General features: G+C 66.5%; 80 protein-coding genes and 1 pseudogene (1 of these 81 only partly in view). 45 read left to right on the forward strand and 36 right to left on the reverse strand.

From position 1 onward, the window contains the following. Positions 1 to 897 precede the first annotated feature (897 nt). Positions 898 to 1,773 carry a hypothetical protein gene (locus VGK32_17345; GenBank protein ID HEY3383533.1) on the forward strand — a complete coding sequence of 292 codons (876 nt, stop codon included), beginning with the start codon at positions 898 to 900 and terminating at the stop codon, positions 1,771 to 1,773. Between the two features lie 116 nt (positions 1,774 to 1,889). Here the strand turns inward: VGK32_17345 and VGK32_17350 are convergent, their stop codons facing one another. Next, positions 1,890 to 2,084 (reverse strand): NAD(P)H-dependent oxidoreductase, encoded by a 195-nt coding sequence (locus VGK32_17350; GenBank protein ID HEY3383534.1) that lies wholly within the window; start codon positions 2,082 to 2,084, stop codon positions 1,890 to 1,892. Positions 2,085 to 2,595: 511 nt separating this feature from the next. Next, positions 2,596 to 3,078 (reverse strand): hypothetical protein, encoded by a 483-nt coding sequence (locus VGK32_17355; GenBank protein ID HEY3383535.1) that lies wholly within the window; start codon positions 3,076 to 3,078, stop codon positions 2,596 to 2,598. A 271-nt stretch (positions 3,079 to 3,349) separates the two neighbouring features. On the opposite strand from VGK32_17355, the gene VGK32_17360 reads away from it, so the two are divergent. Then, positions 3,350 to 3,832: a hypothetical protein gene (locus tag VGK32_17360; GenBank protein ID HEY3383536.1), complete on the forward strand. Its 483-nt coding sequence runs from the start codon at positions 3,350 to 3,352 to the stop codon at positions 3,830 to 3,832. 378 nt (positions 3,833 to 4,210) lie between these two features. Continuing rightward, positions 4,211 to 4,483, forward strand: coding sequence for a hypothetical protein (locus VGK32_17365; protein HEY3383537.1), 273 nt, complete (start codon positions 4,211 to 4,213; stop codon positions 4,481 to 4,483). Positions 4,484 to 5,787: 1,304 nt separating this feature from the next. On the opposite strand, the gene VGK32_17370 is transcribed toward VGK32_17365, so the two are convergent. The 3 genes from VGK32_17370 to VGK32_17380 all read right to left on the reverse strand — a co-directional run bounded on the left by VGK32_17370 (position 5,788) and on the right by VGK32_17380 (position 9,032). Continuing rightward, a complete protein-coding gene (locus tag VGK32_17370) occupies positions 5,788 to 7,416 on the reverse strand; it encodes a sodium/solute symporter (GenBank protein ID HEY3383538.1) in 1,629 nt (542 codons plus the stop codon). 44 nt (positions 7,417 to 7,460) lie between these two features. Beyond that, positions 7,461 to 8,468 (reverse strand): uroporphyrinogen decarboxylase family protein, encoded by a 1,008-nt coding sequence (locus VGK32_17375; protein ID HEY3383539.1) that lies wholly within the window; start codon positions 8,466 to 8,468, stop codon positions 7,461 to 7,463. A 390-nt stretch (positions 8,469 to 8,858) separates the two neighbouring features. Further along, on the reverse strand, positions 8,859 to 9,032 hold the full coding sequence (locus tag VGK32_17380) for a hypothetical protein (GenBank protein HEY3383540.1): 174 nt from the start codon (positions 9,030 to 9,032) through the stop codon (positions 8,859 to 8,861). 138 nt (positions 9,033 to 9,170) lie between these two features. Between VGK32_17380 and VGK32_17385 the strand changes: the two genes are divergently transcribed. Beyond that, on the forward strand, positions 9,171 to 9,626 hold the full coding sequence (locus VGK32_17385; protein HEY3383541.1) for a hypothetical protein: 456 nt from the start codon (positions 9,171 to 9,173) through the stop codon (positions 9,624 to 9,626). 75 nt (positions 9,627 to 9,701) lie between these two features. Here the strand turns inward: VGK32_17385 and VGK32_17390 are convergent, their stop codons facing one another. Beyond that, a complete protein-coding gene (locus VGK32_17390; protein ID HEY3383542.1) occupies positions 9,702 to 10,697 on the reverse strand; it encodes an aldo/keto reductase in 996 nt (331 codons plus the stop codon). Between the two features lie 375 nt (positions 10,698 to 11,072). Here VGK32_17390 and VGK32_17395 point away from each other — a divergent pair, with 375 nt between their 5' ends. After that, on the forward strand, positions 11,073 to 14,327 hold the full coding sequence (locus VGK32_17395; protein ID HEY3383543.1) for a TonB-dependent receptor: 3,255 nt from the start codon (positions 11,073 to 11,075) through the stop codon (positions 14,325 to 14,327). A gap of 181 nt (positions 14,328 to 14,508) precedes the next feature. Here VGK32_17395 and VGK32_17400 read toward each other — a convergent pair whose 3' ends face one another. Continuing rightward, entirely contained in the window at positions 14,509 to 16,014 is a 1,506-nt protein-coding gene (locus tag VGK32_17400) for an AMP-binding protein (GenBank protein HEY3383544.1), read from the reverse strand. 190 nt (positions 16,015 to 16,204) lie between these two features. On the opposite strand from VGK32_17400, the gene VGK32_17405 reads away from it, so the two are divergent. The 4 genes from VGK32_17405 to VGK32_17420 all read left to right on the forward strand — a co-directional run bounded on the left by VGK32_17405 (position 16,205) and on the right by VGK32_17420 (position 20,536). Next, positions 16,205 to 17,110 carry a DapH/DapD/GlmU-related protein gene (locus tag VGK32_17405; GenBank protein ID HEY3383545.1) on the forward strand — a complete coding sequence of 302 codons (906 nt, stop codon included), beginning with the start codon at positions 16,205 to 16,207 and terminating at the stop codon, positions 17,108 to 17,110. 22 nt (positions 17,111 to 17,132) lie between these two features. Then, the gene (locus VGK32_17410; GenBank protein HEY3383546.1) at positions 17,133 to 18,248 is read left to right on the forward strand and encodes a glycosyltransferase; all 1,116 of its coding nucleotides are present in this window, start codon (positions 17,133 to 17,135) and stop codon (positions 18,246 to 18,248) included. A 159-nt stretch (positions 18,249 to 18,407) separates the two neighbouring features. Then, positions 18,408 to 19,658 carry a mandelate racemase/muconate lactonizing enzyme family protein gene (locus VGK32_17415; GenBank protein ID HEY3383547.1) on the forward strand — a complete coding sequence of 417 codons (1,251 nt, stop codon included), beginning with the start codon at positions 18,408 to 18,410 and terminating at the stop codon, positions 19,656 to 19,658. 176 nt (positions 19,659 to 19,834) lie between these two features. Next, positions 19,835 to 20,536, forward strand: a complete 702-nt coding sequence (locus VGK32_17420) for an RNA polymerase sigma factor (protein HEY3383548.1) — start codon at positions 19,835 to 19,837, stop codon at positions 20,534 to 20,536. A 25-nt stretch (positions 20,537 to 20,561) separates the two neighbouring features. Here VGK32_17420 and VGK32_17425 read toward each other — a convergent pair whose 3' ends face one another. Further along, entirely contained in the window at positions 20,562 to 21,902 is a 1,341-nt protein-coding gene (locus VGK32_17425; protein ID HEY3383549.1) for a hypothetical protein, read from the reverse strand. Between the two features lie 346 nt (positions 21,903 to 22,248). On the opposite strand from VGK32_17425, the gene VGK32_17430 reads away from it, so the two are divergent. From VGK32_17430 to VGK32_17440, 3 genes are all read left to right on the forward strand, one after another. Beyond that, positions 22,249 to 23,619, forward strand: a complete 1,371-nt coding sequence (locus tag VGK32_17430; protein HEY3383550.1) for a DUF5666 domain-containing protein — start codon at positions 22,249 to 22,251, stop codon at positions 23,617 to 23,619. A 23-nt stretch (positions 23,620 to 23,642) separates the two neighbouring features. Then, complete coding sequence (locus VGK32_17435) at positions 23,643 to 23,774, forward strand: hypothetical protein (protein ID HEY3383551.1); 132 nt, start codon at positions 23,643 to 23,645, stop codon at positions 23,772 to 23,774. Between the two features lie 307 nt (positions 23,775 to 24,081). Then, positions 24,082 to 25,659, forward strand: a complete 1,578-nt coding sequence (locus VGK32_17440; GenBank protein HEY3383552.1) for a hypothetical protein — start codon at positions 24,082 to 24,084, stop codon at positions 25,657 to 25,659. Positions 25,660 to 25,708: 49 nt separating this feature from the next. On the opposite strand, the gene purL is transcribed toward VGK32_17440, so the two are convergent. The 3 genes from purL to VGK32_17455 all read right to left on the reverse strand — a co-directional run bounded on the left by purL (position 25,709) and on the right by VGK32_17455 (position 35,166). Beyond that, complete coding sequence (gene purL / locus VGK32_17445; protein HEY3383553.1) at positions 25,709 to 29,677, reverse strand: phosphoribosylformylglycinamidine synthase; 3,969 nt, start codon at positions 29,675 to 29,677, stop codon at positions 25,709 to 25,711. Between the two features lie 145 nt (positions 29,678 to 29,822). Next, on the reverse strand, positions 29,823 to 33,272 hold the full coding sequence (locus VGK32_17450; protein ID HEY3383554.1) for a hypothetical protein: 3,450 nt from the start codon (positions 33,270 to 33,272) through the stop codon (positions 29,823 to 29,825). Positions 33,273 to 33,363: 91 nt separating this feature from the next. Then, the gene (locus tag VGK32_17455; protein HEY3383555.1) at positions 33,364 to 35,166 is read right to left on the reverse strand and encodes a long-chain fatty acid--CoA ligase; all 1,803 of its coding nucleotides are present in this window, start codon (positions 35,164 to 35,166) and stop codon (positions 33,364 to 33,366) included. Between the two features lie 267 nt (positions 35,167 to 35,433). On the opposite strand from VGK32_17455, the gene VGK32_17460 reads away from it, so the two are divergent. The 11 genes and pseudogenes from VGK32_17460 to VGK32_17510 all read left to right on the forward strand — a co-directional run bounded on the left by VGK32_17460 (position 35,434) and on the right by VGK32_17510 (position 51,120). Beyond that, entirely contained in the window at positions 35,434 to 36,711 is a 1,278-nt protein-coding gene (locus VGK32_17460) for an aminotransferase class V-fold PLP-dependent enzyme (GenBank protein ID HEY3383556.1), read from the forward strand. Positions 36,712 to 37,365: 654 nt separating this feature from the next. Next, positions 37,366 to 40,116 carry a TonB-dependent receptor gene (locus VGK32_17465; protein ID HEY3383557.1) on the forward strand — a complete coding sequence of 917 codons (2,751 nt, stop codon included), beginning with the start codon at positions 37,366 to 37,368 and terminating at the stop codon, positions 40,114 to 40,116. Between the two features lie 103 nt (positions 40,117 to 40,219). Then, complete coding sequence (locus VGK32_17470) at positions 40,220 to 41,242, forward strand: YncE family protein (protein HEY3383558.1); 1,023 nt, start codon at positions 40,220 to 40,222, stop codon at positions 41,240 to 41,242. A gap of 100 nt (positions 41,243 to 41,342) precedes the next feature. Beyond that, positions 41,343 to 42,440: a N(4)-(beta-N-acetylglucosaminyl)-L-asparaginase gene (locus VGK32_17475; protein ID HEY3383559.1), complete on the forward strand. Its 1,098-nt coding sequence runs from the start codon at positions 41,343 to 41,345 to the stop codon at positions 42,438 to 42,440. A 153-nt stretch (positions 42,441 to 42,593) separates the two neighbouring features. Continuing rightward, positions 42,594 to 43,868, forward strand: a complete 1,275-nt coding sequence (locus VGK32_17480; protein HEY3383560.1) for an MFS transporter — start codon at positions 42,594 to 42,596, stop codon at positions 43,866 to 43,868. Positions 43,869 to 43,940: 72 nt separating this feature from the next. Then, positions 43,941 to 44,198, forward strand: coding sequence for a hypothetical protein (locus VGK32_17485; protein ID HEY3383561.1), 258 nt, complete (start codon positions 43,941 to 43,943; stop codon positions 44,196 to 44,198). Positions 44,199 to 44,202: 4 nt separating this feature from the next. After that, complete coding sequence (locus VGK32_17490) at positions 44,203 to 45,798, forward strand: hypothetical protein (protein HEY3383562.1); 1,596 nt, start codon at positions 44,203 to 44,205, stop codon at positions 45,796 to 45,798. Between the two features lie 118 nt (positions 45,799 to 45,916). Continuing rightward, positions 45,917 to 48,079 (forward strand): annotated as a pseudogene (locus VGK32_17495) (family 78 glycoside hydrolase catalytic domain). Beyond that, complete coding sequence (locus tag VGK32_17500) at positions 48,056 to 48,463, forward strand: alpha-L-rhamnosidase C-terminal domain-containing protein (protein ID HEY3383563.1); 408 nt, start codon at positions 48,056 to 48,058, stop codon at positions 48,461 to 48,463. Before VGK32_17495 ends, VGK32_17500 begins: the two are co-directional and overlap by 24 nt. A gap of 194 nt (positions 48,464 to 48,657) precedes the next feature. Continuing rightward, positions 48,658 to 50,163, forward strand: coding sequence for an alpha/beta fold hydrolase (locus VGK32_17505; protein HEY3383564.1), 1,506 nt, complete (start codon positions 48,658 to 48,660; stop codon positions 50,161 to 50,163). Between the two features lie 252 nt (positions 50,164 to 50,415). Beyond that, positions 50,416 to 51,120: a GntR family transcriptional regulator gene (locus VGK32_17510; protein ID HEY3383565.1), complete on the forward strand. Its 705-nt coding sequence runs from the start codon at positions 50,416 to 50,418 to the stop codon at positions 51,118 to 51,120. A 42-nt stretch (positions 51,121 to 51,162) separates the two neighbouring features. Here VGK32_17510 and VGK32_17515 read toward each other — a convergent pair whose 3' ends face one another. Further along, entirely contained in the window at positions 51,163 to 54,264 is a 3,102-nt protein-coding gene (locus tag VGK32_17515) for a hypothetical protein (protein ID HEY3383566.1), read from the reverse strand. Positions 54,265 to 54,800: 536 nt separating this feature from the next. Beyond that, positions 54,801 to 56,537 carry a lactate permease LctP family transporter gene (locus tag VGK32_17520; protein HEY3383567.1) on the reverse strand — a complete coding sequence of 579 codons (1,737 nt, stop codon included), beginning with the start codon at positions 56,535 to 56,537 and terminating at the stop codon, positions 54,801 to 54,803. Between the two features lie 115 nt (positions 56,538 to 56,652). Between VGK32_17520 and VGK32_17525 the strand changes: the two genes are divergently transcribed. The 5 genes from VGK32_17525 (at position 56,653) to VGK32_17545 (ending at position 62,504) form a co-directional block, all read left to right on the forward strand. Next, positions 56,653 to 57,975 (forward strand): aminotransferase class V-fold PLP-dependent enzyme, encoded by a 1,323-nt coding sequence (locus VGK32_17525; protein ID HEY3383568.1) that lies wholly within the window; start codon positions 56,653 to 56,655, stop codon positions 57,973 to 57,975. 176 nt (positions 57,976 to 58,151) lie between these two features. Continuing rightward, positions 58,152 to 59,081: an alpha/beta hydrolase gene (locus tag VGK32_17530; protein HEY3383569.1), complete on the forward strand. Its 930-nt coding sequence runs from the start codon at positions 58,152 to 58,154 to the stop codon at positions 59,079 to 59,081. Positions 59,082 to 59,219: 138 nt separating this feature from the next. Beyond that, entirely contained in the window at positions 59,220 to 59,501 is a 282-nt protein-coding gene (locus tag VGK32_17535; protein HEY3383570.1) for a hypothetical protein, read from the forward strand. Beyond that, complete coding sequence (locus tag VGK32_17540) at positions 59,491 to 61,179, forward strand: gamma-glutamyltransferase (protein ID HEY3383571.1); 1,689 nt, start codon at positions 59,491 to 59,493, stop codon at positions 61,177 to 61,179. Before VGK32_17535 ends, VGK32_17540 begins: the two co-directional genes overlap by 11 nt. Positions 61,180 to 61,208: 29 nt before the next feature. After that, positions 61,209 to 62,504, forward strand: a complete 1,296-nt coding sequence (locus tag VGK32_17545) for an MFS transporter (GenBank protein HEY3383572.1) — start codon at positions 61,209 to 61,211, stop codon at positions 62,502 to 62,504. Here the strand turns inward: VGK32_17545 and VGK32_17550 are convergent. Both VGK32_17550 and VGK32_17555 read right to left on the reverse strand, forming a co-directional pair. Next, on the reverse strand, positions 62,462 to 62,755 hold the full coding sequence (locus tag VGK32_17550; protein ID HEY3383573.1) for a hypothetical protein: 294 nt from the start codon (positions 62,753 to 62,755) through the stop codon (positions 62,462 to 62,464). The two genes, VGK32_17545 and VGK32_17550, sit on opposite strands and share 43 nt — an antisense overlap. Positions 62,756 to 62,766: 11 nt before the next feature. Then, the gene (locus tag VGK32_17555) at positions 62,767 to 63,939 is read right to left on the reverse strand and encodes a mandelate racemase/muconate lactonizing enzyme family protein (GenBank protein ID HEY3383574.1); all 1,173 of its coding nucleotides are present in this window, start codon (positions 63,937 to 63,939) and stop codon (positions 62,767 to 62,769) included. A gap of 218 nt (positions 63,940 to 64,157) precedes the next feature. Here VGK32_17555 and VGK32_17560 point away from each other — a divergent pair, with 218 nt between their 5' ends. From VGK32_17560 to VGK32_17575, 4 genes are all read left to right on the forward strand, one after another. Continuing rightward, positions 64,158 to 65,210 (forward strand): hypothetical protein, encoded by a 1,053-nt coding sequence (locus tag VGK32_17560; protein ID HEY3383575.1) that lies wholly within the window; start codon positions 64,158 to 64,160, stop codon positions 65,208 to 65,210. Between the two features lie 16 nt (positions 65,211 to 65,226). Further along, complete coding sequence (locus tag VGK32_17565; GenBank protein ID HEY3383576.1) at positions 65,227 to 65,511, forward strand: anion permease; 285 nt, start codon at positions 65,227 to 65,229, stop codon at positions 65,509 to 65,511. A gap of 103 nt (positions 65,512 to 65,614) precedes the next feature. Beyond that, a complete protein-coding gene (locus tag VGK32_17570; GenBank protein HEY3383577.1) occupies positions 65,615 to 66,883 on the forward strand; it encodes a mandelate racemase/muconate lactonizing enzyme family protein in 1,269 nt (422 codons plus the stop codon). Between the two features lie 105 nt (positions 66,884 to 66,988). Then, the gene (locus VGK32_17575) at positions 66,989 to 68,107 is read left to right on the forward strand and encodes a DUF5009 domain-containing protein (protein HEY3383578.1); all 1,119 of its coding nucleotides are present in this window, start codon (positions 66,989 to 66,991) and stop codon (positions 68,105 to 68,107) included. Between the two features lie 243 nt (positions 68,108 to 68,350). Here the strand turns inward: VGK32_17575 and VGK32_17580 are convergent, their stop codons facing one another. After that, on the reverse strand, positions 68,351 to 69,391 hold the full coding sequence (locus tag VGK32_17580; GenBank protein ID HEY3383579.1) for a cytochrome D1 domain-containing protein: 1,041 nt from the start codon (positions 69,389 to 69,391) through the stop codon (positions 68,351 to 68,353). Between the two features lie 446 nt (positions 69,392 to 69,837). Next, entirely contained in the window at positions 69,838 to 69,981 is a 144-nt protein-coding gene (locus VGK32_17585; protein ID HEY3383580.1) for a hypothetical protein, read from the reverse strand. A 44-nt stretch (positions 69,982 to 70,025) separates the two neighbouring features. Between VGK32_17585 and VGK32_17590 the strand changes: the two genes are divergently transcribed. Next, positions 70,026 to 70,469, forward strand: coding sequence for a hypothetical protein (locus VGK32_17590; protein ID HEY3383581.1), 444 nt, complete (start codon positions 70,026 to 70,028; stop codon positions 70,467 to 70,469). Positions 70,470 to 70,649: 180 nt separating this feature from the next. After that, positions 70,650 to 70,772: a hypothetical protein gene (locus VGK32_17595; protein ID HEY3383582.1), complete on the forward strand. Its 123-nt coding sequence runs from the start codon at positions 70,650 to 70,652 to the stop codon at positions 70,770 to 70,772. 389 nt (positions 70,773 to 71,161) lie between these two features. Here VGK32_17595 and VGK32_17600 read toward each other — a convergent pair whose 3' ends face one another. From VGK32_17600 to VGK32_17640, 9 genes are all read right to left on the reverse strand, one after another. Continuing rightward, positions 71,162 to 71,326 carry a hypothetical protein gene (locus tag VGK32_17600; GenBank protein HEY3383583.1) on the reverse strand — a complete coding sequence of 55 codons (165 nt, stop codon included), beginning with the start codon at positions 71,324 to 71,326 and terminating at the stop codon, positions 71,162 to 71,164. Continuing rightward, a complete protein-coding gene (locus VGK32_17605; GenBank protein ID HEY3383584.1) occupies positions 71,314 to 71,625 on the reverse strand; it encodes a hypothetical protein in 312 nt (103 codons plus the stop codon). The genes VGK32_17600 and VGK32_17605 overlap by 13 nt, the downstream gene beginning before the upstream one ends. Before the next feature lie 134 nt (positions 71,626 to 71,759). Beyond that, the gene (locus VGK32_17610; GenBank protein HEY3383585.1) at positions 71,760 to 72,224 is read right to left on the reverse strand and encodes a hypothetical protein; all 465 of its coding nucleotides are present in this window, start codon (positions 72,222 to 72,224) and stop codon (positions 71,760 to 71,762) included. A 238-nt stretch (positions 72,225 to 72,462) separates the two neighbouring features. Next, positions 72,463 to 72,909 (reverse strand): hypothetical protein, encoded by a 447-nt coding sequence (locus tag VGK32_17615; GenBank protein ID HEY3383586.1) that lies wholly within the window; start codon positions 72,907 to 72,909, stop codon positions 72,463 to 72,465. 4 nt (positions 72,910 to 72,913) lie between these two features. Further along, positions 72,914 to 73,333, reverse strand: a complete 420-nt coding sequence (locus tag VGK32_17620) for a hypothetical protein (protein HEY3383587.1) — start codon at positions 73,331 to 73,333, stop codon at positions 72,914 to 72,916. Positions 73,334 to 73,457: 124 nt separating this feature from the next. Continuing rightward, on the reverse strand, positions 73,458 to 74,042 hold the full coding sequence (locus tag VGK32_17625; GenBank protein HEY3383588.1) for a hypothetical protein: 585 nt from the start codon (positions 74,040 to 74,042) through the stop codon (positions 73,458 to 73,460). A 780-nt stretch (positions 74,043 to 74,822) separates the two neighbouring features. Next, on the reverse strand, positions 74,823 to 75,476 hold the full coding sequence (locus VGK32_17630; protein HEY3383589.1) for a cysteine hydrolase family protein: 654 nt from the start codon (positions 75,474 to 75,476) through the stop codon (positions 74,823 to 74,825). Between the two features lie 30 nt (positions 75,477 to 75,506). After that, a complete protein-coding gene (locus VGK32_17635; GenBank protein HEY3383590.1) occupies positions 75,507 to 77,354 on the reverse strand; it encodes a glycoside hydrolase family 2 TIM barrel-domain containing protein in 1,848 nt (615 codons plus the stop codon). A 279-nt stretch (positions 77,355 to 77,633) separates the two neighbouring features. After that, positions 77,634 to 80,993, reverse strand: a complete 3,360-nt coding sequence (locus tag VGK32_17640) for a PDZ domain-containing protein (GenBank protein HEY3383591.1) — start codon at positions 80,991 to 80,993, stop codon at positions 77,634 to 77,636. Positions 80,994 to 81,068: 75 nt separating this feature from the next. Between VGK32_17640 and VGK32_17645 the strand changes: the two genes are divergently transcribed. From VGK32_17645 to VGK32_17660, 4 genes are all read left to right on the forward strand, one after another. Beyond that, the gene (locus VGK32_17645) at positions 81,069 to 81,632 is read left to right on the forward strand and encodes a sigma-70 family RNA polymerase sigma factor (GenBank protein HEY3383592.1); all 564 of its coding nucleotides are present in this window, start codon (positions 81,069 to 81,071) and stop codon (positions 81,630 to 81,632) included. Then, entirely contained in the window at positions 81,629 to 82,549 is a 921-nt protein-coding gene (locus VGK32_17650; GenBank protein HEY3383593.1) for a zf-HC2 domain-containing protein, read from the forward strand. Before VGK32_17645 ends, VGK32_17650 begins: the two co-directional genes overlap by 4 nt. A gap of 56 nt (positions 82,550 to 82,605) precedes the next feature. Next, entirely contained in the window at positions 82,606 to 83,190 is a 585-nt protein-coding gene (locus VGK32_17655) for a DUF5668 domain-containing protein (GenBank protein HEY3383594.1), read from the forward strand. Between the two features lie 150 nt (positions 83,191 to 83,340). After that, positions 83,341 to 85,209, forward strand: coding sequence for a VWA domain-containing protein (locus VGK32_17660; GenBank protein HEY3383595.1), 1,869 nt, complete (start codon positions 83,341 to 83,343; stop codon positions 85,207 to 85,209). A gap of 399 nt (positions 85,210 to 85,608) precedes the next feature. Here VGK32_17660 and VGK32_17665 read toward each other — a convergent pair whose 3' ends face one another. Continuing rightward, positions 85,609 to 90,087 carry a M4 family metallopeptidase gene (locus VGK32_17665; GenBank protein ID HEY3383596.1) on the reverse strand — a complete coding sequence of 1,493 codons (4,479 nt, stop codon included), beginning with the start codon at positions 90,085 to 90,087 and terminating at the stop codon, positions 85,609 to 85,611. A gap of 168 nt (positions 90,088 to 90,255) precedes the next feature. Between VGK32_17665 and VGK32_17670 the strand changes: the two genes are divergently transcribed. Further along, positions 90,256 to 90,645 carry a prolyl oligopeptidase family serine peptidase gene (locus VGK32_17670; protein ID HEY3383597.1) on the forward strand — a complete coding sequence of 130 codons (390 nt, stop codon included), beginning with the start codon at positions 90,256 to 90,258 and terminating at the stop codon, positions 90,643 to 90,645. A gap of 507 nt (positions 90,646 to 91,152) precedes the next feature. Here VGK32_17670 and VGK32_17675 read toward each other — a convergent pair. After that, positions 91,153 to 92,169, reverse strand: coding sequence for an alpha/beta fold hydrolase (locus VGK32_17675; protein ID HEY3383598.1), 1,017 nt, complete (start codon positions 92,167 to 92,169; stop codon positions 91,153 to 91,155). Positions 92,170 to 92,413: 244 nt separating this feature from the next. Here VGK32_17675 and VGK32_17680 point away from each other — a divergent pair, with 244 nt between their 5' ends. The 4 genes from VGK32_17680 to VGK32_17695 all read left to right on the forward strand — a co-directional run bounded on the left by VGK32_17680 (position 92,414) and on the right by VGK32_17695 (position 99,101). Continuing rightward, on the forward strand, positions 92,414 to 94,675 hold the full coding sequence (locus tag VGK32_17680) for a heparinase II/III family protein (GenBank protein HEY3383599.1): 2,262 nt from the start codon (positions 92,414 to 92,416) through the stop codon (positions 94,673 to 94,675). Positions 94,676 to 94,927: 252 nt separating this feature from the next. Continuing rightward, a complete protein-coding gene (locus VGK32_17685) occupies positions 94,928 to 95,827 on the forward strand; it encodes an ABC transporter ATP-binding protein (protein HEY3383600.1) in 900 nt (299 codons plus the stop codon). After that, a complete protein-coding gene (locus VGK32_17690; protein ID HEY3383601.1) occupies positions 95,824 to 96,645 on the forward strand; it encodes an ABC transporter permease subunit in 822 nt (273 codons plus the stop codon). Before VGK32_17685 ends, VGK32_17690 begins: the two co-directional genes overlap by 4 nt. Positions 96,646 to 96,725: 80 nt before the next feature. Continuing rightward, a complete protein-coding gene (locus VGK32_17695) occupies positions 96,726 to 99,101 on the forward strand; it encodes a DPP IV N-terminal domain-containing protein (protein HEY3383602.1) in 2,376 nt (791 codons plus the stop codon). A 9-nt stretch (positions 99,102 to 99,110) separates the two neighbouring features. Here VGK32_17695 and VGK32_17700 read toward each other — a convergent pair whose 3' ends face one another. From VGK32_17700 to VGK32_17730, 7 genes are all read right to left on the reverse strand, one after another. After that, on the reverse strand, positions 99,111 to 99,692 hold the full coding sequence (locus tag VGK32_17700; protein HEY3383603.1) for a hypothetical protein: 582 nt from the start codon (positions 99,690 to 99,692) through the stop codon (positions 99,111 to 99,113). 68 nt (positions 99,693 to 99,760) lie between these two features. Beyond that, entirely contained in the window at positions 99,761 to 102,061 is a 2,301-nt protein-coding gene (locus VGK32_17705) for a DUF5916 domain-containing protein (protein HEY3383604.1), read from the reverse strand. 32 nt (positions 102,062 to 102,093) lie between these two features. After that, positions 102,094 to 102,708: a 4Fe-4S dicluster domain-containing protein gene (locus tag VGK32_17710; protein ID HEY3383605.1), complete on the reverse strand. Its 615-nt coding sequence runs from the start codon at positions 102,706 to 102,708 to the stop codon at positions 102,094 to 102,096. A 98-nt stretch (positions 102,709 to 102,806) separates the two neighbouring features. Continuing rightward, positions 102,807 to 105,191: a DMSO/selenate family reductase complex A subunit gene (locus VGK32_17715; protein HEY3383606.1), complete on the reverse strand. Its 2,385-nt coding sequence runs from the start codon at positions 105,189 to 105,191 to the stop codon at positions 102,807 to 102,809. Positions 105,192 to 105,194: 3 nt separating this feature from the next. Continuing rightward, on the reverse strand, positions 105,195 to 107,867 hold the full coding sequence (locus VGK32_17720; GenBank protein ID HEY3383607.1) for a M14 metallopeptidase family protein: 2,673 nt from the start codon (positions 107,865 to 107,867) through the stop codon (positions 105,195 to 105,197). A gap of 63 nt (positions 107,868 to 107,930) precedes the next feature. Beyond that, positions 107,931 to 109,493, reverse strand: a complete 1,563-nt coding sequence (locus VGK32_17725; GenBank protein ID HEY3383608.1) for an AMP-binding protein — start codon at positions 109,491 to 109,493, stop codon at positions 107,931 to 107,933. Between the two features lie 48 nt (positions 109,494 to 109,541). After that, on the reverse strand, positions 109,542 to 112,271 hold the full coding sequence (locus VGK32_17730) for a glycoside hydrolase family 2 TIM barrel-domain containing protein (GenBank protein ID HEY3383609.1): 2,730 nt from the start codon (positions 112,269 to 112,271) through the stop codon (positions 109,542 to 109,544). Between the two features lie 212 nt (positions 112,272 to 112,483). Here VGK32_17730 and VGK32_17735 point away from each other — a divergent pair, with 212 nt between their 5' ends. Continuing rightward, on the forward strand, positions 112,484 to 113,122 hold the full coding sequence (locus VGK32_17735; GenBank protein HEY3383610.1) for a TetR/AcrR family transcriptional regulator: 639 nt from the start codon (positions 112,484 to 112,486) through the stop codon (positions 113,120 to 113,122). A gap of 7 nt (positions 113,123 to 113,129) precedes the next feature. After that, positions 113,130 to 113,993, forward strand: a complete 864-nt coding sequence (locus tag VGK32_17740) for an SDR family oxidoreductase (protein ID HEY3383611.1) — start codon at positions 113,130 to 113,132, stop codon at positions 113,991 to 113,993. A 109-nt stretch (positions 113,994 to 114,102) separates the two neighbouring features. Here VGK32_17740 and VGK32_17745 read toward each other — a convergent pair whose 3' ends face one another. Then, positions 114,103 to 115,343: the 3' portion of a hypothetical protein gene (locus VGK32_17745; GenBank protein HEY3383612.1), read on the reverse strand. 1,492 nt of this gene lie beyond the right edge of the window; only the last 1,241 of its 2,733 coding nucleotides appear in the window; its start codon lies beyond the right edge, outside the window; it ends in the stop codon at positions 114,103 to 114,105.

Here is a 115,343-nt window from a genome sequence, read left to right on the forward strand (position 1 = left end):
TTGCGTCGATGTCGCGCGCTTGCCAGCGAGCACCGGTTCCTGCCAATCGTCCAACAGGCCCGATGGGTCAGGAACGAGTTGGCACAGCTGGCGGTCTGACCACAGCGCCAGTCGCGGTTCGATCCGGGTTCGAACATGTCGACAGCCCTATATAGCGGCCTTCGGCACGGCCTTGCAAAGAGACTCGAACCCAACGCCTCGAACCTCGCCGTCAGGGGCAGGCCAGACCGGCCGCCCAAACTGACGAACTGAAGAAGCCGAAGGACGAAATCGGGAAGGTGAAGCCGACGGCCCGCGCGCACCAGGCGGAGACGGCGACGCACCCAGCGGATCGCAAACGGCAACACCCTATCTGGGCGCAGCGCGTCGGCCGCCGCCGCGACACTGCGGGCCGCCTCCACGTGGATCACCACGCGTTCCACGTCGTCGATGTCACTCGGAAACCGACTGGCGAGACAGTCCGGCAGCAGACTGACGGTCTCGTGCGCCGTCGGGCAGTAGTAGCGGGTGATCCGCATCCCGACCGGCGTCTTCCGGGGATACGTCCCATGCCGGGCGAACCCGCACCCGCCGCGCCGATGGCGGGGACACGTCGCGAGACTTGCCTTCGCCCAGGCGTTTTGGGCAACATAGGCCGCGACAAGCACAGCCTCCCTTCCCCGTCGCTGCTCGTCCCGACGGTGGGGAAGGTTCTGACCACACTTCGCCGTCGGCGCGCAGCTCACACTGTGGCCAGCGATCCACCGATTCCTCACCGGTAGAATCCGACGAATTGGGTCAGGGGGATTGCGAGACTACGTGAGGCTAACACTGCCGCAACGAGTGGAAGCCGCAGATTGAGCAACACCGCGCGCGCCAAGTGAGCCGCCGCCGACGCCCTCAGCGTCAGGAGGAACCTTGATCGTCAAGCGAGTACTGAGCGCCTATGGAGCAGGAGGGGTCCGGGGTGTTGTTGGCGCGATTGTTCGCCGAATTCGGACGCCAACTGCGCGCTGTTTCCCGCTGTGCAGACAGTTCGTCAGCGGCGCCACCGGGATCGAGATTGGGGGTCCAAGCTCGATATTCGCGCGTTACGGCATGATCCCCCTCTATCCGGCAGCCAAACGCGTGGACAACTGCAACTTCGCGCGGTCCACTCTCTGGGAAGGCGCAATCGAGGAAGGCCATTCATTCGCCTTCAACTCAAGAAGTGCACGGGGCCAACAATTCATCGCCGAGGGCGTCGACCTGAACATGATTCCGAGCGATGACTACCGTTTCCTGTTGTCCTCGAACATGCTCGAACACACCACCAACCCACTTGCTGCTCTCGTTGAGTGGAAGCGATTGCTCGAGGCTGGCGGCGGGTTGATTCTAGTCCTGCCCCACAGAGACGGAACGTTTGACCATCGCCGACCAATCACCACGCTGGACCACCTCGTTCTGGACTTCGAGAACAGCACGCCAGAGACAAACCTCGATCATCTCCCAGAAATCCTGGCTCTGCATGACCTGGCGCGAGACCCAGGCGCGGTAGACGAGGCGACGTTTCGTGAGCGCGCGCAGCGCAACGGAACCGTGCGGGGCCTCCATCACCACGTGTTCGATACGCGGCTCGCCATGGAGGTTGTATCGTGGGCGGGGTTTGACTTGCTTGCAGCCGAGCCGTTGAAGCCGTGTCAGATCGTGGTTGTCGCCCAAAAACCATATGGCCAGGCATCGAGAACGACACTCACGGCAAGCGATGTGGCCGAGGTGCTGCAAAAGAGTCCGTTCGCAAGTGATCGCAAATGACCGCGCCACGGTGACGAGGATGTCCTTGTCGGTGATGTGGAACCGTCGGGTCATGCGGTCGGTGGTGCTGGGCAGCAGACACCGGTCAATCGTTCTCGCTGGGCAGCCGCCGAGCCCTATGGACCGCCTTCGAAGCAGTAGTTCGGCGAGGCGAGGACGACTCGGTCGGCGTCCTTCATCTTTGCGAGCAGCATGCCCCGGTCGTCCTCGAGCGGGCAGAACTCCTCGCCCTTCGCAAAGCACGCCCTGCAACCCCGGCACGGTTCGAGGTGATAATCGCCCAGGCAAACCACCGCGGTCTCGATCCCCATCGAACCCCTCGAGCTGATCGAGGAACTTGCGGGTCGCCTGGTAGGTGTATCCCTTTCGGGCCGCGCCCACAAGAGCCGTGACCTTCTCTGCAGCCATGTAGCGCCACCTCTCGAACGGACTCGTCGCATGCCACCCGTCGGGCGGCGGATGATCCGATGCCCAGGGAGAACACACCGGGTTGACAGCCAAAGGCGGCTACTGGCCCGGGCGAGGCTCGGCATGAGACCGCGCCCGAACTACGGCCGCCAGGTCGACGTCTGCAACGCCCGCTCTTCGGGGCTTCGGCCGCGCGAGAGTGGGGTGCCCAGGTAGCCAGGGCGCGAGGGGCTGATGTAGCGGCACCCTGGCCGCCGGTCGTGCGGGCGAGCAGCAGGCCCTGGTCGTACCCGCCCATTGCGCCGTGCCGACAGAGGACGGCAGGCCCCGATCCGAACGAGGCGTACTCGACCGCCCCGCGGGAGGTATTGCTGACGACGGGTTCCGGCCGACCGTCGAGCGTGAGCTCGCTGGTCAAGTGGGTGTCTCCAAAAAGAAAATACGGGCCAGGATGCGCGGGTCTGGCGACTTGTAAGTGGACCCGAGAGCCAGCCGGTGCAGCGCCAGCCCCTTCACCGTCGTCCAGAAGATGAGGGGCAGATCATCAGGGCGACCGTCGTCGAACGAGCCGTCCCGCTGGCCAGCGCGCGCCAGGCGCGCGACAACGCCGTAGGGAACGTCCCGCTCGCGGCGGATGATGGCCCTGGTCTCCGCCGGCACGGCGTCCGAGATGCCCGCCGTGGAGATCAGCACGCTGATCCAGGAGAAGTTCTCGTACTCCTCGAGCGTCCGCATCAGCGTCGTGGCGGCCTGCTCGACCTTCTGCCGCGGCGTCAGCGGCAGTCGCTCCAGGTCCCGGGCGGCAGTGTCGGCCACATTGGTGGCGGCGAGCCCGCGCGTGGCGAACAGCTTGACGGCGCAGGACAGGATCGCCGGCCGGCCTCGAACGAAGAACATCGAGCCCGAGCCGTCCGTCTAATCGCGTAGAGATCCGGCGATGTGCGCGGGCGAACAGTCCTGAACCGAAGAGGGCAACGTCGCGACGCCTCACCGCGCGCTGACGCGCGCCTGAGAGTCGCCGGGATTCACGCTCCTTGCGGTGATCGCCCAGGCGTCGGCGCCAACACGGCGATGTTCGCTGACGCGCGAATGATGTTCAGCGCACCAGGACATGTGTTCGCCGCGACGCGGCGTTCGCCGTCACTCCCGGGGCAAGGGAGGACCAATCATGGAACCGCAGAACAGCGCTTCACCGGGCAGCAGGGTCGAGCCGTGGATTGCACTGGCTCTCTGCCTCGCCGTGGCGTTGGGCCGGACGTCGGGGCTCAATCGGCCCGGTGCAGGCGGCGAAGGCTATGCCCCGTTGGTGCTCGCCATCCCGTGGGTGGCGGCGGCCATTCTGTCCCTGCTCCTGGTCCCAACGTGGCGCTGGTTGCCGCGCCGGCTGTTGCTGCTCGCAGGGTGGACCGCCACCGCCATCGTCGGCATGATCGGGCCTGCGACCGTCTGGGCGCTGGTCTCTGCGTTAGCAGCACCAGCCGCGCACGCCCCTTCGGGCGCCGGGGCCCCTGGCGTCGCGACCTGGGTCTTTGCTCTCTTCTACGGCAGCTGGTTCCTCTGGGCCATCGCTGCCTGTGCCGCCACCCGCTCGTATCAGTTGCGCAGCGCCAACTCCGCGGATGTCCTCGCCGAGGTGCACGTGCGGGAGTGACCGACGTCGCGTCAGCACGGCCTGGAATCACGGAGCAGGACGGCGCTGGGAAGGCGAGGCGCGTCCGATCGAAAGCCGGCCACGCCAGCGACGAGGACCGAGGCGTCGATGACACCTCGAGGCGCACCGCTTCTGCTGCCCCTGACGCGAATCCCGTCACCGCTGAAACCGCTCGCGTGAATTTCGAGAAATAACGGGTCGATGCACCGGGGGAGTCTTTGAGGAAGAAAGCAACCTTTGCGCTCAACAACAGGTTGCGGTCGAAGTAGCGGAGGTTGCGCTGGCGCCGGCCTGCTTCAGTTCCAACACGGCATCTGCCTCCCGACCATCTGCGAGTGTGGCGGCATCGAGGGCCAGGTCGCCGTCGACGCTCCCGCCGTGGTCCGTCCCGGGATCCGGGACGAGGATGTCGGGCACCCAACCGCCGACATGCGCGGCAGGGGCCACTACGCCACCTACGGTAACGTCACGCTCGAGAACGATACCGCCGGCGCCTGGCGGGGATCGATCGACACCGGCGGCCTCGCGGTGATTGCCCGCTGCGTGCAGAGCGGCGCGGTCACTGGTGGAGCGGAATCCGCCGGCACGCAGATGCTGTTTCCCCCGCTCTCCTCTGCGACGCGTGACCTCGTGCGCGTGGCCTTCGCCTGACATCGCGAGCAGGAATGCGGCGACGGCTCGTCGTGGCAGCTCATCGGCACTCATCCGCTGGCAAGCGGCGTCGGCTTGCACCCGTCGGTGACGCAATTCGGGTACGAGCTCTCCGGCGGTGCTCATGCGACATGACGAACGTCGCCTCGCGGCCGAATCTGAGCGCCTCTTTCGAGGGATCGCAGACTTCGTCCAGCACCTTCAGACGGGTCAGGGCTCGTCGCTGGAGATCCGGCCGAACACCTGCCCTCCGGCCCGTCTCGAACAACTCGCGGAGCCCGCGGTGCCGGAAGCTTCTGATCACTGAAGAGAGCGTCGCGTCAGACGCGACACATTGTCGAGCCACGCACGACACCTCGCGCGCGGCAACACACCTGGCAGACCGATGTTCGGCCGACCGACGAGCCTTCTCGCAGCCCGCAACCGACACCCTCAGCGGCCAAATTGAAGATCCCGAAAGACGACGCCTTTGGCCTGCTGCTCGCGACGTGCGACGACTGTGTTGGCGCCGTGGAAGTGCTGGCGGACGATAGTCGCCAGACCGAGTGACGATCATGAACTGCCGGATCTGTCTCCGTCCGTCGGATCCGTCGCCCTATCATGTCCGGTGTTTGCGACGCTCGCTCGGCGCCGGTCACTCCATTCTGAAGCCACAAGCGCAGACGTTTCCGGAGATTCGTCAGAACGAATTGTTGACGATGCGGATGGCGGAGCACGTGGGCATCGACATTCCGTCCTGTGGTCTGGTGCGCCTGCGGGATGACACGCTCGCGTACATCGTCAGGCGGTTCGATCGTGCCCACGACGAGCGGAAGCTGCGGCAGGAGGATTTCTGCCAACTCGCGGAGCAACCGCCCAAGGACAAGTCCAGAGATGGAGAGCCGAGTGGGCAGAGATACAGTGCGGCCTGGAGTTCTGGAGCCTCATCGTACTCATCGCACAGCTGTCTGACTGCGAGGCCGCTCCCGGTTGTCTGGGGCACACGCACGATGCTGTCGGGTTCTTCGAACGGCAATGGCGGAGGGCAACATGGAGCGGCGGTCCGGTGGGTTCTGGGCTTCGTTGGCACTGGCTGTCCCGGCTCTCGCCTTCGGTGCAACGAACCTCCGGGTGTGGATTGCTTTGCACGCCTCTGGCGTTACGTGAACTACTCATGGTGCGACGGCACGCGCTGTCGTCGTCTCGCAAGGCGCCCCATCAGCGATTCGGCCAGTGCGCTCGAGGACATCCGAAGTGGCCACGTGATGTTCGGGCCGTGGTGCGCGCGGCTCGAGCAGCCGGCGCCCTTGCCGCCTTGGAGCCGATCAGAGGAACCGCACGTACAGGGCCACCACACACAAGACGAGCACCGTGCCCCAGAACGGGAAGGACATCCACCACGGAATCGTCTTCATGTAGGCCGCCACCTCCGGTGAGAAGGAGCGGTCCACCACGGCCTGCTCGGGAATCTCGTCACCCCTGGTCCGGTAGATCCAGATGATGACGCAGGCGACGATGAAGTCGATGACGGCCCTGGTCAGGAACGGAATCGAGGGCACGAGCTGCCACCCCTCGGCGATGGTGAAGGTGAGGGCCCAGGCCGGTCCGACGATGATCGCAATGAGCGCGCCCCGCGCGGTGGCCCGCTTGTAGAAGAACCCGGCCAGGAAGAGCGCGCACACCGACGGGTAGGCGATGGACCAGTACTTCTGGATGTAGAGGAAGATGGCCCGGAGGTCGCGCAAGAAGTAGCCGACGATGGTGGCGGCGACCAGCACGGCGAGCGACGTGAGCCGCCCGATGCGCACCAGGTCGGTGCTGGCGGCGTCGCGTTTCACATGGTTCTTGTAGATGTCGAACGTGATGATCGACGAGCTGGCGACGACCATCGAGGCAATGTGCGACATCACGCACCCCATCAACCCGGCCATGACCAGCCCGGTGAGACCCGCCGGCAGGAGTTGCGTGACGAGCGTGGGAAACGCGAGGTCTCCCTTCGTCAGCACGTGCTGCGCTTTCAACAAGCCGGTGTCCGGGTTGTACAGCCGGAAGGCGATCATGCCGGGCAGCACGACGAGGAGCGGCACGAGCAGTTTCAGGAATCCGGCGAAGATGACCCCCATCTGGCCGTGCCAGACGTCCTTGGCCGAGAGGGTCCGCTGCGTGATGAACTGATTGCAGCCCCAGTAGAAGATATTGGCGAGCCACATGCCGCCGAAGAACACGCCGATCCATGGCAGTTCGGGGTCGTTCCACGGCCTGACCATGTGAAACTTCTCCGGCGTCGCCGCCATGAGCGCCTGCATGCCGCCGAACGGCGATGCCTGGTACCCGGGTGACGAGACGCCGAGCCGGTGCAGCCCGAGCCAGGTGACGGTCAGGCCGCCCAGGATGAGCACGGTCACCTGGATGACGTCCGTGTAGGCGACGGCCTTGAACCCGCCGACGATGGCGTAGCCGCCGCCGACCACGCACAGAATCGCCAACCCCCACGGCAACGGCAGGCCGAACACCTCGCGGATGGCCAGTGAACCCGTGTAGAGCACGACCGCCAGCTCGATCACGATGTAACCGATCAAGCTGATGATGGCGTAAACCGTGCGGACCCGGCCATCGAACCGCCGCTGCAGGAACTCCGGCATCGTGGTGATGCGGCTCTTGAGGTAGTAGGGCAGGAAGAACCACCCGTAGAGCACGAGCGCGATGGCCGCCATCCACTCGAAGCTGGCGATGGCCAGGCCAATCTCGTACCCGCGGCCCGACATGCCGATGAAGTGGTGGGTGGAGATGTTCGCCGCGATCATGGACCCGCCGATGACGGGCCACGTCAGATTACGGCTGGCCAGGAAGTAGCCCTCGGAATCGGCCCGTCGGCGCGAGGCCAGCCACCCGACGCTGGCCACGGCGAGCAGATAGAGGCCGAACACGACCACATCGGACGTGATGTGTGGCATGGCAGTGGTGTCAGATGGCTGAGGCGGGCTTCATGGCCGGCGCCTCATGCTGAGAGCTGTTGCTGGGCGACCCCGATGACGGCCAACATGTTTTCGAGCGAGACGTCCTTCGGCACGTCGTGCGAGGGCGCCAGGATGTAATTGCCTTCTCCACCCAACTCGAGCAGCCGCCGGGTCTCGCGTCGAACCTCCTCGGCCGTGCCGAAGGGCAGCGTTCTCTGAATCGAAAGGCCGCCGTGGAAGGTCAGGCGCCCGCGATACCGCGCGAGCAGCGCGGTGGTATCCATCACTTCGGGCTGGAACGGATTGAAACAGTTCAGGCCGATCTCAAACAGATCGTCGAACAACTCGTCCACGTCGCCGCAGGAGTGGATGAACACGTACTTGCCCGCGCGGTGCGCCTCCGCGTACATGCGCGCGAGGTGCGGCTTGAGGAACTTCCGCCAGAGCACAGGTCCCATCAGCAAGCCGCGCTGCTGCCCCCAGTCATCACCGAAGTAGATCGCGTCGATGTCGTACCGACAGGCCTCACGGATCTGCGCGATGTTGTACTCGGTGATGGCGCCCAGGAGTTCGTGGACGAAGGCAGGGTTGAGATGGAGATCCATCAACAGGTTCGTCATCCCGCGCAGGGTCCAGGCGCGCTCGAAGAGCGAGAAGCCAATCTGGAACACGCGGAACCGGTCGCCGTACTGTGCGATGCGACCGGGGATGTCGGCAAACACTCGCGGGTCGAGCGGGTCGGGAAAGTCATATCCTCGCAACGTCGGGGCCGGCAGGACGCAACCTTCGGGAGTACCGATGTCCTTGTCCACGCTGCGGTCCCAGACCACGCCAAAGACATCGCGGCGACGGTCCTGGCCGACGTCCTCGAAGAATCCGAGGTCGCTGCCCAGCTTGAGCAGGTGGTTCTGCAGCACCTCCTCGAGGTCGGCGGTGCCGAAATGCTGCTGGAGTTTCGTCTTGGCCCCGACCGTGAACCCGAACGACCACGGTACGTAGGGTGGACGCTTGCCGTCCAGAACCAATGTGACGACTTCGCGCTTGGTCATGGTCTGGCAGCCCGTGGTGAAAGGCCCGCCGGCATTCGGCCGACCCTGCATCCCACCCGGCTGCGTTGCTCCTCCCTCGAATATGGCCCGATATTCTCCGTCGTCGCGCCTTTCCGGCTGGGCGCATCGTCGCCCTCGGTGCTACGCCGCGACTTCCACCAAGCGCTGCCACGGTGCGCCGGCGGGGGGCGGGAAGCCGTCTCCGTGGCAGCCCGCGGCGAGGCCGGGCCGGTCGCCATGCTCGTGCACAGCCACCAGGGGACGTGCTCCGGCGCCACGGACAGGACCGCTCGAAGACCACGCCGGAGCCGAGCGTGCTGCCGCGCAGCATATTATATACAACATGACCAAACCTGAGGCGTTACGATTTCGTCAGATCGCGCCGCCGGTCTACGTGGCCGATCGGTGAGAGGGAATCCGGGCAATGGCGTCGGCCAGCGCGCGCTCGGCGTGCCACAGGTCGTAGGTCCGCTGGAGACGGAGCCACAGGCCCGGACCGTTGCCACAGAACTTTCCGAGACGAACGTCGCGCGACAAGCGCGTCGCCAGACAAGCGCGTCGCATGCACACAAAGCGCGCCTGCCTTGACCGCTCGCATGGCCGGTCGCACACTGGTGCGCCCTGTCGCGCGTGACCGGCCCCCGCTGGCGCCGGCGGACGCACAGGACAGGATGGTCCTCTCAACTGCAAGGGGTGAAGCCGGTGGCCAAGTGGATGCTCGGATGTGCCGCGTTGCTCTTGTGGGGAACCGTGCCGGCTGCCGCCGCTGGCGGGCAGACGCAAGCGCCCTCGCCCGCCACGGAGAAGCTGGCGCCGCCAGACTACTCGCAGGAAGCAGCCGTCATCGAGCAGGCGCGCACGACGATCTCCTTCGACGGGAATGCCACCGGGCGCCGCGACGACGCGATTCGGCTCTACGCGCACGCGGTGACCGCCAAGCGCGTGGTGCCCGAGGCGCCATGGCTTCCAGGCCTCGAGCCCGCATCGATCGATCGCACAGAGATCTCACGAACAACACCGAACCGAGAACGCCAATTCGTGTCGTCGCCGACCTTCTCCATCCAGTCGAGTGTCCCGCCGTCGAGCGCTTCCTGGATGGCGATCTGCGTCATGGCCGTCGCGTCCTTCGGTCACGCGTTCTTCGTTGCCACACAATGAAGCCCACCCGTTCGCACAACCGCGGGTTCGCGAACTCGGTCACAGGCTCCGCCGCCCTCGCCTCGCGCTTCCCGATCAGCGGCCGGTCAGTTGCTCCAGTTGCTCGGGGTACCGAGCCCCGTGAACCGTTATCTCCGAGGCGGCGCGGTCGATCTCCCGAAGATCGTCGGACGTCAACTCGAGCGCCGCGGCCCCGATGTTCTCCTCGAGCCGATGCAGCTTCGTGGTGCCCGGGATGGGAACGATCCACGGCTTCTGGGCGAGCAGCCACGCGAGCGCGATCTCGGCCGGTGTCGCCTGCTTCCGTGCGCCGATCGTGCCCAGCAGATCGATCAACGCCTGATTGGCCTTCCGCGCCTCCGGCGTGAATCGAGGAAGGCTGGCGCGGAAGTCGGTGCTGTCGAACGTCGTGTGCTCGTCGATCTTCCCCGTGAGGAAGCCCCTCCCGAGCGGGCTGTAGGGCACGAAGCCGACACCGAGCTCTTCGAGCGTCGGCAGCACGTCCGCTTCGGGACCGCGCGTCCACAGCGAGTACTCGCTCTGCAACGCCGTGACCGGCTGGACGGCGTGCGCGCGACGTATCGTCTGCACCCCCGCCTCGGAAAGGCCGAAGTGCTTCACCTTCCCTTCCCGAATCAGGTCCTGCACCGCACCAGCGACATCCTCGATCGGCACGTTCGGGTCGACGCGGTGCTGATAGAGGAGGTCGATCGCTTCGACCCCGAGCCGCCTGAGCGAGCCCTCGGCGGCCTGCTTGATGTGCCCGGGCCGGCTGTCGAGGCCCACCCACTTCGGGCCGCCGTTCGGATCGAGCTCGAACCCGAACTTGGTCGCAATCACCACCTGCCCTCGAAACGGCGCGAGCGCTTCGCCGACGAGTGCTTCGTTGTTGAACGGACCGTAGACTTCCGCGGTATCGAAGAACGTTACGCCGCGGTCGACGGCCGATCGCAGCAGCGAGACCATCTCCTGCCGGTCCGGAGCCGGACCGTAGGAAAAGGTCATGCCCATGCAGCCGAGTCCGAGCGCGGACACTTCCAGGTTGCTCCTGCCAAGCTTGCGTTTCTGCATTGCTTCTCGTTCCTCCACATCTAGAGTATCGGCCGGGTGCCCGCCTGGCTAGTCGGTAAGGTCGACAGAGGTCAGTGAGTGCAATCCACCCGCTGCCCGCGGCCACACGATTCGAGAACTGGAGGAGCGGATTGGTGTGCGCCGCCTGCCCGGACGACGACACGCGGCGTTGCGCCGACGGACACGGGAGAGCCCCGGCGCGGACCGAGCGCGCCTGCCACGGTGTCGCCGCATCCTCCCGATCGGGATGCCACCCCGGATGCACAAGTTTTCGTCTGGCCCTCAGCGAATTGCTTGCAACTCCCCCGCCCCGGTGTTATGACAGTCCTCATACCGCGCAGTTGAAATCTCTCGGCCACCCGTACGGAGGTTTGCATGAAGCTCGTGCTCCGGCCTGGGACCACTGTAATCCACCTCGCGTTCCTGATCACCCTGGTCACGCTGGTCGCCGTGGACCCGGCTGTCGCGCAGACGTTTCGCGGCGGCATCCAGGGCACCATCACCGATTCGACCGGTGGCGCGCTGCCCGGAACGACGGTGACCTTGGTCAACGCGGCGACGAAGCTGACCCGAACGATCGTCACCGACAAGGAGGGGAAGTACTTCGTCACCGAACTGCCTCTCGGCGAGTATTCCGTGACCGCCGAACTCTCCGGCTTCGGTTCGCAGACGCTCACCGGGATCCGCGTCGTGGTGGGCGGCAACCAGCGAGTGAATCTGCAGCTCAGCCCGGGCGGCCTGCAGGAGCGCGTGGAGGTGGCGGCCACCGCGCCGCTCGTGGACACGACGGGCAACACGATGGGCGGCACGATCGACGCCGCGGAGGCGGCGCAGTTGCCGCTCAACGGGGGCGATTTCACGAAGCTCCTGGTGCTGCTCCCGGGCTCGGTCGGCGACCCGAGCGGCGCGATGGACTCGCCCGGATCGTTCGGCCTCTTCAGCATGAACGGGAGCCGTGGCCGGTCGAACAACTACCTGCTCGACGGGACCGACATGAACGACGGCTACCGGAACCTGCCGGCCATCAACGAAGGCGGCGTCTTCGGCACGCCGGCGACCGTGCTCCCGGTGGACGCGGTGGCCGAGATTCGCGTGCTGTCGGGCGCGCAGGCCGAGTTCGGCCGCAACTCCGGCGGCGTAGTGACCATCGTCACCAAGTCGGGATCGAACGCGATTGCCGGCACCGGGTACGAACGCTTCCGGAACGACAGCCTCGACTCGCGCAACTTCTTCAACCCCGAGCCGCAGCCGAAGAACACCTTCCGCAACAATCAGTTCGGTTTCTCGCTGGGCGGTCCCGTCGTCCGCGACAAGACGTTCTGGTTCGCGGCGTACGAGGGTCAGCGCGAGAACGTCGGCCTGCCGAGCCTCAGCCGGGTGCCGAGCCCGTCAGCGCTGTCCACCGCCACCAACCCGATCATCAAGAAACTCGTCGCGCTCAATCCCTGGCCGGCGCCGAACGTGGCCGGCGCGGGGCCCGACGAGCCGAACCTGCTGGCGACGACCAACGCGCGGAACCGCGTGGACAGCCTGATTCTCAAGCTCGACCAGCACATCGGCAACGCCGACCTGTTCACCGGCCGCTACTTCCTTGGCGACAGCGACCAGAGCTTCCCGCTCGCCGTCCTCGGCGGGAACGTCCTGCCCGGCTACAACACGGTGACCCCGACGCGCGTGCAGATCGTCTCGCTGTCGTTCATCCACTCCTTCTCGCCGCGACTCCTGATGGAGGCGCGCGGCGGCTACAACCGGTTCGTCGAAAGTTTCCTCCCCGAGGACGGGACGTTCGATCCGAACTCGATCGGACTGAACACCGGCGTGTCCTCCAAGGACTTCGGCCTGCCGCAGTTCCGCATCACCGGCTATGCGCCGATCGGCACCAACGCGTCGGTGCCGCGCGGGCGGACGGACACCAACCTGCACGCGGTGCTGGCGTTCGCCTACAGCGCGGGCCGGCACAACGTGAAGGCCGGGTACGAATTCCGCCGCACCACGGTGGACGGGTATTTCGACGCGGGCTACCGCGGCGTCCTGAATTTCGGCAGTCTGGACGACTTCCTCGCGGGCAACGTGGCCAGCGGGCGGCAGGTGATCGGGGACTCGCAGCGCGTCACGTCCCAGAGCAGCCACGGTCTGTACCTCCAGGACAACTTCGCGGTCAGCCCGAAGCTGACGCTCAACTATGGCCTGCGATGGGACTACATGGGAGTGCTCGGCGAGCAGTCGAACCGCCTCAGCATCCTCGATCCCAAGAAGGGGCTGGTGCAGGTGGGATCGAGTGACCTCGCCGCCCTGTATCCGCGCGACCTGGCGAATTTCGGCCCGCGAGTCAGCGTCGTCTGGGACCCGAGCGGCCAGGGCCAGACCGTCGCACGCGCGAGCTGGGGCGTGTTCTTCGACTCGTATTCTCAGGACTACTTCGTCGGTCAGCTTCCGTTCAACACCTTCAACCCGGGGCCGGCCTACAACGGCATTGGCGCGTCACCGATCCTGTTCAGCTACTCGCCGACCGGCACTCTCGTACCGGGCAGCCCGGTATTCGAGCGTTCGTCGTTCGGTGCGTCGGACGTCTTCACGGTTTCGCAGGATCTGAAGACGCCGTACATGCACAACTTCAACGTCAACGTGGAACGACAGATCGGAAAGCACGCGGCGGTGCAGGTCGGATACGTGGGTTCGCTCGGACGCCGTCTCTACCGGTTCCGCGACATCAACCAGGCGGACTCCCGCACGGGCGCGCGCCCGTTCGACAACGGGCCGTTCGCCCCCGGGGGCGGCACGTTCGGATACGTCGATCAGTTCGAGTCGACGTCCGAATCGAAGTACAACGCGCTCCAGATGGTGTTCAACGTGCGGAACTGGCACGGCTTGACGTGGCGGGCCGACTACACCTGGTCGCACTCACAAGACAACGCGAGCGACGGCCAGGACTACGTGCCGAACGCGACGCAACCGGATGACAGCTTCCATCCGGAGCGTGAATGGGCCGACTCGAACTTCGACACCCGGCATCGCTTCACGCTCACCTTCAGCTACGTGCTGCCGACCTGGTCGCGTGCGCCGCGATTGACCAAGGGCTGGGGCATCGACGGCGTGATGACGCTGGCCAGCGGCCAGCCGTACAACCTCAACTACCTGTTCGAGGGAGACTTCAACGGCTCGGGCGAGTTCTTCGGCAGGCCGGACGTCGTTGGTGACCCGTTCGCCGGCACGAATTCGTCCGACAAGTTCCTGAACCTGGCGGCCTTTGCCGTGCCGTGCCGGTGGGACGCGAACGAGGGCGCCTGCGTGCCGGGCAGCGGTCATTTCGGCAATCTGGGGCGCAACGCGTACCGCGGACCCGGCTATCGAAACATCGACATCGCGATCTCCAGGAATTTCTCAGTCCTTCGGCACGCGACGCTCCAGCTTCGGGTCGATGTCTTCAATCTGCTCAATGTCACCAACTACTCGAACCCGCTGATGCCGAATTTCAGCACCGATTTCCTCGTAAACGGCATCGATGCGAAGACCGGACGCGGTATCGGCTACCTGGCACTGAACGCGACACCGGACGTGGCCGTCGGCAACCCGTTCCTGGGAGGCGGCGGGCCGAGAAACGTGCAACTGGGGGTGAAGATCACGTTTTAGGCCGGAGTCAGAGCGGCCGCGCATCCGAACCCGGTGGCGTTGCCGCAACGGTATCGACGAAGAGTGGGACGGCCCTTCGCGCTTCGCCCGCCCTGTTCAGGCGTTGAACGCCCGGTAGGGCCGTCCTGCAAACCGCTCGCTGCGCGGCTCGACGCCACGCGCGGGCGCGGGTGGCTGGGTGTCACACAAGGCCGAGCTGCCTGGCCATCACGGTACGCTGGAACTTGCCAGTCGGCCCCGTCGGGATGGCGTCGAGGATCAGGACTGTGCGCGGCACCTTGAATCTCGCCAGCCGTTCGGCGGCGAAGGCCCGCAGCGACTCGGGCGTGGCGTCGGCGTCGGGCCGCAGGACGACGACGGCCGCAACGCGTTCGCCGAGGGAAAGATCCGGGACGGCGAAGGCCAGCGCCTGCGACACACCGGGATGCTCCATCAGCACGGCATCCACCTCGAGCGGCGCCACCTTCTCGCCGCCGGTGTTGATGATTTCCTTCAGCCGGCCTGTCAGCGTGAGGTAGCCCTCGGCATCGAGGCGCCCCTCGTCGCCGGTCCTGAACCATCCCGAACGAAACGACGCAGCCGTCGCCGTGGCGTTACCGGCATATGCCTTGATGACCGAGTCGCCCCGAATCACCACTTCACCCACCGCGCCCGCTGGGGCAATGCATCCCTCCTCGTCCATGATCGCCACTTCCGCGCCGGTGGCGCGTCCGACGGTGCCCCGTTTCGGCTCGGGGTGGACACGTGGCGTGCAACTGATCTGGTGGGAAGCTTCGGTCATGCCGTACGCGCTGATGACGGGCACGTGGAACGTGTCCTCGAGCGCACGCCAGGTTTGCAGCGGCAGCGGTGCGGAGCACGAACGCACGAAGCGCAGGCAATGCGAGGCGACAATGTCCTGGTTCACCCTGGCGCGCCCGAGGATGGCGTGGTGCATCGTCGGCACCGCCGTGTACCAGGTGGCGCCCGAGTCCGACAGCCACGAGAAGAATCGGTGCGCATTGAAGCCGGGCGAGCAGTAGACGGACGCCCCGGCCGACAGCGAGGCCATGACGGCCGCCACGAGACCGTGCACGTGGAAGAGCGGCATGATGTTCAGGCAGCAGTCGGTCGCCGACAGGCCGAGCGACGCCGCGATGGTCTCTGCCGAGGCGCACAGATTGGCGTGCGTCAACGCGACCAGCTTCGGCCGGGCCGTCGTGCCCGAGGTGTGGAGCACGAGCGCCGCATCTGCCGGCACGGGCCGGCGGGTGGGCGCGTCGCTCCGCGCGCTGGCTCCGCAATCGAGATGGAACACGCCGGCTGGATCGCCAGCACGATGCTCGACGAACAGCACGTCCAGGCCCAGGCGCCGCGCGACGCCGCACGCGACGTCGTGCCCGGGCGTCGTGACCAGCGTCTTTGCGCCGAGATCGGTCAGGTAGAACTCGAGTTCGGCCTCCTTGAACGCAGGGTTCAGTGGGGCGACAGCCGTCGCGTCCGAGAGCGCCAGGAACGCCGAGGCCAGCTCCGGGCCGGCGGCCAGCATCAACGCGATGGGAGCGGTGGATTCCACGCTCCGGCGATTCACGATCCCGCGCGTGGTGGCGCCAATGAGCGTCGAGAGGTTCCCGTACGTCAGCGGAGGCCGGCCCTCTGTGCGCAAGGCGACGCGGTCGGCAGGCACGCGAGATACGAGGTCGGACACCAGCACGGGATTCTCCGGGTGGATTCGTTCGACGGTTAAGCGGCTACAATGTACTTGAACCACCGGTCGAGTATCCAGCAAAACGGCGGCTCGAACCGGCCAACGCGGCGCGTGAGCACGCGTTTCGAGGCTCCAGGGCGCGGTCCGTGACGCGGGTACCCGCGTCCCCCTCGCCATTGACGGGTCCAGCATGAAGCTGTCGCTCACGGCGCTGGCGCGCCTGGTCGCTTTCGATGTCGTCCGGGACGGGGAATTTTCGACGCTCGGTTTCCTCTCGATGCCGCGTCCAGGCATCCTCACCTTCGTCGAATCCCGCCGGGTGCTGAAGGCGGTCCGCTCATCCCCTCGTCCCCTCGGGGTCATCACCACGCCCGACATCGCACCGGAGTTGCCTCAGCTCGACGGCGTGGCGCTGGCCGCCAATCCCCGCCGTACGTTCTACGAACTGCACAATCACCTCGCGCGCCATACGGATTTCTACGGGGGCCACGCGCCCACGATCATCGACCCGGCCGCCGACGTCCATCCGACCGCCAGCATCGCCAGCCGGGACGTGCAGATCGGCCCGCGCGCTGTCGTGGGGCCGCACGTCACGATCCTCGGCCGGTGCCGTATCGGCGCCGACGTTGTCCTCCATCCAGGCGTCGTGCTCGGCGCCGAGGGGTTCCAGACGTCGCGGTTCGACGACGGGGTGCTCGACATGGCGCACGCCGGTGGGATCCATATCGGCGACGGCGTCACGGTGCACGCCAACGCAGTGGTGGCCCGCGCGTTGTTCGACGAAGAGACCGTCATCGGCGAGGGGAGCCGCATCGGCAACCTCGCCTTCGTGTCGCACAATGCGCAGATCGGCCGGCACTGCTTCATCGGTCACGGTGCCGTGGTCAATGGCAACGTCGTCATCGGCGAGGACTCGTGGATCGGGCCGGGAAGCACCTTGTGCGACCGCCTGTGCATCGGCGCGGGTGCGCGCATCACCCTCGGGGCGGCCGTCATCCACGATGTGGCGCCGGGGCAGCAGGTGACCGGCAACGTCGCCGTGGAGCACCGCAAGTTCCTGCGGCACATCGCGGCCGTCAATGGGAGGCGCGCCTGATGGGCGCGCCCAGATTGCACCGGTGAACATCCTCATCGCGAACCGTCGACTCACCGATTACAGCGGAACCGAGGTGGTGTCCCGCGACCTGGCGATCGGTCTCAAGGCGCTCGGCCACGCCCCAGTGGTGTGGGCGCCGCGCCTGGGAGGCATCGCCCGCGAAATCCGCGACGCCGGAATCGCGGTGCACGGGGATGTCCGAGCCGTGGGCGATGTGCCCGACGTCATCCACGGCAATCACCCGAAGGTTCTGCTCGAGTCGCTGCTGAGGTTCCCGGGCGTGCCGGCGGTGGCCGTGTGCCACGACGGCAGTTCGGTGAGAGACGAGCCATTTTTCCACCCGCGCATCCTGCGCTACGTGGCGGTGGACGAGCGGTGCCGGCGGCGCATCGAACGCCAGGCTCAGATCCCGCGCGAGCGCATCGAGGTGCACCTGAATGCCATCGATCTCGGACGGTTTCGGCCGCGGGCGATTCTGCCCGAGACGCCGTCTACGGCGCTCGTCTTCAGCAACTACGCCACGACGTCGACGTACCTGCCAGCCCTGCGGAGGGCGTGCCGGAGGGCCGCCATACGCCTCGACGTTCTCGGCGGCGATGACAGCCGGCAGACGCCCCATCCGGAGGCGGTGCTGGGACGCTACGACGTGGTGTTCGCGAAGGCGCGATGCGCGCTCGAGGCGATGGCCGTGGGATGCGCGGTGGTGTTATGCGACTTCGCAGGCCTGGGGCCCCTGGTGACGGCGGCGGCGTTCGACGATCTTCGCGCGAACAACTTCGGCCAGGCGGTGCTGGCGCGGCCGCACACGGCGAGCGGTGTGCTCGCGGAGTTGCGGCGCTACGATGCCGCGGACGCAGCGCGCGTCAGCTCGCGCGTGCGCGAAGAAGCCGGGTGGGACCGCTCACTTCCGCGGTGGGTGAGCCTCTACGAGGATGTGGTGCGCGAGCACGCTCGGGGCGGGCCCGCCCCGGGCGCCGAGCACGCGGCGCTGCTCGACTACCTCCAGAGCTGGAGCTACGAGGCGCGCATGGACTGGGAGCGCGCCCAGATTGCCGGCCTCGCGCGGGTGCCGCTGGTGGGAGCGACGCTGGTGCCACTCGCCAAGTACGTGCTGCGGCAGTGGTCACGCAAATCGTAGCGAATCGACCAGCCGATCTCTTCGGGCTGCACCGTCCTCAGGTCCAGCACCACTGATCGCGGGCCTCGGAATCTCACAGGAAGCCCGGCCCGCCCTTCCGCGGTAACATGGCGCGTCGATGGACCCGCGATGCGACTTCGCCGTGAAGGAGTGACGACCATGTTGACCCGACGTGAATGGATCGCCGTGACCGGCGGTGCAGCCCTGGGCGGGGCGCTGCCAGGCGTGTTGGCACACGCCTCCGCCGATGCGAGCGCGCAGCGCTCGATCCCGGACTACGAACAGCCGCTCTTCGATCTGCCAGGCGCGGTCAAGGACGCGGCCAAGGTCGAATCGATCGAGCTACTGAAACGCGGCACCACCTTCTTCGTCCGCACACGCTCCAAGGACGGCGCCGTCGGCATCGCGCCCACCAAGCAGGTCGAGCCGTTCATCCCCATCTTCAAAGACCTGGTGGCGCCGCACTTCATCGGCAAGGACGCGCGGACCATCGAGTCGTTGATCGACGAAGTGTACCGGGCGAACTACAAGCTGGCCGGCATCCCGTTCTGGTGCCCGGTCGCCTACATCGAGCAAAGCCTGCTCGACATGCTCGGCCGGATCGCCGGCAAGCCCGTGGGAGCACTGCTCGGTGGCGTGGTCCGGAAGGAGATCCCGGTGTATCTGTCCGGGTCCGTGCGCGAGACGACGGCCGAACAGGAAGTCGAAGTCTATGTCCGGGGCGCCGAGCAGACCGGGACGAAGATCGTGAAGTTCAAGATCGGCGGACGCATGAGCCGCAACCTCGACGCGTACCCCGGCCGCACCGACACGCTCATCAGGCTCGCGCGGACCACGTTCGGGTCCGGCATCACGCTCTATGCCGACGCCAACGGGTCGTACAACGCGTCCGCCGCCATCGAAATTGGACGCCAGCTCGAGGCGCTCGGCTACGCGATGTTCGAGGAGCCGTGCCCGTGGGAAGAACTGAGCGAGACACAGCAGGTCGCCAAGGCGCTCAAGATCCCGATTTCCTGCGGCGAGCAGGACTCGAGCCTCTGGCGATTCAAGTGGATGCTGCAGAACGGCGTGATGGCCGTGGTGCAGCCGGACATCAACTACAACGGCGGCCTGATCCGGGCGGCACGCGTGGCGCGGATCGCGCGGACGTTCGGCAGGACCATCGTTCCGCACAACACTCAGACCGGCATCGCCTCGGTGAACATCCTGCAGTTCGCCTCCTGCATTCCGAACATCGGTCCGGCGATGGAGTACTCGTATCGAGAACCGCAGAAGCCGCAGAACTGGTACACGCCGAACTTCATCATCAGGAACGGCCGGCTGCTTGTGCCGGAGGGCCCGGGTCTGGGGATCGAGATCGATCCCGCCTACCTGGCGAAAGCGGAGGTGATGGCGAGGGTCGCGCGATGACGCGTCCAATCCCGCCTCCACCGGGCGGTGATTGGTCCGGGCGTCGGGGCCTCATCTGAAGCCTCCGCTCATCAGGCACATCGGTTGCTGTTACTTCCTGCCGCGCAGTCACTCTGTACCATCAACCTACGCTCAGGGCGCGGGCGGAGCATCTCCCCGGCCAGAAAGCATGCACGATGTGGTCCACCTCAACCGCAACGCAGACCGTCGAGATCGATGCCGCGCCGACCGACGAGCAGGTGGTCGCGCGCGTCCTGGCCGGCGAGACGGCTCTGTTCGAACTCCTGATGAGGCGCTACAACCAGCGCTTGTACCGCGTCGCCCGGGGCATCGTCCGCAGCCCGGACGAGGCCGAGGACGTCGTGCAGGAGGCGTATGTCAACGCCTACGCGCACCTGGATCAATTCGCCAACCGTGCGAAGTTCTCGACGTGGCTGACGAAGATCGCGGTGTACGAAGCCCTCGCTCGCGCGCGGCGGCAGCGCCGCTTCGTTGACGCGGACACGAATGACGGGGATCCGATGACGACCCTCGATTCGAAGGAGCCCGATCCCGAGAAGCAGGCGCTGACCTCCGAGTTGCGCCTCCTGCTCGAGCAGGCGATCGACACCCTTCCTCCGCCGTACCGGTCGGTGTTCATCCTGCGCGAGGTGCAGGAGATGAGCACCGCCGAAACCGCGGCCTGCCTCGACGTGACCGAGGACGCGGTGAAGATGCGCCTGCACCGGGCACGCTCGGTGCTGCGCGACGACTTGTATCGCAGGGCCGGGACCCTGCTGCCCCAGGCCCTGCCGTTTCTTGGTCCGCGCTGCGACCGGATGGTGCAGGTGGTCCTTGCGCGTATCGAGGCCGTCGCGCCGGCTTGGCGCACGCGGTAGTCGCCCCGCGCCGGGGCCACCCCGATCAGAGCGACTTCAGGTACTCGACCAGATCGCGCTTCTGCTGGTCGGTGAGGGCCAGGTGGAAGAACGAATCGTAGTGCGCGACGACGTCCGCGAGCCTCGCGAACCGGCCATCGTGATAGAAACCGCCCTTCACCCGTGTGAACAGCCCGCCAAGGGGCGTCGTCCGATAGCGCCCGTCAGGCGAGCGATCGGCCTGGAACGAATCGATCCCGATTTCGTCGGGCGTGTGGGTATTCCAGCCCGGCTCGGTGAACAGCGGCGGGACGTGGCAGGTTGAACACCGCGCCGGACCGTCGAAGACCTGCTGGCCGCGCTCCGCGGCAGCGTGGTCGAACGAGCCGGCCGGGGGCCGCGGCGCGGGCAGCGAGAGTTGGTAGGCGTGGAGCGCCGGCAGTTTCGACGTCACGAGGTCAGGGTCGCTGCGCACGTCGGCAAACCCGGCTCGCGCCGCAACGGGGAACCGCGCCGCGTCGTTGAGGCGCGCGTCGGCGAACGTCCCCTGCCCGTGCATTTCGAGCGTTGCGACAAACGCGTTCCAGTACGGAACGCTGCCCCAGCCGGTGTACGTGTGCAGGTTCACGCCCGCCAGGCCAAAGGCCGCGGGGATCACGGTCGCTGCCGACCGCCCGTCCGGCCGAAACGCCTTGCCGTCCATGAACAACTCGGCATCGTACCTGCCCGGGCCCCAGCTGTTCAGCACGGCTCTCACCGTTGCCGCGTTCACGCCGAGCAGGTTGGTGACGGCCGAGAGATCCGGAGACAGGGCCACGATCGCGCCCACGTTCAGGTCGCGGTTCGGCCAGCCGTCGAGGCGATGGCCAATTCCCGCTGCGAAGCTGTTGTCCACGGTTGAGTGGCACAGCGAGCATTGGATCCCCATCGATTTCAGTGACCCGTCGGGGTTCATGAACCCTGTGACGCCGACCACGGCATTGAGCTTCAGCAGCAGCAGCGTCACCGCGGGATCGTTGAGATTGACCTGACCCGCCCGCAGCGCCGCAACGACTGCCGGCGGCAGGGCGTCCACATCGACTTTCAGGCCGACAGCGAGCGCCGTCGCCGGGCTCACGCCGGGTCCAACGCCGTTGAAGCGGGCGCCTTCGATGGCGGTGTGCAACTTGAGCGTGTCGCCCCAGAAGGCTTCGTCGCCGAATGTGTCGAACCGGAACGTCTTGCGGCCCTCCTCGGCTTGTCGCGCGGCGGGCGCGCGGCCTCCTCCGCTCGGCGGTGAGGGCTGACTCTGCGCCTGAGGCGAAGCGGTTACGAGAATTGTGGTTACGAACCCGACCGACGCCATCGTGACGAGGGTGGTCGGCAGGGTGAACGGAAGTCGCGGCATCGTCGTGCTCCTTGTGTGTGGTGTGGTGGTCGTGCTCCTTTCGTTACGGAGTGCGCGCGCCCGATTTCGTAACCACCGGCACCTCGACGCCAGCTGATCGAGTAATTTCTTCCGAGTGCGTCGTGGTCCCGACCTCAGCCGGACCAGGCAGCGTCTCCGCCGAGCCGATCGAGCCAACCCGAGCGCGCGCAATGAGTAGCGCTGCCGCCCCGGGGACTCTATCAAAGGCCTGCTGACCGGCACCCTAATTGCGAAGGAAGAAGATCGCCAGGACCGGATCCAACATCCGGGCTCGGCAGGAACCGAGATTCACCCGCCCCCCGGCGGAACATGGAGGAAGAGTCCCGTGAAACCAGTACATCGACTCACCGCCGTTACGTCCGTCATGCTCGCGCTTGTTGTGCTTGGGACCGCCGCCTGCGGCCGTGCCGTCTCTCCGGTCTCGCCAACAACTCCAACGGCGTCGAACTTCGGTACATCGCCCTCGTCTGGCGCGACGGTCACCGGATCTGTCACCGGCGCCGGCTCCGGCCTCAGCGTTGGCGTCGTCGGTACAACTCTGACTGCCCAGGCCGACGGTGGCGGCCGTTTCCAGTTGAGCGGCGTGCCGGCCGGAAACGTTTCGCTTCGGGTTGCGTCAGCCGGCGGCAGCGCGACGGCGAGCCTCGGTCCGGTTGCCGACCGCGAGCGCGTTCAGGTCACGGTCAAGGTCACCGGCAACTCCGCGACGGTGGAAGTGAATGAACGCGTCGAGGCGGACGACGGCGCTGATGTCGAAGGCCAGATTGCCTCGATTAGCACGTCGGCGCAGACCTTCCAGGTTGGCACGAACACAGTACAAGTGATGTCGACCACGACCATTCGGTCGGGCGGGCAGACGCTGTCGTTCGGCGATCTGACCGTCGGCGAGCGCGTCGAGGTGAAGGGCGTCCTCGCAGGCTCGATCGTCAACGCGCAGTCCGTCGAGGTCAGTAACGGCGCGCCACCCCCGCCATCCGGACCGGGCAACACAGATGTCAAGGGCGTCGTCTCGTCGCTTCTCGCCGGCACGTCGTGCTCGGCGCAGAACCTGTCGTTCATGCTCGCAAGCGGAACCACCGTCACGACATCGGCGACGACGCGGTTCGACGAGGGATCCTGCGCGGCGATCACGGCCGGGGCCAGCGTCGAAGTGAAGGGTGTGCTCCAGGGTTCGACGATCGCCGCGCAATCGGTCGAGGTCAGCAACGAGGCGCCGGCGCCAGGCTCCAACGGCACCAAGGTGATGGGCGTCGTGGCGTCGCTCGTGGCCGGCACGTCGTGCTCGGCGCAGAACTTGTCGTTCATGCTCGCCGACGGCACCACCGTGACGACGACCGCAACGACCCGGTTCGACGAAGGTTCCTGCACGACGATCGCGGTTGGCGCCACCGTTGAGGCGAAGGGCACGCTGAGCGGGGCCACGCTTGCGGCGGCCAGCGTCCAGATCGACGCTGAGGGTGCCGACGCGGAGGCCTCGATCGAGGGGACCATTGCTGCATCACCGGCGCCGACGGCCTGTCCGGCGCCAGCCTTCACGGTGAAAGGCGTTGCCGTCGTGACCACCGCGACGACGCGGTTCGACCACGGCACCTGCGCGAACGCGATAGCCGGTGTGAGCGTGGAGGTCGAGGGGACGCGGTCCTCGTCCGGCACGATCACCGCCACACGCGTGCGGTTCAACTCGAACTCGGACTGAGCGGAGCCACCTCACGAGAGTTCATGACACGTCCTGGCCGTTCGTCCGTCCGTGGTGTCCTGGTGCTCGTCGCCTGGTCGGCCGCCGTGAGCGCCCTCGCGGAGGGTCCGGTTGCGCTGGCCGTCGATCGGGCGGCGAGTATCGTCATCCCGTGATCGGGTTCCGGTCGAGACGTTGAATCCACCATAGCCGCAGAGCCGCAACGGGTTTCGACCATCCAGCCTCACGCCCTCCTTGCCCTTGCCGCGCTCAGAGCCCACCAGGACCGCAATCCGCGCGTCGTCACGCCTGCCGATTGCGGCGTTCCCACCTCGTGGAAGTACACGACCAGCCGAGCGGACCACTCAATCCTTGAACCGCAGCACCCACCCGCAGATACTGGGTGCGACGTCTGCACCACGAATGGCTGTCGATCGCCTGGTCAGTCGGCGCGACGGCGAAGAGGCTTCGAGGATACGGAAGATGCTGTTCGGGCCCATGCGAGAGGAAGTCAACGAGATAGCAGATTCGAAGATATCGGTCCACGACCGCCATCGTTTCGAAATCAAGCTCGACATCGAATTGGCCGATCACGACGCGAGCGGCTACCGGGTGGACACGTATTTCTTCGTGCCGAGGGCGCTGAACGTCAACCCGAACACGTACTCCAAGGACCTGTTCTACAGCAGTATTCAGCGATACATCCGCTTCAAGACGCCGCAGTTCTCCTTGCTGAAGATCATCGAACCCTCGAATGACGCCTCGCCGCTGGTTCGAATCGGCAAGGAGCTGCGGCGCGTCCTCGCGGGAGACCAGGACCGGGAGAGCGTCGAGGCGATCTTCTGCGAAACGAAGCTGTTGGGTGCGGTCTCCCGGGGGGCCATCCGCGACGCAGTGAAGGAACTGCTGGGCGGCCTGGCGGGTGACCAGCCCGGCGACTCGACCACGACGCCGGCGCAGGGCTTCATCACCAGCACGGAGGCGTTCCTCGACGACCTCGACGCGTACCTCGCGGCGGTGCGCAACCTGCGGCAGGAGATGCTGGACATCACGGTGCCGCTCAGGCTGCGCGAGGGCTTCCTGTTCTTCGACGAGTTCATCAGCCTGACCATCCAGGACTACCTGTCAACGCTGCTTCACGCGGTCAGGGAGCGGTTCGATCCGACCGGGTCGTGCGCGCACGTCGATGCCGCGATGGCCGCGATCATCATCGGTCAGCAGTCCCACCGGAAGTCGATGGGGTATCCGTCGGTCCTCTCCACGACGGGGACCGATTCGACGCTGCTCTACCGCAGGGGTGTGCTCAAGAAGTTCATCTCCAACGTGCTCTTCCTGAACACCGAGGTGTCGGAGTGGGAAGGGATCTCGCAAATCCCGCTCGCGATGGCCGCGGGGTTTGCGATGCTGTTCGCCGTGGGAATCACCGTCTTCGCGCAGAACCGGTACACGACCAACAGCATCCCGTTCGTCGCGGCCGTCGTCGTCGGCTACGTCTTCAAGGATCGGTTGAAGGACTGGCTCAAGCTGTATCTGTCTCGCGGTCTCGTGAGATGGACGGCGGATCGGAAGATTCGGATTCGCGATCCGTACAGCGGACGGGTGATCGGCAAGCTCAAGGAAGCCTTCAGCTTCACGGACGAGAGCCGGCTTCCGGAGACGGTTCTCTACTGCCGGCAGATGGACAACATCACGTCGATCGACGAGGAGGGAAAGCCGGAACGGATCATCAAGTACGAGAAGGAGGTGTCGTTGTTTCCCGCGAGGATTTCCCGTTTCCACGAGCGGCGGCGGGACCTCAACGACATCATGCGACTCAACATCGACGATTTCCTCAGGCAGGCCGACGACGCGACCGTGGACTACCTGAACCTCGACCCTGATTCCGGGCAGCTGCAGCAGGTGCAGTGCCAGCGTGTCTACCACGTCAATATCGTGTTCACCTACCGGTCGATCGACGCGAAGAGGCAGACTGCCGAGCGCGTGGAACGCATCCGGTTGGTTCTCAACAGGGACGGCATCGTGAGGCTCGATCAAGTGGCGCCGGCGCATTCTCTGGGTTAGTCGCCCGAGGTTGCACCTGCTGATGGCCTCCCGGCACCTCTCACCGTCATCAGCCCACGTACTCGCGCGCATTCCTGAACAGCCTGATCCAGGGACTGTCTTCGCCCCAGTCTTCCGGCCGCCACGACATCTGGATGGTTCGGAACACCCGCTCGGGGTGCGGCATGATCACGGTGAATCGCCCATCGGGCGTCGTCACGGCCGTCACGCCGCCTGGCGACCCGTTCGGGTTGAGCGGGTAGATCTCCGTCGCGCGACCGCGGTTATCGACGTAGCGCGCGGCGACGACGACCCGCGCCGCGTCTGCGGGCGAATCGAAGAGCGTGTAACCCTCCCCGTGCGCGGTGACGACGGGGAGGCGGCAGCCGACCATGCCGGCGAACAGCACTGACGGGTTCGGCACGATCTCCACCGTCACCGTGCGCGCCTCGAACTGCTCCGACAGGTTCTTGGTGAAGCGGGGCCAGGCCTCCGCACCGGGGATGAGCTCCTTCATCGCCGCCATCATCTGGCAGCCATTGCAGACGCCCAGCGCGAACGTGTCGGTTCGCGCGAAGAACGCCGAGAACTCGTCGCGTGCCCGTGCATTGTAGAGCGCGGACTTCGCCCAGCCTTCGCCGCCGCCCAGCACGTCGCCGAACGAGAATCCGCCGCAGGCGGCAAGGCTCCGGTACCTGGCGAGCGATACCCGACCCTCGAGGATGTCGCTCATGTGCACGTCATCTGCGTCGAACCCTGCCCGGTTGAACGCCGCGGCCATCTCGACCTCGCCGTTGACACCCTGATCCCTGAGGATCGCGATCGGCGGCCGCAGCCCGCGCACGATGTAGGGCGCGGACAGGTTGTCGAGCATGTCGAAGGTGACCTTGGGCGTCATGCCGGGATCCGTCGTGTCGAGGATCCGGTCGTACTCCTGCTGCGCGCACACAGGGTTGTCGCGCAGAGACTGCATCTGCCAGGTGGTCTCGCTCCACACACGCTGCAACTCGGCGCGCGTCTCGCGGAAGACGGTCTGGCTGCCTCGATCGACGCTGACGACGTCGTCGCGGGTGATGCGGGCGATGGAGCGTGCCGGCACGCCGTGGCGCGCCAGCGTCTCGACCAGGCGCTCTTCGTCCTCGATCCGGACTTGCAGGAGCGCGCCAAGTTCCTCGGCGAACAGTGCCGGCAGGAGCCGGCTTCCCGGAGCGAGCGCCGCGGCGTCGATCCTGAGGCCGAGATGGCTCGCGAATGCCATTTCGCACATCGCGACGAAGAGGCCGCCATCGGATCGATCGTGGTATGCGAGAATGACGCCCGTATCCCGCAGGTCGGCCATCCCCGCGAACAGACCGCGGATCAACGCGGGGTCATCGACGTCCGGCGTCTCCTGGCCGGTGACGCCGAACACCTGAGCGAGGGTCGAGCCGCCCAGCCGGGCGTGCCCGGGCGCAAGATCGGCGAGCACCAGGCACGTCGGCCCCTCCGTGGACATCTGGGGCGTGATCGCCGTCCGGACGTCGTCGCACGTGCCGAACGCCGACACGATGAGCGAAAGCGGGCTGACCACCTGCCGCCGGCCCCCGGCATCCTTCCATGCCGTGCGCATCGACATGGAATCCTTGCCGACCGGAATGCTGATGCCGAGCGTCGGGCACAGGTCGAGCGCGACCGCCCGTACCGTGTCGAACAGCGCTGCGTCCTCTCCTGGCGACCCGGCCGCCGCCATCCAGTTCGCGGACAGCTTGATGCGCGAGAAGTCGGCGATTGGCGCCGCGGCCAGGTTGGTCAGCGCCTCGCCGACGGCCATTCGACCCGACGCCGGCGCGTTGACGACCGCGAGCGGCGCGCGCTCGCCGATCGCAAATGCCTCGCCCGTGTAGCCCTCGAACGAGAGCAGCGTGACCGCGCAATCGGCAACCGGCACCTGCCAGGGTCCCACCATCTGGTCCCGCGAGCAGAGGCCGCCGACGCTTCGATCGCCGATCGAAATGAGGAACGTCTTGTCCGCCACCGCGGGCGCCCGAAGCACGCGCTGGACCGCCTCGCCAAGATCGACGTTCTTCAGCACCAGCCGCGACGGCCTCGTCCGCCGCCGCGTCACCGTGCGCGTCATGCGCGGCGGTTTGCCGAGTAGCGCCGGGAGGTCCATGTCCACCGGCTTGTTACCGAAGAGCGGGTCGCGCACCTCGAGATGCTGCGCCTCGATCGTCTCGCCGACCACGGCAAACGGGCAGCGCTCGCGTTCGCAAATGGCACGGAACGTGTCGAACGACGAAGGCAGGATCGCCAGCACGTAGCGCTCCTGCGCCTCGTTGGACCAGACCTCGCGCGGCGTCATGCCCGGTTCCTCGTTGGGCGCGGCACGCAGGTCGATGCGCGCGCCGCGATTTGACCCGTGGGCGAGTTCTGGCAGCGCATTGGAAAGGCCGCCGGCGCCGACGTCGTGAATCGACAGAATCGGGGTCCCGTCGCCGAGCGCGCTGCACCGGTCGATCACCTCCTGTGCCCGGCGCTGGATCTCCGCGTTGCCGCGCTGCACGGAATCGAAGTCGAGATCGGCGGTGTTCGAGCCGGTCGTCATGGACGAGGCGGAGCCCCCGCCCAATCCGATGAGCATCGCCGGACCGCCAATCTGGATCAGCAGCGCACCGGCCGGCACGTTCGCCTTGTGCGAGTGCTGCGCGCGGATGTTGCCGACGCCGCCAGCCAGCATGATCGGCTTGTGGTACCCGCGGACCACGCCTCCCACCTTCTGTTCATAGGTGCGGAAATACCCGGCGAGGTTCGGCCGCCCGAACTCGTTGTTGAACGAGGCCGCGCCAATCGGCCCTTCGATCATGATCGACAGGGGCGACGCAATGCGGTCCGGCCGGCACTCCGGGCCTTCCCACGGCCGCACGAAGCCGGGAATGCGCAGGTTGGACACCGAGAACCCGCAGAGGCCGGCCTTCGGCTTCGACCCCCGGCCGGTCGCGCCCTCGTCGCGGATCTCGCCGCCCGATCCGGTCGCGGCGCCGGGGAACGGAGAAATCGCGGTCGGGTGATTGTGGGTCTCCACCTTCATCAGGATGTGCGTCTGGTCCTGGTGGAAGGCATACCGTCGGGAGCGAGGGTCCGCGAAGAACCGCCGGACGGCGCGTCCTTCCACGACCGCCGCGTTGTCGGAATACGCGGACACCGTTCCCTGCGGGTTCGCCGCGTGCGTCCGGCGAATCATGCCGAAGAGGGAATCGTCCTGCGGCTCGCCATCGATGACCCACGACGCGTTGAAGATCTTGTGACGGCAGTGCTCCGAGTTCGCCTGCGCGAACATCGTCAACTCGACGTCGGTGGGATTGCGGCCGGCGCCGGTGAAGTACGAGACGAGATAGTCAATCTCCCCGGGCGCCAGTGCCAGGCCGAAGCGGCGGTTCGCCTCTTCGACGGCCGTGCGGCCGCGGCCGAGCACGTTCACTTCCGTCAGGGGCTTCGGGGCGACGTGGCGGAACAGTTGGTCGGCCGCATCGACCGAGTCGAGCACGGTCTCGGTCATGCGGTCGTGCAACAGCGGGAGGATGGGAAGCAGAGCGGCACGGACGTCAGGCAGAGCGGCACGGACGTCAGGCGGAGTGGCACGGATGTCAGGCAGAGTGGCACGGGCGTCAAGAGGAGTGGCACGGGCGTCTCGCCCGTGCGCACCAGTCCTTACACGGAACATCGTGCCGCGCTCGATCCGCCGCACGAACTCCAGCCCGCAGAGCCGGGCGATATCGGTCGCCTTCGAAGACCACGGCGAGATGGTGCCAAGCCGTGGTGCGACGAGCACGGCTTCCGCAGGTTCCGCGCCATCTTCGACCGGCATCGGCGCGCCGTACGCCAGCAGGCGGGCGAGGACGTCGCGACCGCGCGGATCAGGCTCGCGCTCCACCTCGACGAAATGCCAGTGCTGCGCACCGACGACCGTCAGATCGCCGACGCGACCGGCGATCAGCCGGTTCAGCTTGTCCAGACGAAATGTCGAAAGGGCGGCTCCCCCGCGAATCTTCAGGACGTGCATGCGGGGATTGTACAACGGCAGGACGAGGCGAAGACGGGCTTGCGGACAGGCCCGCGCGCCCCTTTGCGAACCGGAAGACGGAGAACGTGGAAACCGCCCACATTCTCCGTCCTCCATCGAGCGTCGAGGGCCCAGAGGCCAGAGCCTACTTGAACAGCGGATCGGGGCTCACCGTGAGCTTCTTCGTGGCCACTTCCTTGCCGTCAACCGTCAGCGTGACCTTGTAGACACCGGCGTCAACCAGGCTCACGCGGCCGAACCGGCCGCCCGTAGGCGGCGGCGGCTGGTCGGGGTTGTTCACGGCCTGGGCGGCGCCTGCCCCGGGTCGCCCCTGGTCGCTACGCGCGCCCGCTGCGCCCGGAGCCTGGCGGTTCAGGCCCCAGAACGCCTTCTGGAGTCCCTTCTTGCTGCTCGGCGTCAACTCGATGACGGTGTTCCCCTCGATGTCCTTCACCGTCACCTTCACGTTTTGCGCGTCGGCCTTCAGGTAGTAGTAGACATACGCGCCCACCGGAGGATTGTCGGCCTTGGTCATCTCGCCCAGCGTGTCTCCCCGGCGCTCGAAGCGGTTCCACTTGGTCGTGTTCTTGAGGTCGAACAGGTGTGCCGGTTCCAGGAAGACCTCGGGCTTGAACTCCTTGATCGGCCCGATGTCCGCCACGTAGATGCCGCGGCCGTACGTGCCGATTGCCATCTCGCGATCGCGCTTCTGAATCGCGAGGTCGCGAATCGGCACTGGCGGCGCCGATGTCGAGAAGGGCGCCCACGTCTTGCCCTGGTCGATGGTGACCATCACGCCGTAGTCCGTTCCGAGGTAGAGGACGTTCGCGTTCTCCGGGTCTTCCTCCACGTCGAAAATAGGGTTGTTCGTGCCGCCCGAGATGTCCGTCCATGTCTTGCCCTGGTCCTTCGTCACGAACAGCCAGGTCTTGTCCTCGCTGTGCGTCCGGTAGCCGCTGAACGCCACGTAGCAGACGTTTTCGTCGAACGCCGACGGCACCACGCGCTTCACCCAGCGATCGTACGGGATCAGGTCACCCTTGTTGCCGGCCTTCGGCTTCCCGGCGGCGTCGTAGAACTGGTTCGTGACGTTCACCCACGTCACGCCCCCATCCAAAGACATCTGCAGGTTCCCGTCGTCGGTGCCCGCCCAATAGAGGCCCGGCTTCTTGGCGGATTCGGCGAACGTGTAGATCGTCGCCCACTGGAGGTTCGTCTTCTTCGCCAGCGCGAGCTTCTCCTTGCTCGCCTTCGTCAGGTCGGGACTGATCTTCACGAACGTTCCGCGCTCGCCGCGGCTCAACGACCGGAAGACATACTGTCCCGCGATGAAGACGATGCCGGGATTGTGCGGGGAGAGGACGATGGGCGCGTTCCACTGGTAGCGGATCGGCGGGTCGCCGGCCGCGATCTGGTCGGGCGTCAGGCGCACGGCCAGCGACGTCACCTCGCCGGTCTTCAGGTTCATCCGGCTCGACGAACCGAACTGGCTCTCGTAGTAGACGTACTCGGGGTTCCACCAGTCACGGACGACGTAGAACGCGTCGCCGGTCGGCAGATAGCTCCAGTCGCTCCCGAACATCCCGTAGCTGTTGCGGTTCTGCGACGGCCCGAGCCACGCGCCGTTGTCCTGCGTGCCGCCCATCACGTTGTAGGGCAACTCGTTGTCCACCGACACGTCGTAGAACTGCTGGACGTTGATCGTGTTCTTCTGGCTCCAGTGCTTCCCGCCGTCCCAGGTCTCCGATACGCCGCCGTCGTTGCCGCTCAGGATGTGGTTGGCGTTGAGCGGGTCGGCCCAGACCACGCGATGATCGACGTGGGTCTTGCCATTGCCGTCCCAGCCTGTAGCCTGGAAGGTCTTGCCCGCGTCGCGGGACACGGTGGTGTTCGTGTCGCCGCAATAGAGCACCTTGTCGTCGGTCTGATCGACCAGGATGCGGCCGTAGTAGCCGCCTTCGGTCTGGTTCACCTGAGCCGAACCGGGCTGGGCCGCCGGTGCGCGACCGCCCTGTGCCGCCGGCGCCTGCGGAGCCGGCGTCGTCACGCTGTCGCTCTGCGCCGCCGCCTCGTCCAGGTTCTCCTCGACTTCGTCAGCGGTGGCCGGCGGGGTCGGGGCGCCCGGCAGCTTGTACTCGGTCATCTGCTTCCACGTCTCGCCCTGGTCGTCGCTTCGATAGACCACGCCGTCCCGCTTGATGGCCTGCAGATTGGCGAGCGCGCCCGCGTAGAGGATCTCGAGCGCATTGCGGTTGACGATCTGCGCACGGCCCTTGGCCTCGGTCGAGTCGGCCGCAGCCGCGGGCCTCTTGACCAGCTTCTCGACCTCACCGATTGACGCGATCAGGTCTTCATCCTTCGCGTGGATCTTGCGCGCGGCCTGCTGCAACTTCGCGAGGTCGATGTCGTTCTTGACCAGGAACTCCTTGTCCTGCAGCATCTCGTTGAACTTCTTCACGAGGTCGGCTTCGTTCTCTGCCGTCGCCGGCGTGAACTTGGGCGCCAGCTTCGCGATCTCGGCGTTCACCTTGTAGTTCTTGTACTGCGCGAAGACGAACGTCGGCTTGAAGAGCACCGTGCCCTGCTGCGCGCCGGACATGCCGCCACCGCCGCCGCCCGGACCACCGGTCGGTGCCTGGCGGAAGTTCGCCACGCCGTCGCGCTCCGCCAGCCCGAGGTTCACTTCCTCGTCGATGCGGGCGTAGACGATGCTCGGGTTCTTCTCGAAGACCGCCAGCCCGATGCGCCCGACCTCCACACCCTGCGGCAGGCCGCCGGCCAGCTTCTTCCATGTCTTGCCGCCGTCGATCGTCTTGTAGAGGTCGTTGTTCGGCTGACGGTCGATGTAGGTCCACGCGCGGCGGACGTGTTTGTAGGCCGCGGCAATCACGATGTCGGAGTTGCGCGGATCGATGACGAAGTCGCCGACTCCGCGGTCCTTGATCTGCCCGAATACGTTCGTCCAGGTCTTCCCGCCATCCGTCGTCTTGAACAGGCCGCGCTCGCAGTCCATCTCGTTGTCGTAGAGTTTGCCTTCCGCGGCCACGTAGACGATATCGGGGTTCTTCGAGTCGACTTCGACCTTCGGGATGAAGTAGCTCTTCGTGAGGCCGATCTGCGTCCAGGTCTTGCCGGCATCCGTGGACTTCCACATGCCGTTGCCGTGCGTGCTCGACCGGGCGTGCATCGGCTCGCCGGTGCCGAGGTACAGGATGTTCGGGTTCGACGGCGCGATGGCCATCCAGCCCGTGCTCTGCGTGGCGTACTTGTCGAAGATCGGCTCGAAATGCGTGCCGCTGTCCATCGTCTTCCACACGCCGCCGCTGGCAGTGAGGACGTAGTAGGTCGTGCTCTGACCACGGGGCACCGCAAAGCCGGTGATGCGCCCGGAGAAGGTCATCGGGCCGACCCACCGCCAGCCGAACTGGTTGAAATCGTCGCCGGTGACCACGCTCTGCGCCTTGGCCGCCGCAGCGGGCTGGGCCGCCGGCGTCTGGACAGGCGGCGTGGTCTGAGTGCTCTGCGCGAAGGCAAATGCACCCAGCAGGCAGACGAGGACCGCCAGCGAACCGAAGAATCGGTGCGATCGAGACACTGCTCCTCCTTCGCGCGAAAGGACACCGCTAATAGCGTCCATGCGGATGAGACATCCAACGGGTAGGGGCTGACTGAGACGGGCTGTCCGCTTACGACGCCTTGGCGGATTCGTCGGATCGGTCGCTCGAGTACATCGCGTCGATCGTCTGGGCGTACTTTGTCGCGATCGCCGCGCGGATGTTCTTGAGCGTGGGCGTCAGCTCGCCGCCCATCTGGCTGAATCGTTCGGTCAGCAGCGTGAACTTCTTGACGCGTTCGTGCTGGGGCAGTTCAGCCTGGCGCTGTTCGATGCGCTCGGCGATGAACGCGACGATTCGCGCGTCCTTGACCATCGCCCGCATCGAGTCGTAGTTGATCCCCCGCTCACGCGCCCACTGATCGAGCGCCTCGAAGTGCGGAACGACGAGCGCCGAGAGATGCTGGCGGCCGTCGCCGATCGCGGCGATCTGCTCGATGTAGTAGTCCTGGCCGATGACCGACTCGATGCGGCTCGGCGCGATGTTCTTTCCGACCGACGTGATGATGAGGTCCTTCTTCCGGTCGGTGATCCGCAGGAAGCCGTCCTCATCGAACGATCCGATGTCGCCGGTCTTCAGCCAGCCGTCCTGGATGCAGTCGGCCGTGTCCTGCGGCCGGCCGAAGTAGCCCTGCATCACGTTCGGGCCGCGGGCCAGGATCTCACCGTCCGGTGCGATGCGCAGCTCGCACCCGGAGATCACCTTGCCAACCGTGCCGAACTTGAAGTCGCCGGGCCGGTTGCACGTGAGCATGGGTGAGGTTTCGGTGAGGCCGTAGCCCTGGCAGACGAGCAGGCCGGCGGCAAAGAAGAACTCCTCGATGTCCGCCCCCAGCGCGGCGCCGCCAGCCGAGAAGAAGTTCTTCGGCCCGCCGACGATGTCGCGAATCTTCCGGAGCACGAGGCGGTCCGCCAGCGCGTGCGTGGCGGCCAGGATCGGGCCGACCGAGTCCCCGTTCTTGCGGGCGTACGCGTAACGGCGTCCCACGCCAACCGCCCACTCGAACAGGCCGCGCTTGACGGCTGAGCCCTGGCTGATTTGATGCCGCGCGGTGGCGTAGATCTTCTCGTACAGCCGCGGCACGCTCACCATGCACGTTGGCCGCATCTCCTGCATCGTCTCGACCACGCGCTTGGGGTCGTCCAGGTAGAAGTTCTGTGCGCCGCGGTTCAGGATGTAGTACGTCCAGGCCCGCTCGTACGCGTGGCTGAGCGGCAGGAAGCACAGTGAGCGATCCCGCTCGGTGACGTTGAAGAACCGGTCGAGCGCGTCGAACTGCGTGAGGATGTTCTCGAAGGTGAGGACGACGCCCTTCGGCTCGCCGGTCGTGCCGGACGTGTAGATGATCGTCGCGACGTCCGACGCCCGGATCGCAGCCTCGCGGCCGGCGAGTGCCGGCGAGGTCGGGTGTCCGAGCGGTACCGACAGCGAGCAGGAATCCGTCAGGTCGAGCGCGACGCCGGCGTCGAAGACGACGACATGCGAGAGTGCCGCAGACCCGCCGCGCAGCGCGTCCAGTCTCCGATACTGCTCATCGCCGCCAACGAAGGCAATCTTCGCCCCCGCGTCGCGGACGATATGCTCCACCTGGGTAGCGGTGTTGGTCGCGTAGATCGGAACCGGAATTCCGCCTGCGGCCTGGACGGCGAAATCGACGATCGACCACCAGGGCGTGTTCGGCGCGAAGATCACCGCACGATCGCCCGTTCGGAGACCGACATCGATCAGCCAGGACGCCACAGCGTCGATGTGCCGCCCCATCTCGCCGTACGTCATGCCACGCCACTCGGCTCCGACCTTGTGACGAAGGCCTACGGCGTCCGGGGTTGCCGCGATCCGATCGCGGATCATCTTCACCAAGTGGTCAGAATTCACTCATACCCTCGACAATTGGGGCAAACGACCTGCCCGGTGGAAAACGCTCAATTGTAGGGCGAATCGGGTTCGATGGCTACAAGCGACCGCTTGAGCATCTTTCGCCCGCTACCGGTCCGGTTTGACAAGCTGCGCAACGCTACCTATTGTGTCCCCTGCGGAGAGGCGGATCCCGATCGGACACGGAGCCCGCAAAGGGCGCAGAGCCAGGGTGCATGGTGGACTCTGCGGACTCCGCGAACGCTGTGTTGGAGACAAGGAGCAGCGATGGCAACGCGTCGTCATTTCCTCAAGAGCCTGTCCCTCTCGCCGCTGGCCGTTCCCTTCGTGAGCCCCGGCGCGGCCGCGTGGAGTCGTGACGCGGGCGCGCCGCTCCCGGCGCCGGACGATCCGGCATTCTGGGCGAAGGTGCGCGAACAGTTCCTGCTCGCGCCCGACAAGGCCTTCTTCAACACCGGGACGCACGGTGCGATGCCGAAGGTGGTCGTCGATGCGGTGACCGAGCACCTGCGCCGATGCGCGACCGAGATTGCGGACTGGGACTACCACGGTGCGGACTGGATCGCCGGCTACCAGCCGATGACCGAGATTCGCGCCAAGGTGGCGCGCCTGCTCAACGCGGATGTCGGCGAGATTGCGTTGACCGAGAACGTCACGACCGCGATGAACGGCGTGGCGCAAGGCCTCGATCTGGCGCCCGGTGACGAGGTGGTGGCCACCGACCAGGAGCACATCGGCGGCAAGAGTCCCTGGGAGCTGAAGGCGCGTCGATGGAAGACGGTGTTCCGTCCGATGCCGTTCCCCAAGCCGGTGCACGATCCGCAGCAGGCGATCGACGTGTTCCGCAAGGCGATGACGCCGCGCACGAAGGTGTTCGAGATCCAGCACATCATCACGGGCAGCGGCGCCGTCCTGCCGGTCAAGGCGCTCTGCGCGGAGGCCCGCGCAAAGGGGATCTTCACCGTCGTCGACGGAGCGCAGGCGGTGGGCCACATTCCGGTCGATCTGCGCGATCTCGGCTGTGATGCCTATGTCGGCTGCTTCCACAAGTGGATGCTCGCGCCGGCCGGCACCGGGTTTCTCTACGTGCGCAAGGATCGGATCAGGGACATCTGGACGACGATGGCGAGCGGGCAGTGGGACAACCACCAGGACGAGGGCTTCAGGCTGTCGCAGCGCGGCACGGGCAGCCTGTCGATCCTGATGGGTCTCGACGCGGCGCTCGATTTCCATTTCAAGCTCGGGCCGGAGCGTGTTCAGCAGCGCATCAAGTACCTGGGGGACCGACTGCGCGACGGCCTGCGTGCGATCCCGAAGGCGCGGATCTTCTCGCCGGACGATCCGGCGATGTGCGCCGGCATCACGGTGTGGAACATCGAAGGGATGACGGGCGCCGCGCTGCAGGACGCGCTGTGGACGCGCGGCCGTCTGCGTCCGCGTGCGAGCGGCGAGGTTTTCGGCGTCCGCCAGTCCACGCACATCTATAACAGCGTGGACGAAGTGGACAGGACGGTCGCGATCGCGAGGGCAGTTGCGGAGGGGTAGGGCGCGGCAGGTGCTGAAGGTGCTGAAGGTGCCAGGGTGCTGGAGGTGCGGTGCTGAAGGTGCTGGAGGTGCCGGGGGTGCTGGAGGTGCGGTGCCGGAGGTGCTGGAGGTGCTGAAGGTGCTGGAGGTGCCAGGTTAGCGGACCCTGGGAACATTGCGCACGTGCAGGCTTCGGCGTTTACCATCCCGTCTTTCCGGAATCGTCACTCCGATCTCACTTTTCGACGACAAGAGCCTGGAATCTCTCCGGAGCCTTCACCCCGTGGCGGCCGGAGGCGCGGGTGGTGGGGGCTTTCTCGTGCGGATTGACAATGCGACCATATTGTATATTATATGCCAATAGTTTGGTGTCACCGTTCGCTCGTCCCTCTGGCAGAGGCCGAGGAATTCGCAATCGTGTCCATCTCGATCCGTTCCGCCGCGTGGCTCGTTACGCCCGGAGTCTCGCCCCCCCCCAGGTGCAGAGAACAGACGTGGCAGACCTGCCTCCCGTCCCGTCGCCGCACCGACGCGGCCTCGGGAGAGGTGTGCCGCCTCGTCCCTCGCACGCCTTTGGCTCTCCCCGTTCGCAGGTACTTCCCTCGCACGGTCCACGAAGTCGGCCCCGACTGCGTTCACGTGGTCGGGTGGATCACGACAAAAGGAGCGACGTTAATGTTCGCTTGGAAACGATGGCTCGCAATCGCTGCGCTGGCAGCACTCGTAATCGCCCTGGCCCCGTCGGCCGCCCTCGCGCAGACGCGATCGGAAATCACCGGCGTCATCAAGGACGGCACCGGCGCGGTGCTGCCCGGCGTCACCGTCACGCTCAGCAGTCCGAACATGGTGGGCGGAGACCGCACGGTCGTCAGCGGCCATGACGGGATCTACCGGTTCACGGACCTCCCGCTCGGCGTCTACGAGGTGGCCGCGACGCTCCAGGGATTCCGGACCGTGCATCGGCCCGGCTTGCAGGTGCAGTTCGGCACCACCGTCACCATCGATCTCGTTCTGCAGGTGGGCGGCGTGGAAGAGACGGTCACCGTGAGCGGCGCGACGCCGGTCATCGACGTGACGACAGCCGCCTCCACGACCAAGATCGAGGAGTCGTTCCTCCAGAACCTGCCGGCTGGCGGCCAAAGCCGCCGGCCGAACGAGATCATGAGTCTGGCGCCGGGCGTCACCACGCAGCGCACCGCACACGGCGGCATCCGCGACGCGAACAACATCATGGTCGATGGCATGTCTTCGTCGCTCCCGGGTGGCGGCAACATCGCCACGTCCGTGCTGAGCTACGACTGGATGGCGGAAGTGCAGGTGGTCGCGCTGGGCGCCAACGCGGAGTACGGCGAGTTCACCGGCACCGTGTCGAACATGATCATGCGCTCTGGGAGCAACAATTTCTCGGGACTCGCCAGTTACTTCACCACTCGCCAGAGCTGGCTCGGCAAGAACACCGGCGACCTGAGTCCGGCGTTGCAGGCGAAATTCACTCCAGCTCGGCTCCTGCAGAACTACGACACAAACTACCAGGTCGGCGGCCCGATCAAGAAGGACAAGGTGTTCTTCTTCGGGGGCGGGGAGTATTTCCGCAATTCGGCCATCTCGTCCGGCGCGCTGCCCGGCCCCGACGGGACTGGCATCCCCAACAGCGAGAACTGGCCGCGGTACCTCGCCAAGGTCAACTGGGCGGTCTCGAAGGCGTTGAAGTTGGAGGGCCTCGTTGAACACGACAACGAGTCCATCGAACCCAACGGCACATCAGCCAGCAGCGCGGCCGATGCCATGACGATGACCCACATCTCGAAAACGATGTACAACGGCCGATTGACCTGGACGATCAACGACAAGACGCTGGTCGAAGTCCGCGGCGGCGGCCTCAAGCTGTTCCAGGAGTTCCCACCCTACCCGCCCAACACCATATCGGGCCCCTCTTCCCACAAAGATACTGTCACCGGGATTACGACCGGAAACGCCGGCTCCTTCTCGAGCTCGACTCAATCACGCACGAGCATGTCGGGCAGCCTGACCAAATGGGTGACCGGCTTCCTGGGTACGAGCCACGAGCTGAAGTTCGGCCTGGATTACGAGCACACGGAACTCCTCAACACGAGCGGCATCCCGGGCGGCCGTCTCTATTCGGACATCAACGGGAAGCCCAATCAGGTGAACTTGTTCGACGGGACGACGGCCGATGCCATCAGCACCCGAACCACCGTCTACGCGCAGGACGCCTGGACGCTGACCGATCGCCTCACGCTGCAGCCCGGCGTGCGCGTCAGCCTGGACCGCGGGAGCATCCCCGCCGCGAGCAACGTCTACAAGACCAACCCGGTCGACTGGCGGTTCGGGTTCGCCTGGGACCTGCTCGGCAACCACAAGACCCTGGTTCGCGGGCACTATGGCCGATTCCACGAGACCGTCGTGCCGGGCATGGTCAACTTCCTCGACTTCAGCAAGTGGTCGCCGACCATCACCGCGAAGGTGAACGCCAATGGCAGTTTCACGGAGCTGACGCGGTCGGTGATGCCGGGCAACCTGTCCATCTCCTCGAACGTGTCGCAGCCGTACATGGATCAAATCACCATCGCCGTCGAGCGGGAGCTGCTCCCGGACTTCGGCGTGACCGCGCAGTTCGTGCGGCGCGATTGGGGAAGTCTCCTGGCGTTCGTGGACACCAACTCGCAGTGGGCCCCGGTCCAGAAGCAGGATCCCGGACCCGACAACGTGCTCGGCACCTCGGACGACGGTGCGATGCTGACCGTCTACAACCTGCTCAACCCGGGAAAATCGATCCTGGTCTTCTCGAACCCCAGCGATGCCTCGCGCAAGTACACGGCCATCATGCTGATTGCCAAGAAGCGCTTCTCGCACAACTGGCAACTGCTCGCATCCTATACGCGGTCGAACGCGGAGGGGACCGTGGGCAACACGGCCGGCACCAGCACGGGCACCGCCGCCGAAGTGAGTCAGACCGGCCAGTGGGCAAACCCGAACGCGATGATCAACGCGTACGGGCCGGGCATCTACGACTGCCCGAACCAGTTCAGCTTCAACGGTACCTATCGGGTTTCGCACTTCGGCGGGTTCAATCTCAGCGCCTCCTATCGCTACGCGACCGGTCAGCCCTGGAGCCGCACCGTGACCATCCGCGGGTTGGCACAAGGCAACCAGTCCGTCCGGGTCGAGAAGAAGGGAACCCAGGTCGGGGCCCCAGTGAACTCGCTCGACATCCGCGTCGAGAAGACGGTGAACCTGGGCTCGCCACGACGAAACGTGGGGGTCTACGTGGACGCATTCAACGTGCTCAACAGGGGCTGGCAGCTCGGGGGCGGGGTCGTCGAAGCCTCGGGTGCGACCTATGGGCTGCCCACGGCGTGGTCACCGGCCCGACAGTTCCAGGTGGGCGCGCGCCTGACGTTCTGACGAAGGCTGGCGGAAGCCGCCGCAATGGCCTGACAACGACAATCAACGAGGGTTCCGCGTCAGGGCGGTACCCTACTCAGGAATCCTTGGAGGCTCCGTGTACATGACGAGGCGTTCGTTCTGGGTGGTTGTACTCCTGGCGATTGGAGTCTCGACGGCTGTGGCCCAGCCGCCCGCTCAAGCGGCAAAGCTGCCGTCGCCTAGCGACAGCCTCGTGATCGTCGCCGGCACGAAGGACGACACGGCGAATGTCTTTCGGGTCAACGGCAATACGCTCGAGCTTCTCAAGTCGCTCAAGACCGGAGGCGGGCCGCACGAAGTGTGCATCAGCGCGGACGGCAAGAAGGCGTACGTCACCAACAGCACAGGTGGGGGGATCACGGTGATCGACCTGACCACGCTGGAGGTGGGCGCGCCGATCATGGACGCGAGCCTGGAGCGGCCAACGGGCCTGGCCGCGAGCCGCGATGGCAAGAAGCTCTACGTGGGCTCACGCGGATCCCAAGCCCTCGTGGTGCTCTCGACGGGAGGCCAAGTGCTCAAGCAGCTGCCGGTCAAAGATCCGACGGGAGTCGCGATCTCTCCGGATGGCACACGGGTGTACGTGGCTAGTGACAGCACCCAGTCGGTGTTCGCGATCGACACCTCGACCGACACCGTGAACGGCGTCCTCAAGACCGGCCGGCAACCGATGGGCATCGCCGTCACGCCCGACAGCAAGACCGTGCTCGTCGCCAGCGTGTCGAGCGACGTCATGCACGTCTTCAACGCCGCCACCAACGAACTGTATGGCGCATTCGGTATTGGGCGGGCGCCGCAGGGGATCGCGGTGGCGCCGGACGGAAAGGTCGCGTACAGCGTGACGCGGGAGGCAACCCCCGGCCTCGGCCATTCGACGGTCTCGATCCTCGACTTGCGGCAGGGCTACGGGCGCAAGTCCAACGACATCGCGGTCGATGCGCTGCCAGCCAGAGTGCTGCTGAGCCCGGACGCGTCGTTTCTGTACGTCACCTGCACCGGCGCCGACGCGGCCACCAGCGTGACGATCATCGACCTGAGGACGGGAGAGACCGTTCACAAGGTCCGTGGGGGGGCCGGGGCGAGAGGCATGGCGTTGAGGAAGTAGGACACCTTCGGCGAAGGACCCTGAGCAAGCGCCACGTCGTCCAGCCGGTCTCGAACGGCGGCGCATGTTCAGGTAGGGTTCGGGATGGAGGGGACACGACATGACCGTCGAGAAGATTGGCCGCCCCGCGCTCGCGGCCGGTGCGCCGCCGGCGCCGAAGGGCCAGGCGCCCGCCGTGATCACGCCCAGGAGTCTCGAGCCCGCGGTCGTATCGTCCGCGAATGGGAACAAGTACAAGAACGGCGGCGACCTCACCTGTGTCGAGAAGGCGTTTGCCCTCATGACGAGCGGCAGCGATGTCCTCGACGCGCTCATCGCCGGCGTCAACATCGTCGAGCTCGATCCGGACGAGCACGCCGTCGGGTACGGCGGATTGCCAAATGCCGACGGCGTCGTTCAGCTGGACGCCTCCTGCATGCACGGGCCGACGAATCGCGCCGGCGGCGTTGCGGGGCTCGAAGGAGTCCGAACGCCGTCGTGCGTCGCCCGGAAGGTGATGAGCGAGACCGATCATCACCTGCTGGTCGGTGAGGGCGCGCGGCAGTTCGCCCGACGTGCGGGATTCACGATCGAAGCCGATCTGAACTCCCCCCAGTCACGCCGGCTCTGGCTGGAATGGAAACGTCGCAGCGAACTCGATCGCTACAGTGACCCGAGAGCGCGCGAGGAGGCGGGCTTTCGCGCCGGCTTGTCCATGGTGGCCGACGGGCTGATCGAGTCCGATCACTTCTACGGCACCATCAACTGCACCGGCATCAACGCCAAGGGGGAGATCGCTGGCGTGACAACCACGAGCGGACTGGCCTGGAAGCTGCCGGGCCGGGTCGGCGACTCCCCGATTCTGGGGGCAGGGCTCTACGTGGACGGCGAGGTGGGCGCCGCGGGGTCTACCGGCCGCGGCGAGTCGAATCTATTCGGGCTGTGCTCGTTTCTGATCGTCGAGAACCTCCGACGGGGACTCTCGCCGACGGATGCTGGCATCGACGCGCTCAAACGAATCACGGCGAAGACGACCGACAAACGGTTGCTCGACGCGAAGGGCAATCCGAACTTCCAGACCAACTTCTACATCCTGAACGCCAAAGGCCAGCACGCCGGCGTGTCGATGTATCGCTCGAGCTACGCGATCTGCACGGAGAAGGGTGCGCAGACGCTCGCCACGGCCAGTCTGTTTCCGGACGGGCCGCAACTCTCGTAAACCCTGCGCTCACTTGTGGTGACCATGCTTCGCGCCCCGCGCACTCTATGAAACGGGCGTCCCCCGCGCGAGACGTTGGTCAACACCACTCAGTCGAAGGGTAGGGCTCGACGGCGAGCGGACGGACCATCGCCGGACAGGGATCACGAAGGTATGACCGAAGCATCGCTCGATACGCGACCCCAGCCAACGCGGCTGTTCCGCTGGATGGTACTCACCGTCATCAGCTTCGCGGCGTTCGGGAACTACTACGTCTTCGACTGCATCGGCCCGCTGGCGAACCTGCTCAGCAAGCAGCTCGGGTTCTCGGATGCCAATATCGGCCTCCTGCAGGCGATCTACAGTTTCCCGAACGTCGTGATGGTACTCATCGGCGGGGTCATCATCGACCGGATCGGGACGAAGAAATCGACGCTCATCTTCGGTGTCATCTGCTTTGTCGGTGCCTCGGTGACCGCGCTCACGCCAACCCTGCCGGTCATGGCGACTGGCCGGCTCATCTACGGCCTGGGCGCCGAGTCATTGACCGTGGCTGTCACGACGGCGATTGCGCGCTGGTTCCGCGGCAAGGAGTTGAGCTTCGGCTTCGGGATCAACCTCACCCTCTCGCGCTTCGGTTCGCTGGCGGCGCAAGTGTCACCGACCTGGGCGGCGTGGGCGTACACGTCGTGGACGTGGCCCCTGTATATGGCGGTCGCTTTTGCCACCTTCTGCGTCATCGGCGCGCTGGGCTACTGGCTTCTCGAGTCGCTGGCCGAACGGCGGTACAACCTCGGGACGATCAAGACCGACAAGGTGGTCCTCAAGGACATTTTCAAGTTCGACCGCTCGTACTGGTACATCGTCGCCCTGTGCGTCACGTTCTACTCAGGGATCTTCCCGTTCCAGACCTTCGCGCAGAAGTACTTCGTCGAGGCGCACCACGCCTCACCCAAAGAGGCGTCGATGCTGGTCGGCATGCTGACGATCTTCGCGATGGTTGGCACGCCGCTGTTCGGCCTTCTGGTAGACCGCATCGGCCGGCGGTCGTTGCTCATGATGTTCGGCTCGATGCTGCTGATTCCGGTCTATCTGATCATGGCCTACTCGGACCTGCCCCTCGGGGTTCCAATGGCCATGATGGGAATTGCCTTCTCTCTCATCCCGGCAGTGATGTGGCCGTCGGTGGCGTACGTGGTGGACGAGTCGAGACTGGGCACGGCCTACGGGCTGATGACCATGGTCCAGAATATCGGCCTGTTTGGCTTCAACCTGCTGATCGGCTGGGCGAACGACACGTGGCACGCCAGCGCCACCAATCCCGGCGGTTACACGGCCGGCATGTGGATGTTCTCGTGTCTGGGCCTGTTGGGGTTGCTGTTTGCGAGTCTGTTGAGGCGGAGCGACCGAGCACGCGCGCGCGAACTCGCGATGGCCGCCACCGCCTGACCTGAACCGCCGTCCCCCTCGGTCAAGGCGCATCCACGCCCGGTTATGTTGTCGCCCTTGGGAGGTGTCCCGGTGTCACGACTCTCTTGTCGGGTCGGCATGCGCCTTGAAATCTTCATCCTGTTGCTCGGCCTGGCGGGCCTGCCGGACCTGCAGGGACGCCTCACCGCCGTCCTAGGCGCGCATCCTCAGTCGGCTGAGGAATACAACATCTTCAAGAACGGCGTGAAGCGGATTCGTTTTGCCCAGCTGATTCGCGCGGACAGCCTGGCATTCAATTCGGGCGCATCACCCGCGGGCCGTCTGCTCAACCAGGCGGCATGGAGGTAACACCGTGAATAGAGACAGCTTTGCCCACTCCGCATGGACGTTGCTCATCGCCGGGTATCTCCTGCTCGGAGGTGTCCCGGCCACGGCGCAGACGATGGTCCGCTCGTTCGACGGCGACAAAGGTCCCGGCCTGGCCGTGTGCGAGGCGAACACCACGCACTGCGGCCGCCAATCCGAGACCAACGTTGGCGCCAGCGGCCAGCAGGTCGTGCAGATCACCTGGCAGAACCTCGCGGTGTACGACAAGAGCGGCAAGCTGCTGCGATCGACACCCCTGACGGCGTTCATCAGGAACGCCGGCCTCGACCCGATGCCGCCGGCAGCGAAGAAGGGGGCGAGCCGTGGCCCCTACGAGCCGCACGTCGTGTACGACGAGTTCATCGGCCGCTGGATCATCGGCGTGACCGGCAAGGCCGACTGCCTGATGGTCAGCGCCACCTCGGACGCCCTTGGCGCCTGGGGGGGCGTCTACCCCTCCTGCCTCGAAGGAGGGCCGTGCCTGGACAACGATCCGGGCACGAAGCTCGGCTACGACAAGAACGGCGTGTACTTCTGCGCCGCCCACGCCAATGACGACAATCCCGAAACGGCGCCGCACACTGCCTGGGACTGCTTCGCGCTGAGGTCCGACGAAGCGAAAGCAATCGCCCGGCGCACGCCGCCCGCCCATCTCAACCGCGTCCACAACATTCCACTCGACGTCGTGCCGGCGGTGGACAACAACCCGAACAAGGCGCCGAACGCTCCGGCGTTCTTCCTCACCAAGAGTTGCGACCACAACGGGCCGCTCAATGCCTGCCAGAAGTCCGACAACTTCCCGTTCACCTGGCTGGTGAACACGTTCTCGTGGAATGGACCGGCGGGGACCTACAACGCGAGCGGCGCGCAGCAAGCGATCAAGACCGACGTCGGCTCGAAGGCCAACAAGTGGCTGTTCAACACTCCGTGTTGCGGCCTCGACCTGGGCGCTCCCCAGGCAGGAACCGACATCCGGGTGCGGGTCGGCACGATGCACCGGCTGATGAACGTCATGCAGGCCGGCTCGCACCTGCACGCCGTGCTCGGGTCCGGCCCGTGTACGAAGGACTGCGGTTCGCAGGGCTCGGACACGAACAACATCATGATCTACGTCGATCTCGATTGCTCGGATCCGGCCGCGTGCGTCGTCGCGCACACCGCGAAGATCTCGGGCGCGGACGTCAACCCGGCGTGGGGCACCGTCGGCGTGGACACGCAAGGAAACGTCGGCATCATCGCGGCGTCGGTGACCGCCAAGACGTATCCGAGCGTGCTGATGTGGTGGCGGAAGAAGACGGATGCACCCAACGTGTTCAGCGGCTCGGTTACCGTGGCCGCCGGCACCGCGCCCTACACCTGCATGAAGGATCGCACGATGGACAAGGGCCAGAACTACCTCGTGCTGTTCGGCAGCTCGGTCGGCATGCTGACGGCCCGCGATCCGCTGGACGGGACGAAGCTGTGGACGAGCCAACAGTATGCCAACGACGCCCGGCCCTGCGTGTACAGCACGCGGATCGTCGAGTACCAGATCGCGCCGGCCCCCGGGAAGCCGACCGCGAAGGCCGCGCCGAGGCGCTGAGACTGCTGGCGTGCACGGCGTCTCTCACGCCGCGACGGTCCGCCGTTCCCACGCGGTTGGAGGACCCGTTATGACGCACCGAATGTGGACCGCCACGTGCGTGTGGCTGATCGCCCTGATGGCGCAGTCTGCTGCCGGATCGCCACTGGCGCCTTCCGGCCTGCGCTGCGAGTACCTCGTGGATCCGATCGGCATCGACGTCACGAGCCCACGTCTGTTCTGGACGCCTCAACACACCGGGCGCGGGATCAACCAGGCGGCGTATCAAATCCTGGTCTCGTCGCGTCCCGAGGCGCAGACTGGCGACCAGTGGGACAGCGGAAGAGTCGCGTCTGGCGAGTTCACACAGGTTGTCTACGCCGGAAAGCCGCTCGCGAGCGCGCGCACCTACTACTGGAAGGTGCGCTACTGGGACCAGGACGGCCAGGTGAGCCCGTACAGCGCGACCGGCCGGTTCGAGACGGGCCTGTTGGGCGCCTCGGACTGGAAGGCGAAGTGGATCCGCGGCGGCAATCAACTGCGCCGGGAGTTCTCGCTTCCCGCCCGGCCCGTTCGGGCCCGCGCGTTCGTGTCCGGGATCGGCTTCTACGAACTCCGGTTGAACGGGCGCAAGGTCGGCGACCACGTGCTCGATCCCGCGTAGACGAACTACGCCAAACGCGTGCTCTACGCGACGTACGACATCACCAGCCAGCGCGACGAGGGCCCGAACACGGTCGGGATCCTGCTCGGGCAGGGACGATACGGCGCAAGGGCCGCCCTCGTGCAACTCGACATCGAGTTGGCCGGTGGCCGGAAGATGCAGGTGGTGAGCGACGCCTCGTGGAAGGGCGCCGACGGACCGATCGTCTCCGACAGCATCTACAACGGGGAAACCTACGACGCGCGCTGGAGAGCGGTCAGCCTGAACGACCCGCCAGCCGGTGTGCTCTCGGCGCAGACGATGCCGCCCATCCGCATGGTCGGTGATCTGATCCCCCTGACGATGGCCAGCCCGCGGCCGGGTGTGTACGTGTACGACTTCGGCCAGAATTTCGGCGGGTGGATCCGCTTGCGCGTCACCGGGCCGGCCGGCACCACGGTCCGGCTGCGGCACGCCGAACTCGTCTACGCCAATGGCATGGTGAACGTGGAGACGCTGGGCGGGGCCCGCGCAACGGACACCTATACCCTGCGTGGCGCAGGTGACGAGGAGGAATACGAGCCCCACTTCACGTACCACGGGTTCCGCTACGTCGAGGTCACCGGCTACCCCGGCACGCCGCCGCTGAACGCGCTGCTCGGAAGAACCGTCCATGCGGACGTGAAGCCCGTGGGGGGCTTCGCGGCATCCAAGACAATCCTGAACCAGTTGCAGCGCCTCATCCTGTGGGGCACCAGGACGAACCTCCACGGCATCCCCACCGATTCCGACCAGCGCGCGGAGCGAATGGGGTGGATGGCCGATGCGCACCTGGCCGCCGAGACCGCCATGCTCAACTTCGACATGGCCGCCTTCTACACGAACTTCCTGCGGGACGTCCGGGACGATCAGCAGGAGAACGGATTGGTGCCCAACGTTGCGCCCGCCAGCGAACTCGTCAAGCCCCCGACCGACCCGGCCTGGGGCGCCGCGTACCCGCTCATCGCGCAGTACATGTACGAACACTACGGCGATCGCCGGATCCTGGAGAAGCACTTCGAGAGCCTTCGGCGCTGGGCAGACTACCTGCAGGCGACCAGCGAGAACAGCATCTCGACCGTCGATCGGTTCGGTGACTGGGTGGCCATCGAGCGCACGCCCGGCAGTCTGGTGTCGACCTGCTTCTACTACTGGAGCGTCGACATCGTGGCACGCGCGGCGGCCGTGCTCGGCAAGGCGGCCGAGGCCGGCCGCTACGGCAACGGCACCCAGACCGGCGACGCCCTGCCGCTCTACCTGGGCATGGTGCCCGTTCCCGCCGACGGCCGTCTCACCACCGCGGCAAACGCCGCGATGGCGCCGGTCCGCGCCCGTCAGGCGGTGCCGAGCCGTGTGTTCAACAACCTTCGGCTCGACGTGCTGTACACGCACGACACCCATCTGACGACCGGCATCCTGGGCGCCAAGTACATCATGCCGGTGCTCACGCGGATGGGGCGCCCCGAGCTGGCGTACGATCTGGCGACCGCGACGACCTACCCCAGCTGGGGATTCATGATCGAGCACGGGGCCACGACCCTCTGGGAGATCTGGCAGCACAAGACCGGCGGCGGGATGAATTCGCACAACCACCCGATGTTCGGGAGCGTCGGCGCATGGCTCTACGAAGCGCTGGCAGGCATCAATTTCGACGTGACGCAGCCTGGCTACCGGCGCATCCGAATCGAGCCGCAGGTGGTGCGCGACCTGGAATTTGCGTCCGGCTCGTTGGAGACGGTGCGCGGCCGCATCTGCTCCGCATGGTCCCGCGCCGGGGATGTCCTCCGAATGGAGATCACGATCCCGGTCGGCAGCACCGCCGGGATTGTCGTTCCGAAGACGCGCCTCGAGGATGTGTCGATCGAGGAGGGCGGGCGCGTGGTCTGGCAGGCGGGTGCCTTCAAGCCGGGCGTCCCGGGTCTCACCGGTGGGCAGGAAACCAGCACCGCTGTCGTGCTCGAGGTCGGGCCGGGAACCTACGTCTTCGAGCGAAAAGGACGATAGCGGCCCACGGCCACGCCGCCGGCCCGCTGATGCCGGCTACAGCGGCAGCCTAGTGCCGAGCGGCTGCCTTGCGGTATCGATATGATATATCATATGCTGACATTTCCGGCACCTCCCCCCCGGGGGGCGAGAGGTGCGCACTGGCCTGTCGGCGAGGGCCCATACTGCCGGCTCGCCCCCTTCGAGGTTCCAGCATGCTGAACCGTTCCCGACGCCTCCTCGTTCGTGTCATCGCCCCGGCGCTCGCCCTCGCCTGTTGCGCGTCGTGCGCGAAGCCGGCCCCGCCAGTCTCGCCCGACCGCATCACCTGGTTCCCCTACGTCTTCCGGGCCAACGACGGCCAGGCGCTTCAGACAGAATTCGGTCGCTTGAAGGTGCTCGAGAACCGCGCCGCGCCCGCGTCGAAGTCGATCGAACTCGCGTTCGTGCGCATCAAGAGCACCTCGAAGAATCCGGGCCCACCGATCATCCTCGTGGCCGGGGGCCCCGGCAGCTCGGGGATCGACATGCCGAGAAGCACATGGTTCCAGTCGCTCCCCACGCTGCTGCCGGCCGGCGACGTCATCGCGCTCGATCAGCGCGGCGTCGGCCAGTCCCGGCCAACGCTGGAGTGCGCCGAGACGATCGACCTCGCCCTCGACGCCATCCGCACGCGCGAGACCTACGCCCGGGAGATCAGGGAGAAAGCCCGCGCGTGCGCCGCGTACTGGCGGGGGCAGGGGATCGACCTCGCCGCGTACAACACGGAATCGAGCGCCGACGACATCGACGAGGTGCGCGCCGCGCTCGGCGCCGAGAAGATGGTGCTCATCGGCGGCAGCTACGGATCGCACCTGATGCTGTCCACCATCCGCCGCCATGGCGACCACGTGGCGCGCGCCATCCTCTCCGGCACCGAGGGCCCGGACCACACGATCAAGCTGCCCAGCAACACGGAGAAGCAGCTCGACAAGATCGCAACGGCGGCAGCCGCCGATCCGAAAGTGGGAAAGCTGGTGCCCGACTTCGTCGGTCTCGTCAAGATCGTGCTCGACAGGCTGGAGAAGGCGCCGGCGACCGCGGAAGCCACCGAACCGCGGACGAACCGGAAGGTCAAGGTCACGGTGAGCAAGTTCGACCTGCAGTTGGTCACCGGCCAGGGACTGGGCAGCAGCGCCTTCATCCGGCAGTTGCCGGCCGCGTACTACGACATGGCGCACGGCGACTTCACCTGGCTGGCGCAGGAAATCCTCAACAGACGCGGCCAGCCGATCGGCTCGGCCATGGGGTACCAGGTGGATTGCGCCTCTGGCACCTCCGAGGAGCGGGTCGCGCGGATCCGACGCGAGGCGGGCGAGACGCTGCTCGGCGACGTCGAGGACTTCCCGATCCCCGACGTCTGCGACGCCTGGATGAAGCGCGATTTGGGTCCGGCGTTCCGGTCGCCCATTGCCTCGGCCGTCCCGGTCCTCTTCTTCACCGGCACGCTCGACGGCCGCACGCCGCCGACAAACGCCGAGGAGATCAAGGCGGGCTTCGCGCACTCGGCCCACATCGTCGTCGAGAACGGGACGCATAGCGGGAAGGAAGTGATGTTCACGCTGCCGGCGACGAAGGAGGCGGTGGCGGCCTTCCTCAGGGGCGAGACAATCAACTCCACGACGGCTGCGCTTCCCGCGTGGGAGTTCGCCTTGCCCAAGACGGCGGCGGGGCCACGATAGGCGGCGGGCGGCCTTCGGTCGGCGCTCCCATGCACCGGTCAGATCACCAGGGTGGGGCGACCGGTGGACGATCGATGGCCGCATCCGCCACACAGAGTGGCGCGTCTGACAACCGGCCGGAACCAGACGACGACACCCGCGCGTGGCGGCGCGCGAGCGCAGTACGCCTCGGCGGGCGGGGTCACGGCCCATGCTAGAATACCGTATACAACCTCGCGCCGAGCGGGGAGGCAGCCGGTCTCGGGAGGGGCAATGATTCCAAAGAGCGGTCATCCGCAGTCACTGATCGAACTCGACCCCGCCGTCATTCCGCCGACATCGCTCCCCGACCGGATCTACGCCACGCTGAAGCACCGGATCCTGACGTGCGCGATGCTTCCGAGCAGCCGCATCGTCGAGAAGGAGTTGTGCAGCGAGATGCAGGTGTCGCGGACGCCGCTGCGCGAGGCCCTCAACCGCCTGGCCCTCGAGGGCCTCGTGAGAATCGTGCCGTTTCGCGGGTACGCGATTGCCGAGCTGACGGTCGACAACTTCCGTGAGTTGTGTGAGGTGCGGCGCGTCGTCGAGGCCGAGGCCGCCGGTCTGGCCGCCGCCCGCGCCAGCGAGCAGGACGTCAAGCGCCTGGAGCCCCTGGCCGAGCTTCGCTATCGGCGAGCGGATCGGCGAACGTACGAGAAATACCTCCGTGCCAACAGCGTCTTTCACCAGGCGCTCGTCCAGTGCACCCACAACAGGCGCCTGGAGACGCTCGTGATGTCGGCGCTCGACCAGCACCAGCGGCCCCTGTACTTGGGCCTCGGCGTCGGAGTCGATGGCAAGGCCTCGACCGCCGAGCACCGGGTGATCATCGAGGCGATCCGGCGTCACGATTCCGACGAAGCGCGCAAGGTCATGGCCGACCACATCGTCCGAGCCGAAGAACGGATCGTGCTGGCGCTGCGCGCCGCCGGCTACTGAACCGAGCAGCGGCCGGGAATCCCCTTCGCGCGTGCGGACGCATCAGCGCTGCGCGCCACTCCTTGCGACAGGCGGCAGTTTCCCAACCCCGAGCAGCCTGTTGAGGACGGGCACGTCGTTCTTCAGCAGGGCGTCGAGCCTGCCGAGTTGCGCATCGAGTTCCGCCGACAGCTCCTTGAACACCAGATGGGACTGGTCGGTCGGGCGCGCGTCGGCCCCGTCCACCACGTAGCCGAGCGCCGGAATCCGGTTGTTCAGCTTCACCGGATACGCGAGCGGATCCTTGGGCGCCTGGTTCCTGACTTGGTACAGCTCCTCTTCGATTGCGGCCAACTTCTCCACGAGCGAACCGGCTGCGACGACCACCTTCCTGTCGGTCGTCTTGCCCTGCCGGTCCGCGATCTGCTTCTTCAGGTCGCGGATGAGGATGACGGCTTGATTCGCGGCGCTCGTCTTGTCGCGGATCTGGAGGCCCAACGCGAACTGCGCCTCGAGGTCCGCCTGAGACACACCCTTGACCTGTGGAGGGAGCGTGACGGTGAATCTTCGCGTCTGAACCTGGCCGTCGGCGGTGAGCCGCACCTGGTAGGTTCCCGGCGGCGCGATGGGCCCTCTCTGCGGCGCCGCGCTTCGCAGGATCATGCCGTCGAACACCGTCGCGCCGGGATACCGAAGATCCCAGGTCAGCCTGTTCAGACCCGCGTGGTTGGCCTTGGCGCTCGGCAGCGTCAGGATCGTCGCGCCGCTCCCGTCGAGGATCTCCACTTTGAGGTTCGCGGCCGGCGCCCGGAGCACATAGTCGATGTCCGCAGCGTAGACGCGCCGAACCGCCGCAGCGGGTGTGAACAACCAGGCGGTCGCCTGCGAGACCTCCGGCGTCAACTGCCGCAGGGGTTCGATGTCGTCGAGCACGTAGAAGCCGCGGCCGTGGGTGGCGATGACCAGGTCGCGGTTCTCGACGACCAGGTCGGACACTTGCAGGTCCGGCAGGTTCAACGATAGCGGCAGCCACTGCGTGCCGTCATCGAGCGACACGTAGACGCCGTGCTCTGTTGCCGCGTACAGCAAGCCTTGTCGCCTGGGGTCCTCACGCACGGCGTGCACGAAGTCGTCGCCTCGGATGCCATTGACGATCTTCGTCCACGTCCGCCCGTAGTCGTGGGTCTTCCAGGCGTACGGCGCACGGTCGTCGAGTTGGTACCGCATTCCGGCGACGTACGCAGTACCCGGCTGGTGCGGCGACGCGTCGATCATGCTCACGCGGGTGAACTCGGGCATGTCGGGCGGGGTGACCTTCGCCCAGCTCTTGCCGGCGTCGCGTGTGACGTGCACCAGGCCATCGTCCGAGCCGGTCCATATCAGGTTCACGTCGTGGCGAGACGACGCGATCGTGTAGATCGTTGCGTAGACTTCCGGGCCGTTCTGATCCTTGGTGATCGGTCCGCCCGAATCGCCCAGCGTCTTGGGATCGGCGCGCGTGAGGTCGGGGCTGATCTTCTCCCAGCTCTGACCTTCGTTGGTCGTGCGCCACAGATGCTGCGAGGAGGCGTACAGGATCTGCGGGTTCACCGGCGACGCCACGATCGGGAACGTCCACTGCCAGCGTTCCTTCATCGACCCGGCAGACTGGCCCGAGTAGTAGTAGGGATAGGGCTTGATGTTGCGCTCCTGGCCCGTCTTGCGGTCGTATCGTGTCAGCGTGCCCTCCTGGCCGCCGGCGTAGAAGATGTCCGGGTCGGTCGGGTGCGGCGCGACGAATCCGCTCTCGTTGCCACCGACCGAGTAGAACCAGTCGCCGCTCTTGTCGCGCGGACTGTGGTACTTCAGTCCGAAGTCGGACGGCACGCAGTTGGTGCCTCGGTCCTGCTGACCGCCGCACACGTGGTACGGGAAGTCCTTCGTCGTGGAGACGTGATACATCTGCGCCGTCGGGTACGCCTGCCGCGTGAACGTCCGGCCGCCGTTGACCGAGATCGTTCCGCCGCCGTCATCCGCGTTCGCGAGCCGGCGAGGGTCGTTCGGATCGATCCAGAGGTCGTGATTGTCGCCGTTGCCGGTGGGGATCGGTTTGAAGGTCTTGCCGCCGTCGGTCGATTTCTGGAACTCGTAGTTGAGCACGTAGACCGTGTCGCGATCCTTCGGGTCGGCCACCAGGCGGGTGAAGTAGAACGCCCGCTGTCGCAGGTCGTGATGCTGGTTGACCTTCGTCCATGTGGCTCCCGCGTCGTCGGACCTGAAGAGCCCGCCGTCGAGCGCGTCGATCAGGGTGTAGACCCGTTTCGAATCGGCACGCGAAACGGCCACGCCGATCTTTCCCACGATGCCCTGCGGCAGCCCTGGATTCCGGGTCAGCTCCGTCCATGTCGCTCCCCCATCGGCCGTCTTGAACAGGCCGGAGCCGGGACCGCCACTCGCGAGTGTCCACGGTGTGCGGTACACCTCCCAGAAGCCGGCGTAGAGCGTTACCGGATCGTTGGGATCGATGCAGAGGTCGACGGCGCCAGCTCGCGGGCCCCGGGACAGCACCTGCTGCCAGGTCTTGCCGCCGTCGGTCGTCTTGAAGACGCCGCGTTCCTCGTTGGGTCCGTACGGATGACCGAGGGCCGCCACGTAGACGATATCCGGGTTCGTCGGGTGGACGCGCACGCGCCCGATCGCCTGAGTGTCGGGCAGGCCGATGTGCGTCCACGTCATGCCGGCATCCAGCGATTTGTACATGCCGTCACCCTGCATGATGTTTCCACGCAGCTGTACCTCGCCCGTCCCCAGGTAGACAATGTCGGGGTTGCTCTCCGAGACCCCGACCGCGCCCACCGATGAACTCCGAATCCGGCGATCGGTGACCGGCGTCCAACTGTTTCCCCCGTCGGTCGTCTTCCAGAGCCCGCCGCCCACCGCGCCGAAGTAGTACTCATTCGGGCGGTTGGGACTGCCCGCAATGGTGAGGGACCGACCTCCCAGGTTGGGACCGATGTTGCGCCACGCCAGCGCGGTGAACGAGGAAGGGCTGTAGGCCGAGCCGGCGACAGCCTGAGGTTGCGAGTGCACGACCGCAGGCCCCTGCCAGACACTCCAGCAAATGGCAACTGCCAGCCCGAGAACCCATCGTCCAGTCGAGGTCGGTGCCAGGAAATCCAGTTGCATTCGGCTCTCCGAGTCACCAACGGGCGGCCGGTGTGGAACGACCGGCGGCCCGCGGTTCGTGATCGGTCAGTGGCCCGTGGTCTTCGTGCCGGTTACTCCCGGACACCCAACGCCAGTACGACGAACATCACACCACGTTAAATCGACTCCTCCGGGCCGGCGCGCGGTTCGATTGCGGGGTGCCGGGGATCCTTGTGCCGGAGGTACAGCTCGGTCTCGCCTCACACGTAACATATCATATATAATCGACGCGCCTGACCACGGCGGGCCTCCGGGCGGTTGCCCCGGCGACCAACCCGTTCGTGTCGCGTCGGCCGTCAGAACCCCCCGTCTTTCCCGATCCGGGCCGCGCCCGTGGCCATGGACCCGGGCACATCGTGTTTCAGCCAGTCGAACGTGCCCGCCGTGCCCCACCGACCGGGACCGCGTCCGCGCGGCGGGACCGGGTTTCATCGCGGCGATCGACGAGTCCGGCATCGGAATCGACGTGGACCCGAGCCGCTGCGGAGGCCTCGAGCGTCATGAGGCAGGTGACGCTACCGGCGCCCGGTCGCGATCGCAAGTCCCGCGACCACGATCCCGGTGATTCCCAACCAGGCCCACCCGGCGGCGGTGGACGCGCCGGCGCCAGCCGGCAGCGCGCGCGCCGCGCCGGACGTCGCGTCGATGACCGGCACCATCCACCTGAAGACCGTCGCCTGGAGGTACGTCATCACCGAGACGATCGCAACCAGCAGCAGCGAATGTCGTACGGTGAAACGAAACAGATCGGACTCGTTCCCGGCCAGGCCTGTTGCCGCGCACGCCACCGCGATTGACTGCGGGGAGATCATCTTCCCCGTCACGCCGCCCGACGAGTTGGCGGCGATCGTCAGCACCGGGTTGACGCCGATCCGCCGTGCCGTCACCGTCTGAAGCGGGCCGAACACCGCGTTCGCCGACGTATCGGATCCCGTCGTGAAGACGCCGAGCCACCCGAGTACGGGCGAAAACAGCGGAAACAGCGAGCCCGTGCCCGCGACCGCCATCCCCATCGTGGCCGTCATGCCGGATGAGTTCACGATGTGGGCAAACCCGAGTACCGCGGAGACCGTCACGAGCGGCGCAGCCAGCGACCTGGCCGTGCGGTTGAACAACCGCACCGCGTCAGCCGGTCGCATCCCGGTGATGACGACCGAGACGATCGCGGCCAGCAGGATCACGCTGCCGGTGGCCGACAGCACGTTGAGCGAGTAGATCGCCGCGATCGGCGCCGGATTGTCGGGCGCCACGATCGCGTTGTGGATCAGCGGAAACGGCACGGCCAGCGTCGCCTGTTCGAGCAAGGCCTTGACCGGCTTGACGCCCCAGCTGCCGACGAGGATCGTGAGCACCAGGAACGGACTCCAGGCCTTCGCCACCTTCGAGAAGGGCTGGACGGATGGAACGCCGGCCCGGCCCTCGTCGCGGAAACGAAACACCCGCGCCGGCTGCCAGGCGCGCAGGAACAGCACCAGGCACACGATGGAGCACAGCGATGAGATGATGCCGGGCAACAAGGGGCCCAGGTATTGGGATGTCCACCACTGGGCGACGGCGAAGGATCCGCCGGACACGAGCGCTGCCGGCCAGACCTCCTTCACTCCGCGACGGCCCGACATGGTGAACACCAGCCAGAACGGGATGATCAGCGAGACCAGGGACAACTGCCGGCCGACCATCTGCGAGATGAGCCGGTCATCGATGCCGGTGACCTGGCTCGCGACGAGGATCGGCGTGCCGATCGAGCCGAACGCCACCGGCGCGGTGTTGGCGATGAGGCAGAGGCCGGCCGCGAAGAGCGGCTCGAACCCCAATCCAACGAGCATCGCCGCGGAGATCGCGACCGGCGTGCCGAAGCCCGACGCGCTCTCGAGGAACGCTCCGAAGCTGAAGGCGATGAGCAGCGCCTGCAGTCGCCGATCTTCCGTGATCGAGGCAATCGAGTTCTTGATGATCTCGAACTGGCCCGTCTCGACGGTGATGCGGTACAGGAACATGGCGGCGACGACGATCCAGCCGACCGGGAAGAGGCCGTACAGCGCGCCCTGCAGGGTCGACGCCAGCGCGAGGGACAGCGGCATCTTGTAGATGACGACGGCGACCAGGACGGTCAGGCCGGTGGCCCAGAGGCCGGCCACGTGTCCCCTCATCTTGTGCGCCGTCAGCGCCCAGAACAGAAAGGTGATCGGCAGGGTGGCCGCCAGCGCGGAGAAGAAGATCTGACCAAGAGGATCGTAGGATTGGGTCCACACGGTTTCCGGAATCTCCTCGCAGCCGCCACACTCCGGGCTTGCGGAACAGAGAACAGATTATATATTATATTCACGGCGTCGCGCTGTTTCTCTTCAGCCGACAGGAGGCCTCGATATGGCGACCGCATACCAGAATGGCCTGTTCTCTCCCACGCTGATGGAGGAGATCAGGAACCAGTTCGTCTACGTGGATTGGGACCCCTACTCCGGTAAACGGATCTTCTTCGACGCCGCGTCCGGCTCATGCCGGCCCAAGCGCGTCGTCGAGGCGATGGGCGCCGAAACCTGTCTGCCCGACCAGCAGGGCCGCGCCAATCCCGGATCCCGGCACGCCGTCGACGTCACCGCGAAGGGGATTCAGGACTTGATGATCTTCTTCGGCGCGAAGTCGGGCCAGACGATTCCCGGGTGGAGCAGCAGCCACGTCATCTATCGCATCACCGACGCCGTCCTCTCCACGATTCCCGGCACCAACGTCGTCACCACCGGCCTCGACCACGCCTCGGTGCGGAGCGCGCTGACGCAGTTCTCGTCGAACTACGGAAAGAAGGAGCGCATCGCCGAGCCGGGTCGCGACACAGCGTCGGTCGCAACGGAGACCATCCTCCGCCACATCGACAGGAACACCTGCTTCCTGGTCCTGACGCACACCTCGAACGTCACCGGCGAGGTGTACGACGTCAAGGCGATCATCCGCGAGGCGCGGAAGATCAAGCCGGAACTCTTCACGATGGTCGATGGTGTCCAATACTCGCCATCCGCGGTGGTCGACGTCGAGGACATAGGCGCCGACGCCTACGTCATCGCGCCCTACAAGAACTACGGCGTCAAGGGCTGTGGGTACGCGCATGTGTCCGACCGCCTCGCCACGCTGCCGCACTGGAGATACACGCTCAAACCGGCCAACAGCTGGGACCTCGGCGGCGTCGAGCACCAGTCGTACGCGGCGTGGTCCGCGGTCGTGGACTACCTGTGCTGGCTCGGCAGCCGGTTCACCGGCGCCACCGACCGGCGCAGCCTCGTCGTTGCCGCCATGACGGCGATCAAGGCGCACCAGGTCGGCCTCCTGTCGCTGCTGCTGCACGGCACGGGCGGGGCGCCTGGCCTGAAGGACCTGAGGCACGTGACCGTTTACGGGGTGGGCCCTGACCTCTGGCGCCAGTCCCTGCTCGTCGGGTTCAACCTGGCTGGAATCGAGTCGGACCGGGGATGTGCCATGTACCAGGAGGCACAGCTCAGACTGCACGCACCTGGCCACGACCCGTTCTTCGCGGCGATGCTCCAGCAACTCGGGATCGGAAGCTTCATCAGGCTCTCGGGGAGCCACTACAACACGCCGCAGGAAATCGAACGCTTCCTGCGCGTGACCGCCGCGATCGGGCGCGCGGCCGAAGGCTCGCCGGCCGGCGCCGACAAGGAACTGTCGTCCGCGCGCTGAGTCCGCGATGGGCCGCCGCCGTTCCGACCGCACACGCCACCAGCGCTCGACGATGGAGACCCGCGCCACTCAGCCGGATGTGTCGGGCTCGTGGCGCGCTTCCAGACGAGCGACGACGCGATCGGCGTCGCGCACGGAAATCTCGGATTCCCTTCATTCCCGCCGGAGAACCAAGCATGCGTCTCATCCATCGAATCGCCGTCGGTCTCCTCGTCATGGCGGCCGCGTGCCACAGCGCCGTGGCGCACGCGCAGGTCGCCGACCCCCTGGCTGGTGCAGCCGCGGTCATCGCCGGCTACATCGTCCGCTCCAACATCACCTACCTCACCACCAACAACTGGAACGGCAAGCTCGACGTCCATCAGCCGTTCAGCCCGTCCGACCCGTCGCCGAGGCCGACACTGGTTTACTTCCACGGCGGCGGGTGGACCAGTGGCGCCAAGGAAGATCGCGTCCACCAGCTGCAGCCGTACCTGCAGATGGGATGGTCCGTCGTCAACGTCGAGTACCGGCTCGCGACGGTCTCGCTCGCGCCGGCGGCGGTCGAGGACTGTCGATGTGCGCTTCGCTGGGTGATCGTGCACGCCAAGGAGTACCACCTCGATCCGGCGCGAATCGTCGTCACCGGTGACTCGGCCGGCGGTCACCTCGCGCTGATGACCGGGATGCTGGCCGCCTCGGCCGGCCTGGATCGCCAGTGCGCCGGCACCGAGGACCTGAAGGTGGCGGCCATCGTCAACTGGTACGGCGTCACTGACGTTGCCGATCTGCTCGAGGGCCCGAACATGAAGACCTACGCCGTGAGGTGGTTCGGCGCGCTGCCCAATCGCGAACCCCTTGCGAGGCTGGTGTCCCCGCTCACCCACGTGCGGCCGGGACTGCCGCCCGTAATCACCATTCACGGCGATGCCGATCCGACCGTGCCGTACACCCACGCCGTGCGGTTGCACCAGGCGCTGACCGAGGCCGGCGTGCCGAACCAACTGGTCACCGTGCCGGGCGGCCGACACGGGCGCTTCGGCCAGGACCAGACCCTCAGGGCGTTGGTGGCCGTCAGGGAGTTCCTCGCCAGGCACAACCTGACGGCGCAGCCGCCCGGGAAGTGAGGTGGTCGGGATCGGTCCGTGGCGGCCCAGGACGCATATTGTATATTATGTACCTCTCGACACGCCGGCTGGCGTCCGGGTGGCCGCGCTCGGCGGGGCCGGACAGGTTCGACGGGTTCAGCAACGGCGAGGGACCGCATGGCGAGTTACAGGCTGTTGTCGGATGCGCAGATCGCCGACGTGCACGACAACGTAGACGTGCTGCACCAGCGTGCATCCGAGGTCGACGCCCGTCACCAGCCGGAGGAGTGGTCCGGGGAAGCGTCGCAGCCTGTCGCGGCGCTCGTCGCCAGGCACAGGCCGGACGTCCAGTTGCCGCCGGACGGCGAGTGGCGGAGGGGAACCCCGGGAGCAGGCATCGCGCTGGACCATCCGGATCTGGCTTGCCCGTCAGGTAAAGGAGCGGCACATGTCAGTTGATCGCTACATCCAGAATCCAGGCCCCAAGAAGCCCGCGACCGGGCTCGCCGCCGCGTGCAGCACCGATAGCGCGATCGCCACCGAGACCGTACTCGGCGTGCTTCGTGATGGCGGCAACGCCATGGACGCCGCCGTCGCCGCCTGCCTGGTCCAGGCGGCGGTCGAGCCGTTCATGACGAACCACACAGGCACCGTGACGTTCCTGTGTTACGAGGCGCGGACCCAGACCGTCCACCAACTGGACAGCTCGGGCACCTTTCCCTCGGGGCTGCCCCCGTTCCAACCGGTGCCGCAGGGACACGGACCCTACGCTGCCGTGCCGCCGTCGGCGTGCATTCCAGGGTTCATGCCGGGGCTCAAGGCGATCCACGAGCGATTCGGCACTCGTCGGTGGGCGTCGCTCTGCGAGGACGCGATTCGCTGGGCCGATGAAGGACATCCCGTCTCGAGCTTCGAGTACGGCCAGTACGTCTGGGCGCTCGACTTCGTCACCTATTTCCCGGAAGGGCGGGCCTTCTACCTGCCCGGCGGTTTTCCCGTGCCGGTTGGCGAACGATTTCGATTCCCGCAGATGGCAGACACGCTGCGGCGCGTCGCCGAATCCGGCCCCGACCACATGATCACCGGCGACTGGGCCCGCGCCTTCGTGGCCAAGGCGAACCAGATGGGCTGGCCGATCACGCTCGACCACATGACGGAGACGCCACCGCTCTGGACCGAACCGACTCGCTTCGATCACCGCGGCGTGGAAGTGGTGGGGCTCGGGTCGCCGCAGATACAGGGCCTGTTCTGCGCGTTGACGCTCGGCATTCTCGATCACCTCGATCTGGCGCACATGACGTGCGGCTCGGCCGATCATCTGTGGGCCATGGGGCAGGCGTTGCGGGTCGCCTCCCTGCACTGGGGCTACATGGGTGACGTACGCTTCGTCGGCGTGCCCACGGACGTCCTGCTGGACGACGCCTACCATCGGTCGCTCGCGCGTCTGCTCTGGGGCAGCCGGCCGAAGGCCGATTTGACCGGTCTGGTGGCTGCCGTTCCCAGGACCCAGTGGCTCTACAACGTAGGCTTCCTCACTGGTGGCGCAAAGCCGACCGGGGCCGGCAGCCAGCAGGATCGGCCGTCCGGCAGCTGCGAGTTGGCGATCGTGGACCGGGACGGCAACTGGGTTCAGATGATGAACACCCTGCAGTCGGGTGGCATCCCGGGAATGGTGGTGGGCGGAGTCCCCATGGTTGGGAGCCACGCCGCTTTCGGCATGATGACCAGCCCCATGGAGCACAAGCTCGTCAAGGGCATGCGGCAGCGGCAGACCGTCGGCAACACGATGGTGTTCAAGGACAAGAAGCCGATCTGGTCGCTGGGCTCGCCGGGCAACGTGCACTGCACGGTGCCACAGGTGCTCGCCTACCGGCTGGATTTCGGGCTCGACCCGTACACGGCAGCCGACGCGCCTCGCATGCTGCCGATGACCGACGACTTCGGGTTGCTCGTCGAGGACCGCGTGTCGGCCGAGGCGCAGGCCGGTCTGGCCAGGCTCGGCGTCCGCGTCCAGGCGGCGCCGGCGTACGACTACCACATGGGGTCGTTTCAGATGTGCTGGCGCAACGAGCACGGCTCGCTCGATGCCTGCGCGGATCCGCGTCGATGCGGCGTCGCGGACGGATTGCGAGACTGAGTCGCCGTCATCGGACACGAGACGCGCCCATGACGCCAGACAGGGTCGGAACCGAACAGGCCATCAAGCCCTGGACCCTCTATTCCGAGGGCCAGCGCTGGCGTCTGCTGGCGATCCTCTTTCTCGTGTCGACCTCGAACTACCTCGATCGCAACATCATTTCGATCCTGCTGGAACCCATCAAGCGGGAGTTCCACGTATCCGACACGCTGCTGGGTTTGCTGAGCGGCGTGTCGTTCGCGCTCTTCTATGCGACGCTCGGCCTTCCCGTCGCCCGGTGGGCCGATCGCGGCAATCGGAAGCGCATCATCGCGCTGGCGCTCACGTGCTGGAGCGTGATGACGGCCGCCTGCGGCGTCGTGCAGTCGTACTGGCAACTGGCGCTGGCGCGGATCGGCGTCGGCGCGGGGGAGGCCGGGGCGATTCCGCCGGCCCAGTCGCTCATCGCGGACTACTTCCCGCCCGAACGGAGGGCGGGCGCCTACGCGATCTTCACGGCGGCCGGCATGGCCGGCTACGTGTTGGGATTCGTCGCCGGTGGGCAGGTTGCGGTCGCCTACGGGTGGCGCATGTCGTTTCTCGTCGCCGGTCTGCCGGGCCTGGCTCTGGCTGTGCTGGTCCACCTCGGCCTCCGTGAGCCGCGGATGGCCGTCGGGTTCCAGGCCCTCGGAGGAACCCAGGAGCCGCTGGCCCGGACCGTGCGCCGTCTGGCCGGGAAGAAAGCCTATCGCTACGTCTTGATGGGGCAGACCCTCTATTTCGTCGTCGCCTACGGCGTCCTCATCTTCGTGCCGTCGTTCCTGTTGCGGGTGCTCGGCCAGCCGCTCGGGAAGGTCAGCGTGCTCTATGGCACAACGGCCGCGGCAGGCTCCGTGCTCGGCACGCTCGGCGGCGGGTTCCTCGGAAACCGGCTCGGAGGCCGCGACGTCAGGTGGCTGGCGTGGCTGCCGGCCGTGGCGTGTGTGTTGACATACCCCGTGCTCCTGTTTGGGTTCACGTTGAACGACCTCTGGCCGTTCCTGGCGTGCGGGTTTGTCACCAACCTGCTCTTGAACGCGGGGTTGCCCCTGGTCTACGCAGCCATTCAGGCGGTCTGCGGCGCCAAGCGTCGCGCGATGGCCGTGGCCGTGATGTTCTTCTTCGCGAACCTGATCGGCTTCGGACTCGGCCCGGTGCTGACCGGCGCCATCAGCGACGCCCTGACCGCCAGGTGGGGCGTCGGCGGACTTCGCTACGCGCTCATGAGTGTCTCGACGGTGCTGCTGGCCTCGTCCTGGTGCTTCTACCGCTGCGGATGCGCCATGCCGAACGACATCGAGGAATAGAGCGCTTCCAGAGCCCGTGCCCCAGGCGCCCCACTCGTCATCGAGCAGAATGCCGTCGGTCTGGAATCCGTGTAGTCGCGAATGAAGGTCTCGAGCACTCCGCCTGGCATCGTCCACGAACCCGGGCCCGAGGAGAGATGCTCGTTCTCCAGGTAGGAGCAGTACCGGCAGGCGAGGTTGCAGCTCGGCCCGATCGGCTTTGCGATGACGTCGAACGGGGCGCCGCGCGGCGGGCGAGCAGCAGCGGACATGACGCGCCCGCTCAGTCCTGGTCGAAGTACGTCAGCTCGCCCCTGGCCTGATAGAGTTCGGCATAGCGCCCGACGGCCTCGCGATCGAGTTCGACGCCCAGCCCGGGGCGGTTCGGCGGCACCACTCCACCCTCCGTCACGAGCCACGACGGTCCGGTGGTCAGGTCGTCCTCGACGTAGTCGATGAGCGCCTGCGAGGGGCGGCTCACGTCGGGGCAACTGATCCCGAAGTGCACCATGGCGGCCCACGAGATGCCCAATTCCAGCGAGGAGCGTTGCCAGAACTGCCGGCCGAGCGCCCGATAGCCGGCCGCGGCGTGCATGGCGCCACGCAGTCCGCCCTGAAGGTGCAAGTCGCCGACGGTGCCTTCCACTTCCGGGTAGAACTTCAGCGTGTCCGGTTCCATGCAGTGGGTGGAGATCGGCACGCCGAACTCACGATGGAGGCGCGCCATGTCCCCGAGAGACGCGACGGGTTCCTCGAACCAATCCAACCGAACATCGTGGATGCCGCGAAGGAGTTGCCGGGCCCGGTCGAGGTCGAGCGATTGATTGGCGTCGATGCCGAGCACGATCCCGTCGTCGAGTGAGTGGCGGACTGCCCGGACCGTCTCGATATCCGTGGGAATGGAGTAGCGGCCCACTTTGAATTCGAACACCGCGGCGCCGGTGCGGGCGACGGACTCTCTCGCGAACTGTGCCAGGGCTGCCGGCACCTCGTTCTCACAGAGGCCGCTCGTCTCCAGGTGCAGGGTGTAGCCATAGGCGCCGAACTCGGCCCGCGGACGCACCGGACCACCGAGCAGGTGAGAGACGGGTTGGCCCGTGGTTTTACCCAGCAGATCGAGCAGCGCCATCTCGATGGCGGCGAAGGCCAGCACGGTGACCGGGTCAGCCAGTGAACCGTAGTCGCGGAACTGGATGCGACACCACCGGGCGACCTGGGCCACGTCGTGCACCGCCAGGCCCGGGAGTTTCCTGCCAAGGCTGCCGTTGAGAAGTCGCGATGCTGCCGAGCCTTCGCACTCACCGAGGCCGACGAGGCCGTCGTCGGTGACCAACTCGAGAATCGTTCGCGTGAAACCGAAACCCACGCCGAGCGACCAGGCGCACGCGCGACGGGTCGGCACGCTCACGGGAGTGGCCCGGACGGAGGCGATTCTTGCTGCTTGCACTTGATTCATGGTGTTTCCCTGTCGGACGTCCTGACGCAGGAGCTCAGTATACAATATATCCACACGCGTGCCCTGTCAACGCCCGCGGCCGAACGCGCGGAGTCGGGCCGGCACATTCCTCCCGGCGAGACGAACAAAAAAATATGATATATCATGTTGGCGTGAGCGGAGCGCCCAGCCGGTCTCACACGAATCCCGTGACGATGAACAACCAGGTGGAGATCAACATGATGCGTCGTACTGCGATCGCGACCGTGGCGGCCCTGATTCTGACGATGTCCATCGGAGCCCCGAGGAGCGCTGCCGCCGCCGCCCCCCCTCCGGCGGACTTCCACATCATCAAAACGATTACGACTCTCGCCGTGATCGACTACATCACGATCGACCCGCAGGGGCGCAGGGCCTACGTCGGTCGGGGCCACGCCGTGTCGGTCTTCGACATCGACCAGGGCAAGTTCGTCGGCGAAGTCGTGGATGTGCCGCGCGCCCACGGCGTCGCGTTCGCGCCGGGCGGTAGCGAGGGATTCGCCACCGCCGGCAGCACCAACGAGGTCGTGGTCTTCGACCTCAAGACCCTCAAGGTGACGCGCCGGATCAAGGCCGGCCTGAAGCCGGACGCGATCATCTACGAGCCCGCCTCCAAGAAGATCTACGTGTTCAACAGCAACGGCGGAACCGTGTCGATCATCGACCCGGCCTCCCCGGCCACGCCGCTCGTCACCGTCGAGGTCGGCGGGACGCTCGAGGGCGCCGTGTCGGACGGCGCGGGCCGCGTGTACGTGAATGCGATGGAAAGAAACGACGTCGCCGTCATCGACACCGCCCAGGCGAAGACCATCGCCCGTTGGCCGGTCGGGCCGGGAACCGCGCCCATCGCCATGGCCATCGACACCGAGCACCATCGCCTGTTCGTGGGCTGCGAGAACAAGAAACTCATCATCCTGAGCACGGATGACGGCAAGGTCCTCGGCGAGGCGCCGATCGGTGGTGGCTGCGATGGCCTCGTCTTCGACCCACAGACAGGCCTCGTCTTCTCGGCCAACGGCCTCGACGGCACGCTGACGGTCCTGCGCGAAGGCCCAGGGGGCAAGTTCGCTCCGGTGCAGACGCTCCCGACGGCCAAGATGGCCCGGACGATCGCGATGGATCCGAAAACCCGCAACCTCTACCTGCCGACCATGATTCCCGCGCAGATCGAATTCGGGTCCTTCGGTCTCCTGGTTGTGGGAACCGAGCCCCACGGCGCGGCGAAATCCCCCGCCCCGGCAGCGGCCAGATAGGTCGGACCGGCCGGGCATGACGGACATCGCACACGTCCGCAGGAATCAGGAAACGCCGATCGTGGCAGGGGGAACGCACGCGTTTCTGCGGTGGCTCCCATGGCGGGTGCTCCTGCCCGTCGCCGTGGGCGTCGGCGTGGCGCTCGTGCCCGCGCCGTCCGGTCTCACCCTGTCGGCCTGGCGCTATTTCGCGCTGTTCGCCGCGGTGGCGGTCGGCCTCGTGGTCGAGCCGGTGCCCGCCGCGGGCGTCGGCTTCATCGGCATGGCGGCCGCGGTCCGGTTGACAGCATATGATATATAATCTCCGCCAGTCGCGGGCGCGGATCACGTCCCGTTGGAGCGCGCCCGCAAGTCGGACATCACTCGCCGAGGAGCGTTCATCGACCGATCGAGGAGAACCCACCATGTCGGAACCGACCTCGCGTCGCGGACATCTCAGCAACAGGCGGCGCTTTCTCAATGCCGCCCTCACCGCGGGAGGCGCCATCGCCGCCGCTGCCACGACTGGCGGGTCCGCGATCGCCAGCGGCCTCGCGGCGGCCTCAGTGCTGCCCGCCGCCCCGCCGCCGATCCGCATCACCGGCGTCCGCTTCCTGCGCCTGCAATTTCCCGGCACCACCCCGCGCAAGCGCAATGGCACCATCTCGAGCGGCGGCGGGCCGCCCGGCATGATGCAGCTCGAACTGCTCACCGACCAGGGCCTGATTGGACGGAGCCTCCCGGAGACCGCCACCTGGTCCGTGAACGGGACGAGCCTGATCGAACCCTACATCCTGCCCCGCATCCTTGGCGAGAACCCGTTCTTCGTCGAGCGCATCTGGGAGCAGATGTACATCGGCAACCGCAAGCCGGTCGCCAAGGGCGAGTACATCGCGGCCATGGGCGCGGTCGACTGCGCCATCTGGGACATCATCGGCAAGGCGCTCAACCTGCCGGTCTACAAGGTGCTCGGCGGCTACTCCGACCGCATCCGCGTGTACGCGGCGGGCGGGTACTACGAGGACGGCAAGGACGCCTCGGGCCTGGCGAAGGAGATGGAAGGGTACGTGCGCGACGGGTTCCGCGCCGTGAAGATCAAGGTCGGCGGTGCGCCGATGACCGAGGACGTCGAGCGGATCCGCACGGTGCGCAAGGCGCTCGGCCCCGACATCGACATCCTCGTGGACGCCAACAACAGGTGGCTGGCCTACGAGGCCATCCGCTTCGGCCGCGCCATCGAGCCGTACAACATCTACTGGTTCGAAGAACCGGTGTACCCGGACGACTTCGCCGGCTCCGCCGAGGTGCGGCGCGCGCTCGACATCCCCATCTCGACCGGCGAGAACGAGTTCACGCGCTGGGGCTGCCGCGAGCTGCTCACCGCGCAGGCGGCGGACATCCTGAACTTCAACACGGTCATCGCGGGTGGCTACACCGAGTACCGCAAGATCATGGCGCTGGCCTCCGCGTTCCACACGCCGGTCGCGCCCCACGGCAACCCGTTCATGGCCGTCCACCTCCACGCCTCGACACCGAACACGCTGCTCATGGAAACCTACCCGGGCGTCGAGAGCCAGTACAACCCGGCGTTGCCACTCTTCCCGGTGAAGGACGGCTACATCACCGTACCGGACACACCGGGTATCGGCCTCGACATCGACCCCGGGATTGTGCGGAAATATCGAGTGGCGTGAACGTCGTGAGCTTGCTCGGCGCCCCTCCGGTCGAGGGGCGCCGAACTGTTCGAGCCACCCGATGGGGCCGCGCCACCCGCCAGTGACCGCCCGGGAGGTGAGTGAATGACGACGATCGCCGTGCCCCGCCCGGTGTCCGCCCGGCCGGACCGTCTGCTCTCGCTCGACGTGTTTCGCGGCCTGACGATGTTCCTGCTCATTGGGGAGAGCACCCGGATCTACGACTTGCTCGTGGCTCCTCCCCTCCAGGGCACCATCCTCGCGGCAATCGGCACCCAGTTCCACCACCATCCCTGGAACGGGACGCACGTGTGGGACCTGGTCCAGCCGTTCTTCATGTTCATCGTCGGAGCCGCGCTGCCGTTCTCCGTGGCTGCCCGGAACCAGCGCGGAGACAGCCGATCCGCCATCGCGCGCCACGCCGTGCAGCGGGCGTTCGTGCTGCTGGTGCTCGGATGGGCGCTCTACTGCATCCGGCCGGGGTACATCACGTTTCGATTCCAGAACGTGCTGGCCCAGCTCTCGGTGGCCTATCTCATCGCGTTCCTGATGATGCGTCGATCTGCCCGAGCGCAGGTGGCGTTCAGCTTCGCGCTCCTGATCGGCACAGAGTTGCTCTTCCGGTTGTTTCCAGCCGCGGGTTTCGACCAGCCGTTCGTGCCCGATCACAACTTCGGTGCATGGTTCGATCTCCGGCTGTGTGGCGAATTGTCGGCCGGCCACTGGGTGTCGTTCAACGCCATCCCGACCACGGCGCACACGATCTGGGGCGTGCTGGCCGGGCAATGGCTGATGGGCGGTCGCCGCCCGAACAAGAAGGTCTGGACACTGGTGGCGCTGGGACTGCTGGGCGTCGCCACTGGATACGCACTCGACCCGGTCACACCAGTCATCAAACGGATTTCCACAACCTCGTTTGTCGTCCTGAGCGGCGGCTGGTGCCTCGTCGCCCTGGCATTCTGTTACTGGCTCGTCGACGTTTGGCAGGTTCGACGCTGGGCGGTCTTCTTCACCATCGTCGGGATGAACCCGTTGTTCATCTACCTGTTCACCGAGAGCTACGGCACGGCATGGCTGGCCTCCCTCGCAAAGCCGTTCACGATGGCCGGCAGCCCATGGATGGGAGAGCTGTCCGCCGAGATCCTCACGAGCCTGGTCGCGTGGGCGCTACTGTGGGGGATGTGCTATTGGCTGTACCGGCGGAAGATCGTCATCAGGATCTGAACCCGATCGAGGGCCGGCCGCCGTCGGCCTGTTCGATTCCACACGCAACCCTGCTCGGTCCGACGGATGCAGGCAGCCGATCCCGGGCCGGTTGGCGAAGTGCTGCCGACCCGTGGCGAGCGCGAACGGCAGCACGCCCGCGGACCTGATGGGCCACGTCTTCGGCGACCCGACTTGTACGCCAGCTTCGTCCACCGACGGTTGCGGGCATGGACCGCCGAAGACGACCAGACCCGGCGCGCTCTATTTCCGGTACACCATCCCCATGGCACCCGTCCCTCCGTTGGCGAAGCGCACGATCTCGAGGGTCAACACGTCGATGATCGTGATGGTCTTGGACGGCTCCGCGGCGCCGCAGGTCACGTAGAGGAATGCGCCATCGGCGCTGACAACGACCTTGCTGGCCATCGGCTCGACCAGGATGTCCTTGACCTTGCGCCAGTAGTTCCCGCGCAGATCCATCACGGACACGGTCGAAACGACGCCTCCAACGCCTCCAGCGCGGACCTCCCGCGTCACGCTGAACGCGAGCCGCCCATCCGGGGTCACCGCAACCGACTGTGGCGAACGCCCGACCCCGACCGTTGTGAGCACCTCGTTGGTGGCCGTGCTCACGTAGTGCATCACGTCGTGCGCGATGCAAGTGACGAGGAGCGTCTTGCCGTCGTTCGTGAATGCGAGTCCGTGCGGCTGGCGGCTGGTCTTGATCGTCGCGACCTGGGTATCGGTGGCGGTGTCGAACACGAGCACCGACTGCGTGCTGTCGCTGGCTGCATAGACCCGGCGTCCGTCGGGCGACACAGCCACCATGGTCGGGTCCTTCATCGGCACCTGCTTGAGGATCTGTCCCGTCGGCGACAGCACGAACAGCGCCTGTGTGCCACGGGCGGCGACGTACAGCTTCTTGCCGTCCGGTGTGAACGCGGCTCCGGCCGGACCCTTGACGCCCGCGTCGGCCACGGTGCCGGTGACCGTCAGCGTCGCGAGGTCGATGACGGTCAGCCCATCGCCGCCCGTATTGCTCACGTACGCCTTCGAGCCATCCGGGGTGAGGCACACCTCTTGGGGGCCCTTGCCCACCTTGATGGACTTCAACAGGGCGAGCCGGTCGTTGTTCACCAGCAGGACATTGGCGGTGTCGTCTCTGGGGCTGACCGCGACGACCAGTTTGTCGGCCGGCGAGGGAAGTGTGGCCGTGGGTGCGGTCTGATCTGCGAGCGCCATCGACGCGAGCGCGAAGACGGCGACGAGAGTTGCCCAAGCGAGGCGCGGGACGGATTTCATACTGGTTCTCCATGCGTGGCGGGTTCATGGCACCCGGGGTGTCGCTCCGATGTATTGCATACGATATACACTCTGGGCGATCCGTCAAGCGCCGTCTTCCGCCGATGACCCGGTGCGGCTCCGAGCGACGCGGCGGCGGCCGGGCCACACGGGGGGCGCGGCAGGAGCAGCGCAGCAGGTGCTGAGGGTGCTGAAGGTGCCGGAGGTGCTACAGGTGCGGTGCTGAGGGTGCTGAAGGTGCTGGAGGTGCTACAGGTGCGGTGCTGCAGGTGCCAGGGGTGCTGAAGGTGCGGCACCTGCTGCACGGCACCTCCAGCACCATCAGCACCTGTGGCACGTATGGCACCGCACCGTCAGCACCATCAGCACCCCCGGCACCCCTGGCACCTTCCCCCCTGCCGCCTCTTCCCCCCCCCAGCCCCCGCCCTGTCGAGGGGGTCGCCCAATCATCGGACCTTCAAGAGGTCGTCGGCGGTCACGACCTTCGCGTAGGTGCCCTTCAGTGCGGCCAGCGTGGCCGCGTGGACGTGAGCAGCCGGCACCGTCAACCCGCCGTACTCGAGCGGACGCGTCGCGCACGCGTCGGCCATTCGTACGCCGTTTCATCGTCGTCGCGGTTGCGCTCGGCGCGTGTATGGCCGGCGGCTTCTTCCTCTGGTCGTCGTGGCTGAGCCCGAAGGCGAATTTGCGGATCGACTACTCGCGCGTGGCTGCCGAGCGTGCGAAGGAACTGGGCAGCGGGCAGTCGGTCGCCGGTGCGGCGCCGGTCTCGGACGCCGTCCAGAAAGAGACGCAGGTCCTGACCGACCGCCTCCGCGGTCACCCGGGCATCGAAGGCCTCCGCCTGCTCGTCGAGTCTTACCACCCGCCCTCCGGGACGTCGCCCGCCGAGGTTGCCGCCAACAGGGAGCTGGTGACATCGCTGGCCGACGGGGTCTTCTCTCACCTGATCGCCGCCCGACCCAGAAGCTCTGGACGCTGGCGGGGTTGGGACTGCTGGGCATCGCGGCTGGATACGCACTCGACCCCGTCACGCCGGTCATCAAACGGATCGCGACGACCTCGTTTGTCGTCCTGAGCGGCGGTTGGTGCCTCTTCGCCCTGGCATTCTCTTACTGGCTCGTCGACGTTTGGCGCGTTCGACGCTGGGCGGTCTTCTTCACCATCGTCGGGATGAACCCGTTGTTCATCGTTCATCTACCTGTTCACCGAGAGCTACGGCACGGCATGGCTGGCCTCCCTCGCGAAGCCGTTCACGATGGCCGGCAGCCCATGGATTGGAGAACTGCCCGCCGAGATCCTCACGAGCCTCGTCGCGTGGGCGCCGCGGTGGGGGATGTGCTATTGGCTGTACTGGCGGAAGATCGTCATCAGGATCTGAACCCGATCGAGGGCCGGCCGCCGTCGGCCCGTTCGATTCCGCACGCAATCCTGCTCGGTCCGACGGATGCAGTCAGCAGGTGCTGAAGGTGAGATGCTGAAGGTGCATGGTCAGTGCCCGCAGTTCGCCTGATTCAGAACATCACTTTCACCCGATCGCCGCGTAGGGGATCATCGCGCACGGGCAGGTCCCACGATTCTTGGCTCCGCCTTCCAAGAAGCGGTACCCCGCATTCACCGAAGAGGAACAGACGTCTCCCCTCCAATGGCGCGAGCGACCGCCATCCGCAATTGGCGTTTAGCGGAGTACGGCGCGCTGCAGGTCGTCGCGCGTCAGCGACTTCGGTGGGCGCGGGCGCGTGATTGGACGAGAGGGAAGTGGGCTCGTGGTCACGTCTTGCGCGCGTTCGACGCCGCGCGTTGGGGGGCCGCCCTGACGATGCTATGGAGATCCACGCGCACCTCAGCCACCGGCTCAGGCTCGCTCGAGACCGAGAGCGTGACCTTCGGCTGGCCGGGCTTGTCCGGGGGCGGGAAGAGGATCAGTCTGGGCATTTCACGGCCTTCGCCAGCAACTGTTCGGTGTTGGCCTTGGCCCACTTCTCGATCTGTTTAACAACCTTGCCGGCTGCCGCGGCGTAGCCGGTGAAGATGCCCGAGGACCCGCCGTCGCCGGAGAACTCGGTCGAGTACTCGCCGACCGTGAGACGGACGGTCAACACGGACTTGTTCTGCCGTCCCCAGACGTTCACCTCTCGGTTCGTCTCTCTCCCCAGTACATCCAGCACAATCACGGCGTCCGCCTCTGATTCAGCCAGGAACAGCACCTTTGAGTTTTCGATTTTGCTCTCCATGTCCCTGATCGAATCTGCCCGATCCTTGCTCGGGTCCGTGAATCCGGCCGTCGCCGCTGGGCTCTTTACGAACACGGCGAACCGAACCGGAGCCTGGGCACCGGCACCGAGTGAGGACAACGCGAGTGCGAGAATCAGTGCGTGCATGGCGAGTATTTCTCCTTCATCTTCTTTAGCGGTCGGCGCGCCACGATTTCCGCCTTGTGCGACTTCGCCCATCTGCGGATTTGACCCGCCGCATCTTGGGCCGCCGCAAGCCAGCGTTCTTCCAGGCCATCGACGATCATCACATCGCCACCCGACGTGACTCGGCAATGGACTACCATCCGGTCTGCGTTGCGCGGGTCAATCTCGCGGCCGAGAATTTCGACCATGATCTCGGCCTCGCCCCGATCGTTGACGACGTCGAACTCAAACCATCGGTTGATCTCCCAGATCATGTCTTTCACGGAGTCCCGCCTATCGCGGTCATCTGGCGTTGGAAAGGCCGGGCGCGCCGGAGGGGTGGTGAAGACGTAGACGCGAATGGGGGATTCAGAGGCGACGATCGCGCTGCTGGCCGCAATGAACAGGCAGGCAAAGAGAAGGGCGTATTTCATGGTGGTCTCAACGTAGGCGCGCGGGCGTTCCCGCGCCACCACTCAACGACGCGATCCCCCAAGACTGACCGGCTGACCGACTACTAGCCTTCGTGGTCCGAATCACCGTCAAGCCAAGGGCGCGAGCGACCTCGATCCGCGCTTGGTGTTTAGCGGAGTCCGGCGCGCTGCAGATCGTCGCACGTCAGCGGCTCCGGTGGGCGCGGGCGCGCGGATGGACGAAAGAGGAGCAGGGACTTCACTCGCCGTCTCCCAAGATGAGGTGCCGGTTAAACCGCGCCCATGCGTGGATCTGTTTGGCCGCATCCTCCGCCGCGCCGCGCCAACCATCCTCAGCCCCGTCGACGGTCCACGACTTGCCACGCGCCGAGATCTTGAGATGCACCAGGCACCAGCCCTCGCGCCGGGGGTCGAGTTCGCGACCCAGCACCTCAACGAAGACGTGGGCGTTCTCACGCCGGCCCGCCGGCTCGAACTTGACGTCCATGACGGTACGGCAGATCGCCATCCCGACATCCTGCACCGAGTCGGCCCGTGCCTTCAGGTCTGGCGGGGCAAATTCGCCCGGCCTGGGCCGAGCGGTGAAGATGAAGACCCTCACCGTCGGCTTCGGCTTGGGTGTTGGTGCTGCCAAAGTGGCGACCGCCAGGGTGTGGAGGGCGAGTGCAAGGATCAGTGCGTGCATGGCGCTACGTCTTTCGCTGCCCGACGAGTTGGTCGCAGTTGGCTGCGGCCCACTCGCGAATTTGCCGACACGCAGTCTTCGCAACACCGATCCAATCGTCCTCGTCTTGCGCGTCGATCGTCGTAACGTGCTCGCCCGCCACCAGGCGCAGGTGAATGATGTGCCAATCCGAATCTTGGGCGCCGCGTTGTCGCCCCGTGATATCGATCGCTACGTCCGCGCGCTCGAGTTCATTGACGAACCGAGACCCGCTTGCTTTGGCGGTGATGTGGTTCACGACGTCGATCGCGGAGCTATCACGGTCCTTGTAGTTCTGAGTCACGAAGCCGGTCTGCGGGTCGCGTTCTTGCGTCCAGACGTAGACGAGGACTTCTTTGCGCGAAGCGCTTGCGTCCACCGCCGGCGAAGCGGGGAGAGTCGTCAAGGCGCAGACGAGATACGGCGCGAAGGGGACCGTGAACGACCTCCTGACTAGTTCCGTTTGGCTTTCGTGCCGCCGCCTGCAACTGCACGGTGCAACAGATAGGCGCCTATCCCCTCACTCGCCATTACCGTAACAGGCCCATCACGCCAGCGGAAAGGGACCAAGGGACATTGGAGCCGTCTTCTGCGATGAGGACAATCATGGCTGACCGGCTCACGTCGATCTTGGTGACATCGAAACAGACCTGCCCGAACCGTCGCTGAAACTTCACTCCAAATCCGTTCGTCAACTCGTTCACCCGCAGCTCGTCTGACAATGAGTCGAGGGACTTGTCGCCTTGGCTCAGCACGATCTTGAGGATCGACGGCGCAGTGAGCGTCTTGGGTTTCACCGACACGACAATGCCGTTTTGGGCTGGAACACCGGAAAGGTCCGCGGCTTTCATGAGTGCATCGGTCAACTGAGTGATGTACCAGCCCGTGGGGCTATACAGTTCCACCGCGAAGAACTCAGCAACCCGTGGCTCCGTCCAGACGATCGGGTCCGGGCGGGGATAGCGCAGCTCAAGCATGATTCGGAATAGTCGAGCGGCCTGAAATGGCAACCCGCCCGAGGCGGCGCGGGCCTGGCCGGCGATGTCTAGAATCCCGCGTGCGACCGTCGGCGTCAGGAAGACGAGCGAGGCCGGTTCCGTAACCTGCGGCTGCATGGCCTGATGATTGTGTAGCGGTTGAGCACCAGCAGCCGAGCCACTTATCATCGCTGCGCCGGTCAGAAATAACGTAGCCGCGAATGACGCCCTTCTATTCACAGGGTTTCTCCTGTTTGACGTCCATCCGAACGCCGCTGCTCAACGGCACGATTCTCAAGACTGGCTGACCATTAAGGTTCATGGTCCGAGTGATTGTCAAGCCAGGGGCGCGAGCGACCGCGATCCGCTGTTGGCGTCTATTGGTCTCCCTCCGTGGTCGTCTCCCTTCGTCCATGCCGGGTGTGCCACCGATGCAGCCACGCTACCGCCTCCCGTGACGCTTCTTCAAGCCCGTCCTCCGCAATCAGGTTGCGCGGCGACAATTGAATCTGGCGCCACAAGTAGTTGACGCCGCTAGCAAGAAACAGAAGCCTGCGGGAGGCAGCGCAGCGATCGCGGGCGATATGGACAAGACGAGGGTGATCGCGAGGACACGCGCGGGGGGGACGCAACAACAGCAGGTGCTGAGGGTGCTGAAGGTGCCGGAGGTGCTACAGGTGCGGTGCTGAGGGTGCTGAAGGTGCTGAAGGTGCTGGAGGTGCTACAGGTGCGGTGCTGCAGGTGCCAGGGGCGCTGAAGGTGCGGCGCCTGCTGCACGGCACCTCCAGCACCATCAGCACCTGTGGCACGTATGGCACGGCACCGTCAGCACCATCAGCACCCCCGGCACCCCTGGCACCTTCCCCCCTGCCGCCTCTTCCCCCCCCCAGCCCCCGCCCTGTCGAGGGGGTCGCCCAATCATCGGACCTTCAAGAGGTCGTCGGCGGTCACGATCTTCGCGTAGGTGCCCTTCAGTGCGGCCAGCGTGGCCGCGTGGACGTGAGCAGCCGGCACCGTCAACCCGCCGTACTCGAGCGGACGCGTCGCGCACGCGTCGGCCACGACGGTGACGTCGAACCCGAGGTCGGCAGCCGCTCTGGCGGCGGCCTCCACGCACATGTGCGTCTGCATGCCGGCGATCACCAGACGCTTGATGCCGTGCTGCCGGAGGTAGTCGAGCAGTTCCGTCTCGCGAAAACTGTTCGCGTAGTGCTTGACGATCACCGTTTCCGACGGCAGCGGCGTCACGGCGGCGTGAATCTTGTACTGATCCGTTTCCTTGGCGTTCGCCGGCACGTGCCGCACGTGGATGACGGGCCACTGCTTCTCGCGGAAGCGATCGAGCACGCGCCTCGCCTGCTTCGCGGCTTCCACGGGTCCGGAGAGCGGCAACAGGCCGCCCTCGAAGTAGAAGTTCTGGATGTCGACGATGATCAGCGCTTCATCAGCACGGGCCTGCACGATTGCGCCTCCCTGTGTCACGCCGCCAGGCGGCGCTTGACGGCCGATGTGACTGTCCAATGTCGTGCCGAACGCCAGCAGACTCGCACAGAAGATGACCAGTCTCGTCATGGTGGTCCTCCCGACCCCTGACCCGCGCGCTCACTTCTCCCGATAGAACTCCTTCAGCACGGTGAACGCCTTCTTCTTCTCGCCGCGGTCGGAAATCAGCCCCTTGCGGTTGTAGTTGTCCTGGACGCCGGGAAGCACGCGGCGCGGCGATCGGAAGTCGGTCAGGATCCACGGGCTCGTGCCGCGCAGGAAGTCGATCTTCTTCAGCATCGTGATCTGGTGACGGTACAGGTTCTCCTGATACTCCTCGGTCCAACGCTCGTCGGTGCCGCCGTGCAGGCCGGCACGCGCATCGCCGCCGAATTCACTCATGACCAGCGGCTTGTCGTAAACCGTCTTCCACGTGATGAGGTCCGCGTCTTCGGGTGTCCGCTCGTACCAGCCCACGTACTCGTTGCAGCCGAGGACGTCGAGCTCCTTCCCGAGCGGGTCGTCGATGACCTTCACGTTCGGCTCGGCGTAGTGCGTTTCGAGCGCCGCCGTCACCGGCCGGCTCGGATCGAGTTCGTGCGCGGTTCTCACCAGTTCGCGCATGAACGTCAGCCGCGGCGGGATGACGGGCGTCTCGTTCCCGACCGACCAGAGGACCACCGACGCACGGTTCTTGTCACGCCGGATCATCTCGGCGAGCTGCCGGCGCGCGTTCGCCAGCGTGGCCGGGTTCTCCCAGTCGATCGTCCAGTAGACGGGTATCTCCGACCAGATGAAGACCCCCGTCCGATCGGCCACGCGGGCCATGTTCCTGTTGTGCGGATAGTGCGCCAGGCGGGCGAAGTTGCCGTTCAGCTCCTTCACCCACCCGAGCAGCGTCGTCGCATCCGCCTCGCTCGAGGCACGTCCCGGCCGCAGCGGCGCTTCCTCGTGGACCGAGACGCCGCGCAGGAACACCGGCTTGCCGTTGACGAGAATGTCGCGGCCGCGCACCTCAACCGTGCGGAATCCGAGCCGATCGCGAACGACCTCGCCGCCAGCCTCCAACTCCACGTCGTACAGCTTCGGCTGCTCGGGCGACCACGGCTGCAGCCCCTTGGCCTGCAGGCGAATCTCGCCGCGGCCCGACGCATCGGTCGTCACCTTCTGCTCGACGTGCAGCTCAGGGATGCGGACAATCACCGGCTGCGATCCGCCGTTCAGCTGCACCCACCCCGACAGCAGGTCCGTCGTGCCCCGCGCGAGCTGCAGCAGGAAGTCCTCGAGGAATATCGCGGGAACCTCGACGAGTTCCACGTCGCGCGTCAGCCCGCCGTAGTTCCACCAGTCAGTGGTGTCGGTCGGAACCGCGTCGCGCCGCCGCTGGTTGTTCACCGAGAAGACGACGAAGTTGTCGCCGTCTTTCAGCGCGTCGGTCACCTCGCAGTTGAACGACGTGAAGCCGCCTTCGTGCTCGCACACGGCGGTGCCGTTCACATACAGGCGCGAGAAGTAGTTCGCGGCACCGACGTAGAGGAACGTGCGCGCGCCGGCGGCCTTCTTGTACGAGAACGTCCGCTCGTACCAGATGGTGCCTTCGTAGTAGAACAGCTCCTTCTTCTGGCTGTTCCAGTCGCCCGGCACGACGAGCGTGTCGGACTTGTCGAAGTCGTACTCGATCAGATCGCGCTTGGACTTCGGTTGTGCCTTCTGGAAGTAACCGTCCTTGCGCGGCTGGTGGCGGTAATCGTAGTACCCCTGTTCGTACGGATCGACGATGAAGTGCCAGGATCCGTTGAGGCTGACGGTATGCCGCGTCTCGACGGACGCGATGAGGCCGGCGGGCGGCGGCAACGCGCCGGCCTGCGAACGGGGCGCGCTCGACGCGCGATCGGCCCGGCTTCCGGCGAGCGACGCCGGCAGCAGAAGCGGGAAGGTCAGACACGCCAGGAGCACGGTTCGACGCATGGGCGTCCTCACAGTCTGCAGGCCGGGCGGCCTGCGCCAACGATTTCGAATCGCCATCAGAAAGAAGGTTCCGCCGTCTCTGCGATCGCGGGCTGCCAGCAAAGCTTCGCCTCAAGCCGCCAAGGCTCGCTTCGCCAGCTCACGGCACCGCGTACTGCAGGTCGATATGCCGCCTGTGCGCCTCCCACTTGCCGGCGGAAGGCAACTTGCTCGAGCACTCGCTCACGAGCAACCCGCGGCCTCCCTGCCTCCCTTCGGTGCGACGGCAGGGTGGCCAGCCTACTTCCGTTTGCCCCATGTCGGAGAGGCCGGCTCCTTCATGAGCCGATCGACCGGCTTCTCCTTCAGCATCCGAAGGGCCTCCTGGACCGCCCGCTCGAGCTGCGAATCGTGGCCGCCAATCACGTCCTTTGGCAGATTCTCGACGTCGATGTCGGGCCCGACCCCTTCGTTCTCGACCGCCCACTTGTTGTCGCGGGCAAAGAAGCCTCCGCGCGGCGCGATCATCGATCCGCCGTCGACGAACGGCGGCGTGTCGGCCGTGTGCACGAGGCCACCCCACGTCCGTTTGCCGACGAGCGGGCCAATCTTCCGGTAGCGGAACATGTACGGCATGAGGTCGCCGCCCGACCCCGCCATCTCGTTGATGATCATCACCTTGGGGCCCCAGATCCCGGCCGCCGGACTCGTGAACGGGACGCGGTCTCCCGCGACGTTGTTGAAGTAGCCGTCGAAGGTCCGCTGCATGACGTCGATGATGTAGTCAGCCGCAGAGCCACCGCCGTTGAAGCGCTCGTCGATCACCACGCCCTTCTTGTCCTGCTGCGCGAAGTAGTACCGGTTGAAGCTGGTGTAGCCGGGCTGGCCGGTGTTCGGCAGGTGGACGTAGGCGAGTTGACCGTTCGACAGCTTGTCCACGAGGCGCCGGTTCGACTCGACCCACGCCCGCGTCCGCAGCCCCTGCTCGTTGGCGACCGGAACCACCGTGACCTGTCGCGCTCCCTCGAGCGTCGGCTTGCTGTTGAGCGTGAGCGCGGTCTGGCGGTTCGCGGTCCCATCGAGCAGACGGTAGATGTTGTCCGGCGCTTTCAACTCGACGCCGTTGACCTTCAGGATGTAGTCGCCTGCCGACGCGTCGATGCCGGGTCCGGCCAGCGGTGCGCGCAGATCGGGGTTCCAGCTTTCGCCGTCGTAGATCCTGGCGATCTTGTAGCGGCCGCCGTCGACCGTGAAGTCCGCCCCCAGCAATCCACCCGGCGACAAAGGGACCTCGGGCATGTCGCCGCCGCGCACGTACGAATGACCGATCGCGATTTCGGCGCCCATCATGTCGAGCAGGTAATTGAGGTCCGCACGATGCATCACGTACGGCAGCAGTTGCCCGTACATCGTCTTCATCTTCGGCCAGTCGGCGCCGTGCATGTTCGGGACGTAGAGATAGTCGCGCTCGTTGCGCCAGCCCTCGTTGAAGATCTGCCTGAACTCTTCGCGAGGATCGAGATACATCCGGAGCGAGACGCCGAGGCGTCCCTGTCCCGCCTGCGGAGGCGTCTTGTCGGCGTCGACGAGGAACAGGTTCGGGGAGCTGTCGCCACCAGGCTGTCGCGCGCCTGCCGCAGCACCGCCGCCCCCGGCCGCCCGGTAGAGGAGTTTCTTGCCGTCGGCGCTGACCGCGAACGCCGCCACGCCGCCGACGAACTGCGCCGTCTTGCGGTCGCTCAGGCGATAGCGATGGAGCGTGCTGCCGCTGCCACCACCCGGCCCGGCGGCCCGCGTCGCGGGAGCCTCCAGGTAGAACAGCGTACCTGCCGCCCCCGCGCGCAACTGTGAATACGGACGTTCCGGGATGCCCGGCACGGCGAGGACGCGCTGCTGCAGTCTGTCGAAGTCGATCTGCACGGTCACCGGCGGGTGTGCCGCGCGATCGTCGGCGCCTTCTGCAGCCTTCGCGCGCCCGGCCGGTGCGGCGCCGAGGCCGGCGTCCTCGTCGCTCTCGGGCATCAGCGGGCTCGCCTCGCCCTTCTTGAGCACCGCGCAATACAACGCGAAGGTCTCGGTGTGGTCGTACGACGTCATGTCGAGCCACTGCGAGCTCAGGCCGTAGTCGGTGGACGCGAAGAACCACAGGTACTTGCCGCTCGCATCCCACACGGGCCATGTCGCATCGGACAGGCCGTCGGTCACCTGCCTGGTCTCACCCGTGTCCACGTTGCTCACGAAGATGGCGCGATACAACGAGTTGAGGTGCGCCGAGTAGGCCACCCACTTCGAGTCCGGGCTCCACGTCGGGTTCACCGTCCGGGCCGGCACCATCCACGGATCCTGCCCGACGGTCTTCGCCTTGCCGGCGTCCACGTCCATCACCCACACGTGCAGGCTGGTGTCGGTGTAGAGCAGTTTCTTCGAATCTGGAGACCACGACGCGGTGTAGTAGTGCGTCGGGCCTGGCAGCGCGATCTCGCGCGGCGCCTCGAGGCCGTCCTGCCCCGCGACGAGCAGCGTGTATTCCCCGGACCTGTCGCTGAACCACGACACGTACTTGCCGTCGGGCGACCAGGCCGGATCGCGTTCGGCCGACGCGCTCGAATTCGTCAGGTTCCGCACGTCGCCCTTCTCCGCGGGGATGGTGAAGATCTCCCCGCGCGATTCGACGAGGGCGCGCTTGCCGGTGGGGGAGAGCGCCATGTTCGTGATGCGGCTGGCGACGTCTTCCCATCGCGGCATCATCCACGGGAAGTCGCCGGCGGCGGTGATGGTGACGATGTGTTCCCTGCCGGTCTTCGGGTCGAGTTCGTGGACGTAACCGGCCTGCTCGAACACCACGGCGCCCGCATTCGCATCCATCGTCTTGACGTCGAAGTCAGCGAACTTCGTGACCTGTGCGAGTCTCTTGGCCTTGGTGTCGTAGGACCACACGTTGGCCACGCCGTCGCGATCGGAGATGAAGTAGACCGAGTCGCCGGCCCACACCGGGTCCATGTCCTTCGAGTCGGTCCACGGCGGCGTCGTGAGGTCGTACGTCTTCAGATCGACGATCCAGACCGGGCGGTTCTGGCCGCCCCGGTAGTTGCGGCGTTCCTCGTCCCACGAGTTGTTCATCCGATACGCGACACGACTGCCGTCGGGCGAGATCTTCCCCTGGTACGCCCGGGGCAACGCCATCGGCTGTTCGACACCGCCCTCGATGGGAACGGTCCAGAAGCGGGGCGCGGCGCTCGGGGCCGCCGTGGCGCGAGCGGACGCAAACACGATCGTCCTGCCGTCCGGCGTCCACCCCTGGACGGTGTCGGCGCCCGGATGCCACGTGAGGCGCTTCGGCCCGCCGCCCTCGGCGGGGACGAGGTAGACATCCGCGTTGCCGGCGTATTCACCGGTGAAGGCGATCCACTTGCCGTCGGGCGAGAAGTGCGGGTTGGACGTCTGGCCCTGGAAGCTCGTGAGACGACGTGCCCGGCCGCCGGCCCGCTCGACGGTCCAGATGTTGTTGGCATAGGCGAAGGCGATCTCGGTCGCGCTCACCGATGGGGATCGGAGCATTCGTGTGCCCGAGGTGTCCGGTGCGGCCGCGAGGCCGCCGACCAGGAGCGGGAGCGCCAGACAGGGCAGGGCAAGAAGCATCGCGCGAGCCGTGGATGTCATGGTGATGGATTCTACAACTTCTCCCGAACCTTTGAGTTTCGCAATGCGTTACAGTCTGTGGGAGCGGACGTGCCGATGGACCTGGCCAGCCTCATCGAGCGGTGTCGCGAGGGTGATGACCTCGCCTGGGAGGCGTTTGTCCGCCATTTCCAGCGGCGGGTCTATTCCATTGCCTCGGGCTACGCCGCCAACCCGGACGAGGCGCAGGACCTCGCGCAGGATATCTTCATCCGCGTGTACGAAACGCGCGGCCGGTGGGCCGCCACCGACATCTTCCTTCCCTGGCTCGTCCGCGTCGCCCGCAACGTGTGCATTGACGCCCTCCGCCGCAAGAAGGCCCGTCCGCCGGCCGAGGACGTGCTGGCGGACGAGATGCTGGACCTGTCGGCGCCGGGCGGGACGCCGGAGTCGGAACTCGCCGCGACGAACGAGCGCCGGCTCATCTGGAAGGCGATGCGGTCCCTCGGCGAACTGAGCCGGGAGATGATCCTGCTGAAGGAGATCCAGGGGCAGTCGTTGCAGGAGATCGCTGCCGCGCTGCACGTGCCGGTTGGCACGGTGAAGTCGCGGTCCAACCGCGCCCGGCTGGAACTGGCCGCGCGCGTTCTGGAGTTGCAGGGTTCAGGGGTGGGGCGATGAACTGCGAAGGCTTCGATCGGGCGCTGGACGCGTTGCTCGACGGCGCCTGCGATCCGGCCGACTGGCAGCGGGCCGAGGCGCACGCGACCGCGTGCCCCCGGTGCGCGCGCCTGTTCGAGGGCCTGTCGGGCCGCGGCGACGGGCTGGACGAAGACGCCGAGGCGTCCCTCGTCGATGCGGTCATGGCACGCACCAGCGGCAGCGCCTGCGAGAGCGCCCGCGAACGGCTCTGCGACTACGTGGACGGCAGCCTCGAGGCTTTCGATCGGGAACTCGTGGCCGGCCACGTCGCCCGGTGCGCCCCGTGTGCGGAGTTGGCCGAAGTGCTCGCCCGGACCGCACAGGTGCTGCCCAGCCTCGCCGAGTTGACGCCACCGGCCTCGTTGATGCGGGACGTCCTGTCCAACACGAGCAGGCACCGGGTCGAGCCGTCGTTCGGCGAGCGGCTGATGGCGTGGCTGATGCGGGCGGCGCAGCGTCCCCGATTCCCGTACGAGGTCGCCTACGTCTGCACGCTTCTGCTCATCCTGATCGTCGGCGATCCGATGCGGGCGATTCAGAACATGTCCGCGCGGGGCGCCTTCTACCTCGAGCCGCGCGCCGAAGCGGCGGTACGGACGATTGGCGGGCCGCTCGCGGCCGCTCGTTCTGCGGGCGCACGAACGGTGGCGGCAGTGGCGCAGGCGCCGGCGGCCGGTGTCGAGATCCGGCGTAATCTGTCCACCGCGCTCGCCGCGTGGTGGGACACCCGCATCCAGGCGCCATTCAGGACGATGGCAGGCCAGGTGACCGCGTGGGCGCAGGCGATGATCGACGCGTTCGGCCAGTTCGTCGAACGCATCCGGAAGCCGTCCGCGCCAAAGACGACACCCGCGGCCGGCGCGGCACCGAACCTCCGGGAAGCCCGGCACGTTTGACTGATCAGGAGACAAAGAGGCGAGGCGGTTTCAAGGCTCGACGAGGAGAGACGGTCATGCAGAACCAAGACATGTCGGAACAGGTGGCGTCCACCTACGAACAAACTCACGAGCCGAGCGGGCAGCAGGCGGCCGCCCGCCCCGGCCCGGCCACCAACCGTCGGGACTTCTTCGACGACCCGCGGCGCAAGTCGCCGGTGCTCGCGCTGGTGTTGTCGCTGATGCCGGGGCTCGGGCAGGTCTACGTGGGCTACTACCAGCAGGGCTTCGCCAACGCGCTCATCATCGCCTCGCTGATCGCGCTGCTGGCATCGAACAGACTCCACCACATGGAGCCACTGTTCGCGCTCTTCATGTCGTTCTACTGGCTCTTCAACGTCGTGGACGCCTGGCGCCGCGCCGTCTTCTACAACAACGCCCTGGCCGGCATCGGGCCGGCGACGCTGCCCGATGACTTCCCGCTGAGTATGGGCCGAGGGTCGCTCGGCGGCGGCATCGCCCTCATCGTGGTTGGTGCGGTGATGCTGTCGAACACCCTGTTTGGCGTCTCGCTCGACTGGCTGGAGCAGTGGTGGCCGGTTGCCTTCATCGCTGTCGGCGCCTGGCTGCTCTACCCGAACATCGTGAAGCGCGCGAAGTAGGATCATCAACCGGCACTGTCACTGGAGCGCCGGTTGGGGTCAGCGAATCAGACGTGGTTCGCTGACCCCCCGGTCCCCGATTCCCACCTCCTGGCCCCCGCCGCCTTGGCTCCGCGATAGAATGCGAGCATGGGATTCCGCCCGGTCCAAATGGTGCGACCGCTCCTTTGCACTGTCGCCGTCGCGATCGCATGTCTCACGCCCGGGGCACGAGCGCAGCAGCCACAATCCGAACAACAACAACCACCGCCACCACAGCAGCAGCCACCGGTCTTCCGCGCGGGGGTGAAACTGGTCCGGGTGGACGTGTCGGTGACCGGCAGGGGCGACCAACCCGTGACCGACCTGCAGGCTGCCGATTTCGAGGTGACGGAAGACGGGGCCACGCAGCGCGTCGAGACGATGAAGTTCGTGCTGGCCAACGGTCAGCCGGCGCCGGGCGACGATCGTTCGCTCGAGATCCGTTCGCCCGAGAACGCGGAAGCCGAGGCCGCGCGAGACGATGTTCGCCTGTTTGCGATCTTCCTGGACGACTACCACATCGATCGCCTCCCGAGCATCACCATCCCGCTCCGCCGCGGTCTGTCAACGTTCATCAACCGGCTGGAGCCCACCGACCTCGTGTCGATCAGCGATCCCCTCACGCCGCTGAGCGCGATCAGGCTCACGCGGTCCAAGCCGGATCTGCTCGACGTCATCCACCGTTTCGAGGGGCGTCAGGGTCAGATCTTCCCGGTCAGGAGCGTCGTCGAGGAAGCGCAGTTGCAGGAGGGACGGGACATCGCACGGATTCGCGCGGAAGTGACGATTTCGGCGCTCGAGGCGCTGGTGACGTGGCTCGGAGGCCTGCGGGAGGGACGCAAGACCGTCATCTTCGTGAGTCAGGGGCCGCAGCATCGGTTCGAGAGCGCCGACCTGCAGCAGGACCTGCAGGCGGTGATCACCGCGGCCAACCGCGGCAACGTGACGATCGACAGCGTCGACCCGCGCGGCCTGGGCGGCGGCGGCTTCGGGTCGACCGACACGCTCTATCAGTTCGCGGACAACACCGGTGGCCGGGCGATCATCAACTCGAATGCCATCGAAGAGGGGCTTGCGAAGGCGGTCATCGATGCCACCGCGTACTACCTGATCGGCTACACGCCCACGCGGTCGCAGGATGACGGGAAGTTCCACAAGATCTCGGTGAAGGTGAAGCGTCCGGGCGTCCACGTGCTCCACCGTGCCGGCTACTGGGCTCCGAGCCGAGCCGAACTCGATGCCGCGGCGGCGATTGCCAACCAGCCGAAAGTCCCGGGTGTCACCGGCGCGATGCAGACACTGGCGCGCGTGCAGCCGAGGGGCCCGGTGCGCACCTGGATTGGCCTGTCACGGCGCGCCGACGGACAGACGACCGCGACGCTGACCATCGAGCCGGCATCCGCACAAGCTCAGAAGCAGATCGCGAAGGTGGATGTCGAGGTCGTGCGGGATCACGCCGCCGCGGAGCCGGCCAGGACCCTCACGATGCCCGGGCCGGCCGGCACGACCCACTCCCGCGAGGACTTCGCGCTCGCACCGGGCGAGGTCACGTTCAGGTTCACGGCGCGTGACGCCGACGGAGCGGCCCTCGACCGGTGGGAGCAGGCCGTGACGCTGCCGGACTACTCCAAGCCCACTGTCAGCCTCGCGACTCCGAGGTTCTACACCGTTAGATCGGCGAACGAGTACCGCACCTTGCAGGCGACGCCAGATCCGCTTCCGCGTGCCTCGCGGCTGTTCCATCAATCGGAGCGGGTGTTCGTGGATGTCGAGTGCTACAACGTCCGCAAGGACACGACGCCGGAATTGAGCGGCCAACTGCTGAGCGGCGACGGGAAGGAACTCGCGCCTCTAGCGCTGCCGGAGGCGAGCGCCGGGAAGCTGCGCTTCGAACTGCCGACCCGCAACCTGGGACGCGGCACCTACATCCTCCGCATTCGCGCGAAGGTTGCCAACGCGGAGACGGAACAACTGGTCGCGTTCCAGGTGACGCAGTAGGACCGACTCACTTCTGCTGGTAGACCCGCACGTATTCCGGCCTTCGATCACCAGGTTGCCGCCCTCGACGCGGACGTTCTCCGCCCGCGACGTGTAGGACTGTGCTTCGTTGTTGCGGATGTAGCCGATCTCGTAGCTCCACTTCGCAGGGTCGAGAGCGCCGGGCGTGCCGAACTCGTCGGAGAAGACCAGTGTCCAGCCGGCGGGAACCGCTGGCGTCGGCGTGGCCTGCGCCGGCGAGGGGCGGTCTGCGCCGCAGGTCACCGATGCCGCGAGAAGGAGGAACGTGAGAGGCAGGCTGGGTAGGTGCGGCACGAGCGGGATGATGGGCCGCTGCGTCAGGGGCGTCAACCGCGCCGCCCCTCCAGCATCGCGGCCCGACTCCGCCTTCGACGCCGGCTATCTGGCCGCCACCCCGACGGCCGTCCAGGCCTGGGCGACCGCGCGCTCGGCGGCGCTGCCTGCGCCGTAGAGGTCACGAGCAGACTGCTCGGTGGCCGCCCGCGCGAGGCCAAAATCCGCAGCCGACGGCAGCAGGTACACCATCGCGCGGTAGAAGGCGCGCTCGATCTCGTCCCGCCGCTCCCGCCCGACACCCGCGACCGACAGACCGGATGTCCGGTTCGTGCCGCCTTCGACTGCCAGGTAGAACGCGTGGCTGACAATCGTCGAATTGGCGTGGACGCGCCCGTTGTCCTCGGCGCCCGTCGCCAGCGTGCGAGCGTGATCCGGGTGGCCAAACATCGAAGGATCCGCCATCGATCGGAAACCGCCAGGTACGGCATCTTCGCCAATCAGGTAGTCTGCCCGCCCCGTGCCGAACCCGGGTTCCTGTCGCGAGAACTCCACGCCCGTCGCGAGGATGTCGGCAAAGGCCTCGCTCAGTGCGCCAGACTCGCCCCGGTAGATCAGCCCCGACGTCGAGTCGATGACACCATGCGTCAGTTCGTGGGCCACCACATCGAGCGCAAATGCAGCGTTCTCCCACCGAGGCCCATCGAAGTCCGCAACGGCCGGCGCGCCCTCGCCGAGCACCACCACGCGGCCGTCCCAGAAGGCGCCGCCATAGAAGTTCGGATAGGTCGCGCTGACGGCCGCCCAGTCCTCGCGACGCGCTGGATTCACGATGGCCGTGATGGTCGAGTCGCGGTTGTCGAGGCCGTGGCGCCCGAATCGCTGCAGGTAGTAGTCGTAGGTCGCACTCATGCTCGCGTGCGCGGCCGCCGCAGCCGAGGCTGCGTCGCCCGCCGTTATGTCGGACAGGGCAGGAGCGGCCGCACCCTCGAGAATGGCCGCCGTCCGACGCGCGTCGCCGCGAAGGTCGAGGGCCACGATCGGACGCAATCGCGCCCGATCCGTTGCGCTCGACTGCGCGCCGGCCACCGTCTTGACGTTGCGATAGTTCAACAGCAGCGCACCGGTTCTCGCGTCGATGAAGCACAGGCGCACGTCCGAGCCACTCCGGGCTTCCGCCTGCCACGCGAGAGCGAAGCTTCCGGCGCGGTTGCGATCCTCCGTGCCCACGGACCCCAGTGGCAGCACCACCAGTGTCGGCGGACGGCCCGCCCCGACGCGGCCACCCGTTTGCGCCTCCACGATGGCGGCGGCGTCATCCGCACCGACGTTCGGCGTGGTGTCGAGATCGATCCCCTCGTGCACGACGCCGAAGATCGACACGGGCAGCCCGTTCGCGACCTGTCGCGTGAACTCGGCGCCGAACACCGGCACGCCGCGATACATCTGGCGCATCCGTTCGTGGACGCGGCCCGGCCGCACGGTGTCCGCTTCCTGCCGCGTCAGCACGAGCTGCCGTTCGCGCAGGAGACGGTTGAGCCTGGAATCCCAGTCGCGCACCTCATCCACGCTCGTGGCCGCCACCCGGGTGCCGGCCGGACCGTTGGGCGACGCCGCCGAATCGGCCGCCGGCTGATTCCGCAACGTCTCTGCGGACGCGACACCGCGGCCGGCGCCCACGCTGTCCGCCGTGGCGCCCGGCAGCAGCGGTACAGCAGACGTTGGGAGCGGCGCGCGGGACGCCACGAGCGTCGTGCCGCGAAGGATGACCCGCGCCGTGTCGTAGAACGTTCCTCCCGGCCCGCCCTCCTGGGAGAAGAAGGTCAAATGGATGACGCGGCCGATCTGCGGCGCACCGGTCGTGATGTTCGTGATGTCGTAGAGCGGGACCCGCGCATGAACGGCAGCCGGGCTGAAGGCGTACTGGAACTTGCCGTTCTTCACGGCGAGATCGCCCTGTTCGATGACCGCGCCCGGCGTGATGAGCGTGTAGTGGACCGTCGACGCGGTGCTGCTGCCGGTGATGGTCGTCCCTGCCGCCGCCGAGAAGACGCGCGTCGTGGCCCCGTCGATTCGAAGGCCGGTGGCGCCACTCGGCCGCGTCTTGGAATACACGAAGAACTCGCCGCCGCTGTCTGGCAGGCCAGGCATGCGGCCCACCAATCCGTTCCACGACGCGGTGACCTGGTAGCGGTAGATGCCAGGCACGTCGAGCGGCCACGCCGCGGCCCCGGCAAACGATCCGAACCGGTCGCCCACGCCGTCGGCCACCTGCTGCCGCCCGTCCGGATACGTCAGCACGAAATGGATCGACACCGGCAGGATGGGATCGATCTGCATCGCGGCTCGGAAGCTGCTGCCGACTTCGTACGACGTGCCCGGGCGCAGGCCGACCAGGAAGAACCTCGCCTTGTCGCCGAGCGGGCCGTGAAGGTCCTCCGCGCCGGCGGCCACGATGCGGTTGTTGTTCGTGCCCTTGGGCAGGAGAAACGCGCTCGAGATGTAGCCGGAGTACATCGGCGCCTGGCGTGCTCGCCTCATCACCACCCCGCCCAGCAGCCGGTAGATGTCTCCCGGCGCATCGCCGTTCGCCGACGCGCCGATCTGTCCGCCGAAACTGTTCGGGCTCACGGGCCAGTACGGCGCCCGAACGGTGCTCTCCCCGACGATGAAACGGCCCATGAAGCCGGGCCGGGGCGCGGCGCCGTAGTAGTACTCGATGTCGGTGATGTATTCGGGGTAGAGGTGCGGCGAGTAGCCGTTCGACGTCTTGATGGCCAGGTTCGACGTGCCCACCCCGTTGAGCCTGGTGTCCCACGGCGAGGTGTCGCCCGCCAACTGGTACGTGAGCACCGGCTCGATCTTGTTCGCCCCCTGGCCTTCCGCGCCGATCAGCAGCACGTCGCCGGCCTGGTAGGGAAAGGTGATGTGAGCGAGGTGCTGCGTTCCGTCCGGTTCGACGTACCCTTCGAAGCGGGTCTCGCCGCGCTCGACGTACTTCCCGCCAATCTGGATCTTCTTGCCGCGTGCGACGACCGGCGACGACTCCGGGTAGACGATCCCCGCGTGGCGCATCGTGGACACCCAGAGGTGACCTTCCGAGTCCGTGTACTTGGCCAGCACCTTCGCGTGGTACTCGCCGGGAGCGTCGAGCGGAAACGACTTCATGCCCTGCGCGGCGCCGAAGATTCCGGCTGCCGAAGCCCGGCCGGAGTAAGACAGGGTCCGCATCGTTGCGGGATCGGAGCCGACAGAGAGGCTGACTGTCACCTGCACGTCGGCCGGGAACGCCGGATTGAACTGAATGTCACGGCCGTACGTGGCACCGACCGGGTACGGCATGCCCTGGAAGGTCGCCGTGGCCAGCGTCATCCGCCGGGCGATCCAGAAACGAAAGGTGCCGCCACCCTCGTATCGCTGCCCCTGTTGGTCGGCAATCCAGCCGGTGGCGGTCACCGTGTATTGTCCGTAGGCGGCCGGCTTCCACGTCGTGAAGGCGGCGTTCTTCGTCGTCGGGCCGTTGCCCGTCCGGGCCACGATCTTCGCGACGCCCAGGTCGGTCGTGCGCCCGTCGGGCCCCTGGACCTTCACCGTCAGTTCGCCCGTCGTCCAGTCCCACTTGATGTTCTGCAACGGGTCGATGCTATCGGCTGGGAACTGCGGTTCGAGTGAATAGGACACACGGTTCCCGTAGTCGTCGTACATCGGCAGAATGACATCGTCCGGAATCAGGCTGCGGTCCGAGGTGGCGAAACGCTGGCGATCCTCGTCGGCGACGACGCCCCGGTAGCCGTTGGAGTTGTAGTTCGAGAGCAGCAGCCAGGCGAATCGAGGCTGGATGCTGGAGCCGTTGACGACGCGGCCGGACACGTGGTGCCCGCTGGCCGGGATGACGGGAGAATAGAAATACGTGCTGGTGCCGATTTCTGGCGAAAACGGCCGCGCGGCAAAGGTGTAGCCGTTGAAGTTGTAGAGTCGCGTGCCGACCAGTACGCCGAAATCGAAGCGGAGGCGGTAGAGGCCAGGCGGCAGTTCGGCCGGCAACGGCGCCCGGACGGCGAAGGTCACCTGCCGGGTGCCGGCCGTGCGCCCCTGCTGGGCGTCGCCCACCGGCAGGGACAGGAACTGATCGAACGGCGATTTGAAGGCATAGCCGTAGCGAGTGGTGCCTGCCCCCTGCACGCCCCCTTCGATGGCGAGGCCAGTGGGCGTGAGCAGCGTGGACATCCGCTCGTCGCTCGGGAGCCGCATCCATCCGTCCGCGTCGAACGTCCGTTCGGCGGTGACCAGCATGCAGACCTTGTCTGCCCTGATGCCCGCCGCTGACAGGCCGGCCAGGTGGGTCTCGCTGAAGACCAGCGTGGCGGCGATCTCGAGGCCGAGGCCCTGCCTCCAGGCGGATTCGGACAGCGACACGTCGGCGTGCCAGTCGCCGTAGACCGTGTGCCCGTCCCCCGAGAAGGACATCGGGCCCGCCGGTTCCCGCCCCGGATCTCGTGGTTGCGCCCCGGACATGCCCGGAAGGGCCAGAAGGAGCGTCAGGAACCCGATCGCCGTGCCGCGCCGCCAGATCGTCCGTGTCATCTCGTCCTCGTGTGCAGGTGTGAGAGCCGCGGGAACACTTCCAGTGAGCGGGGACAATCCACGACAGTTGGACCACGCCCACCACCCAGAGGTTGAAAAGGCGCTACAATCCCCGCGCCCGGCGGTACGCCTCCCACCCGTCTCTTCCCATCACCAAGGAGTATCTACCTGGACTTTTTCAAGGTCGCGGTGTCATCGTCCGGCAACCACGAGAACAACGTGTACAACCGCTGGTGGAGCGAGAAGCACCACGGCGTGAAGGAAACGACCGACAAGGACGGCAAGGTGAAGTTCGAGTATACGATCGACCGGAACTCGGACATTGCGAAGAACCTGAAGGGCCACCTGCTGCTCGTGACCGGAGACATCGACGACAACGTGCACCCGGCGAACACCATCCGCCTGGCCGACGCCATCATCAAGGCGAACAAGCGGTTCGACATGTTCATCCTGCTGGGTCAATCGGCCGAGAGCGTCGATCTGATCGAACTGGCGCGCGAGACGCCGCAGGTGGGCACCAAACGGACGGGGACGACGGGTCAGAGGCAGCGGCAGTAGCGCACCCACGGGCGGGACGCCCGTGCCACTCGGTGGGTTGGCAGCGCCGAACAGGTGGCAGGGCGACAGGGCGGCAAGGCGCCAGGGCGCCAGGGCGGCAGGGCGGCAAGGCGACAAGGCGGCAAGGCGCCAGGGCGGCCAGGCGGAAGGAACGGTCAGGCGCCAGGGCGGCCAGGCGGCCAGGCGGCAGGGCGCCAGGGCGGCCAGGCGGAAGGAACGGTCAGGCGGTCAGGCGGCCAGGCGCCAGGGCGGCAGGGCGGCAAGGCGCCAAGGCGGCAGGGCGGCAGGGCGGCAGGGCGGCAAGGCGGCCAGGCGGAAGGAACGGTCAGGCGCCAGGGCGGCAAGGCGGCGGCACAGCAGAGAGGGGGCGGGCCTCCAGGCGATCGTCGAATGGCTTCGGCGATGCTGGCAGTGCCCGCCGCCCCTTCTCTCTTCTCGATTCTGTCCACAGCCGTTTCGCCCAGGCGTCATGGCGCAGCCAGTTGCGCCCCTGCCAGGTTCGATTCCCTATCTCTCCCTGATCGGCGCCGGCGGCTTCGAGCGGTCCTCATACGGGCGCAGGTTCCAGTCGAAGAACGTCCACGTCCGGTTCCACGAGTCGATTTGCTCGGGCGAGTCGACGCGCTGCAGCGTCTGCCGATCCACCCGTCGGCTGAACGAATGGCCCTTGCTGTCACCCCAGGGTGCCGGGTTGACGTAGACCTTCGTTTCGGCCAGGTCCGACTTGCGCGAACGGAGCGCATCCACGATCTGCTGGTCCTCGACGAAGTTCACGTCCAGGTCGTTGGTGGAGACGTGCACGAGCAGCGGCACTTGCAGTTTGTCCACCTGATAGAGCGGCGAGCGCTGGATGTAGATGTCGGGCTTCTCGTACGGCAGGCCCTGGATGGCCTCCTGCGTCGAGAAGTCCCACTGATAGCCCGGGCCCTTGTACGACAGCCTGAAGACCAGGTTTGTCACGGGGACGATCGCAGCGCCCGCCACGAAGGGATGCTTCTCGCGGAAGAGCGAGAGCAGCGTGATGTAGCCGCCGTGGCTCCAGCCCATGATGCCGACGCGGGCGGGGTCGACGTGCGGCAGTGTCGCGAGGAAGTCGAAGGCCGAGATCACGTCCTCCACTTCCTTGCCGCCGTAGTCGATCGCGCGGTGGAACGCTTCGCCGTAGCCGGTGCTGCCGCGATATTCGGGCGCGATCACCACGTAGCCTCGCGCGACGGCTTCCTTCACGAAGGGGAACAACGAGATGCCCCAATTGCTGTGGACACCGCCGTGCACCCAGACGAGCGCCGCGTGGCCCTTCGTCCCGCGCTTCTCGATCGGCTGGAAGAGGTACGCGGGAATGTCGAGATCATTCACCCTGCTGCGATAGGTGACCTTCTTGTAGTCGATGATGCCCTTGCAGACTTCGAGGTAGCGCGCGTCCACCTTCGTGCGCGCGTCGATGTCCGCCTGGTAGTTCGTCCCGGGCGAATGATCCTTCGGATCCTTCGACACATACTGCTCACGCGCCCGATCCTGATCCATCGGGACGCTCAAGCGCGGAGCCCGGCGGGGTTGGCGCTGAGGCGTCTGGGTCGGGGCGGCTGCCTGAGCCTGGGTTTGCGCGGATGCGGGGAGGCCTGGCCAGAGCACCAACAGGGCGGCGGCCATGGCGGTCATCAGACGTGTTCTGTGATTCACGATTGCGTCCTCCGATGTATTGGGGGCAGTGGGGCTGGGCGCCGCGATGATATCACCGACCCTGCCAGCGTCCTGTATCATGGCGCGCATGCTCCCTCGATTTCGCGCAGTCATCGTCTTTTTCGCCCTCACGGCGTCTGCCGCGCAGACCCGGGCGGATGCACCCCATCCCCGGCTGTTCTTCGATGCGGCGGGGCTGGCGGCGATTCGTGTGGAGGCGGCGAAACCCGCGCTCGCACCCGTCGCAAGACGACTCATGGCGCGCGCGAACGCGCTGCTGACGGCGCCGCCTTTGATGTCGTCGAAGACAGGGCGAGGAGAGCCCGATCCGCCCGGACAGCTCAAGGGGATCGAGTCGGCGCGCCGGCTGCAGGGCCGGACGGCCACACTGGCGATGGCGTTTCTGCTCTCGGGCGAACGTCGCTACCGCGACGCCGTCGTCAGCCAGTTGACGCAGGCGATCGACGACTGGCCGATCTGGGTGGACACGGCCCACCAGCCGCCGTACGACCTGATGAGCGGCGAGCTCTCGCTGACCTTCGGCCTGGCGTACGACTGGCTCTACGACGCGCTGACGCCCGCCGAGCGCGGCCGGCTGCGCGAGGGTGTCGAGCGACGGGCGCTCCGCGGTTACCTCGACGCCACGACGAGGGCGAAGCCGATGTTCTGGTTCACGGCCGAGCACAACTGGAACCCGGTCTGCAACGGTGGCGCCACGGTGCTCGCGCTCGCGCTCGGGCCGGACAGCATCCTCAGTGATCAGGTGCTGACGCTTGCCGTGCCGGCCATGGCTCGCTACTGGGAACACCTCGGCGACGACGGCGCGTGGGATGAGGGAACGGGCTACTGGGCGTACGGCCATCGCTACGCGTTCATGGCGGCCGACGCGTTGCGCCGCGCCGGACGCCCGGAAGGCGCGCGGTATCTGGCGCGGGCCGGCGCGCGCGTCACCGGGTACTTCCCCATCGTCTTCAACCCGGGCCGGAGACTGACCGCGAGCTTCGGCGACAGCGCCAGCCGCGCCGCCGATCCGATCTTCTACTTCCTGGCGCGTGAGTACGGGAACACGGATTTCTCGTGGTATCAGGACCGCACGCCGCCGCGAGGCCCGGGCAGGGAAGGCTGGCCGGAAGAAGCATTGGAGATCGTCTGGAAGGCGGATACCGTCCCGGGCGGTCCGGGCGGTCGGGACGCTGCGCCCACGTTGCAGCCGGTGACGGCCTTCTCGTCCATCGGCTGGGCGATGCTCGCCCCGTCGCAGCCCGATCCGCCGTTCTTCCTCGCGTTCAAGAACGGATCCCTGGCGGCCAATCACACGCATCTCGATCTCAACCATGTGAGCGTTGGCGTCGGCGACACCATGGTCCTCGTCGACCTGGGCAGCCGGCCGTATCCGGCCGACTACTTCAATTCTGCGCGGCGCTTTCAGTACTACGAGATCACGACGGCGGGACACAACACGGTCGTCGTGGACGGCAAGGGGCAGATCCCCGGCCGCAAGGGAACATTACGTGGACCGGCCGTGGGGCCAGGCTACGTGGCGTTCATCGGGATCGCCGACGGCGCCTACCAGGCAGACACGCCGCGCGCGCGGCGCCACGTGGTCTTCGTCGACCGGCGCTACTACGTGCTGCTCGACGAGGTCGAGGTGACGGCACCGGCGCCGATCGAGCTGCGCTTTCACACCCACGGCAGAGCGAGCGAGCGGCCGGGTGGGGGATGGACAGTGTCCGACGGAGGGAGCGCGATCGACGTCGTCCCGGCCGATGCGAACAAAATCGAGGGACGAATCGAGGCGGTGACCGGCTGGATCGAGCCGGTGAGCGTGCTGCGGATCAGGTCGCGCGAGAACACGGGCCGGCTGCTGCTGGCGACGGCGCTCCTGCCGGCGCTCGAGGGAGCAAGCCGGGCCGACGGTGTGGACCGGGCGGCAGGAGTGCGCCGGGCCGACGGAGCGGACGGGGCGGCAGGAGTGGGACGGGCCGACGGAGCGGATCGGGCGGCAGGAGCAAGCCGGGCCGACGGTGTGGACCGGGCGGCAGGAGTGGGACGGGCCGACGGTGTGGACGGGGCGGCAGGAGTGGGACGGGCCGACGGTGTGGACCGGGCGGCAGGAGTGGGACGGGCGTCTCGCCCGTCCTCTGCGCTGGCCGGGGTCACGGTGACGCAGACTCTTCTCGGCGACGAGTTGGTCGTGACCGTGGGTGCAGACCGCCTCGTCTTCCGCCGCGAGGCCGACGGCTTCGCGATGAGCAGTGTCCGGCTGGGGCCATCCCCAGCCAACCTTTCGCCCCCGGGCTCCGTCCATACAGTGGAACCTGACAGCGCCGGCGGACGTATTCTTCGATAGCGAGGTGGAACCGTCTGGCGGTTCGCAGCGCGACGGAGGCCCAGATGACGTTTCTCAAGAGAATCCTCGGGATCGGGACGGCTCAGCCGCCCGCCCGTGTGCGAATTTGCCCGGAATGCGGGATGGCCATCGCGGAGCACAAGGATTGGTGTTCGATCTTTCGCGCCCTCCAGGCACGTGAACAACAGGGATTGACGCCCAAGACCGCACAAAACTGAGACGGCTCGGCCGTTTTGCGGTATAAACACCCGCGTGAAGCCCATCATCGAGACCGAAGGGCTGACGAAGCACTACGGCAGGCTTGTGGCGCTGGAGGATCTCACCATCCAGGTCGAAGCCGGCGAGGTGCTGGGGTTTCTCGGTTCCAACGGCGCCGGCAAGACCACCACCATCCGCCTCCTGCTCGACCTCATCCGTCCAACTCGCGGCCGCGCCCGAATCGGTGGCTTCGACTGCCGCACCGAGAGTCTGAAGGCTCGTGCGCTCGTCGGCTACCTGCCCGGCGAGATGCCGGTCTACCCTGAACTGACCGGCAGCGAGTACCTCGACTACCTGGCCAGCCTGTCCGGCGGAGTCGCCGACCCGGCGATCGTGGAACGCCTGCTGCACCGCTTCGACGTCGGTCCCGCCGACCTGAAGCGCCGCCTCCGCGATTTCTCGCACGGCATGAAGCGCAAGCTGGGGATCGTTCAGGCACTGATGGGCCGGCCGGCGGTCGTCATCCTGGACGAGCCGACGAGCGGCCTCGATCCGCTGATGATCGAGGCGTTCTGCGAGACCATCGACGAGCTGAAGCGGGACGGGCGGACGACAGTGTTCCTGTCGTCGCACGTGCTGTCCGAGGTGGAGCGGACGTGCGGCCGGGTCGTCCTGATTCGTCGCGGCCGGCTGGCCGCGGTGAAGGCGATGGGCGAGATCGGCGCCGCGTTTCCCCGCCGCGTGACCGTCACGTTCTCCGGGCCCGTGTCCCGGGACGCTCCGACCGGCCCGACGATCCTGCTCGTGGCCAAGGAAGATCGGCGCTGGGTATTCGATGTGGTCGGGGAGCTGGGCCCGCTCGTCGCGGTGCTGGTCGGGTTGCCGATTGCGGACCTCGAGGTCGAGCGGTTCTCGCTCGAAGACTACGTGCTCAGGCTCTACGCGAGGCCATGATGCGGACTGCCCCGTTCCGCGCGCTCGTCGGCCGGTCGTTTGCACGCACGGCCGCCGTCTTTGCGGTCGTGGCGTGGATTCTCGCCGGCTTCCAGGTGCTGCTCGTGCTGGTCGCGCGATCGTTCGTCGAGACGCGATCGTTCGACGTGTTGTCGTCGCTGATGCCGATGAACCTGCAGCAGTCCCTCGGGCCAGGCGCCCTCGTACTGGCGTCGTTTCCCGGGCTGGTCACCTTCGGCTACTTCCACCCGATTGTCGTCCTGGCGGTGCTGCAGACGGGGGCGTTCATCGCCACCGAGCCTGCGGGCGAGATCGAGTGGGGGCTGTTCGACCTCGAGCTGTCGCGGCCCCTCGCGCGCCACTGGATCGTCACCCGGAGCCTGTTGCTCGCACTCGGGCTCTCGAGCGCGCTGGTCGCGGCGATGGCGCTCGGCACCTGGCTCGGCCTCGTTGGGTTCGCGCCGGCCGGGGCGACGTGGCCGGCTGCGGCGAACGTCGCGAGCCTGGCCGCGCACCTGGTCTTCCTCGCGTGGACGTTTGCCGCGCTGGGTCTCGCGGTTGCCACGTTCGTGCGACGGCGAGGCACGGCGTTCGCGCTGGTCGGCATGGCCGTCGTCGTGCTGTACCTGCTGAACTTCCTCAGCGACGTGTGGGCGCCGGCCCGCCGCATTCGGTGGCTCTCGCCGTTCCACTACTTCCCGGGCTTCGCGGTGGCGAACGGCACCGCGCCGACCTTTCACGACCTCTCGATTCTCGCGATTCCGACGCTGGTCCTTTCCGCCCTCGCATACTGGCGATTTGCCCGCCGCGACCTGTGAGCCACCACGTGCTAGACTTTGCCGCGCCACGGTTCGAGGTGGACTCTCTGCAACCGATTTCCGACAACACGGAGGCTAGGATGGACGTGTCAGCGATCCGGCGCGTTTCTCGCACGCTGGTGGGTCTCGCTGTCTTCACCGGGCTCGCCGTCCAGTCGCTGGCGCAGGCGCCGGCCGCGAACGCTCCGCGCGCACTGAACGCGTCCGACTATGCACGCGCGGAGAAGTTCCTCGGCTACAGCGTGAACCCGCTGGTGCTGCACGGCGCAGTGCGCGCGACGTGGCTGCCGGGTGACCGCTTCTGGTATCGCGACACGGTCGAGAACGGCGCGGAGTTCGTCCTCGTGGATCCGGCGAAGGGCACGAAGGCTCCGGCCTTCGACCACGCGAAGCTGGCCGCCACGCTCGCGGTCGCCTCGAAAGCGACCTGTGACGCGACGCACCTGCCGTTCTCGCAGTTCGAGTTCACGCCGGACGGGCAATCGATCACGTTCACCGTGCAATCGGTCAAGTGGTCGTGTGACGTGCAAGGGAGGTCGTGCTCGTCGAGCCGGACAGCGGCCGACACCTCCGGCGCTGCCGCCTCCCGGCGAGAGGAGAGGAAGTCACCCGACGGGAAATGGGCGGTGTTCATCCGCAACGACAACCTCTGGGTACGTGACACCGCGACGGGCGCCGAGAAGGCGTTGACGACCGATGGCGTCAGGGACTTCGGATACGCGACCGACAACGCCGGGTGGGCGCGCAGTGATGCCCCGGTGGTCCTCTGGTCGCCCGACTCGACGAAGATCGCGACGTACCAGCAAGACCAGCGCGGCGTCGGCGAGATGTACGTCGTCGAAACGAAGGTCGGCCATCCGACGCTTCAGGCGTGGAAATACCCCCTTCCGGGCGACGAGAAGGTCACGACGATTCAGCGGGTGATCATCCACCTGGACGGGCCGAAGGTCGTGCGCCTGAAGATGCCGCCCGATCAGCACCGATCCACGGTGACCGATGACATCAAGTCGGCGTCAGGGGAACTGGAGGACGCGCAGTGGAGCGGCGACTCGTCGCGGTTGGCGTTCGTGTCGACCTCGCGCGACCACAAGCGCGAGCAGGTGCGGATCGCGAACGCGGTGACAGGCGATGTACGGGACGTCTTCGAAGAGAGCGTGAGCACGTACTACGAATCCGGCCTCGACAAGGCGAACTGGCGCGTCCTGTTCGACACGAACGAAGTGATCTGGTTCTCGGAACGTGACAACTGGGGCCATCTCTATCTCTACGACCTACAGACCGGACGAGTGAAGCACGCCATCACGTCGGGTGAGGGGAATGTCGCCCAGGTGCTGCGCGTGGACGAGAAGGCCCGCGTCATCCACTTCGTCGGCGTGGGACGCGAGAAGGGGCGCGATCCGTACTTCCGTCACTACTACCGCATCGGTTTCGACGGCAAGAACCTGGCGCTGCTGACGCCGGAGGATGCCGATCACGACATCTCGGTGTCGCCATCCGGCGCGCTCTTCATCGACAACTACTCCCGGCCCGACGTCCCGCCGGTCAGCGTTCTGAAGGCGGCCGACGGGAAGCTGGCGCTCGCCCTCCAGAAGGCCGACATCTCGCGGCTCGTGGCCGCCGGCTGGAAACCGCCGATCCCGATCACGGTGAAGGGGCGCGACGGCGTAACGGACCTCTACGGGCTCCTGTTCAAACCGACGAACTTCGATCCCGACAGGAAGTACCCGATCATCAACAGCATCTACCCGGGACCGCAGACCGGCAGCGTCGGCGGTCGCAGTTTCTCCGCCGCGCGTGGCGACGCACAGGCCCTCACCGAGCTCGGCTTCCTCGTCGTGCAAATCGACGGGATGGGCACGCCCTGGCGCTCGAAGAAGTTCCACGACGCCTACTACGGCGACATGGGCGACAACACGCTGCCCGACCAGGTGGCGGGGATGAACGACCTCGCCAGGCGTTATCCGTGGATCGACATCGATCGGGCCGGGATCTACGGCCACTCAGGTGGCGGATTCGCCACCGCGGACGCGATGTTCCGGTACCCGGACTTCTTCAAGGTTGGAGTGTCACAGGCCGGCAACCACGACAACCGCGGGTACGAGGACGACTGGGGCGAGAAGTGGCAGGGGTTGCTCGAACGAAGGTCGGAGGGCACCGACAGCTACGACAGCCAGGCAAACCAGAACTTCGCCAAGAACCTGAAGGGAAAGCTCCTGATCGCGCACGGCACGATGGACGACAACGTGCCGCCCTACAACACGCTGCTCGTCGTGAACGAGCTCGTCAAGGCCAACAAGGACTTCGATCTGCTCCTGTTTCCGAACCGGAAACACGGTTTCGGCAGTGAACCCTACATGATGAGGCGTCGGTGGGACTACTTCGTCCGGCACCTGATGGGCGCGGAGCCGCCGAAGGAGTTCGAGTTCCACCCGCCGGCGCAGGGACAACGCAGGTAGGCGCGGCTCCTACTCCAGCGTGATGTTCCCTGCGGTGAGCCGCACGTCCAGGGAGTAGCGCCCCGGGCCCTTCCAGGAGAACGATCGGAACAGGCCGTTCTTCGACGCGTCGAACGTGCGGGCGGACAACTCACCGGCGGTGACCCTGGCTGACGCCGACTTGTAGTCGTCGCGCCGGCCGACTTCGATGTCCACGTTGCCGGCCCAGCTGCTCACGTCCTTGTTGCCCACGATTCCGCGCATCCGCAGTTCGCCCGCGGTCAGACGCGTCGTCACGTCGCTCTGCGCGGGCAACTCGATCACCAGCCTGCACTCGTTGGTGTCACCCCTGGTGACGATCGTGGCCTCTCTTCCGCGGACCGCGATCTCCACCCGCACGTTGTGAGCGTCGGGATCCCGTGCGGTCCAGCGGACGACGATCCGCTCGTCGCTGCCCGCCTTGATCGTATAGTCGCCGGCCGACAGATCCATCCAGACGCGCCCGCCGGGCGCAAACGGCTGCTCCTTCGAACCCTCGACCGAGGCCATGGCGGGAAACGCGGACGCCACCGTCAGCAGGAGAACGAGCGCCGCCGAACGTAAGCGCTTCATCGACATCCCTCCCATCGAACTACTACGGCGTGTGTCCGGAAAAGGTTCGCCAGCCCCACCTTCGGCGCCTATCGCGACAACCAGCACGTCAGCTTCACCGACAGCGACCGATTCCGCGCCTGCATGAAGTGCGGGCCCAGCAGGTTCGTGTCCCACCCCTGGTTGTAGACGACGTAGAAGTCGCTGCCAGGGCGATAGATGTACCACAGCAACAGGTTCAGGCTCGCCTGCTTCTTGGTGTCGTTGTACTGGGCGAACCCCTTGGCGAACAGCGACGGCGAGAATGAGTAACTGACGCGCGCGCTCACGGTGTTGGTCGTGTACGGCACGACGGCCGGCAGCGTGATGCGGTTGCGGTTGTAGCTGGTCTCCACGAGCAGCGTGGTCAGCGGCAGCACGTTGAACCCGAGGCTGTACGTCGTCTTGTCGCCGTTGTAGTAGCTCCCGGTCTCGATGCCGGCGTTGCCTGCGACGTGGAGGCTCGAGTTCGACGCGTACGCGGCCTTGAACGTGTTCCAGCGATGACTCCCGACCGGGACGACTCCGTTGCCGAGCCGCCACGGCGCGGTCAGCACGTCGTAATCGTGGAGGGCCTCGACGGTGAGCGTGGACGTGTCGTTGAACGCCACCGCGAACTGACCGTCCCCGGTGCGCGACACGATGTGGCCCGCGTGATTGGCGTAGGTGTCGATCACGCCGCCCAGGGTGAACTGGCGGACCCACGGCCAGTTCGGCCGCGGTGTCCACGCGCCGCGCAGGCGCGGGTTGCGAATGTCGGTCCGCTTGATGTAGCCCATCTCGGCATTGAAACCGGCGCCGACATCCAGATACGTCACCCCGTAGTTGTAGCGGTCCTTCTGATAGGCGAAATCGAAGCCGCCCGCGTAGTCGTCGCCCTTCGATCCGGGGGAGAAGGTCTTGGCTGCCAGCGCGGTCAGCGTGGTCGTCCGTCCCAGGACGAGGTTGAGATCGACGCCGGCCGTTCTGTTGAACTCCGCGCCCGAGCCGCCCTGACGGTTCAGGAAGATCGCCCCCATCGACGAGTGCGCGAGCACGTTCCGCTTCACTCGCACGACGGAGTAGTTCGCGCGTGGCACGAGGACCTGGTGGGTGCCGTTCGCGTAGGCCATCTCGTCGGTTTCGATGTTCATCAGGCCCAGCGTGTAGGGGCCGACGCGTCCTGTCACACGCCCGCCGCCGAGCAGTGGCACCTCCTGGCCGTCGTACAGACCGACCCGGCGCGAATAGAAGAGCGGCAGGAGGCCGGGGCCCTGATCGCCGTTCTCGGTGCCGGGTTTGCCGTAGTTGAACAGGCCGGCGCTCTCGGTGAAGAACTGCCGTTTCTCCGGGAAGAAGAGGCTGAAGCGCGTGACGTTCACCACCTCCTGGTCGGCCTCGACCTGGGCGAAATCGGTCCGGTATGTCAGGTCGGCCATCAACGTCTCGGTGACGCCGACACGCGCGTCGAATCCATAGCGGTCGAGCTTGGTGGTGGACGCGTCCGCACTGTAGTCACGGCCCACCTGCGGCGCGACGAACGGGATGAACTCCAGCCGCCGCCGCGCCGTCAGATCGCGCAACCCGTCGAGCACGCCGGCGTTCGAGAGCCGCGCAAAGCCGAACGCACCCTGCGCGCGCGGATACGAAACCCAGTACGACTCTTCATTCTTGCGAACGATGCGGCGTCCGACGTTGAGGCCCCAGGTCGTCTCGCCGATGCTCGTCTTGAACCGCAGCTGGCTGAAGGGAATCGCAATCTCGGCGTACCAGCCCTTGTCGTCGATGCTCGTCCTGCACTCCCACACGGCATTCCAGTCATTGTTGGTCACGCGCGCGTTGTCGGTGTACTGCGCGTCCTTCTGTGCCCCCAGCGGATTGGTGGCGAAGTAGAAGCCGTTACGCCGATCGTGGAACGTGTCGATGACGATGCGCGCCTGGTCGCCCTTCGCCAGGCCAGAGTCGCGCTTCATCTCGCTCGCGCGGATGGCCGTCGGGTCGGAGTCGAACGCCCAGATCGCGAAGTAGATCTTCCGGTCGTCGTAGAGGACGCGAAACTCGGTGCGCTCGGAGATCGGCGCACCAGGATTCGGTTCCCGCTGGATGAAGTTGCCCTGCGCCGGGGCCAACTGCCACACCGCGTCGTCCAGGTGGCCGTCCATCTTCGGCGCCTGCCCCTTCGGCAGCCGCGCGGCGATCGCGTGGAAAGTCGAAGGATCAATCCTGTTGAGATCGACTGCGGGAGCCGACACGTCGGGCGCCTGGCCCCGGTGGGCCGGGTCGAGGGGCTTCTGGCCCTGTTGCGCCTCGGAAATGGGCGAGACGCCAAGCAGCAGGAGCAGGCAGATGAGAGAGGCGAGCGGACGGCTCATCGATGAGAACCCAACCGGGAGCAGGATCAATTCTACAGTTCTTCCCAGTTTGCGACCTCGGGTTGCCGCGTCTGGGCGGCCGCGGCTTGTCGGTGGGGGCGAACGACGACGGCGGGCCGGCTGATCGTGGAATCGGCCATCGGAAACACGCTGTCCGTGGTGCCGTACTTCCGCCGGATATCGTCGAGCTCACCGAAGTCGAGCGCGCGGTTGGGGCAGGCGGCGACGCACACCGGCGCCGCTCCGGCATCGACGTAGTCCACGCAGAAGTCGCACTTGCCGACGGTGTTCGTCGCCGCATCGTAGCGGATCGCCTCGTACGGGCAATCGGCGACGCACTTGTTGCACTTCACACAGCGGCTCTGGTCGATGAGGACGATGCCGTCCGGGCGCTTCCAGATGGCCTCGGTCGAGCAGGACTTGCCACAGACCGTGTCTCGGCAGTGATGGCACGCGACCGAGAGGTTGTACGCGACGACCGTCGAGGCCCAGATCCCTTCCCGTTTCTGCCAGTCGCCGGCGGTGACTTCGTACACCCGCCGCCAGTGCAAGCCCGCGCGCAGATCGTTCTTGTCCTGGCACGCCATCTGGCAGGTCTTGCATCCCGAGCAGGCATCCGAGTTCACGAAGAACGCGTACTGATTCATCGTCCTGTTCAACACCGAGCCCGCAGAGTCCGTCGAGGTGCCACTCTTCCGCCCGGCCCCGACTGCACCAGACAACACGGCCAGTCGGTCTCCGTTCGTCACGCCTTCGCGATGTCCACCATGGCCGTGTGCTGGGCGTTGCCGAAGGCCAGCGGCGTCCAGCGTTCGGAGGTCAGCACGTTGACCGAGCCGCCCCGATCCACGCCCTTGTCGGTTGGAGCCCACCACGCACCCTGCGGAATCGCGACAACGCCCGGGAGGATGCGGCGCGTGATCCGGCAGCGGATCGTCAACTCTCCGCGATCGTTGAACACGCGCACCTCGTCACCATTGGAGAGCTTGCGCGCGGCCGCATCGACCGGATTCACGAACACACGCTGAGGAAACGCATCCTCCAACCAGTCCACCCCGCTCATTGTCGAGTGCACCCGCGAGAGCGAATGATGGCCGATGATCTGGAGCGGGAACTTGCGCGCGCCCGCGTCGAACGGGCTCTCCCACTCCTGCACGTACTTCGGTACGGCGGGAATCTCGCCCGGCTTGCCGATCGCGTGCAGCGCGCTCGAGAAGATCTCGATCCGGCCGGACGGCGTCGGCAGGGGTGATTTCTCCGGGTCCTTGCGGAAGTCCGCGAACGCGACAGCCGGGGACTTCACGGGCAACTGGTACACGCCGGCATTTCCCGCTTCGAATTCGGCCAGCGCCGGAAGTCCGGGATAGCGAGCCTGGCGGTAGGCGTCGAGCGCGGCATCCACCCACTCGCGTTCGCCGCGCCCCTCGGTGAACGCCTCGTGGAGGTGCAGCCGCTCGGCGATCTCCGCGCAGATCCGGTAGTCGCTCCTGGTCTCCGCCAGCGGCTCGACGACTTTCGGCATCAACAGCACTTCGTCGCCGTACTTCCAGCCGTCCTCGACGCCCCACGTCTCGAGTTGCGTGCACGCGGGCAGGACGATGTCCGCGAACCGGGCGGTGGGCGTGAGGAAGTTGTCCTGGACGACGAGGAACTCGACGAGGCGCTCGTCCTGCAGGATCTTCGCCGTCCGATTGATGTTGGCGTGCTGGTTGATCAACGCGTTCGAGGCAACCGCGTAGATGAGCTTGATGTCGCTCTCGAGACGCCCGGCTCCGCGGACACCGTGCTCGGCGCCCAGTTCCCTTCCGTGCAGAACGGCCTCGGTCCACAGGAACGTCGGGATGCTGGCCTTGACCGGATTCGTGCCGGTGGGGAAGACGTTCCAGAGCGGTCCGCCGTCGGGCGCCTGGAAACCCATGCCGCCCGCCCATCCGCCCGCGACGCCGACGTTGCCGGTGAGGGCGGCGAGGACGCAGCCGGCCCGCACGACCTGCTCGCCGTACGCTCGGCGCTGCATGCCGTAGCCCTGGTACAGCACGCCGGGGCGTTTCGTCGCGTACTCCCGGGCGATCCGCTCGATCGTGTCGCGAGGCACGCCGGTGATCGCCTCGGCCCACGCCGGCGTCTTCGGGATCTTGTCGCGCGTGCCCAGGATGTACTCCCTGTAGCTCTCCGCGTTCTTCGCCTCCGCCGGCATCTGCGTCTCGTCGAAGCCGATGCAGTGCGTCCGGACGAACTCGGCGTCGTAGATTCGCGACGCGATCATCACGAATGCCATCGCCGACATCATCGCGGCGTCCGTGCCGGGCCGGATTGGAATCCACTCGTCGGCGAGCGAGACGGCGCTGAGCGTCATGCGCGGATCGATGCAGACGATCCGCGCGCCCCGCTCGCGGGCCTGGCGGAGAAAGTACTCGGTGTTCGTGCCGTCGCGTGTCTCGCCCGGATTCCACCCCCACATCAGGATGAGCCTCGCGTTGACCCAGTCCTGCCGTTGGTTCCCGGTGACACCGGTGCCGTAGACCGACTCTGTGGCCTTCGCCATCGCCGGCCAGGAATAGTTGTTGTACTGCCCGAGCGAACCGCCGAACAGGTTCAACAAGCGCTGCGCGACCTGGCGGCCGTTGGTCTGGCTGTAGCTGCCGGTGCCGTATGGCACGTACAAAGCCGCATTGCCGTACGTCTTCTTCACCCGCGCCAGTTCCGCGGCCACCCGGTCGAGCGCCTCGTCCCAGTTGATCGGCTGGAACCTGCCCTCGCCACGCCGGCCCAGGCGTTTCAGCGGCCGTGTCAGGCGGCTGGGATGGTACTGGCGCCGGCGATACGCGCGGCCTCGAACGCAGGCACGAAGCTGAGGCGCTTCAAGCGTGTCGCCGGGGCGATCATCGGTCTCGATGCGTACGATGATGCCGTCGCGGACGTGGAGCGCGAGGAGACAACGCCCGCCGCAGTTGTGCGAGGGACAACCGGCGCGTACGATGCGGTCGCCGGGCAGAGGGGCGCCGGCCCCGAGTCCGGCGGCCCCAGGATCCGTGTTCGGCCAGCCTGCTGGCTCGCTCCCGCCCGCCGCGATTGACGACCCGAGGATCAGGCTCCACTTGAGAAAGCAGCGCCGGGAGAGATCTTCCATCCGCTACTTCATCAAGGCGTTGAACAACAGCTTGTACGTGCCGTGCGTTTGGGCGCGGTGCTGGGTCCGGTGACCGATCAGGACCACCCGGCCCTGGCCGTACCTGGCCGCCACCATGGTCGCCTTCTTCGCCAGGCCCTTCTCGCCGACCAGCCAGCCGCTCTGCAGGAGGTCGCTCTCAGGGTAGACACCGATGGTCTCGTAGCGCTCGTTGAAGTCGTTCGGCGCGATTTCGAACGCGGCGCTGCCGCCCAGGAACGCCACGAGCCCTTCGGCCGGCATCCCGTATGCGAGAGGGTTGGCCGGATCGAAGTGAACGTGCAGCGTCGAGCCAGGGCAGAAGAACTCCTTCGCCGGCCTGTTGGCCACCACGTTCCGGATCGGCAAGCTGAACTTGTCGATGGCGAAGGCGCTGGCCCCGCCAAACGTGACGAGCACGCCGCCCTTCTGAACGAACGCCTTCAGCGCCTGAACGCCCTCGCTGCCGATACCGCTGCGATATTCCGGCGGGTACGACTCTTCCGGACGGCCCCGGCGCCGCTCCCCGCCGGCCCCCGCTGGCGCCGCCTCGCCCGTGATCATCTGCGTCGAGTCCTCGGGCAGGATGATGACGTCGTACTTCGCCTCGAGTCCGCCCTTCTTGATCTCGGCGTCCATCAGGGTGGTATAGGGGAACGAGAACTGCTCGAGGAGGAACCGGGTCCATCCCTCGTCCGCGTTCCCGCCCCAGTACCGCTGGTACATCCCGACGCGGAGCCGCTTCACCTCGTGCACGCCCTGCTTCGGATCGACCTTCAACGCCGCGAAATCAACGCCGGTGTCGGTGCCGATGCTCGTGAGCAGGGCTGCCGGCGCATTGGCCGCCACCAGGAAGTCGCCGGGCTGCAGGCCGTCGCCTGTCTTGTCCACCCGCCTGACCGCGACGCCCTTGTCGAGCAGCAGGTTCACGGCCTTGAAACTGTCGTTCAGCCGTCCGTCGATGACGTAGCCGGTCGTGCTCTTCTCGACCTTCCCGACCGAGCGGACGGAGTCGAACTTCCGGAACTCTCCGGCCGGCACCGCGTCGAGCGGGTCCGCGCGCACGCCCATGAACTCGGCCATGGTGTCGGTGGCCATGTCGTAGGGACGGATGGGTGTGCCGTCGCGATCGCGCGTGTAGGAGTTGTCCGGGTAGAACGTGCGGCCCAAGAGGTACCGGATCAGCCCCATCTTCGGCTGCGCCATCGAGACGAGGTACGAACCCTGAGCGTAGGCGACGCCGTTCGAGGCCGTGAAGGGCTTGTCCGCCACCTTCATGTCCACGCCCTGCACGAGCAGCTTGCCGACCAGCTTGGCCGCGGTGAGCGGGTCGTGCTGGCCGGCCGGGATGACGAACGCCGCCGGTTTGCCCGCGGCGCCGCGCTCGGTTTGTCGCTTCGCCTTCAGGTAGGCGTCCCAGAGCACGGTCTCCTTGTGGCGCGCCGCGAGATCGAGCGCCGCCCACGCCGACACCTTCTGGCGTTCCACGATGTCGCGCAGCCGCCACCAGCCGCCCGGCCAGGGATTCGGAAACGTCGTCTGCGCCTCGTACACCGGCAGGTTCCGCGCGCCGCCCTCGAGTTGATCCGGGTGGATGAACATGGGCGTGGCGAGCTTCGCACTTGCCGACTCGGTCAGCATGCCCGCGATGTTGTGGAACGGCGTGATCCAGTGGAAGCCGAAATGTCCCCACCCTGAGTACTGCGCCATGTTGAGGATGCCCGAGAGATTGGCCTCCTCTTCCTTGTCCGCGATGTAGGCGCCGTACCAGCTGTGCTCGCGCCAAATCAGCGGGTCGGCGTCCGGGCGAATCGGATCGGCGTACGGCGGCACGTAGATGCGCGCGCCGTAGCTCCCCATGTGGTGATGGTCGATGTACGCCTGCGGGATCCACTCGGTGAACAGGATCTTCGCCATGTACTGCGACTCGACCATGTTGGTCTGGAACGCGTCGCGGTTGTTGTCGTGGCCCGTGTACTTCTGATAGAGCGTCGGCGGCGCGGAGCCCTCGTACTCGGTTCCGAGCGTCTTCTGGTACCAGTCGGTCACCATGATCTGGCCGTCCGGGTTGAAGCACGGGACCATCAGGAAGACGACGTTGTCGAGGATGCGCTGCGTCTCTTCGTCCTGCCGCGAGAGCAGGTCGTACGCCAGCTCAGGGCTCATCTGTGTCCCGCCGATCTCGGTTGCGTGCAGGCTCATCGACTGGCAGATCACCGCCTTGCCTTCGCCCACGAGCTTCCTCGCGTCTGCTTCTCCGATGCCGCGCGGGTCGCTCAGCTTCAGGTTCACCTGGCGCAGTCGCTCGAGCCTCGCGAGATTCGCGGGCGAAGAGATGATGACGAGCAGGAACGGGTTCTTCTCCGTGGACGGCCCCAGGTCCACGACCTTGATCTTCTGGCTCTCCTTCGCCAGCAGCCGGTAGTACTCGACCATCTTGTCCCAGCGGGCAATCTTGCGGTCGGCGCCCATCTGGAACCCGAAGAACGTGTCCGGTGACGTCACCTGCGCCGCCACCGCGCGCGCAGGCGCCGCCGTCGCTCGAGCCGTCTGGGCCTGTCGCAGCGCGGACGCGCCGGCGTCCTGGGCGGCTGCGTTGAAGAGAACGACGACACCGAGGGCGAGGATCGATCGAACCGTCCAAGCGGCCTTGCTCATCGAGTGACTCCCGCGGCAGGGGCGCGACCCGTTGCGTCCCTGCGGAAAGACCGACGATTGTTCCTACACCGACTCTTTTTCGTGGCCGCGGCGTCTTCGGCCCTGGGACCCGGACTGGACGATGTCGCGCACCATGACCGTGAGCGCGCGGTAGTCCACCTTGCCGCTCGGCATCTTGGGGAGGAAGGTCAGCACGACGAACTGCTTGGGGACGGCGATGCGTGCGACGCGCTCGGCGATCCGGCCGAGGATCGCCTTCTCATCCACCGGCGATGTGACCGCCGCCACGATGCGGGCGCCACGCACCGAGTCGGGCACCTCGACCACGGCGCATTCGGCTGCATCCCCGACGAGGCGCTGCAGCACGTCCTCGACCTGGACGAGCGACACCATCTCGCCGCCGATCTTCAGGAAGCGCCCGAGACGGCCCACGTGCCACAGGTAGCCGTCCTCGTCCATGTAGCCCATGTCGCCCGTGTCGTACCAGCCGCGCCGCATGTGCAACGTGGTCGCTTCGAAATCATCGAAGTAGCCGGGCATGACGCTGTCGCCCTTGACGAGAATCTTCCCGATCTCGTTGACCGCGCAGACCTCCCCCGTCTCGTAGTGCTCCATTCGCACCTCGACGTTGGGCAGCGCCTTGCCGACCGTGCCGGGCCGATTGTGCCCGGGGGTGTTCACCGAGATGACCGGGCTGGTCTCGGTGGTGCCGTACCCTTCGAGCAGCACGCAACCGTGTCGTTCGAGGTATCCCTGGCGCAGCGCCTCCGGGCACTTGTCGGCGCCGGTGATCAGCAGCCGGACGGTCGCAAAATCGCCGGGCTCGGACTTCTGCAGGTAGCCGGCCAGGAACGTCGGCGTGCCGACCATCATCGTCACGCCCTCTTCGCGGACGGCCGCACAGATCGCGCGGAACTCCAGCGGGTTCGGGTACGTCACCACGGTGAGGCCGTTGGTGAGCGGAAGCCACAGCGTCACCGTCAGGCCGAACACGTGGAAGAGCGGCAGGTTGCCAAGAATGGTGTCCTTCGGCCCGAACTCGAGCACCTGGTGCATGCCCTCGACGTTGGCCCGGATGTTCCGGTGCGTGAGCGGAACCGCCTTCGGATCCTGTTCGCTGCCGCTCGTGAAGAGCACCACCGCCTGTTCATCGTCCGATCCGGCGTGGATGCCGCGGCAGATCCGCTCCGCCGACATCGACGCGCGCAGGAACGCGCCCAGCTTGTTGAACGTGGAGACGCCCGCGGCCAGATCCTCGATGAACACCATGCCGTCGACGGTCGGGCACTTGATCTTCTCGAGCAGCGCCCGTGACGTGATGATCGTGCGGAAGGCCAGCCGCTGCTGCGCCATCTGGCAATTCTGCGCCGCGCCGGTGGAGTAGTTGATCATCACCGGCGTCCGGCCGCTCATCAGCGCGGCAAGGACCGTGTAGATCGCGCCACCCGAGGTGGGGACCATGACGCCGATCATGCCCGGCTTGTACTGCTTGAACTTGCCCGACAGGATGAGCGCGCGGATTAGCGTGTCACGGTAGGTCACCCGCTGGCCGGTCGCCCGGTCGATCACGGCCAGCCGGCTCTCGTGGGCTTTCGCTGTTTGGACGAACTGTTCGACGAGGGACACCAGCACTCCTCCACAGAGGGCCGGATTGTACATCAACAGCCTTCATCCTCACTCCTTCCCGATCGTGATGTTCGACACGACCGCTTCGCCGGCGGTCGGCACGAAGACCAGTTCGAGCCGGCCGTGGGTGACGGTGACCGTGAAGCTCCGGGTCACCGCCGTTCGATACGCGCCCGCCTCGCCCAGAATGTCCAGGTTGGCGATCCGCCGCTCGCCGTTGGCCTCCACGCTGAAGACCCGGCCGCCGGCTGTCGTGGCCTTGCCCGGCTCGAGGAAGCCGAGCGTCACGCGGTAACTGCCGTTTGCCAGGGGGATGTCGTAGCGGAACGTTCCGCTGCGGTAGGCGGCATACAGCCCCGCGTCTTTCGCGTCTGCCACGCCGCGAACCGGTGTCGCGTCGGACGGGGCGCGAAGGCCCGCCGTGGCGATCATGTGGCCCGTGCCGCCCCTGAAGAAGTTGTCCGAGCCGTAGAGCGCACCCGCCGAGGACGTGAAGCCGGTGGTCAACTGGCCTGCGGCGATGTTCACATCGTTCGCGTTGACCAGCGTCCATTCCACCCGATCGGTGACGACGACCCGGCCGTGCGTTCCCCGGGCCACGACGCGATTGGCTCCCGGCTGGAGCGCCACGTTCCCGAAGACGCACGTCTTCAGCGGGCACTGAGCCGGCGTCATCGTCGCAACGTCCTTGTCGTTCACCGACAGCCGGACGGACTCGGCGTTGGAATAGACCTTGACGTCGGCGACCGCATACGCGCGATTGGTGTAGCGGCGGCCGACGATGTAGGTGACCGGGGTCCCGCTCCAGTTGGCCTGGTAGAAGAAGAACGGGTCCTTCTTCGTCAGGCGATCGAACGTCACGAGCCCCTTCGTGTTGACCCCGCGAAGATCACCTTCGTTGCGGATGCCGGAACCGAAGTCGAACATGTTCCAGAGGTAGGTCCCCCACACGTATTTCCGGCTGGCGAGCACGCCGTAGTTCTGCTCGTGCACGTAGGCGGCGTATTCCTCGGGCTGATAGACCCGCGGCACGCCCATGTTGAAGCTGCCCACCGGGCCGCCCAGCGGGTTGTCGGTGTGGTCGGACAGCGCGGCGCCGGCGCCGTACTCGCTGACGCCGATCGGCTGGCGGGGGTACTTGGCGTGCAGTTCGTCCAGGTTCCGGCCGAGCTCGTCGGCGGACGCCCCGTAGTACCACATGAAGTACCGGTTCAACGCCCATGTATCGGAAATGCCCCCAACCGGAATGAAGCCGCCAAGGTTCAACATGCCTTCGTTGAGGTCTGCCATCGTCGTTGCGCGGCTGCTGTCTTCGGCCCGCGCCACCGCCTGCAGTTCGCGCAACACCGGCGTGACGTTGTCCTTGCCGGTTTTCCCGCCGCAGCCCATCGTCTGGCTCATCGTCGTCTCGTTGCCGATGGACCAGACAGCGATCGATGCGTGGTTGTACTGCTGGCGGATCAGTTCCTGGAGTTGTTGCTTCAGGTTGCCCATGAACGCACTGGTCGCGTCGGCGGTGGAGCAGCCCAACGTGCTGCCATTGACGAAGGGTACCTCGGCCCACACCACCAGGCCCAGCTTGTCCGCCTGCCGGAGGGTGTACTGGCTGTGGGGGTAGTGAGCCAGGCGAACGGTGTTGGCGCCCAGTTCCTTGATGAGCGCCAGGGATGCGTCGGTGTCACGCTCCGAGATCGCCCAGCCTTTTCCGACATGGTCCTGGTGCATGGCGACGCCGTGCAGCGGTGTGGACGTACCGTTCAGGAAGAAGCCGTCGTTCGGGTCGAATGACATCTGACGGATGCCGAAATCCTGCACCACCCTGTCCATCACCGCGCCGCCCCCGTCCGCGAGTTCGACGACGAGTTTGTAGAGGTAAGGGTCCGAGATCCCCTGCCACAGACGGGCGTGCGGCACGACGATGTCCTGCGCAACATCCGAGTTGGTCCCGGCATCGATCGACACGCCCTTCTGCGCCAGTCCGGCGAGGCGGCCGCCGGCGTCGACCAGCGCGGCGCGAACGACGTAGGCGCCGTCCCGATTGGAGTCGTTCGTCAACCTGGCGCGAACATTGACGGTGGCAATGCCGCTGGTGACAGACGCCGTGCGTCCGAAGACGCCGGAGCTTGCGAAGTCATCGAGCCCGAGATGGGCATCGCCGATCGTGGACACGAGAGAGACATCCCGGTACAGTCCGCCCGACATGTTGAAATCGCCCCCAAGCGGGGCAATCGCGGTCGGGTCCATGTCCGTCTTCGGTGCGCTGTTGTCGGTTCTGACGAGCAGCGCGTTTTCGCCGGCGCGCAGCATGTTGGTCACATCGAAACGGAATGCGGTGAACGCTCCCTTGTGCTGGCCGAGTTTCTTTCCGTTCAGCCACACGTCGGCCACGATGCTCGCCCCGTCGAATTGGAGCCAGTGGCGAACGCCGCGTAGGGGCCCCTTGAACGCGAGTCGATACCAGCCAGGTCCCCGCTTGTAGGGTGTGGTCGCCGTGGTGCTTGCGGCGTCGATCGCATTCCAGGTGTGGGGCAGGCTGACCTCCTGCCAACTGGCACCCGTGGCGACCAGCGCCGCGTCCTCGGTCAGGGAGTCGTCCCGGAGGAATCGCCAGCCGCGCGCGAGAGCGACGGTCATGCGCACCTCGGCCGTGCTGATGACCCGGTCGTTGGTCGGTGACTGGAGGCCCTTGCTCCCATCGCCGCTCGCAGCGACCGCCTGACCGGCGCCGGCCAGACACAGAAGCAGACACGCCGTGCACCACGGAACAGATCGATTCACGCCTCTCCTCCGTCTGGTTGCCGCGGTCACCGGAAGCCAGCGGTCGCGAGCGAACCGCCACCACGATACTCCGATCGCCCGCAGCGCGGAAGGCACGCCGAACCACCCGCACCTGTCCCGGCGGCAGGCCCAGAGACCACGCCCCTGGTTGACCCGGGCGAGGCGATCCTGTTATAAATGAATCTACTGTTCATTATTAAAGGCGTCGCATCATGACCCAGTATCTCAAGTCGGACGTTCGGGCGCGCATCGACGACGCGGCGCTGGAGGTGTTCGCTCGCGAGGGCGTCGAACGGGCGACGATGGCCGCGATCGCGCGGGCGGCGGGTATCTCGACCGGCAACGTGTACCACTACTACCGCAACAAGAACGACCTGTTCCAGGCGGTGGTGGGCGACACGTTCGTGCGACAGTTCCAGCGCCTCCTTCGGCGCCGGATCAAGACGCTCGACGGAGTCCCCGACGTGCGGACACTCGGCGCCGGCTCGCCATTCCACGTCGCCGCGGAAGAACTCCTCGCCTTCGGCATCGAGCATCGTCTGCGGGTCGTCATTCTGCTCGGCCGCGCGGCCGGCACCCGGCATGCCGGCTTCGGCAGTGAACTCGTCCGAACGCTCCAGCGGCTGGCCGTCGCCCACTTTCGAGGCCTCGAGCCGGCGCTCGCGGTCACTCCGGCGCTCCGCTCTGCGCTCGAGCGCATCTATCGGCATTGGGTCGACACGCTCGTCGAGATTCTCGTGACACATCAATCTTCGGCCGCCATTCGCGAGGCGGTCGGGCTCTTCTCGGCCTACCACCTCGCCGGACTCGAAGCGCTCTTCGGCGCGCGGGCCGGGGCTCACCAGGCGTAGGAGACGCATGTCGAACCAAATACTCGTGCTCGGGGCGAGCGGACGAGTCGGCGGATTCCTGGCCCGTGAACTGCGGAGGAGGGGTGAACGGCCGGTTGCAGCCGTCCGGCATCCCGAGCGGTTGCCGCACGGTGCGGCGCTCGAGACCATCCGCTTCGATTTCGATGACGAGGCGACGTTCCGGCCGGCGCTCGAGGGTATCGAGCGGGTGTTCTTGATCGCCCGGCCAGGCGACGAGCACGCAGACCGCACAGCGCTGCCATTCATCGATGAGATGCGCCGGGCGGGTGTGCGCGCGGTGGTCAACCTGACGGCCATGGGCGTGGATCGGCTCCCCGGGAACGCCCTGAACACCGTCGAGCGCAGCCTCGAAGCGTCCGGCATGGCCTTCACCCATCTGCGCCCGAACTTCTTCATGCAGATCTTCGCCGCAGAGCCGTTGCTCGGCGGCCTGCGACAAACGGGCCTGCTGCAGATTCCCGCAGGGGACGCCACACTCTCGTTCATCGACGCCCGGGACATTGCCGATGTTGCCGCGGAAGCACTGCTGAATCCGGTCCACGAGGGCCAGGCGTACACCTTGACCGGCGGCGAGGCACTCGACCACGGCCAGGTTGCCGCGGCCATCTCGAGCGCGACCGGCCGTCCATGCCGCTACGTGGCCATCGACGAAGAAGCCGCCCGCGCGGCCATGGCCGCAGGCGGCTTTCCGCCGGACCGGGTCGAACGATTGATCGGGTTCTACCGGTTGGTCCGCTCCGGCGCATGCAGCCCGGTCTCGAACGCGGTCGAGCAGATCCTGGGTCGCCCGCCGCGGGGCTTCGACCAGTTCGCGAGGGACAATGGACACATCTGGAAGGATGAAGGATGAAGGATGAAGGAGGAAGGAGGAAGGATGAGGAAGGATGAAGGAGGAAGGAGGAAGGATGAAGGAGGAAGGAGGAAAGGCGGGACCGCGTCCCGCCTTCCCTCCTCATCGGCTAGAACCCCTTGTCGAACCAGACGTCGTCGAGGATTACCGCGGTCTTGCTCACGGTCTTTCCGCCGACGGTCACGACGATCGTGTACTCGCCCGGATCGGCCGCAACCGTGCCGCCGAACGTCGGAATCGTCGGCTCGGCCTGCTCGCGACGGAAGCCGCCTCCGGGGCGCCCGGTCTGCGCAGGCTGTCCCGCGATCGTGACCGGTGTCACCCGTGCGTTCCACACGAGCCTGTTCACGCCTGCCGCGTTCGGCGCCTTCTTGTTCTCCGCCACGACGCGTGCACCCTTCATGACCTGCACGGTGATGTCACCCGTTGCCGCCGCCTTCTGGTAGTAGTTGATCAGGACGCCGGCCGGATTGCTGGGCGCATTGAAGTTGATGGTCGCCGACACGTGCTCGTTGCGCGTCACCCACTTCACCGCGGGCTTGATGTCGAACACATGGAGATCCTGCGCGGCCACCTTGTCGTTCATCTCCTCGAGCGGAGAGATGTCCGTGATGAACACTCCGCGGCCGTGCGTCGCCACGATCAGTTCGCCGTCGCGCGGGTGGATCTGCAGGTCCCATACCGGCTGCGTCGGCATGTTGCCGTGGAAGTCGTTCCACGTCTTGCCGCCGTCAATCGACACGTACAATCCGAACTCCGCTCCCACGAACAGCAGATTCGGGTTCGTAGCATCCTCGCGGACGACGTTGATCGGCTTGTTCGGCAGATTGCCGGCGATCGACGTCCACGTCTGGCCGAAGTCGGTCGTCTTGTAGAGGAACGGCCGGAAGTCGTCGTTGCGGTATCCGGTGTAGCTCAGATAGGCCGTGCCCGGGAAGTGGTGCGACGGCTCGATGCGGCTCACCCAGAGGCCGGGATTGCCCTTGATGTTGTCGTTGAGTTTCGTCCAGTTCTTCCCACCGTCCTTCGACACCCACACGTTGCCGTCGTCGGTGCCCGCCCAGAGCAGGTCCTTCACGATCGGCGACTCGTCGAATGCGCTGATCGTGCAGAACTGGATGTTCCCGTCGCCGCCCTTACCCGTCGTCAGCTTCGCCTTGTCGTTCGTCGTCAGGTCGGGGCTGATGACCTCCCATGAATCCCCGCGCGCCACCGACTTCAGCACCTTGTTCGCCGCGTGGTAGATGACGGTCGGGTCGTGCGGCGAGACGAGAATCGGCGCCGTCCAGTTGTAGCGGAGCGTGTCGTCGCGGTGGCGGATGTTCTTGGTCTCGCCGGTGTAGAGGTCCA

The sequence above is a fragment of the Vicinamibacterales bacterium genome, assembly GCA_036504215.1.
Classification (GTDB): domain Bacteria; phylum Acidobacteriota; class Vicinamibacteria; order Vicinamibacterales; family Fen-181; genus FEN-299.

Bases quoted from the DNA above. Each gene is read 5' to 3' on its own strand.
- VGK32_17350 (HEY3383534.1), bottom strand. From the start codon at position 2,084: ATGGGGATCGAGACCGCGGTGGTTTGCCTGGGCGATTATCACCTCGAA.
- VGK32_17355 (HEY3383535.1), bottom strand. From the start codon at position 3,078: ATGTTCTTCGTTCGAGGCCGGCCGGCGATCCTGTCCTGCGCCGTCAAG.
- VGK32_17360 (HEY3383536.1), top strand. From the start codon at position 3,350: ATGGAACCGCAGAACAGCGCTTCACCGGGCAGCAGGGTCGAGCCGTGG.
- VGK32_17370 (HEY3383538.1), bottom strand. From the start codon at position 7,416: ATGCCACACATCACGTCCGATGTGGTCGTGTTCGGCCTCTATCTGCTC.
- VGK32_17375 (HEY3383539.1), bottom strand. From the start codon at position 8,468: ATGACCAAGCGCGAAGTCGTCACATTGGTTCTGGACGGCAAGCGTCCA.
- VGK32_17380 (HEY3383540.1), bottom strand. From the start codon at position 9,032: ATGCGACGCGCTTGTCTGGCGACGCGCTTGTCGCGCGACGTTCGTCTC.
- VGK32_17390 (HEY3383542.1), bottom strand. From the start codon at position 10,697: ATGCAGAAACGCAAGCTTGGCAGGAGCAACCTGGAAGTGTCCGCGCTC.
- VGK32_17395 (HEY3383543.1), top strand. From the start codon at position 11,073: ATGAAGCTCGTGCTCCGGCCTGGGACCACTGTAATCCACCTCGCGTTC.
- VGK32_17405 (HEY3383545.1), top strand. From the start codon at position 16,205: ATGAAGCTGTCGCTCACGGCGCTGGCGCGCCTGGTCGCTTTCGATGTC.
- VGK32_17415 (HEY3383547.1), top strand. From the start codon at position 18,408: ATGTTGACCCGACGTGAATGGATCGCCGTGACCGGCGGTGCAGCCCTG.
- VGK32_17420 (HEY3383548.1), top strand. From the start codon at position 19,835: ATGTGGTCCACCTCAACCGCAACGCAGACCGTCGAGATCGATGCCGCG.
- VGK32_17425 (HEY3383549.1), bottom strand. From the start codon at position 21,902: ATGCCGCGACTTCCGTTCACCCTGCCGACCACCCTCGTCACGATGGCG.
- VGK32_17435 (HEY3383551.1), top strand. From the start codon at position 23,643: ATGACACGTCCTGGCCGTTCGTCCGTCCGTGGTGTCCTGGTGCTCGTC.
- VGK32_17440 (HEY3383552.1), top strand. From the start codon at position 24,082: ATGCTGTTCGGGCCCATGCGAGAGGAAGTCAACGAGATAGCAGATTCG.
- purL (HEY3383553.1), bottom strand. From the start codon at position 29,677: ATGCACGTCCTGAAGATTCGCGGGGGAGCCGCCCTTTCGACATTTCGT.
- VGK32_17460 (HEY3383556.1), top strand. From the start codon at position 35,434: ATGGCAACGCGTCGTCATTTCCTCAAGAGCCTGTCCCTCTCGCCGCTG.
- VGK32_17465 (HEY3383557.1), top strand. From the start codon at position 37,366: ATGTTCGCTTGGAAACGATGGCTCGCAATCGCTGCGCTGGCAGCACTC.
- VGK32_17470 (HEY3383558.1), top strand. From the start codon at position 40,220: ATGACGAGGCGTTCGTTCTGGGTGGTTGTACTCCTGGCGATTGGAGTC.
- VGK32_17475 (HEY3383559.1), top strand. From the start codon at position 41,343: ATGACCGTCGAGAAGATTGGCCGCCCCGCGCTCGCGGCCGGTGCGCCG.
- VGK32_17480 (HEY3383560.1), top strand. From the start codon at position 42,594: ATGACCGAAGCATCGCTCGATACGCGACCCCAGCCAACGCGGCTGTTC.
- VGK32_17500 (HEY3383563.1), top strand. From the start codon at position 48,056: ATGTTCGGGAGCGTCGGCGCATGGCTCTACGAAGCGCTGGCAGGCATC.
- VGK32_17505 (HEY3383564.1), top strand. From the start codon at position 48,658: ATGCTGAACCGTTCCCGACGCCTCCTCGTTCGTGTCATCGCCCCGGCG.
- VGK32_17510 (HEY3383565.1), top strand. From the start codon at position 50,416: ATGATTCCAAAGAGCGGTCATCCGCAGTCACTGATCGAACTCGACCCC.
- VGK32_17515 (HEY3383566.1), bottom strand. From the start codon at position 54,264: ATGCAACTGGATTTCCTGGCACCGACCTCGACTGGACGATGGGTTCTC.
- VGK32_17525 (HEY3383568.1), top strand. From the start codon at position 56,653: ATGGCGACCGCATACCAGAATGGCCTGTTCTCTCCCACGCTGATGGAG.
- VGK32_17530 (HEY3383569.1), top strand. From the start codon at position 58,152: ATGCGTCTCATCCATCGAATCGCCGTCGGTCTCCTCGTCATGGCGGCC.
- VGK32_17535 (HEY3383570.1), top strand. From the start codon at position 59,220: ATGGCGAGTTACAGGCTGTTGTCGGATGCGCAGATCGCCGACGTGCAC.
- VGK32_17540 (HEY3383571.1), top strand. From the start codon at position 59,491: ATGTCAGTTGATCGCTACATCCAGAATCCAGGCCCCAAGAAGCCCGCG.
- VGK32_17545 (HEY3383572.1), top strand. From the start codon at position 61,209: ATGACGCCAGACAGGGTCGGAACCGAACAGGCCATCAAGCCCTGGACC.
- VGK32_17550 (HEY3383573.1), bottom strand. From the start codon at position 62,755: ATGTCCGCTGCTGCTCGCCCGCCGCGCGGCGCCCCGTTCGACGTCATC.
- VGK32_17555 (HEY3383574.1), bottom strand. From the start codon at position 63,939: ATGAATCAAGTGCAAGCAGCAAGAATCGCCTCCGTCCGGGCCACTCCC.
- VGK32_17560 (HEY3383575.1), top strand. From the start codon at position 64,158: ATGATGCGTCGTACTGCGATCGCGACCGTGGCGGCCCTGATTCTGACG.
- VGK32_17565 (HEY3383576.1), top strand. From the start codon at position 65,227: ATGACGGACATCGCACACGTCCGCAGGAATCAGGAAACGCCGATCGTG.
- VGK32_17570 (HEY3383577.1), top strand. From the start codon at position 65,615: ATGTCGGAACCGACCTCGCGTCGCGGACATCTCAGCAACAGGCGGCGC.
- VGK32_17575 (HEY3383578.1), top strand. From the start codon at position 66,989: ATGACGACGATCGCCGTGCCCCGCCCGGTGTCCGCCCGGCCGGACCGT.
- VGK32_17580 (HEY3383579.1), bottom strand. From the start codon at position 69,391: ATGAAATCCGTCCCGCGCCTCGCTTGGGCAACTCTCGTCGCCGTCTTC.
- VGK32_17585 (HEY3383580.1), bottom strand. From the start codon at position 69,981: ATGGCCGACGCGTGCGCGACGCGTCCGCTCGAGTACGGCGGGTTGACG.
- VGK32_17590 (HEY3383581.1), top strand. From the start codon at position 70,026: ATGGCCGGCGGCTTCTTCCTCTGGTCGTCGTGGCTGAGCCCGAAGGCG.
- VGK32_17595 (HEY3383582.1), top strand. From the start codon at position 70,650: ATGGCCGGCAGCCCATGGATTGGAGAACTGCCCGCCGAGATCCTCACG.
- VGK32_17600 (HEY3383583.1), bottom strand. From the start codon at position 71,326: ATGCCCAGACTGATCCTCTTCCCGCCCCCGGACAAGCCCGGCCAGCCG.
- VGK32_17605 (HEY3383584.1), bottom strand. From the start codon at position 71,625: ATGGAGAGCAAAATCGAAAACTCAAAGGTGCTGTTCCTGGCTGAATCA.
- VGK32_17610 (HEY3383585.1), bottom strand. From the start codon at position 72,224: ATGAAATACGCCCTTCTCTTTGCCTGCCTGTTCATTGCGGCCAGCAGC.
- VGK32_17615 (HEY3383586.1), bottom strand. From the start codon at position 72,909: ATGCACGCACTGATCCTTGCACTCGCCCTCCACACCCTGGCGGTCGCC.
- VGK32_17625 (HEY3383588.1), bottom strand. From the start codon at position 74,042: ATGCAGCCGCAGGTTACGGAACCGGCCTCGCTCGTCTTCCTGACGCCG.
- VGK32_17630 (HEY3383589.1), bottom strand. From the start codon at position 75,476: ATGACGAGACTGGTCATCTTCTGTGCGAGTCTGCTGGCGTTCGGCACG.
- VGK32_17635 (HEY3383590.1), bottom strand. From the start codon at position 77,354: ATGCGTCGAACCGTGCTCCTGGCGTGTCTGACCTTCCCGCTTCTGCTG.
- VGK32_17640 (HEY3383591.1), bottom strand. From the start codon at position 80,993: ATGACATCCACGGCTCGCGCGATGCTTCTTGCCCTGCCCTGTCTGGCG.
- VGK32_17645 (HEY3383592.1), top strand. From the start codon at position 81,069: ATGGACCTGGCCAGCCTCATCGAGCGGTGTCGCGAGGGTGATGACCTC.
- VGK32_17650 (HEY3383593.1), top strand. From the start codon at position 81,629: ATGAACTGCGAAGGCTTCGATCGGGCGCTGGACGCGTTGCTCGACGGC.
- VGK32_17655 (HEY3383594.1), top strand. From the start codon at position 82,606: ATGCAGAACCAAGACATGTCGGAACAGGTGGCGTCCACCTACGAACAA.
- VGK32_17660 (HEY3383595.1), top strand. From the start codon at position 83,341: ATGGTGCGACCGCTCCTTTGCACTGTCGCCGTCGCGATCGCATGTCTC.
- VGK32_17665 (HEY3383596.1), bottom strand. From the start codon at position 90,087: ATGACACGGACGATCTGGCGGCGCGGCACGGCGATCGGGTTCCTGACG.
- VGK32_17675 (HEY3383598.1), bottom strand. From the start codon at position 92,169: ATGGATCAGGATCGGGCGCGTGAGCAGTATGTGTCGAAGGATCCGAAG.
- VGK32_17680 (HEY3383599.1), top strand. From the start codon at position 92,414: ATGCTCCCTCGATTTCGCGCAGTCATCGTCTTTTTCGCCCTCACGGCG.
- VGK32_17690 (HEY3383601.1), top strand. From the start codon at position 95,824: ATGATGCGGACTGCCCCGTTCCGCGCGCTCGTCGGCCGGTCGTTTGCA.
- VGK32_17695 (HEY3383602.1), top strand. From the start codon at position 96,726: ATGGACGTGTCAGCGATCCGGCGCGTTTCTCGCACGCTGGTGGGTCTC.
- VGK32_17700 (HEY3383603.1), bottom strand. From the start codon at position 99,692: ATGAAGCGCTTACGTTCGGCGGCGCTCGTTCTCCTGCTGACGGTGGCG.
- VGK32_17705 (HEY3383604.1), bottom strand. From the start codon at position 102,061: ATGAGCCGTCCGCTCGCCTCTCTCATCTGCCTGCTCCTGCTGCTTGGC.
- VGK32_17710 (HEY3383605.1), bottom strand. From the start codon at position 102,708: ATGAATCAGTACGCGTTCTTCGTGAACTCGGATGCCTGCTCGGGATGC.
- VGK32_17715 (HEY3383606.1), bottom strand. From the start codon at position 105,191: ATGGAAGATCTCTCCCGGCGCTGCTTTCTCAAGTGGAGCCTGATCCTC.
- VGK32_17720 (HEY3383607.1), bottom strand. From the start codon at position 107,867: ATGAGCAAGGCCGCTTGGACGGTTCGATCGATCCTCGCCCTCGGTGTC.
- VGK32_17735 (HEY3383610.1), top strand. From the start codon at position 112,484: ATGACCCAGTATCTCAAGTCGGACGTTCGGGCGCGCATCGACGACGCG.
- VGK32_17740 (HEY3383611.1), top strand. From the start codon at position 113,130: ATGTCGAACCAAATACTCGTGCTCGGGGCGAGCGGACGAGTCGGCGGA.